The organism is Sphingomonas phyllosphaerae, assembly GCF_029623345.1.
Taxonomy (GTDB): domain Bacteria; phylum Pseudomonadota; class Alphaproteobacteria; order Sphingomonadales; family Sphingomonadaceae; genus Sphingomonas; species Sphingomonas phyllosphaerae_C.
In genome coordinates, this window is the sequence record NZ_JAPYKH010000009.1 from 1 (window position 1) to 115343 (window position 115343).

Genomic DNA, 115343 nt, shown 5'->3' on the forward strand with positions numbered 1-115343 from the left:
GTCAGATGCACCGCCTTGCCGGCCGTCCCGAGCGGTTGGAGATTGTCGGTGCCGGGGCCTGTCGGGACAGCGTTCGGCACATAGGCAATCGCCTGCGGTGCCTGTCCGACCGGCACGGTGGCAACGACCGTGTTGCCCGTGGTGTCGATCGCGGCGAGTTCATCGGCATTCTCCAGCCCGACATAGATGCGCCGGCCGTCACCCGATGGCCAGACGCCGTGCGGCATCTTGCCGACTGGGATCGTTGCCACCGGCGTGAAGTCGGACGTGCGGAACACCTTGACCGCATTCTCCCCGCCCACCGTGACATAGGCGAACTGTCCCCTGGCCGTGCGGGCGAAGTTGACGTGATTGGTGATCGGTCCGGTATCCAGCACCATGAGGATCGCGAAAGGCGGCCTGGCATCGAATGCGACCGTCTTGCCGATGTCCTTCAGCGTGAACCACACTTGCTTGCCGTCCGGCGTCGCGGCGATGTTGGGACAGAACGAACTCGGCTGTGCCACCTGTCCGACCTGCGCGTGGGTTGCGACATCGAACACGGCCAGCACCGGATTGAATGAGGAACAGACATAGCCGTATCGACCATCGGGCGAGAAGATCGTCATACCCGGACCACCGGGCGTCTTGATGCGACCGGTTTCCTTGTACGTTGCGGGGTCGAGCACGGCGATATAGTCCTCGCCGCGGACGGTGACCCAGACTTCCTTTCCGTTTGGCGTGAAGAACGCCTCGTGTGGACTGCGCCCGACATAGGTCGTGTGCTTGACGGTGTTGGTGGCGGTGTCGATCCACGACACGGCGTTCGATCCGATCGACACGACCGCGAGGGTCTTCCCGTCCGGCGAGAAGCCGAGGCCGTGAACCAGCACCTGCCCCTTGTAGAGTGGCGAAAAGTTCATCGGCTGCGGATCGCCGAGCTTGATAACGCCGAGCAGACGGTTGTCGGCCGGATCCGTCACCGACACCGTGTTGGAGAATTGTTCGGATGCATAGACGCGGTCGCGGTGGCTGACAGGCACGTCCTTGGCGTTCCACGGCGCCTGCTGGGCCATGGCAATGCCCGGTGCGGCGCTCATCAGCAAGGCGGCCGAGCGCAGGAAGGTCCGGATCATGTCAGTGCTCCAATTGGCTGTGGTGGTCACCGCCCTGTGTCGGGGCTGGCGTCGAAGGGGGTAGCGGCTGACCGATCGCCAACTTCATGGCGGCGATCTCCTGCTGCTGATCGATGATGATCTCCTGCGCGATGCGCTTGAGCTGCTCGTTGTGTCCGTAGCGAAGCTCCGCCACCGCCATATCGATAGCGCCCTGATGATGCGGGAGCATCATCGCCACGAAGTCGCGGTCGACGTCGCCGGACGGCTTGACCATCATGCCCGCCATCATCCGGTCCATCGCGGCAGACACCATGCTGGCATAGCCATCGGCGGGAGCGGCCGCGACTGCGCCGGTGAGCAGGGCCGAAGCTGCCAGACCCAGCATCCAATCTCGTCTACGCATAAGCCTCCGGCGCATCGGTGTCGAAAGCGTAGACGATGCTCGTCGAGGTTTATTCCATGGCCAGAACCATTTTATCGGTCCTCACCAAAACGATGGTCTCGTGCTTCTGCGGTTGGTTGACCAGGTCGCGGTCGAACAGCATATGCAGAGGCACGGCGATGGATTTCCGCCGGGCCATTTGGTCGAACCGCCCTCGCAAGGGCCGATGATTCCTACCAGGCGCCGCAAGGCAGCAAAGGAGGAATCGTGCGCGCGACATTTCGCAATCTCTATGACCAGTTCAACATGGCAGCGTTCATTCGCGATCGCCGTACCCATGCCATGTCGGTACTGCGATGGGCTTTGATCCTGGTCCCGATGGCCGCAGCGGTGGGAACGCTCTGCGCGGCCTTCCTGTGGAGCCTCGATGCCGTAACCCGGCTCCGCTTCGCCTTTCCCTGGCTGCTCTACCTGCTGCCGATCGGTGGGTTCGTAGTCGGACTGCTCTACCATCTGACGGGGCGATCAGTCGAAGGTGGCAACAACCTGATCGTCGAGCAAATCCACGAACCGGGGGGCGGGGTGCCGCTGCGCATGGCTCCGCTCATCTTCTTCGGCACGGTCGTGACACATCTGTTCGGGGGATCGGCGGGACGCGAAGGTACCGCCGTGCAATTGGGCGGCAGTCTTGCCGGCGGGTTTGGACGCGCGCTCAGATTGGATGCGGAAGCGACACGCATCCTACTGATGACCGGGATCGCGGCAGGATTCAGCGCGGTCTTCGGGACGCCGATCGCGGGCGCGGTCTTTGCACTGGAGGTGCTGGCGATCGGCCGGGTCGAATATCGTGCGCTGGTGCCATGCCTGGTCGCGGCGCTGGTCGGTGACTGGATCTGTCTTGCCTGGGGCATTCATCACAGCGTCTACCATGTCGATGCGCTGGTGCCGGTCGACGCGCTGCTCGTCGCCAAGGCCGGTGTTGCCGGCATTGCCTTCGGACTGACCGGGCTGACCTTTGCCGAGGCCAATCACGCGCTGGGTGGATGGCTGAAGCGTCTCGTTCCCTATGGCCCTCTGCGCCCTGTGATCGGCGGGTTGGCCGTGATTGCGCTGGTCTGGCTGCTCGGAACCCGCGACTATCTCGGCCTCGGCACGCTCGCCGCGACACCGGACGGCCTGACCATCGCCAGCTTCTTTGGTCCCGACACCCATCCATGGAGCTGGGCGCTGAAGCTGCTGTTCACCGTCGTCACCCTCAGCGCGGGCTTCAAGGGCGGAGAGGTCACGCCGCTGTTCTTCATCGGCGCGGCGCTCGGCAACGCGCTCGCGCCGATGTTCGGAGTGCCGACGGGGTTATTCGCAGCGATCGGCTTCGTCGCGCTGTTCGCGGGCGCGGCCAACACGCCGCTGGCTTGCACGTTCATGGGGATCGAGGGTGCTGTCAGTCTAATGCGAACTCGTCTCTACACGATGCACTAAGGGCTTCGTGAGCCACGGATCAGCTGACGAGCGCCTGCCACTCTGCCAACGCCGCGGAGCGGCGCTGCTTGTAGGTCTGGCGGTCGACGCGGTGGCGTTCGTGGTTGAAGTGGTTGTGGACGTTGGCGTGGACCGAGGCGAACTTCTGTAAGGTGCGCATCTGCCGGAACCGCAGCATCGCTCGTTCTCGTCGCCTGAACGGCAGGTGCGAGTTCTCCACCCGGTTGTTGGCCCAGCGCCCCACCTGCTGCTTCTCGCGGGCGCCGAGATCGGTTAGCGCCGCACCGTAGGAGCGCAGACCATCGGTGGTGATCGCCTCAGGCGAGCCGTGCCGCTTCAGCGCCCTCTTCATGAAGGCGAGCGCAGCCTTCTTGTCGCGGGTCTTGGTGACGTAGCTCTCGAGGATCTCACCCTCGTGATCCACAGCTCGCCACAGGTAGACCATCTCGCCGTTCAGCTTCACGTATATCTCGTCCAGGTGCCAGCGCCAATGACGGAAGCCGCGCATGCGGCTTACCCGCTGGCGCCGCACCTCGCCCGCGAACAGCGGACCGAACCTGTTCCACCACAGTCTCACTGTCTCGTGGCAGATGTCGACCCCGCGCTCAAACAGCAGGTCTTCGACGTTCCGCAGCGACAGTGGGAAACGCACGTACATCAGCACCACCAGCCGGATCACCTCCGGCGAGGAGTTGAAGTAGCGGAACGGGCTGGCGGGTCTTCGCGGGCGGGGCATGCCCCTCCCCTACCCCGGCGAGCGCCGCCGGTGCATTAGCTTTGACAGAGCCCGCGTGGTTCCTCGTCGTGGTCGCCTGACCCAAGTCGCACGGGTGCAGCAATGGATCGTTGCGGCATGAATCAGAAAAGTGCGCCTCTTGTCGAAGCGCTAGACAGCGCCCGGCAATCAGTGCGGAAAAAGAGCGAGATTGCGCCAGCCCTGCACTCCGTCCACCGAGATGGTGAGTTTATTCTCGTGGTTCATGAAGATGCCCGGCCGCTCCATCTCGAGGAGCCAGCCCGCCTCTTCCAGCGCTTGCCACAACCGCCCCTCGATCGCGCGGGAATGCGTGCCGATGACCAGATAAGCGACCTTCTCCCGGAGAAAGTCCAGCGACTCGGCGACCAGCTCATATTCCCCGCCCTGGATGTCCATGTGGAGCAGGTCGATCCGATCGTGCTGCTCGGCCAGGTCGCGCAGCGGGACCATCGCGAGCGCCTGGTAGTGACCGGTGGCAAGCGCCTCGTCGCGTTGCGCCGCGGTGACGTTGAACACGGGCGACAATCCCCAGTGACCGCCCTCCTGCGACGGGAACAAGGCCTCGCCCGCTTCAGCGGAGGCGATGCCGCGATGGATCGTGAACTCGTCGGGCGTGAACCCGTTCTCGGTCAGCGACTGAACAGCGAACGACACATGATCCTTGTCGCCCTCGACACCGATCAGCGACACGCCCAGACCGCGCCGTCGCGCTGCCGCGCCGGTGATATTCATCCAGCAGCCCCAACCACAGCCCAGCTCGATCATGGTGAAGGTCGTTTCGGCCAGCTCGACCGCCCGCAGTGCGGCGCCGAACTCAGCGATGTCGGCGTGCCAGTTCGCGGGTATGGTCTCCTGCTCGACCTCGCCGACGCGTTCGCCCAGGATCGAGGGGAAGAACTTCGGATCGATCGCGACGCCGAAGTAATTGACGAACCTGTCGGGGATCGCCGGCACGTCGGCCGCGGCATGTTGCCTGATGAGCGCCTGCGGCTCGAACAACGCATTATAATGCCAGAACGGACTGTTCATCGGTCACCCTCTCCGCCGCGCGCTTGGCCGCGGCGTATCGCCGGGTCCCTCCGGAGGCAAGCCGAACCGCGGTGCCGGTCGCAGCCTGGCGGAACGTCGCAGCCGGGCCGGGAGACGCGTCAGGGTCAGCCCGGAGACCTCCGCCGCGCTCAGAAGAACGTCTCGATCACCTCGGTGACGCGATGCTCCGCATCGGCGACGAGGATCCGCCGCCATTTGTCGAAGGTGAGGCAGGGGTGCGAGATGTCGAAGGCGATCACGTCGCCGACCGCGAGATCGTCGCCCGGCGCGATCGCCAGATAGGCGTGCTGGTCCATCAGGCCCGTCACAATCCAGTGCGCCGGCGCCTCGCTCGGGCGCACGTCCTCTCCCGGCCGATAGCGCGTCGCCGGGCGCGGCAGGCCGGCGTCGAAGGCGACGTCGCGCTTGCCCATCGCCACCACCGCGCGCGCCGGATCGGGGATCGACTGCACCGCCGCCCACACCCGTAGTGCCGGCCGCAACGGCGCGCCCAGCCCCGGCGCGACCGGGTTGCGGCGCAGGATCTGCTCCTGCGCAACGCGGTACAGCCCGTCGTCGTGGCTGATGTAGCAGCCGGGGCGCAGCACCACCTGCACGCCGCCGGCGCGCGCCACCGCGGCGCTCTCCTCCGCGACCACGTCGTACCAGGCCGATCCCGCCCCCGTCAGGATCGCGGGTGTGCGCTCGACCTGCCCCTCGGCCACCAGCCGCTCGACCGTCGCCACCGCGCGGCGGACGAAGCGCCGCACCGACGCCTCGTCGGCGAGCACGCCCTCGTAGAACTCGATTCCCGCCAGCCGCAGCGCGCCGCGCCAGTCCGCCAGCGCGGCGAGCACTGCGTCGAGCTGCGCCGCGTCGCGCACGCCGCAGCGCAGCCCCTCCTGATCGCGCTCGGGGGCGAGCTCGATCAGCACGTCGAGCGTCGCGCCGCGCGCGCGGCACGCCGCGCCGAGCTGCGCCACCCCGGCGGGGCTGTCGACGAGGCAGAGCAGGTCGAGTGCGGGACGCGCCGCCAGCGCCGCAACCGCCGCGACATTGGCTGCGCCGACCACCTGGTTGGCGATCAGGATGCGCTCGACCCCGTGCGCCGCGGCGACGCGCGCCTGCTGGCTGGTGGCGACGGTGATCCCCCAGGCGCCGGCGTCGAGCTGGCGGCGGAACAGCGCGGGCGCCATCGTCGTCTTTCCGTGCGGCGCCAGCGCCAGACCATAGGAATCGATGAAGGCGCGCATCCAGGCGAGATTGTGCGCCATGTCTTGGCCGCTCAGCACTGCCGCGGGAAGCGGCACGTCGCCCGCCAGCAGGTCCCACCCGCTGTCGCCCTGCCCGACCCCTTTGTTCAGCTCGTCCACCTTGTGTCTCCCAGATACCTAAAATTGTTTACATTAATCCCGCGGCAGGAGACAGTGGCGACGGCATCGCGACGGGGAGGAGCCATGACCGAGACGATCATCGCCGGCGCCGAGCTGTACGACGGCTCGGGCGCCGCCGGCTACCGCGCCGACGTGACGGTGCGCGACGGGATCATCGCCGCTGTCGCGTCCGCCGCGGACACCCCGCCCGAGGAGGCGATCGACGCGCGCGGGCTCGCGCTCGCGCCGGGCTTCATCGACGCGCACACGCACGACGACCTGGTCGCGATCACCGCGCCCGCGATGACGCCCAAGATCACCCAGGGCGTCACCACCGTGGTGGTCGGCAATTGCGGGATCAGCGCGGGCGCCGGCCGCGCCGGCGACGCGCTGCCCGACCCGATGGTGCTGCTCGGCGCACCCGGCGACTTCGCTTATGCCGATTTCGCGGCTTATGCCGCCGCGATCGACGCGGCGAAGCCGGCAACCAACGTGGTCGCGCTGGTCGGCCATACCGCGCTGCGCGCGCGCCATCTCGACCGGCTCGACCGCGATGCCGCGGAGGACGAGCGCGAAGCGATGCGCGCCGACCTCGCCGCCGCGCTCGACGCCGGCGCCTTCGGCTTCTCGACCGGGCTCGCCTATGCCAATGCCGCGCACGCCTCGACCGAGGAGGTGATGGCGGTGGCCGCGGCGCTGCGCGACACCGGCGCGCTCTACGCCACGCACCTGCGCAGCGAGGGCGCCGCGATCCTGCCCGCGATCGACGAGGCGGTCGCGATCGCGCGCCACGCCGCGGCGCCGCTGGTGGTGTCCCACCTCAAGTGCGCCGGCGCGAGCCAGTACGGCCGCAGCGGCGAGATCCTGGCGCGGCTCGAGGCCGCCGCGGCGACCCACCCGACCGGCTGCGACTGCTATCCCTATACCGCGAGCTCCTCGACGCTCGACCTGAAGCAGGTGGTGCCCGAGACGCCGATCCTGATCACCTGGTCCGAGCCCGCGCCCGACCAGGCCGGGCGCATGCTCGCCGACATCGCCGCCGACTGGGACTGCGACCTGCGCGACGCGGCGCGGCGGCTCCAGCCCGCGGGCGCAGTCTACCACTGCATGGCTGAGAGCGACGTCGACCGCATCCTGGCGCACCCGCTCACCATGATCGGCTCGGACGGGCTACCGTGCGACCCGCGCCCGCACCCGCGGCTGTGGGGCAGCTTCCCGCGCGTGCTGGCGCATTACGTCCGCGAGCGCGGGCTGCTGGCGCTGCCCGAGGCGATCCGCAAGATGACCGGGCTCACCGCCGACCGGCTCGGCCTGCGCGACCGCGGCTATGTCCGCGTCGGGCTCGCCGCCGACCTCGTGCTGTTCGATTCCGCGCGCGTGCTCGATCGCGCCAGCTACGACGACCCGGCGCGCGCCGCCGAGGGCGTGCTGGGCGTGTGGGTCAACGGCGTCGCCACGCTCGATCGCGGCGGCGTCACCGGCGCGCGCGGCGGACGGCTGCTGCGGCGCCCGGGCGCGGCGCGATAGTGGCGGCAGGGCAGATCAACTCCTCCCCGTACCGGGGAGGGTCTTCAGAAAAATCAACCGAACGAAGGACATCATCGATGAGTGACGGCATCAAGCGCTACGGCGTCGAGGGCGGCAGCGGCACCGGCGGGCAGCACCTGCCGTTCGCGCGCGCGGTCCAGGCCGATGGCTGGCTCTACGTCTCGGGCCAGGTGCCGATGGTCGACGGCGAGGTGATCGACGGCGGCATCATCCCCCAGACCCACCAGGCGATCCGCAACGTGCTCAAGATCCTCGAAGAGGCCGGCTACGGCCCGGAGCATGTCGTGCGCTGCGGCGTGTGGCTCGACGACGCGCGCGACTTCATGTCGTTCAACCGCATCTTCAAGGAATATTTCGGCGCCCACCCGCCGGCGCGCGCCTGCGTCGTCTCGCAGATGGTGGTCGACTGCAAGGTCGAGGTCGACTGTGTCGCCTGGAAGCAGCCCTGAGTGAGCGGCGGCACGCTGCTGCTGCTGGAGGCCGCGGGCGCGGTCGCGCTGCTGATCCTGCTGATCGTGCGCGCGCGGCTCAGCCCGTTCGTCGCGCTGACCCTGGTGTCGCTCGCGCTCGCGCTGGTCGCGGGGATCGCGCCGGCCGATATCGTCAAAGGGTTCGAGGCGGGGGTCGGTAGCGCGCTCGGACATATCGCGCTGGTGGTCGGGCTCGGCACGATCCTCGGCAAGATGATGGTCGAGTCGGGCGGCGCCGACCGTGTCGCGCGCACCGTGATCGGCCTGTTCGGCGCGCGCCGCGCCGACTGGGCGGCGATGACGGTGGCGCTGATCGTCGGCCTGCCGGTATTTTTCGAGGTCGGCTTCGTGCTGCTGGTGCCGATCGTGTTCGCGGTCGCGGGGCGGCTGCGCCAGCACCCGCTGCGGCTCGGCCTGCCGATGGCGGCGGGGCTGTCGGTGGTGCACGCGATGGTGCCGCCCCACCCCGCGGCGATGCTGGCGACCCAGGCCTATGGTGCCGACGTCGGGCTGACCGTGCTGTTCGCGCTGATCGTCGGCGTGCCCACCGCCGCGGTCGCGGGGCCGCTCTACGCGCGGTGGGTGGTGCCGCGGCTCGCCCCCGCGGTCCCGCCCCCGCCCGCGGCGGAGGACGTGCCCGATCGCGCGCTGCCCGGCTTCGCGATCACGGTGGCGACGCTGCTGCTGCCGGTCGCGCTGATGCTGCTCGGCAGCCTCGCGCCGTCGCTCGCCGCGCCGGGCACGCCGCTCGACCAGGTGCTGCGCTTCCTCGGCACGCCCGTGGTGGCGCTGCTCGCCACGGTGCTGGTGAGCTACTGGACGCTCGGCCTCGCGCGCGGGCTGAGCGGTGCGACGCTGCAGCGCTACACCAACGAGTGCCTCGCGCCGACCGCGATGATCACATTGGTGGTGGGCGTCGGCGCGGGCTTCGGGCGCGTGCTGACCGACAGCGGCGCGTCCGGCGCGATCGTCGCGCTGGCGGCGCAGCTCCACGTCCCGGTGATCCTGCTCGCCTGGCTAATCGCGGCGCTGATGCGGGTCGCGACCGGCTCGGCGACGGTGGCGATGGCGACCGCGGCGGGGATCGTCGCGCCGCTCGCCGCCGCCAACCCGGGGGTGCGGCCCGAGCTGCTCGTGCTCGCCACCGGCGCGGGATCGGTGGTGCTCAGCCACGTCAACGACGGCGGCTTCTGGCTGGTGAAGGAATATTTCGGGCTCAGCGTCGCCGACACGATCCGCAGCTGGACGGTGTGCGAGACGCTGATCTCGGTGGTGGCGCTGGTGCTGACGCTGGGGCTGTCCGCGCTGGTGTGAGCGCGACAGTGCTCCTGCGGAGGTCAAGAGGAACGGAGAATATCCCTGCGGCCGCGGGCATGATGGACATCCAAAGGTCTCTTTGATCCTGCCCTTGCAGGGGCGGATCGGCTGAACGTCGACTGCGCTTAGCCTCCTATTCTCGCAGGCTCACTCCGGCAGGACGGTGCGCTCGCCCGTGATCGTCAGCTCGGTCCAGGCGCCGTCGGCGTCGCCGGGCTGGCCCCCGCCCACGAACAGCCGATAGGCGCCGGGTACGATCGCGCGCGTGCCGTCGCGCGCCACCAGGCTGAGCGAGCGCGGGTCGATCGTCAGCCGCACCTCGCGCGTCTCCCCCGGCGCGAGCGACGCGCGCGCGAAGCCGACGAGCTGGCGCTGCAGCACCGGCACGGTCCGCCCCTGCGGCTGCGGCGCGACCGGGGCGAGATAGGCCTGCACCACCGCGTCGCCGGCGCGCGCGCCGGTGTTGCTCACGCGCACCGCGGCGCTGAGCCCGGCGCCGGCCGCGACCGTCACCGCCGCGGGCGAGGCGGCGGCATAGGCGAAGCGTGTATAGCTCAGCCCATGGCCGAACGGGTACAGGGGCGTGCCGGTGAAGAAGCGGTAGGTCCGCTCCTTCATGCTGTAGTCGATGTACGCCGGCATATCGCGCGTGGCGGCGTAGAAGGTCACCGGCAGCCGGCCACTGGGGCTGATGTCGCCGGCGAGCAGCCGCGCGATCGCGGGGCCGCCGGCCTGGCCGGGGTACCAGGCCGCGACCGCGGCGTCGGCGGTCGCCTTGGTCCAGGGGTCGGCGATGGCGGCGCCGGTCATCTGCACCACCACCAGCGGCTTGCCCGTCGCCGCCAGCGCGGCGAGCAGCGCGCGCTGCGGCTCGGGCAGCTCGATCTTGGTGCGATCGCCCCCGACGAAGCCGGGCACGTCGAGCCGCAGCGCCTCGCCCTCCAGCGTCGGCGACAGGCCGGCGAAGGCGACCACCACGTCGGCATCGCGCGCCGCGGCGACCGCCTCAGCCAGCTGCGCCGCGGCGGGCGCGACCCAGCGCAGCCCGATCCCGCCGTCGGCGCTGACATGGTCGAGCTCGACACGCAGCGCGCGCGGGCGCGCGTCGGCGAAGGTGACCTGCGCCTCCACCCCCTCGTCGCTGCCGCGATCGGCGATCACGGGCGTGCCGTCGAGCCACAGCCGCACCGGGTCGTGGCCGTCGCAGTCGAAGCAGCGCGGCACTTCCAGCCGCAGCGTGTAGCTGCCGGGCGCGGGCGGGGTCAGCTGCCCGGTCCAGCGCACCGCGTAGCGGCGGTCCTCGAGCCCGCGCGCGGGCGGCGCGCGGTCCCAGTCGAAGTCGATGACGCGGTCCTGGCGCGTGAGCAGCGGGCGACCGCCGGTGATCGTGCCGCGGAAATACTCGCCGCGCAGGCCGGGCCGGCCGTCGGCGGAGAGCGCCGTCTCGGGCACCGGCACCGCGACCTCTTCGGCGAGCACGCTGCCCTGCGCGTAGCGGACGCGCGCGGCGCCGAAGCGCGCGCGGATGCCCTCCAGCGGCGTCATCGGCGCCGCCGCGGTGCCGTGGTAGTTCGCCTCGAGCACGTCGAGCGAGTCGGCGTTGGCGCCGATCACCGCCAGCCGCGTGCCCGCCGCGAGCGGCAGCCGGTCCTTGTTGGTCAGCAGCACCAGCGACTTCTCCGCCGCCTCCAGCGCGAGCGCGCGGTGCGCCGGGGTGTCGACCTCGTCGGAGCGGATACGGTCCCACCGGCTGCGCCGCCCGAAGGCGATGCCGAGCGCGGCGCGCGAGCCGAGCACGCGGCGCAGCGCGGTGTCGACCTCGGCCTCGCTCACCAGCCCCTGCCGCACCGCCGCGGGCAGCGCGTCGTAGCTCGGCCCGCAGTCGAGGTCGGTGCCCGCGCGCAGCGCCGCCGCGGCGGCCGAGGGCAGGTCGAGCCGGTAATTGTGGAAGCTCTCGATATAACCGATCGCGTCGCAGTCGGAGACGATCATGCCGCCGAAGCGCCAGCGCGCGCGCACGCGCTCGTTGAGCAGCGCCGACGAGGCGCAGGCGGGCACGCCGTGCAGTGCGTTATAGGCGCACATCGTCGACAGCGCGCCGCCCTCGGTCAGCGCGAGGCGGAAGGCGGGCGTGTAGGTCTCCGCCAGGTCGCGCGGCGAGACGTCGACGTCGAAGGCGTTGCGGCCCGCCTCGGGGCCGGAATGAACCGCGAGATGCTTCGGCGTCGCGATCGCCTTGGGGAAGGCTGGGTCGGGCCCCTGCACGCCCCGGACGAAGGCGACGCCGAGTTTGCCGGTGAGATACGGGTCCTCGCCGTAGGTCTCCTGCCCCCGGCCCCAGCGCGGGTCGCGGAAGATGTTGATGTTGGGCGACCACAGGTGGAGCCCGGCGAAGCGCGGCCGCGCCGTGCCGCGGGGCAGCGCGTTGTACTTGGCGCGCGCCTCGGTCGAGACCACGTCGCCGACGCGGCGCAGCAGGTCGACGTCCCAGCTCGCCGCCAGCCCGATCGCCTGGGGGAAGACGGTGGCGACGCCGTTGCGCGCGAGGCCGTGGAGCCCCTCGCTCCAATAATCATAGGCGGGCAGCTCCGCCGCGGGCAGCGCAGGCGCGGCGTTGCCGAGCTGCGCGGCCTTCTCCTCCAGCGCCATCGCCGCGATGGCGCGTTCGATCGCGGGCGCGGCGGTATCGGCCTGCGCCGCGATCAGCAGGAGAGAGAGCATGGCGGAATTCCGGTGTAAGGAGCGAGGAAACGATCCTCCCCGTGCCGGGGAGGATCGCTAGCTCGCCATCAGAAGTTCGCCCTCAGCCCGAGGCGGAAGGCGCGGCCGACCACGTCGTACAGCGTCGGCGTGGTGATGTTGCCGGGCACCGTCTCGCCGTCGCGGTTGAAGACGTTGTCGACCTTGGCATAGGCCTGGAACGCCGGGGTGAAGCGGTACGACGCCGCGAGGTCGACGTAGAGCGCTCCCGGCACGCGGTTATAGTCGTAGGTCGGGTGGTTGACGGTCGAGACCGGGCAGTTGGTCTGGCAGACGATGTTCTCGTTGGAGAACACGCCTGCGCTGAACCAACGCTCCTGCACCGTGAAGCTGACCGTGTCGGTGCTCCAGTCCTGCGACGCCAGCACCTTCCAGTGCGGCACCGCGGTGGCCTCGATGTTGGTGCCGGCGAGCTGGCGCGGGATCGTGCCGGGCAGGCCGGTGTCCTGCACGAAGTTGATCGTGTGCGTCGCCAGCCCGCGCAGGCTGAGCCGGCCCGGCAGTCCGATGCCGTCGAGCTTGGTGGTGTAGCTCGCCTCGATGTCGAGCCCGTCGGTGAAGATCGACGCGAAGTTGAACGGCTGCACCGTGACGTAGGCCGAGTCGAGATTGCTCAGGTCGAACGAGCCGCAGGTGAACTGCACCCCGCCGTAGCACAGGTTGATCTGCGTCTGCGCGTCCAGCGCCGAGATGGCGTCGTCGATCTTGATGCGGAAATAGTCGACCGACAGGCTGAAGCCCGGCAGCCAGCTGGCGCGCGACAGCACGAAGCCGACCTCGGTGTTGCGCGCGATCTCCGGGGTGAGCGCGCGGTTGCCGGTGGTGGTCTGCAGCACCGTGATCGAGCGGTTGCCGTTGAACGGGTCGATCGTGCCGGTGCGGTTGCTCGTCACCGGCGCGGCGAACAGCTCGGACAGGTTGGGCGCGCGGATGTCGCGCGAGGTCACGCCGCGCAGGCGGAAGCCGTCGAGCGGCGTGTCCCAGGTGCCGCCGACCTTCCAGGTGTAGACCGTGCCCGAGGTGCTGTAGTTGGTCGCGCGCCCGGCGACGTTGAGGTTGGCGCGGCCGATCGACTCGCTGTCGAACAGCGGCGCGTTGAGCTCGAGGTAGGATTCGAGCACGTCATAGCCGCCGCTGCCGTTGCGGTAATTGCCGGCATACCAGTTGCCGCCCTGCGGGTTGAGCAGCGGATCGGCAGGATAATCGTCGGTGAAGCCGTTCCCGGTCAGCACGCCGTTGCCGTAGGGGTCGGCGGTGACGCGGTAGAATTCGTGGCGGAATTCCGCGCCGAACGCGACCGCGAGCGGTCCCGCCGGCAGCGCGACGGGCTCGCCGCTGACCGAGAAGCTGGCGACGTCCTGGGTCTGGCGGGTGTGCTGGTACGGGCCGTTCTGCGGCTCGATGTAATAGCGCGTCGCGTCGGTCGGCGCCTGGCCGCCGAAGACGTTGAGCGGGGAACAGCCGCTCGCCACCGCGACCGGGTCGGCGCAGGTGATTACGCCGTTGGCGCCGCGCACCGCCTGGATCGCGGCGCGGTAGCGCGGCATCAGCGGGATGTTGTTGACGTTGATGTCGGTGATGCCGGTGCCGTGCTCGTAATAGGCATCGTAGCGCCAGTCGGTGCCGAACGCCGCGACCTTGCCCTTGGCACCGACCACGCCGCGATACTGGTGCCGCCGCGTGTTGACGTCGATGAAGTCGAACATCGGGTTGACCGTGCCGAAGCGGAAGCTGGTGATGCCGTTGGCCGCGCAGGCCGACTGGATCGCCGCCGGCACGAACGGGTTGGCGCACTGAATCGTGAGATTGTCCTGTGCCGAGCCGGGGTTGGGCGTGTTGCTCGTGTCGACGCGCGCGACGTTGAGCGTGGCGTAGATCTCGTTGTCGGGATCGACGTCGAAGCCGATCCGGCCATAGGAGTTGAGCCGCGTGATCTCGGACTTGAAGCTGTTGCCGTTGGTCACGCTGCCGCTGAGATCGCCGCCGATGCACGAGCCCGGCAGACAGCCGGTGCCGTAGCGGAACGGCACCGGATTGCCGTTGACGTCGAAGGCGGTGCCCGCGAGCGGACCCGCGTTGATCAGGCCGTAGCGCCCGAACAAGGTCGACTGGACGTGATCGCGCACGAGATACTGCGGCAGCCCGTCGGTGGTGATCCCGCGGTTCTGCACGCCGCGCGCGGTGAGCCAGGTGCGGCCGTTGGGCCCGTCGCCGTTGGGATCGTTGCCGACGCCGAAGCCGGCCGAGCGGATGCCGTCCTCGTGGCTGTACTCGCCGCTGAGGATCAGGTGGAGCCGGTCGCCCGCGAGCGACTTGCCCGCGGCCGCCTGCACGGTCCAGTTGGCGTCGTCGCCATAGGTGCTGATGCCGCCCATGATGTTGGCGCGGAAGCCGGTGAAGCGCGTGTTGGTGACGAAATTGACCACGCCGCCGACCGCGTCCGAGCCGTAGGAGGCCGAGGCACCGCCGGTGACGACGTCGACGCGCTCGATCAACAGCTGCGGGAACAGGCTGACGTCGGCGACGCCGGTGACGTTGGCGCCGACGACGCGCTGGCCGTCGATCAGCGTCAGCGTGCGGATCGGCTGGAGCCCGCGCAGGCTTAGCGTGCTGAGCCCCTGCACGCCGGTGGAGGTGCCGTTGGCGCCCACCGTCGCACCGGTCGAGCCCTGCAGCGCGGGCAGCTGCGCCACCGTGGTGAAGACGTTGGGCTGGGCGTTCTTGGTGATCGCCTCGTAGCTCAGCACCTGGGTCGGCGTCGGCGCGGTGAAGCCGCCCGAGACGATGCGCGAGCCAGTGACGACGACGTCGCGCGCGGGCTCCTCCGCCTGGCCTTCAGCCGGCACGTTGGCGGCGGTGGTGCTGCCGGTCGCGCCGTCGGTGGGCTGGTCGGTGGTGACGCCGGGAGCCACCTGGGGCTCGCTCGCCGACACCTGCCGCGCGGTCGCGCTCGCCGGCGCGCTCACCGGCGCGAACATCGCCGCGACCGGGCCGAGCACGACATAGGTCTGCGGCCCGCTGCGCTGCGCGCGCAGCCCGGTGCCCTCGAGCAGCCGCGTCAGCGCGGTGTCGACGCTCATCGCGCCGCGCACCGCGTTGGTGCGCTTGCCGCGGCTGAACGACCGCGCCGCGACGATCTGCACCCCCGCCTGGCGGCCGAGCGCGGTGATCGCGCTCTCGGCCGGCTGCGCGGGTATGTCGAACTGCTTGGCCTGCGCGATCGCCGGCTGCGCGGCCGCCACCACCGCCGCGCCCGTCGCGAGCCACAGATGCCGCCTCATTCCCCCCATCAATCCACTCCTCACGGTCTCGTTGCTTTCCCGTGCTGGTGGAGAGACGTCGGCGAGGAACTTCCTTCCACGTCGGCTACATTTTCCGCGTGGCCGATGCGGATCGCCGCGGCGTCCAAGGTATCGAGCGGCACCCCGAAGCTGTCGTGCAGCGCCTTCGCGAAGCCCTCCGGGTCGTCGGTGCGGAAGATGCCGTCGATCTGCTCGCCGGCGAGCCGCGGGTCGGCGAGAACGAGCTTGCGGCGGTTGTAGCGGTTGAATTCGTCGACCGCGTGCGCGACCGTCTGGCCGCTTAGGTCGATCGCGCCCGAGCGCCACGCCAGCGCGCGGTCGACCGCCGAGGGCGGCCCGTCGCTGATCCGCACCGCCGCATTGTCGCCGAAGAAGGCGCTCTGGCCCGCCACCAGGCTGGTGCGATAGCCGTCCGCCTGCGCCGCCCAGACCTGCACCACGCCCTCGGTGACGATGATGTCCGCGCCGCCGTCGCGGCGTCGCACCGAGAAAGCGGTGCCGATCGCCTGCACCACCACCTGCCCTGCCTCGACCACGAACGGCCGCGCCGGATCCTTGGCGACGCGGAACCACGCCTCGCCGCTGGCGATGCGGACCTCGCGCCGGCGGCTCGCCAGCGTCACTTCGAGCTGGGTGTCGCTGTTGATCGTCGCGGTCGAGCCGTCGGCGAGCGGGACGCGGCGGATCTCGCCGATCTCAGTGCGGTAGGTCGTGCCCCCCGCGAGCCACAGGACGCCGCCGGCGAACGAGGCGGCGAGCGTGGCCCCCGCCGCCACGAACAGCCCGCGTCGTCGCACCGCCGCGCGCGCGCGCGGCGCGGGTCGGTCGAGCGCGACCCAGCAGGCCTGGGCGTGGAGCAGCGCGCCGCGGCGGCGCGGGTCGGCCGCCATCCACTGCTCGAGCAGCACCTCGTCCGCGGCCGACCAGCCATCGGCGTCGAGCCGCGCGACCCAGGCCGCCGCCTCGTCCGCGATCTCGCCCGCGCTCTGCTTGTTCCCCGCACCTGTCACCGGCCCCGTCATTGCCGACGCCCTCCGCGCTGCTCGTGCTGGCTCATCAGATCGTCCGCGTCCTGCTCGGCGCGGCTCCACGCCTGGCGCAGGAACCGCACGCCGAGCCAGACCTGCTTCTCGACCGCTTTCTCGGTGGTGCCGAGATGCTCGGCGATCTGGCGCTGCGACCAGCCCTCGATCTTGCGCAGCTGGACGATGCGGCGGCAGCGTTCGGGCAGGAGCGCGATCAGGTCGAGCGCCTTGCCATAGGCCAGCCGCCCCGCGGCGAGCTGCTCGGGTGAAGGGCGGTCGTCGTGATAGGCGTCGATCTCGGCGATCGTCTCGAGCGGCACGATGCGCTGGCGCTTGAGCCGCCGCACCAAGAGGTTGCGCACGATCGAGAAAAAATAGGCATAAGGGCTGTCGATGTGATCGACCGCCTCCAGCATGGCGAGCCGGCAATAGGCCTCCTGGATCAGCTCGTCGGCGTCCTCGGGCGCGGTGCCGGAGCGCCGCAGCCAGGTGCGGACGCGATGTTCGTGTGGCAGGATCTCGCGCGCGACCCAGACGGCGGTCTGGCGCCTGCGCGCGGCGTCGATCACGCCTCCTGCCGTCCCGCCCGCCATCTCGTCCTTTCCGGTTCCTTGCTGGTGCCGCTGACGGTTGAGAGCCTTGGCGCGGCGATTTCCTTCCCTGCCGGCACATGTGCGTGCGTCGGTCGATGCTCGCCGGCGGGTGGGACGCGCTACCATCGTCGCGCATCGGTCGCCATGATCATGCTGGACGGGCCTCGAGCTTTGGCAGAAGCGGCGTTGGAACATCCTCGCTGCAGCGGCACTCGCCGCGAAGGAAAAGGTTCCGGCGCGCCGAAATATAAACATTCGTGTCCTAAGACATCCCGGACGATCCGAGCGCCGTAACTCTCGTCGCTCACGCGTGGGGACATGGCCTCCTCCTGCGAGCAGAGGGAGATGCCACTCATGAATGAAGACGATCTGGTCATCGACGCACTCGAGACCCGCGCGCAGCGACGCCACGACCGCCGCGCCCTGTTCACCGCCGCGCTCGGCGCCGCCGCGGTCGGCTCCGCCTTCGTCTATGCGGATCCCGCCAAGGCGCAGACCGCGGTGACCGACGCGGACGTGCTCAACTTCGCGCTCAACCTCGAATATCTCGAGGCGCAATTCTATCTGTATGCGGTCAACGGCACGGGCCTGCCGTCGACGCTGACCGGCAGCGGCAGCACCGCCGGCGGCACGGTCACGGGCGGCGCGCAGGTCAATTTCTCGACCGATCCCGTCGTTGGCGCCTATGCGCGCGAGATCGCGGCGGACGAGCAGGCGCACGTCAACTTCCTGCGCACCGCGCTCGGGTCGTCGGCGGTGGCGATGCCCAACATCAACATTTCCGGTGCGGCGGACGGCCCCTTCACCGCGGCGGCGCGCGCCGCCGGCGTCGTCGATGCGACATCGGGCGTGTTCAACCCCTATGCCGACCCGACCAGCTTCCTGCTCGGCGCCTATATCTTCGAGGACGTCGGCGTCACCGCCTACAAGGGCGCGGCGCCGCTGCTCAGCAACAAGACCTTCCTCGAGGCGGCGGCCGGGATCCTGGCGGTCGAGGCCTATCACGCCGCGATCGTGCGCACGACGCTGTACGCCAAGGGCGTGCCCGCGCTGGTCGAGGCGACCGAGAAGATCTCGGCGGCGCGCGACGCGCTCGATGGCAGCCCGACCGAGGACCAGATCCGCGGCATCGCGCCGAAGGATGATGTCGGGATCATGCCGAGCGGCAGCGGCGATACGCTGACCTCGAACATCGCGCCGCTCAACGTCAACGGCCTGGCATACAGCCGCAGCACCGGTCAGGTGCTCAACATCGTCTACCTCAACGCCGGTTCGGCGACGATGGGCGGATTCTTCCCGAACGGCGTCAACGGCAACATCCGGTCGACCACGTGAGCGTGCGGCGGCGCCTTCGCCTCCCCGTCCCTCGCTCGTCACAGGAACCACGCACATGATCGATCATCGCAAAGCTCTCGACCTGCTCGCCGCCGCGGACACGCGCCGCACGGCGCGGCGCCGCTTCCTCAAGGTGGCGGGCGGCGGCACGCTCGCGCTCGGCGGCGTCAGCCTGCTGTCCGGCTGCTTCGATTCCGGGGGGTCGGACGCGCCCAATCCCACGCCGACGCCGACGCCGACACCCGCCGCGGTGACCGACAGCGACATCCTCAACCTCGCGCTCAACCTCGAGTATCTCGAAGCGCAATTTTACCTCTACGCCGTCAACGGCAGCGGCCTGGCGGCCAATCTGACCGCGAGCGGCACCGGCACGGCGGGCGGCAGCGTCACCGGCGGCGCCAAGGTGGACTTCTCGGGCGACGCACTGGTCGGCGCCTATGCCCGCGAGATCGCCGCGGACGAGGCCGCGCACGTCGCCTTCCTGCGCGCCGCGCTCGGCTCCGCCGCGATCGCCATGCCCAACATCAACATCTCGGGCGATGCGAGCGGCGCCTTCACCGCGGCGGCGCGCGCGGCCGGCGTGATCGGCGCGAGCGACACGTTCAATCCGTACTCCTCGCCCGAGAACTTCCTGCTCGGCGCCTATCTGTTCGAGGACGTCGGGGTCACCGCCTACAAGGGCGCGGCGCCGCTGCTGTCGAGCAAGGTCTTCCTCGAGGCCGCCGCTGGCATCCTCGCGGCCGAGGCCTATCACGCCGGGCTGGTGCGCACCGTGCTCTACGCCAAGGGCATCGCCACCCCCGCTCTGGTCACCGCGGCGGGCAAGATCTCCGACGCGCGCGACGCGCTCGACCAGGGCGGCGACACCGACCAGGGCCTGACCGGCACGAATGGCGCCGCCAATCTCGTCCCTGCCGATGCGGACGCGATCGTCTACAGCCGCAACAGCCGCCAGGTGCACAATATCGTCTACCTCAATGCCACCGGCGCCAACCAGAACGGCGGCGGTTTCTTCCCCAACGGAACCAACAACCCCAACGCGACGCTGCGCGTCGGCCTGCCCTGATGACCGGCGTGGGGCGGCGCGTGGCCGCCGCACGACGGGTATGACGACGACAGGGGGGGAGGCCATCGCCTCCTCCCCACAAACGATTCACGAGGGAGTGAAACATGAAGGTGATCGGATTGACCGCGGCGGCGCTGCTCGCCGCCTACGCGCTGCCCGCGACCGCGCAGGAGAGCGACGGCGGCTTCAGCGGCGTCTACGTCGGCGCGGCCGGCGGCTATGACGTCCAGACCAACGACGGCGGCCGCTCGCGCGTGCTGTTCGACCGCAACCTCGACGGGCAATATGGCGACGTGGTGCGCACCGGCTCGGGCGCCGACGCGTTCGGCCCGGGCTTCTGCGGCGGCCGCGCCACCAACCAGCTCAGCCCCGCCAATGGCGGCCGCTGCGCCAAGGACAAGGACGACTGGGCCTATTACGGCAGGCTCGGCTTCGACGCGCAGCGCGGCCGCATCGTCGTCGGCGTGGTTGGCGAGTTCGGCACCACCAACATCACCGACGGCGTGAGCGCCTTCTCGAGCACGCCGGCGAGCTATGTCTTTAATCGGGGGGTCGACTGGGAGGCGGGCGTGCGCGCGCGCGCCGGCTACACTCCGAACGACACCACGTTGTTCTACGGCACCTTCGGCCCGGGCTATGCGCGGATCGACCGCGCCTTCGGCTCGACCAACACGACCAATACGTTCGAGGGCAGCGGCAAGCGCAACCAGTTCGGCTTCCAGGCAGGCGGCGGCGTCGAGCAGCGGCTCGGCCGGCACTTCTCGATCGGCCTCGAATATATCTATCACCAGTATCAGGACGACGATTATGTCGTCCGCGCCGCCGGGCCGGCGGGTACGCCCTTCACCAACGCCAACAACGGCGGCAGCGCCTCAGGCACCGACTTCATCCGCAGCGACGACAAGTTCCACTGGCACTCGCTGCGCGCCACCGCCGCGTTCCGCTTCTGACGCCGGTCGCTGCGCCGCCGCGTCACCTCGGGTCGCGGCGGCGCAGGACCCGCCTCAGGCGGTCAGACCTGCCGCATGCCGCCGTCGACGCAGAGCTCGGCGCCGGTGACGAAGCTGGCGGCGTCACTCAGCAGGAACAGCGCCGCGGCGGCGACCTCGTCGGCCCGCGCCATGCGACCGAGCGGGATCGGCGCGATCAGCGTGCGCCGTACCTCCTCGGGGACGACCGCCATCATGTCGGTGTCGGTCGGGCCCGGCGCGACGACGTTGACGCGGATGCCGCGCGGCGCGAGCTCGGCCGCCCAGCTGCGCGCGTAGGAGCGCAGCGCCGCCTTGGTCGCGGCATAGGTGCTGTACGGCGTCACTCCCATGGTCGCGGCGATTGAGCCGACCAGCACCACCGCCGCGCCGTCGCTCAGCACCGGCAGCGCCGCCTGCAACCCGAACAAGGCGCCGCGCACGTTTACCGCGAAATGGCGGTCGACATGCGCGGCGGTCTCCTCCGCCAGCGTCGCCGGCTCGGACAGGCCGGCGTTGAGCACCAGAGCGTCGATCCGCCCGTGCCGCCGCTGCACCTCGGCGACGACGCGCGCGAGATCGGCCTGCGCCGCCGCATCGGCGACGATCCCCTGCGCCGCCGCGCCCAGGTCCGCGGCCGCCGCGGCGACCTCCTGCTCCCTTCGGCCGGTCAGCACCACGGTGGCGCCCTCCTCCCCCAGCGCGCGCGCGGTCGCGAGACCGATCCCCCGTGCGCCGCCGACCACCAGCGCGATCCTGCCTGCCATCCGCGTCATCGTCCGTCCTTCCTCGTCATGGAGGGCGGGTAGATATACGACGCATATCTGCTATCAAGAACGCACCAGGAGGTGAGTAGATATGGCGAGCGATACCGATCTGGCGGCGCTGTCGTGCCAGGCGATGATGGACGTGCCGCGCATCCGCCCCGTGCTCGACAAGATCGCGGACAAGTGGACGATCATGATTTTGACGGTGCTGTGCCCCGAACCCGCGCGGTTCAACGCGATCAAGCGGCGGCTCGACGGCATCACGCACAAGTCGCTCGCCGACGCGCTCAAGCGGCTCGAGCGCCACGGCCTGATCACGCGCACCGTGATCCCGAGCGCGCCGATCGGCGTCGTCTACGCGATCACCCCGCTGGGCCACTCGCTGCGCGCGCCGTTCGAGGCGCTCTGCGACTGGGCGCTCGCGCACGAGCAGGCCTTCGCCGAGGCCGCGCTCGCCTATGACCGGGCACGCGCCGCATAGCCTTCCTATCTGCCTCATCAGAAATAGTCATTCCAACTCCTACCGTCTTGGTGGATGATCGCGGCCGGAGGTGGCGATGTCCGACGAGCAGGCGACGACGGAGGAGCGCGAGCCGGCGCGGCGCGGCGCCATCGAGTGGCCGACGGTGGCGCTGGCGGCGCTGATCTACGGCGGGTGGCTCGCGCTGACGTACTGGCACGCGCTGCTGCCCTGGTCGCTTCTGGTGGCGGCGGGCGGGTGGCTGGTGGCGTGGCACGGCTCGCTCCAGCACGAGACGATCCACGGCCATCCGACGCGCTGGGTGTGGGTCAACAGCGCGGTCGGCGCGGTGCCGCTGGCGCTGTGGCTGCCCTACGCGATCTACCGCGACAGCCACCGCGCGCACCATCGCAGCCCGCATATCACCGACCCGCGCCACGATCCCGAGTCGCGCTACGTCGTCGGGCACGGCCTGTCCCGCGCGCTCGCCGCGGCGCAGGCGACGCTGCTCGGGCGGCTGGTGCTCGGCCCCCCGCTCGCGGTGCTGGCGCTAGGGTTGGACGAGGCGCGGCGGCTGCGCCGCGCGCCCGCCGCTGTGCTGCGTGACTGGGCGCCGCATTGCGCCGCGGTCGTGCCGCTGGTGGCGTGGCTCGAGTGGACCGGGCTGGGCGTCGCGCGCTACGTGCTGCTGATGGTCTATCCCGGGCTCGCGCTGACCATGCTGCGCTCCTTCGCCGAGCATCGCGCCGACCTGCCGGGGCCGAGCCGCGCCGCGACGGTGGCGCGCGGCGGCGTGCTGGGGCTGCTGTACCTCAACAACCACCTCCACACCGCGCATCACGACCGGCCCGGGCTCGCCTGGTACCGGCTGCCCGCCTATCAGCGCTGCCACGCCGCGCGGCTGGAGGCGCAGGCGGGGCGGATCCATCGCAGCTACGGCGAGATCGTGCGCCGCTTCGCGCTGCGCGCGCACGACCGGCTGGTCCATCCCGCCGCGGCACCCCGGTCAGCGCCCCGGTGAGCGGCGCGGTTGCCTCGCTCGGCATGTACGACCAGCCGGCGCAGCGCTGGGCCAATGACGCGTTGTGGCAGGCGATCGCGGCGCGGCTCGCCGCGCGCGGCGTGGCGGCGCCCGCGACGCTGGACCGCGGCCGCCCGGTCGAGGCGATCTGGCGCGACCCGCGGCTGCTGCTGGCGCAATGCTGCGGCTACCCGCTGGTGAGCGATCCCGCGCTCGCGCTGCGCGTCGTGGCGGTGCCGCATTACGCCGTGCCGGACTGCGCGCCGGGGCGCCACGCCAGCCGCGTGCTGGTGCGCGCCGACGATCCCGCGCCGACGCTGGCGGGGCTGCGCGGCCGCCGCGCCGCGGTCAACGCGTTCAGCTCGAACACCGGCGCCAACCTGTTCCGCGCCGCGCTGGCGGGCGAGCCGCTCGAGCAGGTCTTCGCCGCCTTGGTGGAGACCGGCTCGCACCGCGCCAGCGCCGCCGCAGTGCGCGACGGCATCGCCGACGTCGCCGCGATCGACGCGGTGAGCTATGCGGCGCTCGCGCGCGACGAACCCGGCGCGGTGGCGGGGCTGCGCCAGCTCGCGCTCACCCGCTCCTCCCCCGCGCTGCCCTTCGTCACCGCGCGCGCCACGCCCGTCGCGCTGGTGGCGGCGCTGCGCGACGCGTTGCACGCCGCGGTGCACGACCCGGCACTGGCGGGCGCGCGCGCGGCGCTGTTCCTCGCCGACGTCGCGCCCGCGAGCGTCCACCGCTACGTGGCGTTGCGCGCGCTCCACTGAGCCGCGCGCCGACGCGGCACGGCGCGGGCGCGGTTCCTTTCGGCGCCGTCACGCGTATGCGCATCGGATGGAACAACAGGCACTCGTCATCGCGCTGATCGGCGCGCTGGGCATCGGCGCGCAATGGGTGGCGTGGCGCACCGGCTGGCCCGCGATCGCGCTGATGCTCGTCGCCGGCGTCATCGCCGGGCCGGTGACCGGCCTGATCGACCCGCATCGCACCTTCGGCACGCTGCTCGAGCCGCTCGTCTCGGTCGCCGTCGCGATCATCCTGTTCGAGGGCGGCCTCAGCCTCAACTTCCGTGAGCTGCGCCGCACCGACGGCGCGGTGACGCGGCTGCTGCTGGTGGGCGTGCCGGTCGGCTGGCTGCTCGGCGCGCTCGCCTGTTATTATATCGGCGGGCTGGTCTGGCCGGTCGCGATCCTGTTCGCGGGCATCCTCGTCGTTACCGGGCCGACCGTCGTGCTCCCGCTGCTGCGGCAGAGCAACATCGCGCCGCGGCCGCGCGCGATCCTCAAATGGGAAGCGATCGTCAACGACCCGATCGGCGCTTTGTGCGGCGTCGTCACCTACGAATATCTCCGTCGTGCCGGCGAGGGCGTGACGATCACGCAGCTGCTGCTCTCGCTGCTCGCTGCCAGCGTGGTGTCGGGGTTGATCGGCTATGGCGCGGCGCGCGCGGTCGCCTGGGCCTTCCCGCGCGGGCACGTGCCCGAATATCTCAAGGCGCCAGTGCTGCTGGTGGCGGTGATCGGCACCTTCGTCGTGTCAAACCTCGTCCAGCAGGAAACCGGGCTGCTTGCGGTGACGGTGATGGGCGTGGCGCTCGCCAACCTGCGGCTCGACTCGCTGCGCGACATCCACCCGTTCAAGGAGAATGTCACCGTCCTGCTGATCTCGGGCGTGTTCGTGCTGCTGTCGGCGACGCTCAACCTGGGCGTGCTCGAGCGCTTCGAGTGGCGCTTCGCCGCCTTTCTGCTCGCGCTGCTGTTCCTGGTGCGCCCCGCCACGGTGCTGCTCAGCCTCGCCTTCACGCGCGTGCCCTGGAACGAGCGGCTGCTGGTCGCCTGGATCGCACCGCGCGGCATCGTCGCGGTGGCGATCTCGGGCCTGTTCGCGCTGCGGCTGGGCAATCTCGGCTATGACGACGGTTCGATCCTGGTGACGCTCTCCTTCGCGGTGGTGGTGGCGACGATCGTGGCGCACGGCTTCTCGATCGGCGCGGTGGCGCGCTTGCTCAAGGTGACGGGGGCGACCGAGCGCGGCCTGCTGATCGTCGGTGCGACGCCGTGGAGCATCGCGCTGGCGGCGCAGCTGCGCCAGCTCGACGTGCCGGTGACGATCTGCGACACCAGCTGGCAGCGGCTCGCGCCAGCGCGACGCGGCGGGATCGACTCCTATCACGGCGAGATCCTCGCCGAGGCGACCGAGGACCGGCTCGACCTGTCGCGCTACCAGGTGCTCGTCGCCACGACCGACAACGAGGCGTACAACGCGCTGGTGTGCAACGAATTCGCCCCCGAACTCGGCCGCGACAACGTGTATCAGCTCGGCGCCGGAACGCACGAGGACGACCGCCGCGCGCTGCCCGCGTCGCTGCGCGGCCGCGCGCTCTTCACCAGCGGACACGGCGTCGAGGAGATCGTCCGTCGCGTCGATGACGGCTGGGCCTTCCGCAAGACGCGGATTACCGACAAGTTCGACTATGCGACCGCGCGCGCCGACATGGCCGACGAGGCCGACATGCTGCTGCTGCTGCGCAAGGGCGCGCCGCTGCGCTTCTTCTCGCACGCGAGCCGGCCGGTACCGCAGTCGGGCGACACGATCATCAGCTTCGGTCCGCCCGCCGGGCCGCGACGCGCGCAGCAGGAGGTGAGCGTATGAGCGAGAGGGCGATCAAGCGGATCAAGGCGATCGAGGCGGGCACGGCGGCGCTGCTGCTCGGCCTCGCGGCCTGCTCGTCGCCGCCGGCGGGTGACCGCGACAACGCCGCCGACGGCGCCGAGGTGGCCGACAACGTCGCCGCGCCCGGCAACGACGCCGAGGCGGTGGCGCCGCCCAAGTCGATCCTGCGCCCCGAGGTCGCCGCCCCCGCACCGGAGGAGGAGGCGCCGCGCGCCGAGGACGTCGTGGTCGGCTTCGACGCGGCCGGCAAGACGCTGACCGACGAGGCGACGGCGGCGCTCGACGCGCTGGTCGCCAGCCCGGCGGCGCGCGCCAGCGGCGCCGTCACGCTGCGCGGCCATAGCGACTCGCGCGGCGACGATCGCGCCAACCTGCGTGCGTCGCGCCGCCGCGCCGAGACCGTGCGCGACTATCTCGTGGCCAAGGGGATCGACCCGGCGCGCCTGACCGTGATCGCGCTCGGCGAGACCAGCCCGCTCGTCCCCAACGCGCATCCCGACGGCAGCGACGATCCCGAGGCGCGACAGAAGAACCGCCGCGTCGAGGTGCATGTCGCGCCGCCCGCGCCCGCGTCCGCCGCTACCCCCGTACCGGAGCGCGACGACGCGGCCGCCGGCAATGCCGCCGCGGCCCGGTAGGGAACATCGACAGGCGCCGCCCCGTCCCCTCGCAGCGGATCGTTGCGCGACCGCTCAGCGCGTGTGACGCATCCCCGTGTTCCGGCGAAAGCCGGAACCCAGGGCCAAGCCGAACTAGGCCTCGTGGCGCGCGCGACCATGGGCTCCTGCCCCCGCAGGAGCACGGACAGAATTGACGTCGCGATCCCCTGAAAGGGAGGAGCAGCCAGGCTCTTCCTGCATGGTGCAGCAACCTGGCCGGATCGCCGTGCGCGCCCCGACAGAAGAGGCGGGATGCGCGATGCCGGCCGTGCTAGCCTCGATCGGGTCGCAACACGAAGGGGCCGCATGACCAGCACCAACCGTCTCCGCCGCGCACTCGGCGCGTCGCTCCTGCTCGCGGGGAGCATCGCCGCGCCCACCGTACTCGCGCAGCGCGCGCCCGCGCCCACGACGCGACCCGCGCCGACGCCCACCCTGCTCCCCGTCACGGTCGAGCGCGACAGCGGCAAGGTGCTCGTTACCCTCCCCGCCCCCGATGCCGACGGCATATCGGGGCGCTTCCTCTACGCCACCGCGCTCAAGACCGGGCTGGGCTCGGCGCCGATCCGGATCGACCACGGTATGGTCGGCGACACCCAGCTGCTCGCCTTCCGCCGGCTCGGCAAGAAGGTGGCGGTGGTGTTCGAGAACCCGCGCTATCGCTCCTCCGGCGACGCGCTCGAGCGGCGCGGCGCAAGCGCGGACTTCCCGTTCAGCACCGTCGCGATGCTCGACGTCGCCGCGACCGCGCCCGACGGCGCGGTAACGGTCGACCTCGCCCCGCTGCTGCTGCGCGACACGATGCGGCTGGCCGACCAGCTCAACGCCGCGGCCAAGGGCTTCAAGCTGGTCGACTCGCTCAGCGCGGTCGATCCCGGCTCGATCAAGGCCTTCCCCGACAATATCGAACTGGAAGCGGTGCAGACCTATGCCTCCGACACGCCGGGCGAGGAGGTCGACACGATCGCGCCCGACGGGCGGCAGGTGAGCTTCACCGTCCACCACTCGCTGGTACGCCTGCCCGCGCCCGGCTTCGCGCCGCGCCGCTTCGACATCCGCTCAGGCACCTTCGCAACCCCGGTGTACGAGTTTAACACGCCGCTGGGCGCGCCGGTGCTGCAGCAATATGCCAACCATTTCCGGCTCGACAAGCTCGACCCCGGCGCGGCGCGCTCGCGCGTGCGCAAGCCGATCGTCTTCTATATCGACAACAAGGCGCCCGAGCCAATCCGCACCGCGCTGGCCGAGGGCGTGGCGTGGTGGAACCAGGCGTTCGACGCGGCGGGCTATATCGACGCCTTCCAGGTGCGCGTCCTGCCCGCCGACGCCGACCCGCAGGACGTGCGCTACAACATCGTCAACTGGAACGAGCGGCAGACACGCAGCTGGTCCTATGGCGGCGGCGTCACCGACCCGCGCACCGGCGAGATCATCAAGGGCAATGTCGTGCTCGAGGGGCTGCGGCTGCGCCAGGACATCTGGATCTTCGAGGGGCTGGTCGGCACCGCCGAGGAGAACAAGGGCACCGCCAACGATCCGGTCCGCGTCGCGCTGGCGCGGATCCGCCAGCTCGGCGCGCACGAGGTCGGCCACGCGCTCGGCTTCGCGCATAATTTCGCCGCCAGCACGCAGGAGCGCGCGTCGGTGATGGACTATCCCTTCGCCAAGATCGCGCTCGACGGCGACGCGATCGACCTGTCCGACGCCTACGCCAGCGGCATCGGCGCGTGGGACAGGTTCACGGTCGACTGGCTCTACGGCCAGCCCAAAGCCGGCACCGACCCCGACGTCGCCGCCGCGGCCAAGGCCGACGCGGCGCAGCGCGCGGGGATGCGCTACCTCACCGACATCGACGGGCGTGACCCGAGCCTCGCGGTGCCGGGCGACAGCATGTGGACCGAGGGCGCCGACTCCCCCGCGGACCTCGCGCACGTGATGGCGGTGCGCCGCGTCGCGCTGGCGCGCTTCGGCCCGGGCGTGCTCCACGCCGGCGCGCCGCTGGCCGACCTGCGCCGCAGCTTCGTGCCGCTGTGGCTGTTCCACCGCTACGCCGTGGCGGCGATCGGCAAGACGCTCGGCGGGGTTCATTACAGCTACGCCACCGCGGGCGACAGCGCCCCGCCCCCGACCCGCGCGACCGCGGCCGAGCAGGGCGCCGCGCTCGACGCGCTGATGGCGACGCTCAGCCCCGCCGCGCTCACCGTGCCGCCCGCGCTGGCGCTGACCTTGTCGTCGGGGGTCAACGGCAGCGCCGACCCGCAATATGACAGCGAGGTGTTCGACACCGCGGGCGGCGCGGTATTCGACTCCCTGGTCGCGACCGACGTCGCGGCGCAGGTGGCGCTTGAGACGCTGCTGGCGCCGGCGCGGCTCACCCGGCTCCACCTTCAGCACGCCGCCGACGCGGCGCTGCCCGGCGTGGAGACCTTGCTCGACCGGCTCGACCGCGACGTGGTGGCGCGCCATGACGACGCGGTGGCGCAGCGGATCGCGCTGCGGACGGTGCTGGCGATCGCCGCGGCGGCACGCGCGCCCGCGACTGGCGCTGACGTGGCGCTGCGGCTCGACGCCGCGCTGGCAGCGACGCGCGAGCGGCTCGCGCGGGACAAGCGTGACGCCTGGGCGCAGGGCGTGGCACGGCTGCTCGGCGACACGGACGCGCTCGACCGCGCGCTCGCGCCGGCGTCGCGCCCCGCGCCCGCGATCCCGCCGGGCATGCCGATCGGGTGAGCGGAGACCTTCGTGACGGACGAACCTTACCAGCAGGCACCGCCTCGATCCGCGCGACGATTCGGTAGCTCGCGTCATCGTGGATCGCGAACGGCGGTGGTTTCCCCGGATCGGCGGTGCCCGATGCGGCACGCTCCGGCCGGCACCTGGGTCAATCTGGGTCAAAAATCCTGCTCGACGGAGCGGGTCACAACCTACTAGCAACGCGGACTGCGATTGGGGAATCGCGTAGAATTCCGGGGGTTAATTCATATGAAGATGCAGGGTTCGGTGCGCGTGCGCCGGTGGACGCTCGCGCTCGGCGCGAGCATCGTGGCGATCGGCGCGGCCAGCAGCCCCGCGGCGGCGCAGTGCAGCCCGGACCCGACGCGCGCGAACGCGACCACCAGCTGCACCGGCACCGACGGTGACGGGTTGGTGGTGGGCGCCGATCTGGCGCGGGTCGTGGTCGCCGCGGACGCGACCGTCCGCTCGGGTGGGGCGGCCGCGATCGACGTTGCGGCATGGGGCGTCCAGCTCGCGGTCGCCGGCGCCGTGGACGGCGGTGCCAACCCCGGCATCCGCGTCAACGCCGCCGCGCCCTACACCGCTTATTGCGACGATCCCTATGGCGGGGCGTCGGTCAACAGCTGCACGCTCGGGACCTATTACACCGTCTACCCCTCGGCCAGCGCCGCGATCACCGTCGCGGTGGGGGCGACCGTCAGCGGCAGCCAGGCGCTGCTCGTGTCGCGCGACCCGGCCAGCAACAGCTATGTCACCGCGAGCCTGACCAACGCCGGCACGCTGACCGGCACGGCCGGCGCCGCGGTGGTGGTGAGCCTGCCCGGCCAGACCTATTACGACGGCATCGACGTCACCAACGCCGCGACCGGCACGATCGCCGGCCTGCGCGGGCGCGTCGGCACCATCCGCAACGACGGGATCATCTCCGCGGTCAACGGCGTCGCGATCGACGCCGACGGCGCGCTGACGCTCACCAATCGTGGCACGATCACGGGCGCGGTGATCTCACGCGCGGGCAGCGACCAGAACAGCACGATCGATTCGATCGGCGGCACGATCGTCGGTGATCTCACGCTCGGCGCGGGCAACGACACGCTCGTCGCCACCTATGTCGACGGCATGGTGCGGACCGGCGTCACCGGCGCGATCGACGGCGGCGCCGGCACCGACACGCTGCGCCTCGGCATCGACGCCGACGCGACGCTCGGCGCGGTGACGCTGCCGACCCATTTCGAGCAGCTCGGGCTGGTGGTGGCGCGCGACGTCACCGTGACGCTGGGCGACGGCTTCGGCGGCGCGCTGCAGCTCGGCGGCGCGGGCCATGTCGTCAACCGCACCGCGTTGGTGGGCGGCACGCAGGTGGTGACGAGCACGAGCTTCGGCAGCGGCAGCTTCGTCAACGCCGGCACGCTGCGCACCACCGCGACCGGCAGCTATGCGGTGCGCACGAGCGGTGCGCGGTTCGACAACCAGGGCACGATCGACGCCGCCGGCAGCGGCGTGACGAGCGACTATTACGGCAGCAGCTTCACCAACAGCGGCACGATCACCGCGCGCGACACCGCGGTGCAGGCGTGGAGCACGCAGTTCAGCAACAGCGGCACGATCGCCTCGAGCGGCGGGATTGGCCTCGAAGTGTCGGGCTCGTACGGCTATGACGCGACCAACAGCGGCACCATCACGGGCGCGGTCGCCGGCGCCAAGGTGAGCTCCACTCTGGTCAACCAGGGCACGATCAGCGCGTCGGGCACCGGCGTCATCCTCGACTATTACGGCACGGTCGACAATCGCGCGGGCGGCCGCATCAGCGGCGGCGCGCTGGCGATCGGGCCGCAGGGCAGCAACGTGTCGCTGTTCAACGCCACGGTCGTCAACGCCGGCACGATCGACGGCGACGTCGTGCTCGGCACCCCCTCGGGCAACGATATCTATAACGGCAATCGCTATATCGCGCTGTCCGGCGGGATGCTCAACGGCAACCTCACGCTCGGGCGGGGCGACACGCTGGTGACCGAGCTCGAGGGGAGCGGTGACGGCCGCTTCGCCGGGATCAACGGCGCCGTCACCGCGAGCGGCAGTGCGCTGCGCTATCGCGTCCGCGGTAGCGCCAACACCGCGGGCGGCGCGGCGCCGGCGGGCTTTGCCGCGGTCGGCTACGACCTGTTCGACGGCGCCGCCGTGACGCTGACCGGAGCCACCGCGCCGCTGGTCGTCGCCGGCTCGGGCAGCGTCGACGTCAGCGGCACCATCACCGCGACCGGCGCGCCCGCGATCGCGCGCGGCACCGTGATCTACGCGCCGGGCGAGGCGCAGGCCAGCGGCGGCACGCTCGCGGTCACCAATCGCGGCGCGCTCACGCTGGTGCGCGCGAGCGGCGACACGTCCTATTACCCCGACGTCGCGGTCGATCTCGGTTCCACCGACACGTTCACCAACGCGGGCACGATCACGGTCGGCGGCGCCATCAGCGCGGTGCGCGCGGGCATCGTCGTCAACAGCGGCACGATCGTCCAGGCCGAGGGCGCGGGCGCGGCGAGCGGCATCATCGCGACCTACAACGGGCTCAGCCTCACCAACAGCGGCACGATCGACGTCGCCGGGGTGGCGCTTCGCGGTGATTATTACGGCCTCACCGTCGACAACACGGGTCGCATCGCCAGCAGCGGCAGCGTCGCGATCGCGGGCAGCTACTACGGCGGCACGGTGTTCAACCGCGCTGGCGGCACCATCGCGGGCAAGACCATCGCGGTGCAGCTCGGCAACGGCACACTGACCAACGCCGGCACGATCACCGGCGACGTGCTGCTCGGCTTCAACGATTTCGGCGCCAGTTATGCCTCGGCGACCTATGTCGCCCGCGGCGGCACGATCGCGGGCAACCTGCGCTTCGGCAGCGGCGACGACCAGTTCGTCAGCTACGGCGACGACACCGGGGTGAGCGGCACGATCGACGGCGGCGACGGCAACGACACCTTCGTCCACGCGCGCGACACCAGCGCGACCGTGACGCTGGGCGGGTCGCTGCTCGCCAGCTTCGAGCGCGAGGGCGCGCGCGCCACCGGCGCGGGCACGGTGCTGACGCTGCGCGCCGACGCGCCGCTGACGACCGACCTGCTGCTCTCGGGCGACGCCACGATCGTCAACACCGCGACGCTCACCGGGAACATCACCGCGGTGAGCACCCAGCTGCAGCCGGGCGCGGACATGAGCGCGCTGACCAGCCTCATCAATCGCGGCGACGTCACGGGCAGCATCGTCGGCACGGTGGGCGACTTCACCAACGCGGGCAGCATCACCGCAGCGCCGGGCGGCCAGCAGTCGGCGCTCTATCTCAGCGCCGACGCGACGCTGACCGCGCGCAACACGGGCACGATCCGCGGCATGACCGCGCTCAACCGCACCGACGACTTCTCCTTCGGCGCGGCCGACCCACGCGCGCTGACGCTCGCCTTCACCAACACCGGGACGATGTCGGCGACCGACGCGACGCTGCACGTCACCGCCAGCAGCTATCTCGCGCGCGACGCCGCGCTGTCGCTCGACAATCAGGGGCTGATCGAGGCCACCGGCGCCGCCGGCAGCGCGGCGCGGCTGGGCGTCCTCAGCCTCTCCGGCAATCCCGCGGCACGCTCGGTCACGGTGACGAACGGCGGCACGATCCGGGCCAATGGCGGCAGCGACACGGTCAACATCGGCTATCCGTATTTTACCATCCCCGCCACCTTCCCGGCCACCGCGCTCTCGCTCTACGGCAACGCCGATGCCGCGCTGACCGTGACCAATGAAGCGGGCGGCGTGATCGAGGCGGCCGGCGACCGATCGACCGCGATCACCATCGACGGCGGCGTGTTCACGCTGGTGAACGCGGGCACGATCCGCGGTGGCGCGGGCGCGACGATCGCGTCCGCCGGCTGGTACGCGCCGGGGGAGAGCTATTACCTTCCCGGCGCGATCCAGGGCAGCGACGACGGCAACACCATCGTCAACAGCGGCACGATCACCGGCTCGATCGATCTGGGCGACGGTGCCGACCGGATCGAGAGCACCGGCCGCATCGTCGGCGACATCTTCCTCGATGCCGGCGACGACCGCGTCACGCTGGCGGGCAGCTTCAGCGGTTCGATCGACGGCGGCGCGGGCACCGACACGGTCACCGTCACCGGCGGCACCGCGGCGACGCCGATCGCCTTCACCCGCCTCACCGACGTCGAGCAGCTGTCGGTGACCGCCGGCTATGCCACGATCGCCGGCGCCGCGGCGCTGCGCCAGCTCGATATCACCGGTGGACGGCTGGTCGGGCTGGCAGGCTCGACGATCAGCGCGCCGCTGATCACCGTCGCGCGCGGCGCCACCTTCGGCTCGGCCGGCACGATCAACGCGGACCTCGCGATCGCGGGCACGCTGAGCCCCGGCGCCTCGCCCGGCACGATGACGGTCAACGGCAATGTCGCGCTCGCCGGCGGCGCGACCGCGCTGTTCGAGATCACGCCCAGCGTGTACGACCGGCTGGTCGTCAACGGCGCGGTGTCGATCGCCTCGGGCGCGACGCTGCAGCTCGTCTCCGACACGCCGCTGCGCGCGGGCACCAACTACCAGCTGATCACCGCCAGCGGCGGGGTGAGCGGCGCCTTCACGACGGTGCAGCTGCCCGGCAGCCAGCCCGGCGTGGTCTTGCAGGACGCGGGCAGCCTGCGCCTGCTCGCGCAATTCGCCCAGCCGACCAGCCTCGTGCCCCAAATCGCGAACAGCGTCGCCTACGTCAACGCCGCGCTCGCCGCCGCGCCACGCGACGCCGCCCTGCTTGCCGCGGTGCCCGCGCTGCTCGACGCCGCAGGGGCGACCGACGCGCGCGCCTTCGCGCGGCTGACCCCCGAGGCCTATGCCTCGGCGACCCAGCTCGGCGTCGACCAGGCGCTGGCGCTGGCGCAGGTGGCGCGCGGCGGTGCCTTCGTGACCGACCGCGCCGAGGCGGGCGCGTTCACCTTCGCGCAGACAGTCGGCCAGTGGCACCGGCTCGCCGGCGACGACGCCAGCGGCAGCAGCGCCGCGCGCGCGCAGAGCTACGGCTTCCTCGGCGGGCTGGGCTATGGCGATCGCGGCTGGATGGTCGGCGCCTTCGCCGGCTATCTCAACGGCCGCCAGCAGATCGGCGCGCTCGGCGCGCGGACCCGCGCCGATGGCGTCGTGGCCGGCGTGCACGCGCGCTACGCCGCGCCGGCGGGTTGGGGCTTCAGCGGCTCGCTGCTGTACGACGGCGCCGAAGCGCGCACCGACCGCGCGCTGCCCGGAACGGTCGCGGCGAGCGCGCGCTACGGGCTGCACAGCTGGGTCGGCGACGTGTCGCTGCACCACACGCTGGCGGTCGGGGGCGACTGGACGCTGCGCCCGCGCGTCGGCGTCACCTATGTGCGCACCACGCGCGACGGGGTGAACGAGGAAGGCGCGAGCCGCTTCGCGCTCCAGGTCGCGCGCGAGCGCCACGTCGCGGGCTTCGTCGACGGCGGGCTGACGCTGGCGCGCGACGACGCCTCGGACGCGCGCTTCCGCCCGCACGTCGCGCTCGGGCTGCGCCACCAGATCGAGGGGCGTCGCGTCGACGCGCTGGCGGGCTTCGCCGGAGGGCCGCTCGGGCTCGACGCGGTCGGCGCGTCGCGTGCTTCGCTGGTGGGCACCGCCGCGGCGGGCGTCGACTATCGCCTGAGCGCCGCGGTCAACCTGTTCAGCGCCGCCACGGCGCAGACCGGGCGCGACGACCACCAGGAGTCGATCACGACCGGGGTGCGGCTGCGCTTCTGAGCGGGGTGGCGCGCGCGCGCGGTGCTGGCGACGCGGCGGCCGCGCGTAGCGCGAAGATCCCGACACGTCGTCCGCCGGCGACATCGGGAAGGTAGACGCTGGCGACGCGGCGATAGCGCGTCGCCAGCACCACCCGGATCAGCCGGTGCGCCGCGAGCGAAAAGTGGCGTGGGCCATTGCCGTCCGCCGCGACGATCACCGCGGGATGGCGACGGAGGATGGCGGCGAGCTCGTCGAGCGGCGCCACCCCGATCGCGTCGCGTTCCTCGCTGGTGGAGAGATGCTCGGGAAAGACCCAGCGCGTCGGTAGCGGCGCTCGTGTCAGCGTGTAGAGCGATGGAGGTCCATCGAAGACGTAGAGCGAGCGTCCGCCGCTGTTCGCGAGGATCAGGTCGGTCGCCCTCGCCATCGCGGCGCGCGATCGCTGCGTGCGCTCGATCGCCGGCCAGCCCGCCAGCAGCAGGGCCCAGCCTGCGACGATGGCGGCGAAGATCGCGCCGGTCACCGGGCGCGCGAACAACGGGGCGGCCGCGACACAAAGACTGGGCAGCAGCGGCAGCGCGTAATGATCGTAGAAGTTCGGCACCATCAGGAAGCCGGTGATCGCCGCCCCGATCCAGGCGACCAGCCACGCCGCGTCGCCTCGGTCGGTGCGGTACAGCAGCGCCACGCCGGCCGCTGCCATCAGGCCGAGCGGCGCAAGGCGCGGCACCAGATAGCGCGCCAGCGCGACCCGCTCGTCGATCGAAGGCGGCAAGCGACGCGTCGCCGAGACGACGGTGGCGAACAGATAGTCGGCGCCGTGCCCGATCGCGACGAAGTAAGCGACGCAGGCGAGCGACGGCAGCACGCCGATCGCGGCGATGAGCGCAATGCGGGCCACCGCGCCGCGCACGCTCGCGCGATGCCGAGCGAGCTGAGCGGCGATGAACCCTCCCAAGACGATGCATTCGGGCAGGCAGGTCGGCTTGATCGTCAGTGCTAGCCCGCCGCACAGCGCTGCCGCGACCGCGGCGCGGGTGCGCTGCGCCTGGTCGGGCGCATCGCGCGCGCGCAGCGACCATGCCGCCATCGCCGCGATCGCGAGATTGTAGAAGACCGGTGTCTGCCCTCCGCCGCCGGCCAGCGCCTCCAGAGCCGCGAGATAGGTGACCGCGACGAGCAGCGCGACGCGGTCGGCGACCCAGCGCCGCGCGACGCGCGCGAGGACGATTGCGGTGGCTGCCGCGCTGGCACCTGCGGCGAGCTGTACCGCGCCCGCGCTGGCACCCCCGATCGCCGCGACCGCCCAGTAGATCAGGAACAGGCCGAACGGCTTGCGGTCCCACAGGTCCACATAGGGGAGCGCGCCGTGGCGCATGCGGTCACCGACGAGCAGGTAGAAGCCCTCGTCGATATGGTAATTGGGGTCGCCCCACTGCCAGCCACGGATAAGCACGGTAAGCGCCAAAATGGCCGCGCTGAGCCACCAGCCGGCTGGTAGCGAACAGCTTGCCAACAGCCCGCATGGAGGGCTGGCAGGTTGTTGGGGGCGCATAGCCCCCTATACCTCACCACTTATTTACCAGATATTATCAGGAACCGTGGCACGTTTCGCCGTATGGAATGGCCACCGTCAGTGCGACCGATTGGATCGCTTCAACCTCGCGCTCGCTGGACCGTGTTGGCGGCACTCTTCGCGCTGTTGCCGCTCGCCGCGGGGCTCGTTTTCCGGACCTACACCTGGGGCGTTAGCCCACGCTGGTTTGAAGCGGTCCGCCAACTCGACCTCTTCTACGCCGCAATCGAGGTAGCCGTGATTATGTTCGCTCGGCATCGCGGCTTGTCCTATGGTCTGGCCTTGCAGCGGCTGCCGCGAGACACGCGCTACGTCGTGATCGGCTTTCTCGCGACCTTCTGGCTTGGATCGGCTTTCGTCGCCGGGCCGGTCGCTTACTCCATGACGCGGGCCATGCTGTGGCCGATCCACATCCTGTTCGGTGCCGCCCTCTATCATCTTCGCGGCGCGTCAGATGCTGCCGCAGTGCGGCGCTTCGTGTTGCTCCTGACACTCGGCTACGTTGCTTACTTTCCGATGCTGGCGCTGCACTTTCTCACCGCCCCGGAGCCTTCAACCGTACCAGGCGGTGCGATCATCTGGACCTCTGCCCTCCCCGGCTACCTGAGCGTGCGCCACTTCGGGATCGAAACGGGAGCGACGCTCGCGCTGTTGATCGGCGCGCTGTGGCGTGACCCGGCGGCGCTGCATCGGCGATGGCTGGGGTTTGCCGCGATCCTGCTGATCGGGGGCGCGGCGTGCTGGTCAGGCACGCGCGCCGCTATGTTCGGTGTGGCCGGTGCGATCATTATCACCATCGTTGGCCGACGGATCCCGCCGCGCACCGCGACCGTCGTGATCGTCATCGCAGCGCTGACGCTTGGCGGTGCCGTCGCCCAATTGATCGTGCCTCCTAACGTGTCGTTCGGCTTCCGGGTCGCCCCACCGGCATATGCCGCCGGCGGCTACACGAGCGGACGGGTCGATCTCTGGATCGCGTCCCTGCGGCTTTTTCTTGAAAGACCCCTGACCGGTTGGGGTGAGGGCTCGGCGCTCTGGCTGATCACGTGGAATGACGTGAGCTTCGCTCATCCACATAATACTCCGCTCCAGATGCTCGAAAGCTGGGGTCTACCCGCGACACTCGCCGCGCTCTATCTCATGGCGCGATCCTGGTACGCGCTGCAGCATCGCGGACGTGGCCGATCCGAGCTCCTGCCGATCCTCATGGCGGTCGACGCCTTGCTGATCATGTCTCTCGTCGATGGCGTCTTCTTCCATGCGCGCTTGGTGATGATGGTCGCGGTAATGGTGGTGATGGGGTTGCGGCACGCCGCGCCGCCAGCGCCCTTCGGATCTGAGGATAGTGGGATCGCGTAAAAAATCAGGACTGTCTGCTCAATTGATCGCGTCACAGGACCTGCCGTGTCCAGAAGCATCTTAGTGGAACCGGCGCTACATCGAGGCATGTTCTTTCCCATGTGTCGCCACACGCTGCTCCTACGGCGCCGCCCCTCCCTGGATAACAAATTCGGTTCCGCGGCGCCGCCACAACGACTATGCCTGAACAACGCATTTGATACGACCATGCCAACAACTTTGATGCCGGTCGCTCCGCCGTCAGCGCACACGCAATATCGGTTGGACTAATCTTTCTTGTAAACGTGTGACTTGTTCCCGATGCCTTGCGACATCACACCGCGGATGCCGGTCCGAAGGGCGGCGTCCGCCTGCAGGATCTTATCCACTATGGGCTGTTCCGGACGACCACGGAAAGAAGTTACATGGAAGCGATCGCTTGATCTTAGTGGTTGATCGGAAAAGTAGTAATTCGATACACAGCGACGGAACGCATTGGTCGTTATGGGGCTGACTGAATGCCACGACTGGTCGTGCGTGCCCATCACAGCCAAGCGATTGAACCTACTATGCACTGTGATTTGCTTGCCTTTGATGCCTTCAGGCCATAGCTCGAGATTGCCGCCGCTCTCCTCTTCCCAGCCTTCTGACACATAAAACAACAAGTTCAGCACTCTCCAGCGCTCTCGATCTTTATCATGTGAGTTGTCGATATGCGGGTTAAGGAACTGACCCTCGCCCATTAGCGAGATGCCACCCGCGTACAGATGTTCGTCCGGGTACAGGTTACCCGCACCTAGCATGCCCTCGATGAAGGAAACGATCCTAGGATCTTGGAAGGCGTAAACCGCCTCTTCCAGGATCGGCGAGTAATTGTCCATCTGCGCCGCAACGTACTTATATTCTCGAAGCGTCTTCTTGAGCCGCATCGACTGCGGCTCCGGGAACGCTTTTGCTATCGCGCGAGTGATCTCGATTGGGAGTACATCGTCGACATAGAAGTAGGGTATGCCTTCGGAAGAAGCTGATAGCATCGCCCGTATAGACGCACTCTCGTGGTGGAGCCGTTCAAGTATCAGATCCGACATCACGGATCGACTTACCTGCTCGACTTCACCCGCGGTATACTTCGTCATACTCGACCTCTCATTGCTCGCGCGCTTCCGTTGACGTGAGGTATATTGCTGCTTCTCGCTGTCCTAACGCCCCTTCGGTGCCTGCGAAGATTCCGTTGCCGCACTGATTTGGTCGGCCGGATTAGAAGAGGCGGAGTAATCGCGGTCGAGCCGGGTCTGCAAACGAGAGAGCACCCGATTCTTCAAGCGATTGTCCACCCGCCCCAAAGGGGCAACGTTCGCTCCCACCTGGTTTCGTGTCAGGCGTTGTCCTGCCGCACCCGCAGAGGAACGGGGCAGCTCCGTCACCGTGGCTTGGGCATCTGCCTGCGCCGCGAGCGTGGGCGTCAGCAACGACAGCAAGATGATGGCTCTCATCGCGATGATCTCAGCTGCACCATCTGAATTTGACCAGTCAGACCTTGCATCGTTTCAACCGGCCGTGCGACCAATGTCAGAACCTGCACCGGGCAATCCAGTGGCACGCTGAACGTTCCGCTGAATGCTCCGTCGGCCTCCCCTCCCAGCATCTCGACCCGTCCAAACTCACGCCCGTCGCGATGACATGTGAGTGACCAATAGGGGCGCGACCCCGCGGGCTGATTGATTCCACTACTACGACCGACGAGGTCGTACGTCCCAGCAGGCAACACTTGCACCTGCCGGAGCAACGGGCCACCGACGCTTGGCGGAGCGCTGAAATCGAACACTCCGCCGCGATCGCTTTGCTCGATCGAGCTCGCGACGCCGCCGTCGTTCACTGCTACCCAGTCGAGCGCAGTAGGACTTTGAAGCCTCGCGGCGAAGCGCGGGTCGCGACTTCTGCGCGGATCGCTACCGGGCCGGATCGCGGCATAGTAGCTCCACACTTCCTCGCTGAACTCGCCGACAATCAGCGCGTCGATGACCGCCGATTGCGCCTCGGGCGGCACCTTGACCGCTGCAAGATGCAATGCACGGAGAAGCTGGGCGGCGGTACGCGGATCGGCGCCATTCGCGGCGACATAGTTGATAAAGGCCGTACCCCAACCGGGTGAGGCGCTAAGCGTTGTCACTAGAGCCGTCCTGACGACGGGATCGGCGACCGCCGCGGCAAGGATCGGAAAAAGCAACTCTGGCGCGCTGCGGGCGGTTCGTAATGCTATGTCATAATGAGTCAGCGCGTTAGGCACGTCCCCGCGCGATACAGCATATTCGATCGCCCAGATCTGCGTCTGCAGGTCGCGCCGCGACAGGCGCTGCGCGTACGCGAAGAGCGCGCGTGCGTCGCCGGTCCGGCCGCCTAATTGCCGCAAGAGACCAAGCGCACTCGCCGCCGCCACGGCGGTGGGGTCCTGATGTAGAGCAAAGGTCGCCAATCTCTCGGCACGCCATCGATCCTCACGCGTCGAGGCGGAAGAGCCGACGAGCTCCTGCGCGTATTGAGCTGCGATGCGCCCGTCTGAGGGTGCCAGAGCGTAAGCACGCGCCGGATCACGCTTATAATTGATGAAGGCAGAGGTGCGGGAAACACCGACATAAGCGCAGGCTGAGGCAAGGGCTGCGAGCGCGAACCGCACGCCCCACTCGATGCCGGACCGACGCGTCCGGGGCCTGCGAGCCGCCATTACGCGCGCTCCGTCCTCTCGCGACCATAACCGTAGCCGTACTCGTAACCATATCCGTAATGCGCGCGTTTCGCTTCGAACTTGGTCAATACGCCGCCGAATACACGCGCGTTCGCGCTCGCGAGCCGGCCGAGCGCCGTACGCACCATGCTCGACCGAATGCCGTGCGACTCGACCGCGTAAATCACCCCTTCGACCTTGCTCGCGATAAGCGGTGCGTCTGCCAGACCCATGACCGGTGGTGAGTCGATCACGACATGATCATAGTGCTGCAGGAGACGCTCAATCAGCAGCCCGAGGCGGTTACCGGTGAGTAGCTCAGCCGCGTTGGGGGGGATCGGGCCAGCCGACATGGCGGTGATACCCAGATCGTCCATCCGGAAGGTGAGAGATGTGATCTCGTCCTGCCCCGTCAGGAAGTTGCTCAGGCCGCGGTCGTGATGGACCCCGCCGAGGTGGTGAACCGAGGGCGAACGCATATCGCCATCGACCAATATGACCTTGCGATCCCCTCGGGCCAGGGTGGCGGCCAAGGCCAGCGCAGTGGTGGACTTTCCTTCCGCCGGCCGAGTTGATGTGACCGCGAACGAGCGCGGAACACCATGTTCCGTCGTAAAGGCGAGGTTCGTCTGCACCGCCAGATATGCGTCGACCAAATCGGATTTCCGATCCAGCAACGCCTCCTTCGGCGTAACACCCTTCACCTTCGGCACGGGTCCGAGCAACGGAAGCCCGAGGCGCCGCTCGACCTCCCCCGGATCCGCTATGGCTTCATCGATCTGCTCCAGCCCAAAGGCAAGTCCTGCACCGAGCATGAGCCCTGCCAGCAACGATATCGCCAGATTCAGCAGCAAGCGGGGGCTAGACGGCTTCTGGGGAATGTCAGCCGGGTCAACGACCGAGATGTTGTTAACACCGACGCCGCCCGCGACCCCGATTTCCTTGAATCGCTGAAGGAGGCCGTCGTAGAGCGCCCTGTTGGTATCGACCTCCTGCTGAAAGATATTGTACTGAATGCTGCGCCGCCGCAGATCCAGGTAGTTCGTTTTAAGAGAAGCGACCTTGGCATCCAGCGCGCGCTCGCGCTGCTGCGCTTCCCGGTAGTCCGCGAGCAGCGACCCAGAAACGCGACTTTCCTCACGAGCGATCGAGCGGTCGAGTTGATCAAGCTGAGATTTGATCGCCCGCGCTGCCGGATATTCTGGTTCGAACTGGACCATTAGCCGCTGATAGTCAGCTGCCAGCTCGGCGCGTCTGGCGCGTAGACTGTTGATCGCCTGATTGCGCAGCGCTTCGGTCGAAGCGCCGGCGCTACCTGCCTGATTGTAGCGCGCTTCTACTTGGATCCGATCAGCGGTTGCCTGCGCCAGCGCCGCGTTGAGCGCCGACAGATCATCCGCCACGATCGAGCGTTCGGCCGTGCTTCTCCCGTCGCCGGCCGTTTGTGCAGGCAAGTTGATAATCTTCTGCGCGGAAGCGTAGGCGACAAGCTGCCGCTGAGACGTATCCAGCCTTTCCTTCAACTGCGCGAGTTGCTGTTGCAACAAGTTGCGACCGTAGGATGTAGCCTGGATCTTGCGCTCGAGATTGGTCTGGATGAAGCTCTCCGCCCAAGCGTTCGAGACGTTCGACGACAAGCGCGGATCGGGGCTGGTAAAGCCGATGTCGACCAAGCGCGACAGTCGCGTCGGCGCAAGCGACAGATTTTTTAGCAACAGTTCGCCCGCGATGCGCAGCCGCACGTCCCGTCCCGTCGAAGGAAAGCGACCGCTTGCTAGCTGGAATGCAGGGTGCTCGCTGGAATAGCCGAACATCTCGAAGAACTTCGGATCGTCTACCAGGCGGAGCCGCGTTGCAACGCGTTCCGACAGAGATCGGGACTTCAGCAAGCCATATTGAGTCTGATAGAATTCCTGGTCGGCAACGCTTGTCTCGCGCTCGACGCCTTGAATGTCAGTTACCTTGTTCGCTTCTCGTGAAATCTCGATCGTTGCAACCGCCGTATATTTCGGCGTCATGAGCAGCGTAGCGATCAGGCCCAGCAACACACACGCGACGACCGCGCCTATGATGACGAAGCGCCAACGAAACGCGATCCTCATATATTGCCGGATGACGGGCATCGTTCCCGAGTCTGCACTTACAGCCGGCGAGGTGGAGGTCGCCCCGCGATTGTGCAGGTTCGATGCGATAAGGTTCATGTTAAGGGGAACTCTACTGCAGGATGGCGACAAGTGGGGCAGCCAGCAACGGTGCCAGCGAGACGAAGTCGCGGAACAGCCGGCGCTCTGGTGAGTTGCCGACCACGATCACGTCGTTGGCGTAGACCGCCGGGTCGTCGTACATACCCTGCCTGATCGCGGTGATGTTATACAAGCCCGCCATCTTACGACCATCGACCGTGCGAAGGATGACCACGTCGTCCTCCCTGGCGAACTCCGCCAAGCCCTTCGCCGACGCGATCGCACGCATCAACGTCATCTGGTTGGTCACCGGGTACAGACCCGGTTCGATGACCTGGCCGTCGATCGTCACCACCTGACTGACCGAATTCTTGATGTTGATCGTTACTTCAGGATCGCGAACGTACCGGGCGCGCAGCGCGGCCTCGATCGCCGAAGCGAGTTCGGCCGAGGTCTTGCCTCTCGCATCGATGGTCCCAGCGAGCGGCATGGAGATTCGCCCGCTTGCGTCTACCTGCACCTCGCGGCTTAGATCGGGGACGTTGAACACCTCGATCTGAACGGTGTCGAGAGGCCCGACAAGCGAAGGACGGTCACCAGCGGTGAGATCACCTCGATTGGGCGCCGGTAGGATCGTGCTGCCCTTCACGACCGCCAGGCGCTCCGTGGATCGCAGCTCCTCCCGACCGGCACAGCCAGCCAGCCCGGCTGCCATCATCGACAAAGCAAGGCAGAATGTACGCATTTACCTCAGAGTTCCCGACGCCAGCATAGGAGGACCGCGACCCTATAGGCGGCTCTCGTCGGTGGGTAAAGCTGGACGCTCGCGCTCGCCGTCGCCACTCAGCCATAGGGCTGCGACGATGATCGAGGCCATGATGAGGGGGGTTCGCGCGGGATAGTCAACTAGGCTAGCGATCAGCACCTGAAACAACATGGCGGAACCCAAACGTGCCAGCCGGTCCGTCCCTCTCCATGCTACGAAGGTCGCCCACAACCACCATCCGATAGCGGCGCCGAGCACCACCAGGCCGACGATACCGGCGTCTAACACTATCTCAAGGTAGTCGTTGTGGACATGATTAAAGTAGGTCAGCTTCAAGAGTTTGAATGGCTCGTGAATGCGGAACATCGGATCAAAGGTCCCGAGCCCCGTACCAGCGGGAAAATAGATCCCTATCATGTGCAGCACCGTCGGCAGGGCGCGCTGACGCATGTCTTGTCCGGTATCAACGGCGAGCGTGCGGCTGATCGACGCCGCGCGGTCGGCGGCGACACTCAGGCCGACGAGGAGCACGATCGTGATCGCCAACGTCGCCACGAGAGCGAAGGGGACCCAGCGCGGGTATCGGCCGAACTCTTTCTTGAGCGGTCGCCAGCTGATGATCAGGCCCGCTGCCAAGCCGATGAGCCCGACGATCATGCCTGCCCGCGAGCCGCTAGCAAGGATGATAAGCACGAACAGCGGCAGAAGTCCGAGGGCGACAGGCCCACGCCATCCCGCCCGTCGGCCGTGGAGAAAAGCCCATACCGGCGCCACCGCACATCCAAACGCCACAAAGAGCGCGAAATGGTTGCGATTGGCGAAGGTCGCGCTGACCTCCCCGGGCGTATCGTTGACGAGTGGGTTGGAGAGGTTGCCGCCGGAGAATTGCAGCAGCCCGAGCAGCGTCGAGGCCGTGATCAGCAACAGAAGCGCGCCAGGCAAGGTCGCTCGCTCGCTCGGCCTGATCCTGGACGCGAGCAGCAGAACGGTGAGCGGCACGATCAGGGACGACAAAGCGTTCCAAGTCGCGTCCGGCACGATCGTCCAGGGCCGCCACGGCTGCGGCTGGCCACTCAGCGTGGCCGCGTCCACGAACATGGCTCGCCCGGGCAACGACTGCCACACCATGGGTGGAAGGGGGATGAGTTGCAGCGCCGCCACGCCGATCGCCGCGGCCAACAGCCAGGTGACCGCGCGTGACCTGCTTCTGACGGGGCGCTCCACCGTGATGACGCCCGCCACTAACGCCAGCCACGCGGCGAATCGCACGACAATCTGCCCGTAGGTGTCGGCGCGGGAGGCGCCGCCCGCGATCCACAGGACCAGAAGCAGCGCCATCAGCAGGACGTACGCGGCGGACGGTCGAGCGGAGAAGACGGTGGCAGAACGCTGGCTCATGCCGCCTCCATCTAACGCATTTGGCCCCATGGCAATGGCGAACGGGACCGCAGCGGAGCGCCGGCGGGTCGGGCCGCCTACGAGGCCCCATTTACGTCGGGTCAGTTCGGAATTATAGGCGGCTGAAGGCGATCAACACCCGCGCTCGGTCGGGTCTCCACGCGATGTCACCCGGTGAGTGTACGCACAGATCATGCAAGACAAATCAGTCGTTAAGCACTCCCTGCTGGACCGAGGAAGTTTGCAGCTTGCGTTGGCGACCGGGGCCATGCTGATCCAGTATGGATTGGTCGTTCTATTCGCGCCTGATTTGCAACACAGCGCACAGCTTCTTCTGGACACCATAGCGGGCTGCATCGTTGCAACTGCGGTTGGAGTGTTTCTGATAAGGGGCGTGAGCCAATATCCAGGTGTCGAAGCCAGCGCCTATATAGTCCCGGGCTTTGTAGTCGCCTATGCCGCGCTGCTGGCGACCTTTATCTTAGGACGACTAGAGTATAGTCGTATTCTACTAACAACGAGCTTTCTGACGAACAACGGTCTATTTTTCATCATATTCCTGCTTGGGGAACGTCGGCGGCGCCTCCGGATCGGCATAGTTCCGGAAGGCCGCTACGTGCCGCCGCTTGAGGTCAAAGGCATCGAGTGGCACACGCTGCGTGACGCCAACGAGGACGTGTCGCACCTCGACGCGATCGCGGTCGATCTCCGCGCCGATATCCCGGACGAGTGGGAGCGGCGGCTTGCCGAATTCGCGCTCAGCGATATGCCCGTCTACCACTCAAAACATCTTCTGGAATCGCTGACTGGAAAGGTAGAGCTAGAGCAACTCTCCGAGAACAACTTTGGCACGCTGTCACCCCTGCGCGCCTATATGAACGTGAAGCACGCGGCCGACGCCCTGTGCGCCCTGGTGGCGTTGATCGTCTTGTCCCCTCTTTTCGCGGCGATCGCGATCGTCATTCGGCTCGACGCGCCCGGACCCATCCTGTTCCGCCAGGTCCGGATCGGCTATCAGGGCAAACCGTTCCGCGTCTTCAAGTTCCGGACGATGACCGACTCTTCGACGCCAGACGCGGACATGTTGGACGCTGCCAAAACCAAGAATGGCGATCTCCGCGTGACCCGGCCGGGCGCCGTCCTGCGCCGCAGCCGCCTCGACGAGCTGCCGCAACTGCTCAACGTCATCAAAGGCGAGATGAGCTGGATCGGCCCGCGCCCCGAGGCGGAGGTGCTGTCGCGCTGGTACGCCAACGAGATCCCCTTCTACCCCTATCGTCATATCGTGCGACCAGGGATCACCGGCTGGGCGCAGGTCAACCAAGGCCATGTCGCCGAGGTGGAGGAGGTGAAGAGCAAGCTTCATTACGACTTCTACTACATAAAACATTTCTCGCCGTGGATAGATCTGCTGATCGTCGCGCGCACGGCGCGCACGATGCTGACCGGGTTCGGCGCGCGATGAAGCGGTCAATAACGGCATCGTCAGATCGTGAGGCAAACATGAATGAAATTCAGATCGTCGGATCCGATCGCGGACAGATCACCATCGGGAAATCCTGCTCGATCGGTGAAAACGTGCGGATCATCTTCATCGGGAACGGCGCGGTCGAGATCGCGGATTATGTCACTCTGGGCGACAACGTCAAAATGGTGATCGAGGGCGGCGTCGTTACCATCGGTGACTGGTCGACGCTGCACAATGACACGACGGTTTTCTGCAAAGCAGGGGTGACGATCGGCGATCACTGCTGGTTCGGCCAGAATGTGGTGATCGACGGCACCGGCGGCCTGACGCTCGAGAACGGCGTGCGCGTCGGCATGTTCTCCCAGATATGGACGCATGTCGCGGCCGGTGAGCAGATCGAAGGCTGTACTTTATACGCTGAGACACCGAGCCATATCGAAGCCGATGTCTGGCTTGTAGGCACCTGTACGGTCGGATCCGGCGTGCGCATCGGGCGCAGGACCGTCGCACTGGCCGGCTCCAATATCGTCAAGAGCTGCGCGCCTAACTCGGTCCTGGCCGGGATACCGGCGAAACCGAAGGAGGGGGTGCGTTTCTACCGCGACGTCGCGTTGGACGAGAAGTTCGAGATGATGGAGCGCTGGCTTCTCGAGGCACCGTTCGCCAGCAGTGCGGAGATCGTTGTCGATTCCGCCGAGGGCGTGCTGTCGGTTGCAATGGAAGGTTCCGGCACGATAACTTTTTACCGTGGGTCCGATCGCTTCGAACGGCATCTCTCGGCCGGCTTGCCCGGCACGTCATGCTGTATTGAGACAAAGCGATATGTGAAGACTTTTAGCCCCATCGAAGGAAGGGTGCTCAAGTACCTTTCGGGCAACAAGGCACGCTTCTACCCACATGGCCAAGTCGCCGCGCAATAGAGGATGCCGAGATGATCCCCCTCGTCAAAGTTCGAATGCCGCCGCCCGAACAACTGATGCCCGCACTCGAGCGCGTGTTGTATAGCGGTATGATCGCCGAGGGAGAGGAGGTCTATAGCTTCGAGCGCGAATTCGGCGAGCAGTTCGGCTTGCAGCACGCGCTCGCCATGTCGAGCGGCACCGGCGCGCTACATGTTGCGTTTCTCGTCTGCGGGGTAGCGCCAGGTGACGACGTCATCACCACGGCGATGACAGCGGAACCGACCAACACCACGATCCTGCAGGTCGGCGCACGGCCGGTGTTCGCCGATGTCGACCCCGATACGGGCAACCTTGATCCGGCCGCGGTCGGACGCGCGATCACACCGGCCACCAAGGCGATCTGCGTTGTCCATTACGCGGGCTACCCGGCCGACCTAATGGCACTCCGCGCGATCGCTGATCGTCACGGTATCGCTTTGATCGAGGATTGCGCCCATGCCCTCGGGGCGCGCGCGGCCGGTTCGCCGATCGGCACCATCGGGGATGCCGCGATCTTCTCGTTTCAGGCAATCAAACACATGACGAGCGTAGATGGCGGCGTGCTCGCGCTGCGAGACGCCTCCAAGCTCGACTTGGCACGTCGGCTACGCTGGTTCGGGCTACGAAAGGGGGTGCCACGGACTGACGTCGACATCACCACGCCGGGCTTCAAATATAACATGAATAACGTCACCGCCGCGATCGCTCGGCAACAGCTGCCGACGATCGGTGAAGCGATCGCACGACATATCGATAACGGGCGCTACTTCGATCGCGCTTTCGCGGGGACGGCCGGCGCCAAGCCCGCGCTTGTCGCCGCCGGTGCCGAGCCCAGCTACTGGCTCTACACGCTGCTGTGCGACAATGCGGCTGCCGTCGAGACAGCGCTGGTGGCAGCCGGGATCACCGCCTCGAAGCTGCATCGCCCCAACCATCGTCACAGCGTTCTGGCGCCCTTCGCTGGCCCATTACCGGGCGTGGATCGCTTTTACGACCGCCTTCTCCACCTGCCGTGCGGCTGGTGGGTGGACGATGCCGATCGCGACAGGATCGTCGCGGTCGTGAAAGAGGTCGCGCCGTGACGCCGGTTCCATTGTTCGACTGCCGTCTCTCAGCCGAGGTGCTCGCTGCGCTACAGGAGCCGTTTGGACGCGGCCAACTCGCCGCTGGGCCGGCCGTGCCCCAACTCGAACAGGCGTTCGCCGCGCGATTTCCCGAGCGTCACGCGGTCGCCGTCGGCGATATGACGCACGGCCTGATGATGGCGCTGCAACTCGCGGGCGTGCGGCCCGGTGACGAGGTGTTGTCACTGGCTTTCAATTGCATGTCGTCAAACTCGGCGATCGCCATGTCGGGCGCGAACGTGTCGTGGGTCGATGTCGATCCCGTCACAGCGACGTTCGACATCGAACACGCTCAAGCGCGGGTGACGTCCCGTACACGAGCCGTGGTCGTGTACCACGTTTCGGGCTACCCGGCTGACTTGGCGCAGCTTCGCGCTTTCTGCGACGATCAGAACCTGCCGCTCATCGAGGACGCCAACAATGCCTTTGGTGCGGTAATCGACGGCAAGCCGATCGGCTCGGTGGGCGATTTCGCCGTCTTCTCGCTCTATGCGAACCGGCAGATCAACGCGATCGACGGGGGCATCTTGCTGTGTGCACGGGCGTCCGATGCCGATCGCGCGCGACGACTCCGTCGTTTCGGGATCGACGTAGCGCGCTTCCGCGACTCTGACGGCGAGATCGACGCCGCGCTCGATGTGTCCGAGATCGGCACCTCCTCGTCGCTCAACAACGTGAATGCGACGATCGCCGTGGCAGGCCTCGCCGATGTCGACCTCCGCATCGCCCGGTCGGGACGCAACGCCGCCGCACTCACATCGGCCACTCGGAACCTAGCCGTCGCGCCCATCGTCCCACTCGATCGTGCGGAGCCTGCTTACTGGACGTGGTTGATCAGGCTCGATGAACGGGACGGGGTCATGCGGGCGCTCAAGGCTAACGGGATCTCGTGCTCGAAACTGCATCATCCCAACAACCATTATACTGCCTTCCATCGGACCGACGATGACCTTCCGGGTACCGCGACGCTTGAACGAGAGCTGCTCGCGATCCCGTGCGGCTGGTGGCTGGACGAGGCGGCGATCGAGCGGATCGTGGCCGCCCTTGGGGACGCGGTCGGGGTCCGACAGTGAAGCTTGGTGGGTCCGTGCGGCGGCTGGCGCCCATCGCCGTGCTATACGGCGGTCGTGTCGGCGTTGCCGGGCTGGGCCTTGTCGTTCTCCCCTGGCTCAGTCGCAGCATGCCCACCGAGCAATTCGGCCTCGCCGCGACGATCCTGGCGCTTCAAACGCTGGCGGTGATCGTCGACTTGGGTCTTTCCATTAACATCGCGCGCGAATTTCCGGTCCTCACGGATGCGATGGTGCGTCGTCACATCCTCGAGCGCAGCGAGCGCACGCTCGTGCAACTCTACTGCGCTCTCGCCGCGCTGGTCGCCGGCGCGTCGGCAGCTGGCCTCGTGCCCGTCTCGGTCCCAACCGCCCTGCTGACCTGCGTGTCATTGCTCCTCATTGTTTGGCAGAACCTGATCGTCACCGGGTTCGTCGCAAGACAGCAGTTTGTCTCTTCTACCCTGCTGCAATTTACCAGTCTGCTGATCCGGCACGGCTGCTCGCTGGTGCTCGTCATCGCTTTCGCTGGCACAGTGCAGGCCTTTGTCGTGGGACAGGTGGCCGGGGCGGCGGCGGTGCTCGCCCTTTCGCGCTGGATCTTCATGAAGCGACATCGCGCCGAACACCGGACCCGGCCGGTATCGGCGCGATCGATCGGGACCACGAGTATCGCCGTCATGATCTACACTATGGCGGGGGCGTGTACGATGCAGCTGGACAAGGTTCTCCTGACTGCGCTGGCGTCTCCGGTCAGCACCGGCTCGTACTTTCTCGCTTCCACGCTTTCGTTGGTGCCGATCACCTTCCTCGCCAGCCCGGCCTCGCAGTACGTGCAACCCAGGCTCATAGCCGCGCTGGACCTGCGCGACGAGCAGAGCGCCCGCCGCTGGATCATTCGGCTGGCCGCGGCGATCTTGGTGCTGGCCGTCCTACCCGGTATATGCCTCGGTGTGGCGGCGCCGTACCTCGTCCCGCTTTGGCTTCAGGGCGCCCCTCAGGAAGCGACCGTCATCCGTTACGTCGCCCTGCTGGTGCCCGGCGCATCGATCGGCGCGTTGGGACTGGTGCCGGTGATCGTGCTGATCGCGCGGCGCGATTATGCCGCCATGGCCATCATCTCCAGCCTGCTCGCGGTGCTTGTACTGTCCGCCACTGCCTTCCTGGCGACGCACGGAACGATCGCGGCGGTGTGCATCACCTACGCATTATACCACGTGGTCGCCGCAGGTGCGCTGTGGTGGCGCGCGTGGCGAATCGAACCGTGGCTGGCTCCTCGCTTTGCCATTCGTCGCGACATCGCTAACGGGGGCATGGCCGAACCCACGCGGCTTCAGACGCCTCAACCCTAGGATTTTGGTGTAACAATGTTTCAAGGCAGAACCCTGATGATCACCGGGGGGACTGGATCCTTCGGCAAGACGGTGCTGCGCCGCTTTCTGTCGTCCGATGTCGGTCAGATCGTGATCTTCTCGCGCGATGAGAAGAAGCAGGAGGACATGCGAGTCGCGCTGCGGAGCGACAAGGTGCGGTTCGTGATCGGCGACACCCGGAACCCGGAAACGGTGAACCTGGCGATGCGGGGCATCGATTACGTCTTTCATGCCGCCGCGCTCAAACAGGTGCCCTCGTGCGAATTCTACCCGATGGAGGCGGTTCGTACGAACGTCATCGGGACGGAGAACGTCATCACGGCCGCCCTGGCGAACGGTGTCCAACGCTTGGTGCTATTGAGTACCGACAAAGCCGTCTACCCGATCAATGCGATGGGGATCTCCAAGGCGATGGCGGAAAAGGTCATGGTCGCGCGCTCACGCACGATGAGATCGCAGGATCCAGTCCTCTGCGCGACGCGCTACGGCAACGTCATGGCTTCGCGAGGGTCAGTGATTCCATTGTTCATCGACCGGATCAAAGCGGGCGAGGAGTTGGGCATCACGGATCCTGCGATGACGCGTTTCCTTATGTCGCTTGAGGAATCGGTGGATCTCGTGTTGCACGCCTTCACACATGGTGCGCAGGGGGACATCTTCATCCAGAAAGCGCCGGCCTGTACGATTGGCGATCTCGCTACGGCTCTATGTGAATTGTTCGATGTCCCGGAAAGGATCCGAGTCATCGGCACGCGCCATGGTGAGAAATTGTACGAGTCTCTCGTCTCGCGCGAGGAGATGGCGAAGGCAGATGATATGGGCAGATATTGGCGTGTTCCAGCCGATAATCGCGATCTAAACTATGAGGTATTCATCTCCGAAGGCTCTCCGCAAGCAAACTCTGTGGATGACTATACCTCTCATAATACACAGCGTCTCTCGATTGCGGAGATCAAAGAAACGCTATTAACACTGCCCTACGTACAGAACGCACTGGCTCATCGCTGATGCCACTCCTGTCGATTGTCATACCTACACACGAACGGTTTCGCTATGCGCGCGAGACCGTACGCGTGATCCTGGACATGATCGACGACGTCGAGGTGATCGTATCTGATACCAGCGTGACGAATGCCTGGGCTGAGACGCGCTTCGACGATTCGCGTGGGCGCTTGAAAGTTGTTCGACCGGGATCGGGCATCAGCGTCGTAGAGAATTTCAATGCCGCCCTGACGCGCACGACGGGTGATTTCGTCTGCTTTATCGGCGACGATGACCTCGTTACTCCGGCGATCATGAACATCGTCCGGCAGGCGGCAGCGGACAATGTCGAGGTGGCGCGGGTCAGCTTTCCCATCCTGTTCTACTGGGCCGATTATCGACACCGCGCTCAGCCGGAAGCGTATGCCGGCACCGTATGGGCGAGCCATTATTCCGGGTGTGTTCGCCCCCTCGATCCGACCGCCGCCCTCGATTTCGCCAGCGCTCAGCTGGGTCGAGGTGTCTTCAACATGCCGCGGGCATATTGCGGGATTGTCTCCCGCGCCTTGATCGAGCGCGTCGTTGCTCGATACGGGGCGTTGTTTGGCGGCGTGAGCCCCGACATTTACTCGGCCGCGCTGCTCGCGGCTGAGGCGCGGCGCGCCGTCGACATCGATTTTCCCGCGATCGTGCCGGGCGCATCGGGCGCGAGCACGGCCGGGCAGAGCGCCGCGGGTCAGCACGTCGGCGGTTTGCGAGACAATGATCACATACGCCCGTTCAAGGACCTAGTCTGGCATCCCTTCGTGCCGGAGTTTTATAGCGTCCCGACGGTCTGGTCCTACTCTCTGATACGTGCGCTGGAACGCATCGACGGGCGCGATGTCACGGAGGCGGGCTGGGGGCGCCTGTACGCGCAATGTCTGCTCTACCATCGTCGCTATCGTCAGCAGACGCTCTCGGCAATGCGCGCCTATAGTGAAGCGACCTCGCGCGTCTCGACCGCGCGCCAAGTAGCACAGGGGGTGGCGGCCGAAATGGCTTGGGCAGCGGGACGGTTGCGTCGCCGCGTGTCGGTGGCGAGGAAGGTGACCAGCGATCGGCGCGTCGATGGCGCGACGGACGCGTTCGCCGCCGCTACGATCATCGAGCGGCTGATCGCCGAGGGCCCCGCCCTATCGTGGGCGCCGATCGCATGAAGCCGTACATCGTCTGTTACCTCATCCTCCTCGTCTGCGTCGGGGCGAGTCTCGCGTGGGGCCGAACGCGAACCGCAGCAGTGATCGCTTTCGCGCCGATGATGTACCTGATCACGGCGCGCGGTCTGGTGGGAGTCGACAGCGCCTTCTACGTCCAGCAGTTCGATGTCATCCGGTACCAGGGCTTCCTCGCGGGCGGGTTCGAGCCTGGGTTCGCGATCATTGTGGAGGTGCTGTCTTACGTATTCGCAGATTCTTTTGACATATTGGTCATACTCGGCAGCGTCGCGGCTCTACTGATCCTCGCGGCAGCGCTGATGCTGGAGCGTGAACCTGTCCTCTTTCTGTCACTCGTTCTGCCATTCTTCCTTTTTGACATGACGATGAACGGTCTTCGTTATGGGCTGGCATTCTCAATCATAGCTTTTGGTGCAGCTGCTCTCATTGCCGGCCGTCGTTGGCTATTCCTGGCTTGTGTGGTTGGTGCTGCCACCATCCAGATCACATCGGTGCTATTGGCTGTTGGCGTGTGGACACTGGTCGAAGTGCGCCCGCGGACGTTCCTGGCGATTGCGCTTCTCGGCGCTGGCATGTTGTATCAATTTGGCGGCTACCTCGGCGACAAGGCGGCGCAGAATGCCGACCTGGCTGCCGCCGGCGGCCTTTCCGGGGTCGTCCCGCTCCTCGTCACGTTTCTAATGCTTGTCGCCATCGGGCTGGCGAGCGGCGATCGCTGGCGCTCAGTCGCCGTCCCGGTCTTGGGTCTTGCGCTTCTCCAGCTAACCGCGTTCGGTGTCTCGCGCGTATATTACGCGGGGCTACGTGTTCAAAGCATAGTCGTTTTCATGTCGTATCTCGTCTTTGCCATTCTGGTGTCCCGAAATCACATCGATCTCCGACGTAACAAGCTAGTAGCTGCGATCCTTATATTTGTATGCATCATCTCATCTGCGCTCCGCTTGAAAAACTTCAATGATGAGCAAGGCGTCGGTCTATCACCCTTTGCACCTTATTATTACGCCTCGGACGTGATTGCGTAAGATGGCCGGCCACGCCAGACACCATAGTTCGGCACCGCAGGAGGAGATCCTCTTCAGCATCATCGTTCCGGTTTATAATACGGAAGACTACGTTACATCGTGCCTTGAGAGTGCGCTCAAGCAGACCGAAGGCAGGCTGGAGGTTCTTGTCGTCGATGACGGATCTACGGATGGAAGTACTCTAGCATGCGCCGCAATAGCTGCTCGAGATACAAGGGTGACGTTGTTCCAGAAGGAAAATGAGGGTCAGGGCGTCGCCCGCAATTTTGCCTTATCCCATGCAAGGGGAAGGTATATACTTTTTCTTGACAGCGACGACACCCTTGAGAGTCGCGCGTGCGAGATCCTGCATTCATGTTTCATCTCCGACGACGCTGACGTCATCTCGTTCGGTATAGGATTCAGGACAAGTACCGGTCAAACCGTCGCTTCGCGTTCGGTCAGTCGAAGGAAGTATGGAGAGCCGCCCAGTATTTTTATAGACGCGTTGTTAGATCGCGATTTTCTTTCGTCGCCTTGCAACAAGGCCTATGATCGCACATTCCTCTGCGAGCATAATATCCTGTTTCCCCCCTTGCGCGCTTACGAGGATACTCTGTTTTCCAGACACGTAGCCTATTGTGTCCGGAAGGTTCTCTACATTCCCGACATGTTGTATTGGGCCACCACTCGCCCAGCGAGCACTACCCGCAGCATGTCAGCGCGGAACATTCGGATCGCGACTGACCTTTTCGCGAGAGAGCGGGCCTTGTTCGCCCATCGTCTCGCGCAGGAGCCGGTTGAGATTGCCTTCGGCGCCCATGTCGTGCGCTTCATAGCTCATCTATTACTGCTGTCGGCCTTCCGGGTCGATGATCCCCTTGAACGCCGAGAATGCTGGCGACTAGCCGACGCGGCGGGGTTCAATCGATTGGCGCGGCGACGAGAGGTGATGAAACATCTGTCGGTCCGAACCAAGGTTCAAGTCGCAGTCGCTCGCCGGCCTTTTCTCGCGCGCTTGGCCGCGCAGGCCGCGAAGTGGCTTAAAGTTACGCCTTACTAATTAGGACGACACGACCGTGACCACCGATCTACAAGGCACTTTATCGGTCGTCAGCCACGGCCATGGCGCCCTGCTTCATTCACTGCTCGCCGACCTGGCGCGGCAGACGTCGATCGATAGCTGGCTTATCATAGTGACGCTGAATATCGCTGAGGATTTCGATACCGCCAGTTTTCCGAACCTTCGGATCATGGTTACTCGCAACGCCCGGCCGCTTAGCTTTGGGGCAAACCACAACGCCGCCTCCCGGCTCGCGCAGGGACGCCTTTTTCTCATCGTCAATCCAGATATACGCCTTCCTGATGCGGACACGCTGGTACGGATCGTTGGACTCGACTGGGACGCTGTCCCGGCAGTACTGCGGGCGCCAGTGGTTCTGGCGCCAGACGGCGCACTTGAGGACTCGATCCGCGCGAACCTCTCCCCGCTCAACCTGTTGCGTCGCCATCGTCGCTCCGCTGGTGGCTGGGAGGCCGACCCTGAGCAGCAGACCTTCTTCTGGCTTGCGGGCATGTTCCTGATCTCGTCGCTCGCTGCGTTCCGGGCGATCGGCGGCTTCGACGAGCGGTTCAGGTTGTACTGCGAAGATTACGATCTCTCCGCACGATGGTGGGTCGCTGGTGGCAGGGTCGAGGTTATCCGTGACCTACACGTGATACACGCCGCGCGACGTGCCAGCCGCGCGTCGCTGCAGCATATGCGCTGGCATGTGGCGAGCCTGTGGCGCGTTTGGACGTCGCCGCCGTTCTGGCGCATCGTGGCCGACCGCGCTGACGCCCGGGGCAAAGAGGTCGCGACGTGACCGCGATCGTGCCACCCCAGCCGGGATCGCCAGTGTCACGACGCGTTGCACTTACCACCGCTCTCGCTGTCGCCGCTCTTCCCGAGCGGGTGAACGCCGGGACCGACCAGAAGGCGATGCCGCTTCGCAGCGGCAACGCGACGACCATGGTAAGCAGTTTCGGCGTAAGGTCCGAGCACGATGGCGTTCACAACACCGCGGCATTGAACGCCGCGATACTCCATGTCGCCGCGAGTGGCGGCGGAACCCTCATCTTTGATGCCTCGACCGAGGGATATGGCATCATCGGACCGATCGTTCTGCCATCGTGCGTCCACATCGATCTCAATGGGCAATTGCTTCTGGGGCGACGGCGTCCGCAGGACGTTCTATTTGTAAGTGGCGTGCTTCACGACGGCGAGATAAGGTCGAACTTGGGCAGCGCGCCAGAAACCGAAATCGTTACCGGTGCGGCAGTCTTCAACGGAAGGATCGAGGATTGTTACCGCGCCTTCCACTTACGTAATTTCGGTAAGGGCTGCTTCCTTCGAGATATCGTTTCTCGAAACTGTGTACAGTTTGGCAGGTTCGAGCGCTGTTTTTTTCTTCTGCTCGACTCTGTCTCTGCAGTCGGCTTTAGCGATGCCGCGATCCCAACTTTCCACTTCATCGACCAGACGAACGCTGTAACATTACGACGTTTGAGTGCCGTCACCGAGTACGGGCTGTGCATCGAGGATGGCGCATCGGCCGTCATCCTTGATGGCTACAGCTTCGAAGGGGGAACCACCGCGGTGAGGCTGATCGGCGACTGCCTCGGCATGGACTTTCGCGGCGGCTATTATGAAGCTGTCACCGGGCACGCTTTCGACTTGAGACGGGCCGGGGTCTGCTCTGCCAACTGGAACAGCAATTATTTCAACCATGTCGATACCATATTCGATGATGGCGGTGAACATACGACGGCGACGCTCATGGGAGAGTGGCAGTCATCCAATTACGTCGTCAGTGTGCCAAACGCGGGCTTCGCCAAGCTGGGTGTAGCGCGAAACTTGATGAAAGTGAGCGGCCCGCGAAATTTCGTCCGCTTCGAGGCGCCGTACCGGAACGACGCCGCACCCGCCTTTCCGGACAATTGGCAGATCTCAAGCAACACAAGGTCGGTCTTCGAATCTGGTCAGACCGGAAGCTCGCTGACGGATATTCGGACTCGGTCGTCGGTGAGCGCCGGCACGCTGCCGTTGGTGCGAAGTGGTGACACGGGCAATCCGGTCGAGGGCACCGTGCCGATGTGCGTGGTGACGACGTCGAAGGGAGTGGGCGCCACCGTCCTCATCGACACTGCCATTGCTTGGCGTCCAGCGACGCTGTTCGCCAAGTACATACTCTCCGTCCAGGATGCCTCGGGAACGGTGCGACTCTTCGGCGACATCTACGGATGCGACGTCGTTCCGCATGATAAAAGCGGCAAGTTGGTGCGACTCCTCAACAAGAATGGCTTTGTCAGGCTATCGATCGGTGATTTCGATGCTCGGGCGTCTGAGATAACTTGCACGGGTTCGCTGCAGATAGTCTGAGAACCTGCTGCTCAATCAGGTGCGTACGAATATTGAGTGTTGCGCACTTACTCAAGCTCGAAAGGGGGCATGTCCGCCCTCTACGGCTCCCTCGCAGGCGTTCGAAGCGCGAAGACGGGAGACGTGCGAAAGAGGTGGAGAAGTGTCATCGAAGGCGCCGCGTACGCGCCTCAGCGCTGCCCCTCGACCGCCCGCAGGATCGCGCGCCCGTACGCGGTCTTGGCGAAGCGCTCGCCCGCCGCGCGGGCCTGATCGGCGGTGATGAAGCCCATTTCGAACGCGATTTCCTCGAGGCAGGCGATCTGGATGCCCTGGCGGTGCTGGAGCGTGCGCACGAACTCCGACGCCTCGAGCAGGCTGTCGTGCGTGCCGGTGTCGAGCCAGGCGTAGCCGCGCCCCATCTGCTCGACGTGGAGCTCGCCCGCCTCCATGTACAGCCGGTTGAGATCGGTGATCTCCAGCTCGCCGCGCGCCGAGGGTTTGAGGTCGCGGGCATAGCCGACGACGCGGTTGTCGTAGAAATACAGCCCGGTCACCGCGCAGTTCGACTTCGGAACGGCGGGCTTCTCCTCCAGGCTGATGGCGCGCCCGTCCGCGCCGAGCTCGACCACGCCGTAGCGCTCGGGGTCCTCGACCCGGTAGCTGAACACGGTGGCGCCGTGCGGCCGCGCCACCGCGCTCGCCAGCAGCTGGGTGAGATGCGCGCCGAAGAAGATGTTGTCGCCGAGCACCAGCGCGACAGCGTCGTCGCCGATGAAGTCGGCGCCGATCGTGAAGGCCTGCGCCAGCCCCTCGGGGCGCGGCTGCTTGGCATAAGCGATGCGCAGCCCCAGCGCCGCGCCGTCGCCGAACAGCCGCTGATAATTGCCAAGAAACTCCGGGCTGGAGATGATCAGGATGTCGCGGATCCCCGCCAGCATCAGCACCGACAGCGGGTAATAGATCATCGGCTTGTCATAGACCGGCAGCAGCTGCTTGTTGACCGCGAGCGTCGCCGGGTGAAGCCGCGTGCCCGACCCGCCGGCAAGGATGATGCCTTTCACTTCGGTGCTCCGATCAATTCGTTGAGGATATCGCCCAACGCCGCTTCCCAGCGCCGCGGGTGGATGCCGTATGCCGCGCCGATCGCGTCCAGGCCGAGCAGCGAGTTAGCGGGGCGGCGCGCGGGCGTGGGGTAATCGGCGGTGGCGATCGGCGTCACCGCCGCGCTGGGTCCGCCGCGTCGAACCGACTGGCGGAAGATCTCCTCCGCGAAGCCGGCCCAGCTGGTCGCGCCGGCGTTGCTGAAGTGGAAGGTCCCGGTCGGCGCCGCGGCATCGTCGGCGAGCCGTACCGCGATCCGCACCAGCGCCACGGCGAGGTCGGCCGCCGCGGTCGGGCTGCCGCGCTGGTCGGCGACGACGCGCAGCGTGTCGCGCTCGGCCGCCAGGCGCAGCATCGTCCGGACGAAATTGTGCCCGTGCGCCGATACCACCCAGGCGGTGCGGACGATCGCGTGGCGCGCGCCGCTGGTGCGCACTGCCAGCTCGCCGCCCAGCTTGGAGGCGCCATAGACGCCCAGCGGCGCGACCGCGTCGTCGACCTCCCAGGCGCCGTCGCGGTCGCCGGGGAAGACGTAATCGGTCGACACCTGCACCAGCGGCACGTCGGCGCGCGCACAGGCGGCGGCGAGCGCGGCGGGGGCGAGCGCGTTGACCTGCCAGGCGGCGACCTGATCGCTCTCGGCCTTGTCCACCGCGGTATAGGCCGCAGCGTTGATCACCGCCGCCCAGCGCCGCCCGGCGACCGCGGCCGCGATCGCGCCCGGGTCGGCGAGATCGAGCGCGGCGCGGTCGAGCGCCACCGCGGCGAAGCCCTCGGGCCAGGCGGCGCGGCGCAGTGCGTCGCCCAGCTGGCCGGTCGCGCCGGTGACGAGGACCGGGCGCGTCACGCCGCGCCGCGCCGCTCGGCCGCCTTGGCCGCGACGAGCGGGCGCCACCAATCCTCGTTGTCGAGATACCAGCGGACGGTCTTCTCGATGCCGCTCTCGAACGTCTCGCGCGGCTGCCAGCCGAGCTCGTCGCCGATCCGCGACGCGTCGATCGCATAGCGCTTGTCATGGCCGGGGCGATCCGCGACCGAGGTGATCTGCGCGGCATAGCTGGCGTCGTCGGCGCGCGGGCGCAGCCGGTCGAGGATCGTGCAGACGGTGCGCACCACCTCGATGTTCTGCTTCTCGTTGTGTCCGCCGACATTGTAGGTGCGGCCGACCTGCCCGCGCTCGAACACGGCGCGCAGCGCACGCACGTGATCCTCGACGTAGAGCCAGTCGCGCACCTGGTCGCCCGCGCCATAGACCGGCAGCGGCGCGCCGCCGAGCGCCTTGACGATCATCAGCGGGATCAGCTTCTCGGGGAAGTGATACGGCCCGTAATTGTTCGAGCAGTTGGTGATCAGCACGGGCAGGCCATAGGTATGCCCCCAGGCGCTGACGAGATGGTCCGACGCCGCCTTGCTCGCCGAATAGGGCGAGCGCGGGTCATAGGGCGTCTCCTCGGTGAACAGCCCCTCGGCGCCGAGCGAGCCATAGACCTCGTCGGTCGAGATATGGTGGAAGCGGAAGGCGGCGCGCGCGGCCTCGTCCAGCGTCAACCAATAAGCGCGCGCCTCCGCCAGCATGGTATAGGTGCCGACCACGTTGGTCTGGACGAACGCGCCCGGGCCGTCGATCGAGCGGTCGACATGGCTCTCGGCGGCGAGATGCGTGATCACCTCGGGGCGGAACTCGGCGATCGCGGCGCGCACCGCCGCGGCGTCGCCGATATCGCCCCGGACGAAGCGATAGCGGTTGGACGCGGCGACGCGCTCCACCGTCGACAGCGTGCCGGCATAGGTGAGCTTGTCGAAGTTGAGCACCTCGTGCTCGGTGTCGTCGATCAGATGGCGGACCAGCGCCGAGCCGATGAAGCCGGCGCCGCCGGTGACGAAGATGCGCATGGAACGGTCCTCAGGCGAGCGGCGTCAGCGGACGGCCGTCATAGTCGAAGGGGCTGTCGAACGCGGCGAGCGTCGGCTGCACCCGATCCTTGGCGCTCAGCTCGGGGACGATGCCGGCGGGGATCGGCCAGTCGATGCCGGCGCTGTCCCAGGCGATGCCGCCGTCCTGCGCGGGCGCATAGGTGTCCGAGCATTTGTAGACCACCTCGCACCCGGGCTCGAGCGTGACGAAGCCGTGGGCGAAGCCGACCGGAATGAAGAGCTGGTCGCCGTCGGCCGCGCTGAGCTCGGCGCCGACCCATCGCCCGTAGGTCGGCGAGCCGCGGCGCAGGTCCACCGCCACGTCGAAGATGCGCCCGCGCACGCAGCGGACGAGCTTGTCCTGCGCCCGCGGCGGCGTCTGGAAGTGCAGCCCGCGCAGCGTATAGGCCGGCTCGGACAGCGAGTGATTGTCCTGCACGAAGGTGCAGCCGATGCCGAGCGCGGCGAAGGTGTCGCGATTGTAGGTCTCGCTGAACCAGCCGCGCGCGTCGCCGAAGCGACGCGGGTGTAGGAGGCGGACGGGAGGCTGCTGCACCGGCCGCCTATACGAAACGATCGAGATCCATCGCAATCCGTTATCCGCGCCCGCGAGCGAGCGAGCGACCGGGCGGGCGGGCGCGACGGCGCACGGTTGAGCGGAGCGGGCGTCCGGTGGTAGCGGGACCGGCTCGGGGCGCTCGCCCCATCCTCCCAGAGACGAGACGGCAGAGACGGGATGCGACCGATCAGACACTGGTGGGAGGCCGTCGCGGTGCGCTGGCCGCTGCGCCCGCGCTCCAATGGCGTGCGTATCGGGCGCGCCACCGCGCGCGACATCCGCGTGGGCAACGCCGCCAGGTCGGGCCAGGACTGGTCCGGCGCCGCGGTCGCCTACCGGCGCGCGCTGGCACGTGAGCCGGGGCTGCATCATATCTGGGTCCAGCTCGGCCATATGCAGAAGGAGGCCGGCCAGATCGATGCCGCGAGCGCGGCCTATGAGACGGCGGCACGGCTGCGCCCAGACGACGCCGAGCCGCTGCTGCGGCTCGGCCACATGGCCAAGGCGTGGCGCCAGCCGGCCGACGCCGCGGGTCACTTCGTCGCCGCGCTGCGCCGCGATCCCGCCAACCTGCAGGCGGTGGCCGAGCTCGTCCGCCTCATGCCCGACCGCGAGCGCGTCGCACCCGCCTTGTGGGACGCCGTGCTGGAGGTGCTCCACATCGATCCCGCCGACGCCGCCGCGGAAGCGCCGGCGCAGCTGCCCGCCGGGTCGACCGTGTTCGACGTCACCGACCTGCTCGCCTTCTTCGGGCAGCGGCGCCTGCCGACCGGGATCCAACGCGTCCAGATCGAGGTGTCGCTGGCGTGCCTCGAGGGCGCGACCGAGCCCCCGCCGGTCTTCTGCCTCTACGCCAGCGCGCGGCGCGGCTGGATTCGGCTGCCGCCCGACCGCTTCGGGCGGCTCTGCCGGTTGGCGCGACAGAGCGACGACGTCACCGACCCGGCCTGGACGCGCGAGCTCGACCTGCTCTACCGCCGCATCGCGGTCGCGCGCACGGTCCGCTTCGCGCCCGCGACCGTGCTGGTCAACCTGGGCACCTCCTGGGCCGACCGCAATTACCTGCTCGACGTCCGCACCGCCCGCGCGCGCGACGCGACGGTCTATGTCCCGCTGCTCTTCGACCTGATCCCGCTGATCGAGCCGCGCTGGTTCGTGCGCTCGCTGGTGCGCGACTATCGCGCCTGGTTCGGCTCGCTGCTCCATTCTGCCGACGGCGTGCTGGCGATCTCGGAGGCGACCCGCCGCGATTTGCTACGCGTCTCGGCCGAGTGGCAGGCGCCGGTGCCGGGCGACGCCGTCCCCGTCGTCCGCCTCGACGGCGACTTCCGCCAGGACGCGGCGGCGGAGCAGGCAGTGCGGGAATATGGCCTCGAGCCCGGCGGCTATGTCCTGCTGGTCTCGACGCTGGAGCCGCGCAAGAACCATCTCGGCGCGTTCCAGGCCTGGCTCGCGCTCGCCGAGCGTCTGGGCGAGGCGGCGGTGCCGCGGCTCGTCTGCGTCGGCGGGCGCGGCTGGCTCAACGACGAGCTGCACCAGTTCCGCCGCGACCATCCGGCGCTGGGGCGGCTGGTGGTCATCCTCCACGGCGTCCCCGACGACACGCTGGCGGCGCTCTACGAACATTGCCTGTTCGCGCTCTACCCCAGCTTCTACGAGGGCTGGGGGCTGCCGGTGTCGGAGGCGCTGTCCTACGGCAAGGTGCCCGCGATCTCGCGCGTCTCGTCGCTGCCGGAGGCGGGCGGGCGCTTCGCCCGCTACTTCGACCCGGCGGCGCCCGCCGACATCGCCGCCGCGGCGCTGGCCCTGCTGGACGCGCCGACCCGGCACGCCGCCGAGCAGGCGATCCGCGCCGATTATGCCCCGCGGAGCTGGCGTCACATCGCGCACGACCTCGTCGCCCAGGCCGCGCGCGTCGGCCCGCGCGACGCGCTGCCGCGCCTCGCCGCGGCGGGGAGCTGGAGCCTGGCGCTGGCGCCGTGGGAAGAGCGCGGCGAGGTCGGCGCGACCGAAGCGCTGGGCGAGGCGCTCCGGCACGGCCACGGCTGGCGCGCGCCCGGGCGCGACGGCTGCGCGATCGAGCGGGACGACGCCGCGCTCCGCTTCCACTGGGGCGGCGCGGCCGGGTACGAGCTGCGCGTCCATGTCGCCGCCGCGCCCCACCCGGTCGCGGTCAGGATACGCCTCGCCGGCGTGGAGAGCGACCATCAGGCCGCGCCGGAGACGCCGCTGGTCCTGATGTGCGCGCTTCCGGCGGTCGCCGCGGCGGTCGAGGTCGCGCTCGTGCCGCTCGCCGGCGAGGTCACCGTCACCCGTGTCGAGGTCGCGCGCGCAGCGGCGTGAGCGGCGGGTGCGTCAGCGCACGAGCAGCAGCATCACGTCCTCGCTCGGCGGCGCCGCGAGGATCGCCGCGCGCGTGGTCGGTTGCACGCCCCGCTCGAGCGTGATCTCGGCCAGCGAGAAGCCGTCGGCGAGGATGCGGTCGACGAACGCGCCGGGGTCGGCGTAGCGCGCGCGGGCGAACTCGAGCACGATCGTAAGCGGCCGGCCGGCGGCGAGGATCCCCGCCATGCCGTGCCAGATCGCCTGCTCGGAGGTGTCGGCGTCGATCTTGATCAGATCGGCGTCGCGCAGCGCGGGGTAGCTGTCGAGCCGACGCGTCCGCATCAGCCGGGTCTCGGTCGCGGCATCGGTCGAGGCCGGGTGGTCGGCGGGCAGCAGGTGACCGTTCTTGGGTTCGTCGGCGGGCACCACCAGCAGCACGTCGGCCTCGGCGTCGGCGAGCGCTTGTTCGTGCACCGTCGCGACCGCGTCGAAGCCGTTGATCGCGAGGCTCTGCGTCATGCGGCGCGCGAGGTCGGCGTTGGGCTCGAACGCATGCACCTGCCCGCCCGACCCGACCAGATCGGCCATCAGCAACGAGAAATAACCGAGATTGGCGCCGACGTCGACGACGTTCATGCCCGGCTTGACCAACGTCGCGAGCAATTCGGTGAGCCACATCTCCCAATAACCGTCGAGCAGCAGGTGGCTCGACAGCCCAACGTCGTTGGTGTCGACGATCATCTTGTAGCGCCCGAGCACGCGGCACAGCGACCGGCCGCCGCCCAGATAGGCGTTGGCGCACAGGCGACGGATCACCGCCTCGTTGCGCTGGCGCCCGTGCGTGCGGAGGTGATCGAGGTGGAACAGCCGGGTGCCGTGATCGACCGCGGCGCGGCGGCGCAGCGGGGCGCCGAGGCGCGTCAGGAAGGAGGGACGATGCATCGGCGCGCCCATAGGTCAGCGCGCGCGAAAAGGCGACCGCCCGCGTTCGATCGCGCCCTTGGGCGCCTCCCGTCCGCGCGCTGTTGCCGCTGGACGACCGAGCGGAGTAAGGGGCGATAGTGAGTGAGGCGAACATGATCGACCTGCCGGCGCCCGGTCGCGGCGCAGCGACCCCCGCAGCCGCGCGCTCGGCGGGAATCCGCGCGTGACGATGGTCTCCGACACGACGGGGTCGACCGGCGACCGCGGCTTCTGGCGCGGCCTCAAGGTGCAGGGCGACGTGATCGGCGCGCTGCTGATGCGCGAGCTGCACACCCGCTACGGGCGCGAGAACATCGGCTACCTGTGGATCTTCCTGGAACCGATGACGCTGGCCGGTGCGGTGGCGCTGCTGCACGTGGGCGGCGGCACCGCGCACGCGACCAGCATCCATCCCGTCCCCTTCGCGATCCTCGGTTACACGATCTTCATCATGTTCCGCGGCATGGTCACCCGCGCCGACGGCGCGCTCGAATCGAACATGCCGCTGCTCTACCACCGGCGCGTGACCATCTTCGACATGATGTTCGCGCGCGCGCTGCTGGAGGGCGCGGGTACGCTCGTGACATACATGGTCCTGATCGCGTTCGTCAGCGCGATCGGCATGGCGACCTTCCCGGCGCGCCCGCTCGAGCTGCTGGTCGGCGTCGGCCTGATGTTCTGGTTTTCCTTCGCGATCTCGCTGCTGATCTGCGCCTGGACGCACGACAATAGGCTGGTGGCGCGCTTCGTCCACCCGATCACCTATATCCTCATGCCGCTGTCGGGCGCTTTCTACCAGCTGTCGTGGATCCCCCAGCCCTATCGCACCTGGCTGACCTGGTTCCCGATGCCGACGATCTTCGAGCTGCTGCGCTACGGGCAGTTCCAGCCGGCCAAGGACACGTATATTGACATAGGCTATGTCGTCGCCTGGTGCCTGTTACTGACCTACGCCGGGCTCGTGTCCATCCGGGCGACGCGCCGTCGCATTCACCTCCGCTAAGGTATCCGTCTTGTCTATCGCTTCCCCCACGGGCCGGGCCGGGCTGCTCGGCTGGTTGCGCGCGCATCGAAACTGGTGCCTCGTCGTGCTGCTGCCCACCCTGGTCGTCGCCGCCTATTTCACGCTCATCGCGGCCGACCAATATGAGTCGGAGGCGCATTTCGTGGTCCGCTCGGCGGACAACCAGCCCGCCGCGCCGAGCGGGCTGGGCCAGGCGCTGACGCTGGTCGGCGGCGCCTCGTCCGAGCGCGACGCGCTGCTGATCGCCGACTATCTCAAGTCGCACGACGCGGTCGGCTCGCTGCAGGCGCGCGTCGGCCTCGTCCAGCGCTATCGTCGGCCCGAGGCGGACCTCGTCTCGCGCCTGTGGTTCGCCGCGCCCACCCCCGAGCAGCTCCAGCGCTATTTCGACGGCAAGGCCGACGTCGACGTCAGCACCGAGACCGGCATCACCACGCTGCGCGTGCGCAGCTTCCGTCCGGCGGATTCGTACCGCATCATCCGCGAGCTGCTCCAGCTCGGCGAGGAGCGGGTCAACGCGCTGAACCGCCGCAATTACGCCAATGCGGTGGCGCTGTCGCAGCGGCGCGTCGCCGAGGCCGAGACCGAGGTGGCGCAGGTCCAGGGGCGCATCACCCGCTTCCGCCGCGACGAGCAGGACTTCAACCCGCAGATCACCGGCACGGCGCGGACGGGGATGGTGACCGAGCTGCAGGGCCAGCTCGCGGTGGCGCGGGCGCAGGAGGCGTCGATGGCCGCGGTGCTGGCCTCGAACAGCCCGCAGCTGGTCGCGGTCCGCCAGCGCGTCGCGGCGCTGTCGCGCCAGGTCGCGGCCGAGACGGGGCGCCTGTCGCAGGGGCCGGGCAACGTGGCATCGGGCCTGGGGGCGTATGAGGGCTTCAAGATCCGGCAGGAGATCGCAGGCAAGCGGCTCGAGATCGCCTCGGCCGCACTGGTGAAGGCGCAGGACGACGCGCGACGCCAGCAGCTGTTCGTGGTGCCGGTGGTCGACGCCAACCTGCCGGTGCGCGCGCTCTACCCGCAGCGGATCAAGATCATCGCCACGACCTTCCTCGCGCTCCTGCTGGTCTATGGCATCGGCTGGCTGATCGCGGCGGGGGTGAGAGAACATGCCGCCTGATCGCGGCCCCCGCGCTACCGCGTGGCGTTCTGCACCGCGATCACCGGTGAGAAGAGCTGCCCGAGCGCCTGGACCAGCTTGAGCGGCTCGTTGGCCGAGGCGTTGGCGATATAGACCACGTCCTTGTCGCGCATCGCGAACCGCTGGGCCAAGAAGTAGTTCTGCGCTTGCAGCATGTTGATCCGATAGGCGACGGGCCGGGCGGCCGGGTCCGCCGCGGCCGCCGCCACGCCGGGAGCGGCGGTGCCGGTGGGCAGGCGGAAGACGAAGACGGAACGCGGGTCGGCGCGGCTGTCGTTGGGGCCGCCCGCGCGCGCCAGCGCCTCGGCCAACGTCAGCGTGCGGCTCTCGAACGGGATTTGCGAGATCCGGTCGATCGCGCCGAACACGGTGAAGGTGCGCGGCTGGCGGATCAGCTCGATCCGGTCGCCGCCCAGCAGCATGATGTCGTCGGGCGAGCCGGCGACGATCGTGTCGAGCGGCTGCTCCACCGTGCGGCTGCCACGCGTAAAGCGCACGATCGCGTCCTGCGCGCCGGTGCCGGTCGCGGTCGAGGCGCCGGTCTGGGTCGCGCGGCTGATCCCGCCGGTCTCGGCGATGGCGTCGAGCAGTCGCTCGCGTGCCAGCGTCAGCGGCAGCCGCCGCGGGTTGGAGACCGCGCCCATGATCACCACCGTGTTGGCGACGTTGCGGCGCAGCGACACCAGTACCTGCGGGCTCTGCGACTTGCCGCGCAGCGCGTCGACGATCCGGCGCTGCACCTGCGCCGGGGTGAGGCCCGCGACCGCGATCGTGCCGGCATAGGGCACGGTGATGTTGCCGTCGCGATCGACCATCACCCCACCGTCGCCGATCGCCTCGGCAGTGGCGGACGGCGCCGCCTCGGCCGCGGCGCTGCCCCCCGCACCGGCGAGGCTGGCGCGTCCGCCGAACAGCGTGACCCCGACCTCGTAGATCTGGATCGCGAGCACGTCGCCCGGTCCGAGCGTGTCGACCGTGCCGTCGGCGGAGAGCGCGGCGAGCGCGCCCGTCGGCGTGTCGACGGTGGACAGCGCCGCGATGTTCTGCGGCGAGATGTCGACGATCTGGAAGCCGATGTCGTTCCGGCGCGTCGCGTCGTGCGCGATCTGCTTGCCCGTCGGCCCGTTGCGCGGCAGCGTGGCGCAGCCGCTCACCGACACCGCCGCCAGCACCAACGCCAGCCCCGGAGGTGCGATCCGCACCGAGCGTTCAACCCGCATTCCCTCACTCCACCACGGCCGACGGCCCCGCCGCGCCCGCGCCAATCCGCGCGACCGCCTGTCGCCGTGCGCCTAGCGTGTGGCAACCTGCCGGTAAAGTTGACCGATCCTGTCGGCGAAGGCGGCCTGGGAGAAATGCGCCGCCCGGGCCGGTCCGGCCGCGGCCAGCTCCGCGCGCAGCGCGGCGTCGCCGTCGAGCCGACGGATCGCGGCGACCATCGCGTCCATGTCATAAGGATCGACCGCCAGCGCCGCCGCGCCGTTAATCTCGGGCAGCGCGCCGGTGGTGCTCGACAGCAGCGGCACCCCGGCGGCGAGCGCTTCCAGCGCGGGCAGCCCGAAGCCCTCGTACAGCGCCGGGAACAGCGCCGCGCGCGCGCCGTGGAGCAGGTCGGTGAGCAGCGCGCGCGGGACATAGTCGATGCGGCGGATCCGCTCGGCGCCGGGCAGGCGACGGCCGTGCGCGGCGCCGAGCAGCTTGAGCTCGCGCTCGGCGTGCCACGCCTCCTTGCCGACGATCACCAGCGGGGTCGCGACGTCCGCCTCGAGATAGGCCTGGATGACGCGGCCGAGGTTCTTCTTGGGCTCGATCGCGCCGAAGAAGAGGAAGTAGCCGCGCATGTCGAGGTCGAACAGCCGCCGCAGCCGGTCGGGCAGCGCCGCCGGATCGCGCAGCGCGGGCATGTCGCTCGACTGATAGCAGTTGGTCACCCGCGCCGGATCGGCGTCGAGCAGGGCGATGATGTCGTCGCGCGACCGCTCCGATACGGTCACGATCTGGTCCGCGCGCGCGACGCAGGCGCGCACCAGCATGTCGTAATAGCGTTTGTCCTCCAGGCTGGCGCCGGGCAGGCGCAGCGGGACGAGATCGTGCAGCGTGTAGAGGTTGCGCGCGCCCGCCAGCCGGAGCGGCAGCGGGTAGGTCCAGTGCATGATCGCGGGCGGGTCGGGCATCCGCAGCGTCATGAAGCGGCCGTAGCGGCGGAAATGGCGCGCGCAGACGTCGAAGATCTCGCTGAGATTGTAGAGCCGGTCGAACGCGGGCAGCCGGTCCGCGCCGTCCGCCGCGAGCGCCCGCCCCGTCACCGGCACCGCGATCAGCTCGTGCGCGAGCGGGTGGACGCGCCACCGCCGCAGCTTGCGACGCAGCGACAGCCGCGCCGGAGCGTCCGCACCCAATTGGCCGAAGAACAGCGACTCGCGCAACGCCGCGTCGGCCTTGCGCGGGATCGTGACCCCGAAGACCAGGTCGATAGGGTAGCCCAGCGACCGCACCGCCGCGGCGAGGTTGCGCCCGTAGGTCGCCACCCCGGTGCCCTGCGGCAGCGCGAGATTATAGCCGTCGATGCCGATCCGGAGGGGCGCTGCGCCGTCGTCGCTCATGCCGTGCCGTACAGGCTGAACAGGCGCCGTGCATAGGGGGCGAGCGCGAAGTGCTCCGCGCGGCGCTCGCCCAGCGCGGCGAGCCGCGCGCGCAGCGCGGCGTCGCGATCGATCGCGGCGAGCGCGCGGGCCAGCGCGGCGCGGTCGAGCGGATCGACCAGCAGCGCGGCGCCGCCGGCGACCTCCGCCAGCGCGGGGACGTCGCCGGCGAGAACGGGCGTGCCGAGCGCCATCGCCTCCGCCACCGGCAGCCCGAAGCCCTCGGAGAGCGACACCAGCACGAGTGCGCGCGCGGCGGCGATCAAGGCCAGCACGGTCGCGCGCGGCTGGAGCCCGAGCCGGATCGCGCCCGGGGTCGCGGCGATCCGCGCGTCGATCGCGTCGGCGCCGAGCCCGTCGGGACCGGCGATCACCAGCGGCGTCGCGATCCCGCCGGCACGATAGCCGTCGAGCAGGCGAAGCAGGTTTTTGCGCGCCTCGACCGCACCGACATAGAGCAGATAGCCGCCCGGCCGCAGGCCATCCGGTAGCGCCGCCGTCGCGGCTCCGGCGACGTCCACCCCCTGGTGGCAGCAGCGCACCGCCGCCTCGGGCCAGTCGAGCCGCTCGACGATCTGCCGCTGCGCCGCGGCGGAGACGGTCGCGAACGTGCCGCCTGCGGCGCGCAGCGCGTGCAGCAGGCGGCGCAGCCGCGCGCCATTCACCGGGCTCGGGATCGCGGGATCGAGCGGCATCACGTCGTGCACGGTGTAGAGGTTGCGCCACCCCACCAGGCGCAGCGGCAACGGATAGGTCCAGTGCATTACGCCGCCCGCCCCCGGCACCCGCACCGGCATCGGGCGCGCGTGGAGGTCGAAGAACACCTGCGCCTCGCGGAACAGGTCAGGGAGGATGAAGCCTTGTCCGCCCGCGCGCGCGGCGCGCGGCCACGGCCGTGCCGCCGCCAGCAACTTGGCCGGGCGCGACCGCCGCGCCGCGGCGCCGCCGCTCTCGAGCACGAGCGGCGCGCGCCCCGCGTCGCGCAGCGCGGCGATCAGCGTGCGGGCATATTGCGCCACCCCGGTCCCCGCCCCGCCGTCGTCGAGCAGCCGCCCGTCGACGCAGATCGGCGGTCGCGGATCCGGTGCCGGCGCGGTCATCGCGTCCTCACCGCGGCGCCGCTCAGGCCGCGAGGTCGCGCAGCGTCATCGCCTCGAGCAGTTCCTGGCGGCCGAGGATATTGTCGGCACGCGCGTAGCCGACCGAGCGTAGCCCGATCGCGAAGTCGCGCTTGTCTTCGCTGAACAGCGCGTAGCTGCCGGTGACGGTGAAGCCGAGCCGGATCTCGCCGTCCTCCCCGACGCGCACCGGCAGCCGGATCCCGCCCCCGCCCCGATCGAGGTCGCGCAGCGCGATCGACGCCGATTCCGCCTCCGCCACCTGGTCGAAGACGGTGAGGCGGCAGTCGAGCGCGCCGGGCGCGATCGAGAAGCGGACATAGGCCAACACCCCCTCGCCCGGCGGCAGCTCGGTCGCGATCGTGACCGCGGGGGTCGACCCGCGCAGCCAGATGCCGTGGTTCTCCGCGGCATAGACCGCGTCCGAGTTGACCTGGAGCCGGTTGAGCTGGCGGAAGTAGCGCCGCACGTCGACGCGGTCGCCGGGAAACACCTGGAAGGAGAAGCTTTCGCCCTCGCGCAGCCGCACGTCGAACGGCCGCACCGGATCCTCGCGGTGGCGCTTCACCTTCTCGAGGAAGTCGGCGCCGACATCGCGCCACGTGCGCGCGACGAAGCGGTCGCGGATCGCCTGGGTGCGCTCGCGCAGATAGGCGCGATCGGTGATCAGGCGGCGGAACACCGCGACCCCCTCGGTCAGGTTGAACGGGTCGACATAGTCGATCAGGTCGCCGCCGACTTCGGGGATCGAGGAGGTGTTCGACGCGACGCACGGGCGGCCGTGGAACAGGCTCTCGCCGACCGGCAGGCCCCAGCCCTCGACGAAGCTGGTGAAGACCGAGAAGTCGCAGCCGGCATAGACTGCGTTGAGTTCGCCGTCGGAGAGGTTGTGCGCGATGTGCAGCCGGCCGCCGAGGTTGCCGGTAGTCTTGAGCACGTCGGTCAGCGCGCCGATCTTCCAGCCGTGCCGGCCGACGAAGACGAGTTCGGGCACGTCGACCCCGTCCGCGATCAGCCGCCGCCAGGCGTTGACGACGTAGAGGTGGTTCTTGCGCCCTTCGATCGTCGAGACATAAGCGACGTAACGCTTCCCCTTCACCCGCTGCAGCTGCTTGGGCCAGGGCACCGAATGATCGGCCTCGCGGGTGAGGTGATGCGCCAGCGGCACCGTCTCCATCGGGATCGTGCGACCGCCGTTCTCCGCGATGAAGGCGGCCAGCGCGTGGCGCGTCGCGTCCGAGATGGTGAGCAGGAAGTCGGCGGTGGCGCACAGCTCGCAGATCGCCATCGTGAAATCGGTGACGAGCGCCTCGTCGCAGAATTCCGGGTGCGTCACCGGGATGATGTCATAGACATAGGCGCCGAGGCGGACGCCGTCGCGCTTCGACCGGGCGAGCGGCTGGATGCTGTTGCCCAGCCCCCAGAAGGCGCCGAGCAGGATGATCGTGCTGCCGCGCGCCGGGCGCACGCGCACCGCGGCGTCCTCGCACGCCATCAGCATCGCGCGCAACGTCTCGTGATCGACCTGCCGGCTCGACGCATAGTCGATCACGCGCAGCAGCTCCGCATTGTCGACCATCCAGAACTCGCCGGCGGGCAGCGCCGGCGCGTCGGCACCGGCGCTGCCCAGGATGAAGCGGACGTCGACGTCGCCGTCGCGGATCGCGTGCAGCGCGATCCCCGCCTGGACGCGCTGGATCCCCGACATCGTCACATGCGCCTTGAGATAGCCGAACAGGTCCTGGATCGCGAAGAAGACGGTGCCGTCGCCCAGGCTCGTCGCCACGGTCGAGCGCGTGTCGCGGCGCAGCAGGCGGACATGGTGCAGCGCCTCGGTGCTGGGCGCGACCGCGTTGACCCGCTCATAGGCGGCCAGTGCCTCCTCGCCGCGGCCGAGCCGCCGCAGCACGTCGGCGAGATGGATGTTGGCGTCGGCGTCGCGCGGATCGAGGTCGACAGCGGCCTGGTAGGCGTCGGCCGCCTCGGTGAGCAGCCCCTGCTCCTTCCACGCATGGCCCAGCTGCACCCAGATCGGCCGGTCGGTCGGCTGCGCGGCGAGGTGGCGGGCGTACGCCTCGGCCGCGCCGCGCCAGTCGCGTGCATCGCGGCATTGATTACCCTTGCGGCGGTCGCTAGCCCCCTTCGCGCCACCCCAGATTCTCGAAGGCATCATCTTGCTCCTGCAGCGCCTTGCCGACCGGCGCGCCGTGTCGCGGTGCCACCTGCACCAACCTAGATCGTCCCGCAAGTCGGGCGGGTCCGGGGGGATCGGCCGGTATCGGGCACTTCTCCTGGCGGCGCTGGCGGTGCTGCTGGGCGTCGTCGCGGCGACGCTGGGCGCGGATCGGACGCTCGCGGCGGTCGCGGCGCCGTGCCGCGCGCTGACGCTGGCGGCGAACCGCACGACAGACGCCGGCGCGGCGCTCCAGGCCTGCCTCGACGCGACCCCCGCGGGTGGGCGGATCGAGCTCGCGCCCGGTCGCTATCGCCTCGCCACGCCGGTGCGGCTGGATCATCCGCTCACGCTGACGACGCGCGGCAGCACGCCCGACGCACCGGCGTGTTCGACCGACGGGCGACGCTGCGCGCTGCTCCACCTAGCGATCGCGGCCGCGCCACCGTCCGCGGGGGCGGTGATGCCGTTCGAGGTGGCGAGCGACCGGGCGCGGATTGACCGGCTGGTGTTCGTCGGCACGCGACGGTCCGACCCCGCCCTGTCGGCGCGGCGCTGCGCGTCGGACACGGAGCGGCCGATGGGCGGCGGCCTCCGCGTCAACGGCAATGCGATCACGATCACGCGCTCGGTGTTCCGCGACATGGCCTGCTACAGCGCGCTCGAATATGGCCGCGGCGCCGGGGCGGTGATCCGCGACAATGACTTCACCGCGAACGGCACGCATACCGCCGAGCTGCGCTGGGCCGACGGGCTGACGATCCATGACGTGACCGGCTTCCAGGTGACCGGCAACCGCTTCCGCGACAATACCGACGTCCAGCTGATCCTCGGCGGCTGCGTCGGCTGCACGATCACGAACAATCGCTTCGACCATGGCGGCACCGCGGCGGGCGGATCCTTCGCGGAGCTGATGCTGCAGGCGTGGCCGAACGCGACCAGCGGCGATTTCACCGGCACCCGCACCGCCGGCAATCGGATCGATTGCGGCGCGCGGCGGCGTTGCGGGTTCGGTCTGATGATCGGGTCCGCGCCCTGGTACGCGGCGCCGGCGTTCGGCGGGACGGTGACGCGCAACCGCGTCCGCGGCGCGATGCTGGCGCTCAACGTCGACTCACTGACCGGCGCGATGACGATCGCCGACAATGATCTCGCCGCCGCGTCCGGCACCTGGCCGAGCGCGTGCGGGCCGCAGCGCACCGCGCCCGCCGCGGCGAACGTCTCGCCCGCCTCGCGCGGCTTCCTCGCGCCCGCGACGATCCCTGCCGGGGCGACGGCACGCCGCTATTGCATCCTCAACCACCCCGGGCCAGCACCGGCCCCGCCCCCGCCCGCCGCGGCGCCGTGATGGAAATGACTCGTTATGCGTGAAGACGTTACGGTGCTGCCGCTCGATGCGTTCCGCGAGATCGTCGGGCCGCAGTGCAACCCGTTCCTGACGATCGCCGTGTCCGGCACGCTCGCTCCCGGCGGGCTGCGCTTCGCCACGACGGGGATCCACGACGGCGTGCCGCACGAGCGCCCGCTGGCGACGATCGACTATCTGCGCCATCTCCAGGATCGCATCCGCGCCGCCGGCGCCGATCGCGACGCCGCGGTGCAGCTGATCTTCCAGTCGGAGGACGTGCCCGCCGAGCTGCCGAGCGTCTCGTGGGAAGCCAAGCGCGGGTGGGACAGCGTCGCGCTGATCCCGGACATCTATTATTATCACGCCGGCGGCTATGAGGGGTTCGCCCCGGAGCAGACCCCCTGGGCGGAGCGCCGCAGCACCGTCGTCTGGCGCGGCTCGACCACCGGGCTGTTCTACCAGAAGCTCGACGATCTCGACCGGCTGCCGCGCTACCGCCTCTGCCGCATCGCGACCCTGCTCGGCTCCATCGCCGACGTCGGCCTCAGCGCCGTGGTGCAGGCGTTCGACGCCGAGCACGAGCAGCTCATCGCCGACCGGCTGCGCCGCGAGGAGCTGCTCAAGCCGTTCGTGCCGATGACGGAGATGACGCGCTATCGCTACATCCTCGACATGGACGGCAATTCGAACAGCTGGAACTTCATGGCCAAGCTGCGCCTCGGCTGCTGCGTGCTGCGCGTCGACAGCGAGTGGCAGCAGTGGTTCGGCCCGCGGCTGCTGCCCTGGGTCCATTACGTGCCGGTCGCGCAGGATCTCTCGGACGTGGCGGGCAAGGTCGGCTGGTGCCTCGACCATGAGGAGGAGTGCGAGGCGATCGCGCAACGCGGCGCCGACTTCGCCCGCACGATGGTCTTCGCCGACGAGATGGCCGCGGCAGCGCGCACCGCGTTCGACCGGCCGTGAGCCGAAGCGATCAGTGCACCGCCTGGTGCCGCAGGTGCACGTCGATCGCCTCGTCGATCGTGTCGTAGAAGGTCAGGCGGCCCTCGTGCAGCACCGCGCCGCGCTCGCAATAGGCCCGCAGCGTGTTGGGATCGTGGCTGATCATCAGCAGCGTGCCGGCCGAGCGGCGGTGGTGCAGCGCGTCCTCGCAGCGCTGGCGGAAGCGGTCGTCACCCGCGGCGGTGACCTCGTCGACGAGATAGCAGTCGAAATCGATCGCCAGCGAGATGCCGAACGCGAGGCGCGCCAGCATGCCCGCGGAATAGCTGTAGATCGGCTGAAAGAAATAGGCGCCGAGCTGCGCGAAATCCTGGACGTAGTCGAGCAGCGCCTGGATGTCCTTGCCGTAGATCCGGGCGATGAAGCGCGCATTGTCGGCCCCGGTCAGGGTCGACTGGAAGCAGCTCGAATAGCCGATCGGCCAGGAGCAGGAGACCGTGCGCGTGATCCGGCCGAGGCTGGGCGCCTCGACGCCCGAGATCAGCCGCATCAGCGTCGACTTGCCCGCGCCGTTGGCGCCGCAGATGCCGAGGCTGCAGCCGGTCGGAATCTCGAAGCTGAGGTCGCTCAGCACATCCTTCCGGAATTTCCGGATGTGATAGCTCTTCGACACGTTCTCGAACGAAATCATCTCTCAGCCGCGATCCACGCCGTTACCGTCAGGTCGTCTCATCGGCCCCGTACATCCATCGCAGCGTGTCCGCCAGCGCGCGCGGTCGCCATGACGGCAGCGTGGCGCGCAGCAGGGTCGCGTCGCCGCCGAGCACCGCGACATCGTCGGTGCGGACGAAGTCCGGGTTGACCGTGACGTCGAGGCGATGGCCGCTGATCGCGCCGAGCTCGGCCACGATGTCGTCGATCGAGGAGACGGTGCTGGTGGCGATGTTGACCACGGGCGGCACCGTCGCCGCCAGCGCCAGCCCGGCATAGGCCTCGGCGACCGAGCGGACGTCGCCGAAGTCGCGCCGCACCCAGGTGTTGCCCAGCTCGATCGTCCCGGCCGCGCGGCGATAATGCGCGACGATCTTGGGGATCAGATACTGATCGGGTTGCCCCACGCCGGTGTAGTTGAACGGGCGCGTTACGACGAGCTCGAGCCGCTGCCGCCACAGCTCCGCGCCCAGCTCCATCGCGCGCTTGCTGACCGCATAATGATTGGCCGGTCGGGTCGGCGCGTCCTCGCGGATGAGCCCTTCCGCACCCTGGCCATAGACCTGCGCGCTCGACGCCAGCACGCAGCGCGCACCCGGCCGGTGACGCGCCACCGCGTCGAGCAGGTTGAACGTGCCGAGCTGGTTGACCGCGTAGAAGGCGCGCCAGTCGGTCGCGCCGACGAAGGCGTGGCCGGCGAGATGGATCAGCCGGTCGAACGTGGTCGCGCCGACCGCCGCGTCGACCGCCGCTTCGTCGCGCAGATCGACCTGGAGCGCGACCGGCGTCGCGCCCGCCTGTTCGAGCGCCGCGGACACGAAGCGCCCGGTGAAGCCGTGCGCGCCGGTCAGCGCGACCCGCATCAGAACGACCAGCCGGCGGCGTTGCGCCGCATGTCGGCCTCCACCATCAGCCGCGCGAGCTCCTCCAGCTGCACCTCCGGCTCCCAGCCGAGCTCGGCCTTGGCCTTGGCGGGATCGCCGATCAGCAGGTCGACCTCGGCGGGGCGGTAGAATTGCGGGTTGACGCGTACCAGCAGCCGGCCGGTGGCGCGGTCGACGCCGGTCTCCTTGTCCTCCTTGCCCGACCAGTCGAGCGCGATGCCGACCTGGGCAAAGGCGAGCTCGACGAAATGCCGCACCGTCTCGGCCCGGTGGGTGGCGAGCACGAACGTGTCGGGCGTGTCGTGCTGCAGCATCAGCCGCATGCCTTCGACATAGTCCTTGGCATAGCCCCAGTCGCGCTGCGCATCCAGGTTGCCGAGCTCGAGCAGCTCGGCCTTGCCGTGCGCGATCTTGGCGACCGTGTCGGTGATCTTGCGCGTGACGAACTCGCGGCCGCGCAGCGGCGACTCGTGGTTGAACAGGATCCCGCTGGTGCCGAAAATGCCGAAGCTCTCGCGATAGTTGACGGTTAGCCAATGGGCATAGAGCTTGGCCACGCCGTAGGGGCTGCGCGGGTAGAAGGGGGTGCGGTCGGTCTGCGGTATCTCCTGCACCTTGCCGAACATCTCCGACGTCGATGCCTGGTAGAAGCGGATGTCCCGGTTGACGGTGCGGATCGCCTCCAGGAGATAGGCCGCGCCCAGGCCGGTGATCTGGCCGGTGGTGATCGGCTGGTCGAACGACACGCCGACGAAGCTCTGCGCCGCGAGATTGTAGATCTCGGTCGCCTCCGAGGTCTCGATCAGCCGGATCGCCGAGCCCATGTCGGTGAGATCATATTCGACCAGCTTGAGCGCGGGGTGGTTCGAGATGCCGAGCTCGTCGATCCGCCAGAAATTGACCGAGCTGGTGCGGCGATAGGTGCCGTAGACGGTATAGCCGCGGCCGAGCAGATTCTCCGCCAAATAGGCGCCGTCCTGACCGCTGATCCCGGTGACGATGGCGGTCTTCGACATAGTTACTCCCACGATAGCGTGGCGTGCGCCTTTATCAGGTCATGACACGAAAGCCAGAAGCCGCCGCACGCGCGCCCGGGTGACCGCGGCGGCGACGCCGCCTATAGCCGCGGGCGTGACCCCCGCCGATCCCCTCCTGCTCGACGTCGGGCGCCTGGTCTGGCGCGGCTGGGCCGGGCGGCTGCCGACCGGGATCGACCGCGTCTGCCACGCCTATCTCGACCGCTACGCCGGCCGCGCGCACGGCGTGATCCAGTGGAAGGGACGCCGCTTCGTGCTGCCGCCGGACGACACCGCGCGGCTCGCCGCGCTGCTGGCGAGCGACGCCGCCGACCGGCGGCCGCGCCTCGCCGCGCTGCTGGCGCGCGCGCTGCCGCGTGCCGTCCGCGCGCCGCGCCGCGGCGCGCTCTATCTCAACGTCGGCCATACCGGTCTCGACGATCCCGGGCTGGTCGACTGGATCGCGCGCCACGAGCTGCGCGCGGTCCACTTCATCCACGATCTGATCCCGCTCGAGACGCCGGAATATTGCCGCCCCGGCGAGGCGGCGCGGCACGAACGGCGGATGCGCCACGCGCTGGCGAGCGCGAGCGGCATCATCGGCAACTCGCAGGCCACGCTCGACGCGCTCGACGCCTTTGGCGCGGCGCGCGGCCTGCCGCGCCCGCCCGCGGTCGCGGCGTGGCTGGCGGCCGATGCGCTGCCGCATGCCGCCGCCCCCGTCATCGCGGAGCGGCCGTATTTCGTGGCGGTCGGCACGATCGAGGGCCGCAAGAACCACCTGCTGCTGCTCCAGCTGTGGCGCGCGCTGGCGCAGCGGCTGGGCGCGACCGCACCGCGCCTCGTGCTGGTCGGCCAGCGCGGCTGGGAGGCAGCGGACGCGATGGCGCTGCTCGACCGCTGCGCCGCGCTGGCGCCGCTGGTCGAGGAGCGCGGCCGCTGCGACGACGAGGCGCTGGCGGCGCTGCTGAGCGGCGCGCGCGCGCTGCTCATGCCCTCCTTCGCCGAGGGCTATGGCATGCCCGTGGTGGAGGCGATGCGGCTCGGCGTGCCGGTGATCGCCTCCGACCTGGCGGTGTTCCGCGAGATCGCGGGGACGATCCCGACCTATCTGTCGCCGCTCGACGCGGTAGCGTGGGAGCGCGCGGTGCTCGACTTCGCGGGCGAGTCGGCGGCGCGCGAGCGCCAGCGCGCCGCCCTGCGCGATTATCGCGCGCCCGACTGGGGCACGCATTTCGCCGCAGTCGCGCCGTGGCTCGCCGCTTTGCCCGCGCGCGTCGAGCGCGCCGTCATCGCCGCGCGCGGCTAGAGCCGCTTCACCACCGCGTCGATCGCGATCAGCTGGCGCAGCAGCGGCTCGAGCTGGTCGAGCGGCCAGGAATTGGCGCCGTCCGACAGCGCGCGATCGGGATCGGGGTGGGTCTCGATGAAGAGGCCCGCCACCCCCGCGCCGACCGCGGCGCGCGCCAGCACCGGCACGAACTCGCGCTGCCCGCCCGAGCGGTCGCCGTGGCCGCCGGGCAGCTGGACCGAGTGGGTCGCGTCGAACACCACCGGGCAGCCGGTCTCGCGCATGATCGCCAGCCCGCGCATGTCGGAGACGAGGTTGTTGTAGCCGAACGAGGCGCCGCGCTCGCAGACGGTGAAATTGTCGGCGCCGTGCCCCGCTGCGGTCGCCGCCGCGCGCGCCTTGGCGACGACGTTGACCATGTCGCCCGGCGCCATGAACTGCGCCTTCTTGATGTTGACCGGCCGCCCGCTCGCCGCGACCGCGGCGATGAAGTCGGTCTGCCGCGCCAGGAAGGCGGGGGTCTGCAGCATGTCGACCGCGGCGGCCACGGGCGCGACCTGCTCCTCGGTATGGACGTCGGTCAGCACCGGCACGCCGATCTCGTCGCGCACCTTGGCGAGGATGCGCAGCCCCTCCTCCATGCCGGGGCCGCGGAAGGTCCGGCCCGAGCTGCGGTTCGCCTTGTCGAACGAACTCTTGTAGACGAACGGGAGACCCAGCCGCGCGGTGATGTCGCGCAGCGTCGCCGCGGTGGAGAGCGCCAGCGCCTCGCTCTCGATCGCGCACGGCCCGGCGATCAGGAACAACGGGTGCTCGGGACCTATCGCGTGGCCGAACAGTTGCATCGGATCCATTCCCGTCGTTTCTGCTGCAACCGCGAATTGGCGCGGCGCTAGACATGGGTTATAGGCGCGCGCTTCGGCGCCCGGTCCCGGCCGGGTAGCTCCCCTGCGGCGGATTGGCTACCCGCCCGACGAGGTGACGGGTGTGCGTATCAACGAGACGAGCCAGGCCGAGGCGGCGGTGCGATCGGCGCTCAACACCATCCGCGTCGAGCGCGCCGCGCTCGAGGTCCTCGCCGACACGCTGCTGACCGCGCCGATGCGCGAGGCGTTCGCGCGCACCGTCGCCGCGATCGCCGCCACCAAGGGGCGGCTGATCGTGACCGGCATGGGCAAGAGCGGGATCATCGGCCGCAAGATCGCGGCGACGATGACCTCCACCGGCACGCCCTCGCTGTTCCTCCACCCCGGCGAGGCGAGCCACGGCGATCTCGGCATGATCACCGGCGACGAGGTGGTGCTGGCGATCACCTGGTCGGGCGAGACCACCGAGCTGGGCGACCTGATCGCTTATTGCCACCGCTTCGCGGTGACGCTGATCGTCGCCACCGCGCGGGTGGACAGCACCGCGGGGCGCGCCGCGACGGTCTGCCTGCCGCTCCCGCACGTCGACGAGGCCTGCCCCAACCGGCTCGCCCCCACCTCCTCGACCACGCTCCAGGCGGTGCTGGGCGACGCGCTGGCGATCGCTTTGGTCGAGCAGCGCGGCTTCTCGACCTCCGATTTCCTCACCTTCCACCCCGGCGGGCGGCTCGGCGCGCGGCTCACCACGGTGGCGCAGCTGATGGGCAAGGCCGAGGACATGCCGGTGGTGCGGGTCGGCGCCTCGCTGATGGAGGCGACGATCGAGATGAGCCACAAGCGCTACGGCGCCACCGCGGTGGTCGACGCGGCGGGGCAGCTCGTCGGCGTCTTCACCGACGGCGACCTGCGCCGCAGCTTCGCCGCCCAGCACCTGCACGAGCCGATCGAGGCGCACATGACCCCCAACCCGCTTGCGGTCGAGGCCGACACGCTGTCGATCGACGCGCTGCGGCTGATGAACGCCGAGGCGGTCACCGTCCTGTTCGTCTGTGCTGGCCGCCGGCCGATCGGCGCGCTGCACATGCACGACCTGCTGCGCGCGGGCGTCGCCTGAGCCCGCCCCCCGACCAGTCCCCGACCCCGCCCGTGCGCGACCTCATCGTCGTCCCGGCGCGCTATGGCTCGACGCGGCTGCCCGGCAAGCCGCTGCGCACGATCGCCGGTCGCACCCTGCTCGAGCGCGTCGCGCAGGTCGCGGCCGCGGCCGCGGCGCTGGCGGGCGCGTGCGACATGGTGGTGGCGACCGACGACGAGCCCGTCGCCGATCACGCGCGCGCGCTGGGACACGAGGTGGCGATGACCGCGGCGGCGATCGAGTCGGGTTCGGGCCGCGCTTATGCCGCGGCGTGTCAGCGTGCCGCGCCGCCGGGGATCGTCGTCAACCTGCAGGGTGACGCGCCCTTCGTGCCGCCCGCGCTGGTGGCGGCGCTGCTCGCCGCGGCGCGGCGCAGCACCGCCGCCTGCGTCACCCCGGTGGTGCGGCTCGACTGGGCCGCGCTCGACCGGCTGCGCGCGCACAAGCGCGACTCGCCGTTCAGCGGCACCACCTGCGTGCGCGGCGACGACGGCGATGCTCTGTGGTTCTCCAAGGCGATCCTGCCCGCGATCCGCGACGAGGCGGAGCTGCGCGCGGCCGGCCCGCTGTCGCCGGTGTACCGCCATCTCGGCCTCTACGCCTATCGCCTCGCCGCCCTGGCGCGGTTCGAGGCGGCGGCGCCCGGCTGCTACGAGCGGCTCGAGGGGCTGGAGCAGCTGCGCTTCCTCGAACTGGGTATGACCGTGCACACGATCGTGGCCGACCCGCCGGCGCACAGCATGTCGGGGATCGACACGGCGGCCGATGTCGCGCTGGCGGAGGAACTGATCCGCCGCCACGGCGATCCTCATCCGGCATGAGCGCGACCTTCGTCATCGTCCGCCACGGCGACACGTTCGCGCCCGGCGCGCCGCCGCGCCGCATCGGCGCGCGCACCGACCTGCCGCTGGTCGAATCGGGGCGCGCGCAGGCGGCCACGCTCGGCGCGGCGTTCGCGCGGCGCGGCTGGCACTTCGACCGGATCCTGGCGGCGCCGCTCCGCCGCGCGCGCGACACCGCCGAGGCGATCCGCAGCGCATTGCCCGACGCCCCCGCGCTCGAGCCCGCCGACTTCCTCGCCGAGATCGACCACGGCCCCGACGAGGACCGCGCCGAGCCCGAGGTGATCGCGCGCGTCGGTGCCGCGGCGCTGGCGGCGTGGGACGCGCGCGGCGAGCCACCGCCCGGCTGGCAGGTCGATCCAGCGGCGCGGGTCGCCGCCTGGCGCGAGCTCTACGCGCGCGCGAAGGGCGAGACGCTGCTGGTCACCAGCAACGGCGCGGCGCGCTTCGCGCTCCTGGCCGAGCCGGCGCTGACGCTGGGGCTGGCGTCGCTCAAGCTGCGCACCGGCGCCTTCGGCCTGCTCCGCGCCACGCCCGCAGGCATGGCGCGGCTCGCCTGGGACAAGCGGCCGTGAGCGGTTGCGCGCGTCCGCCGTATCGGAGAGAGACGCGGCGATGAACCCGGCGCGGCTGCTCCTCTATCCCTGGTGGGTCGCCCAGCTCGCGACCGGCGCCAAGGCGTTCTGCGACAATCCCGTGATCGGCTCGCCGCGGCTCAACCGCTGGGGGCTGCACGCCGCGCGCGTGCGCACCGCGGCACGGCTGGCGACGGCGCGACGGCGCCGGCTGGCGGCGCTCGTCGACCCCGCCGACCGCGCCGCCTTCGATCGCGACGGCTTCGTGCTGCGGCGCGACTTCCTGCCGCCGGCCGAGTTCGCCGCGCTGCGGCAGCAGGCGCTCGGCCGCGCCGCGCCCGCGCGCGAGATGGTGCAGGGCGACACGATCACGCGCCGCATCGCGCTTGACCCCGCTGCGCTGGCAGCGATGCCCGCGGTCGCGGCGCTGGTGCGCGGCGCGACCTGGCGCGGGCTGATGCGCTACGCCGGCAGCTTCGACAGCGAGCCGATCGGCTATATCCAGACGATCCTGTCGCACGTGAGCGACGGCCCGCCCGACCCGCAGACCGCGCTCCACGCCGACACCTTCCACGCCACCGTCAAGGCGTGGTTCTTCCTCACCGACGTCGCGGCGGACGAAGGCCCGTTCGTCTACGTCCCCGGCTCGCACCGCATGACCCCCGCGCGGATCGCCTGGGAGAAGGAGCGCAGCGTCCGCGCCGCGCGCGGGCTCGACCGGCTGTCGTCGCGCGGGTCGCTGCGCGTCGCCGCGGAGGAGCTCGCCGCACTCGGCCTGCCCGCGCCGCGCGCGTTCGCGGTGCCGGCGAACACGCTGGTGGTGGCGGATACGTCGGGCTTTCACGCGCGCGGCCCGTCGCTGCGCCCGGCGACGCGGATCGAGATCTGGAGCTACGGGCGGCGCAACCCCTTCCTGCCCTGGGCCGGGCTCGACGCGATGAGCCTGCCCAGCATCGCCGAACGCCGCGCCACGCTCGCCTGGGCGGCGCGCGACCGGCTCGCCGGGCTGCTCGGCCAGCCCTGGGCCGACGTCGGGTCGAAGACGCCCGATGCGCCCGCGGCGCGCGGCTGAGACGATGTCCGACCCCGCGGCCGCGCTGCCGCTGCTGCGCGCCCCGCCCTTCCCCGGCGCGCGCGTGCTCCTCTCCGAGCCGGGTCCGGCGCCGCCCCGCCCCGTCGCGCCGGCGACGGTGGAGCGCCTGTTCGCCGCGCTGCGCGCCGCGCGGGTCGGCGGCAGCTTTTGGGCGCCGGTGGGGGCAATCACGCAGTGGGTCGACCGCGCCGCCGCACCGCTCGGCGAGCCGGTCGACCCGTGGTCGGTGCTCGCGCCGGGAGTGACGGTACGCGGCTGCGGCGACGACGAGTGGATCGCGCTCGCGCAGATCGCAGGCGCGCGGGTCGAGCTGACCGCGCCGGGGCGCTACGACACGCCCGAGAAGGTCGCCGCGGCGCTGCTCGCGCGGCGCTATCGCGATCCCTTCACCGGCGCGGCGAGCGATCTCGACGCGACGGTGGCGCTGCTCGGGCTGTGGCGAGACATCGCCGCGGCCAATCGCGCGATCGTCGCCGCCTGCGGCATCGCCTGGTGGAAGCGGCGCGAGATCCGGCGCGTCCTGTGGTCGCCGGGGCGGTCGTTGCGCTTCTACCGCTCGGAGCGTGGCGCGATCGCGCACGCCGCGCGGGTCGGCGGCGCGATCGCGGTGTGGCCGTCACGCGTCTCGGCGGCGATGGCGCGGGACGCCGCGGCGGCGGGGGTGCCGCTGGTGCGCGTCGAGGACGGGTTCGTCCGCTCGGTCGGACTCGGCAGCGACATGGTGCCGCCGTCCTCGATCACGGTCGACGCGCGCGGCATCCACTACGACCCGGCGCACGCCAGCGACCTCGAGCAGCTGCTCGCCACCGCGACGTTCGCGCCCGCGCTGCTGGCGCGCGCGGCGCGGCTGCGCGCGACCGTGATCGAAGGCCGGATCAGCAAATATGGCGGCGCCGCGGCACAGACCTTCCCGCCGCGCGCGACCGGTCGCCGGCTGGTGCTGGTCCCCGGCCAGGTCGAGGACGATATGTCGGTACGGCTCGGCGGCCACGGCTTGGCGAGCAACCTCGAGCTACTGCGCCGCGCCCGCGCGCTCGAGCCCGAGGCCGAGATCTGGTTCCGCCCGCATCCCGACGTCGATGCCGGGCACCGCCGTGGCGCGGTGCGCGACGCCGACGCGCTGGCGCTGGCCGACCGGGTGGTGCGCGGCGGCGCGATGGCCGACCTGCTCGACCGGGTCGACGGCGTCCACGTGCTCACCTCGCTGACCGGCTTCGAGGCGCTGCTGCGCGGGCGCGACGTGACCTGCCACGGCACGCCCTTCTACGCCGGCTGGGGGATGACGCGCGACCTCGCCCCGGTGCCCGATCGGCGCGGCCGCGCGCTGACGCTCGACGAATTGGTGGCGGGCGTGCTGATCCTCTACCCGCGCTACCTCGATCCCGTCACCGCTTTGCCCTGCCCGCCCGAGACGCTGGTGGCGCGCATGGCGGCGGGGGGAGCGGTCAACCGGCTCGACCGCGTCAGCCGGATCCGTCGCTGGCAGGGCCGCATCGCGCGGCGCTGGCGCTAGGCGTCGGCGCGCGGCGCCGATCCCGCCGCCTTCTTGGCGGAAAGATGGGTGCCGAAGACATGGTCCCAGAACATCGCGGTGATGGCGTAATTGCCCTCTTCCCGGCCGTGGTGGTGGCGCAGGTGGTGGCGCCGCAGCATGCGCATCAGCCGCCCGCGCACCGGCAGCCGGTGGCAGGCGAAGTGCACCGCATCATAGACGACATAGCCCAGGATGAAGCCGAGGAAGAGCACCGTGCCGGCCCCGCCCAGCGCCCACGCCATCGCGGCCCAGATCGCGCCCGACCAGGTCACGCTGACGATCGGCGGCATGATGCTGCGCCACGGATCGTTCGGATCGTCGTGGTGGTTGCCGTGCATCAGGAAGACGAACCGGCGCCCCCATTGGGTCGGCAGCGCCAGGTGGAACAGATAGCGGTGCATGACATATTCGAACAGCGACCAGGTGAGCAGCCCGGCCAGCACGAGCCCGATCCACGCCGCCGCACCGACCCGCCCGAGGCTGGCGCAGAACACGATCGTCAGCAGCACCGCCCAGAGCGCGACGAACAGTTGCGGCGGCATCACCGTCAGCCGCTCCATCCAGCCGAACCGGAACAGCCGCAGACGCGGGTGGCCGACGCCGGCGCTGACGCGCCGCGAGGGTTTGCGGCTGGCTCGGCTCACATCCATGGCCCGGCCATGGACAGATAAGCGTCTGGTCTGTCAAGTTGCGGTGCAGCGAGAACCGCCGAACCGGTGCAGTAATACCACAGCTTACCAGCATGATGAATGATCCCGATCAAGCGGCAGAGCGACCTCGCCGCATCCTCGTCACCGGCGCGTCGAGCGGGCTGGGTGCGGCGCTGGCGCGTCATTATGCCGCGCCCGGCCGCGCGCTGCTGCTGTGGGCGCGCGATCCGGCGCGGCTCGCGGCGGTCGCCGCGGACTGTCGTCGCGCCGGCGCAACCGCGCAGGTCCGCTCGCTCGACCTCGCCGACAGTGCCGCCGCGCTCGCCGCGCTCGCCGCGGACGAGGCCGCGGGCGCGATCGACCTGGCGATCCTGGCGGCGGGGCTCGGCGACGTCCGCGGCCGCGGCCGCACGGTGGAGGAGGCCGCGGCGGTGGTGCGGCTCGGCCTGGTCAATTTCGTCACGCCCGGCGCGATGGCGGCCGACCTGGCCGAGCGCATGGCCGCGCGCAGGCGCGGCGACATCGTGCTGATCGGCTCGGCCGCGGCGGCGCACTCGCTGCCCTTCGCCGCCGCCTATGCGGGCTCGAAGGCGGGGCTGGCGCGGCTCGCCGATGCGCTGCGGGTCGCGGTCGCGCCGCACGGGGTGCGCGTGCTGCTGGTCGAGCCGGGCCCGTTCGACACACCCGGCGGCCGGCTCGTCCCCGCGCCCGCATGGCTGACGCGGCGCCCCGATTGGGTCGCGGCGCGGATCGCGCGCGCCAGCGAGCGCGGGCAGGCGCGGCTGACGCTGCCGTGGTTCTTCGCGCTGCTGCGCTGGGTGGATCGCCTTCTCCCGCGGGGCGCGAGGGACCGCCTGCTGCGCGCGCTGGCGCCTGACCCGACCGACGTGCCTCCTCGCTAGGGCGCAGCGACCGCCGCCAGGATGGCGTGATGCAGCTCCGCCGGGGTGAGATCGACGCGTCGGCCGGCCTCGCCTGCCTCACCCGGCCGATCACCGAGGCGAAGGATCACATAGGGCGTGTGGCGTTCGGGGCCGGGCGCGATCGCGCCGGGGATGCTGGGGCGGTGGTCGCCGAAGAACACCAGCAGCGCGCGGCGACCGGCGCGCTCGAGATGATCGATCAGCTCGCCCAGCATCGCGTCGCTGCCGCGCAGGTGGCGCAGATAGGCGTCGAGCCCGCCGGGCGAGCCCGCGATCCGCTCCTTCCCCCACGGCCCGTGATTCTCCATCGTCACCGCGTAGACGAAGGTGGGCGCGGTCGCGGCGTCGGCGAGCGCGCCCAGCGCCGCGCCGAGCGTCCGGTCCTCGACGTAGCGGCCGGTGCCCGGCGCCGCCGCGGCGAACGCCTCCTCGCCCACCAGCCGCTCGAAGCCGACCGCGGGCATCAGCCGGTCGCGCCCGTAGAAGCGCAGGTCGTGCGGGTGGACGAACAGGGTGCGATAGCCGCGCCCGCGCAGCCGCGCCGACAGCGCGTAGCTCGCCTCGCCGTTCGCGGTGAGGAAGGGATCGTAGCGGCGGAAGCCCAGCGCGGCCTCGTCGCGCCCGAACAGCACGCCATATTCGGTCCGCATCGTATAGGCGCCGAAGCCGCTGACGTGGAGCTCGCCCCATCGCCACGCCGCGGCGCGCGCGCGCGACAGCCCGGGCAGCGGCGCGGCGCCCGCGAGCACGACCGGGTCCGCGAAGGACTCGCACTGGACGACGATCACCAGCTCGGGGCCGGGCGCGGGGCCGGGCGCGGGGCCGGGGTCGGGTCCGGCCTTGCGCTCGGGCGGCAGCGGAGGCGGGTCGGGCTGCGCGCGCCAGCGCCGCCAGTAGAGCAGCAGCGTCGCCACCAGCCCGTGGCGCGCGAGATCGGCCTCGGCATCGGGCACGCGCGCCAGCGCGGCGAGCGACGGTCGGCGCAGCAGCCCCCCCAGCAGCGCCAGCGCGACCGCTGCGATCGCCGCACCGGCGAGGTGCGGCGCCACGCGCGGCACGAACAGCCAGGCCAGCGCCGCGGGCAGCGCCAGCGCGCCCAGCACGCCGAGCGCGCGCTGCGCCGGCGACAGCGCGGTCAGGTAGAAGCCGGGATGGCGCACCATCGCGCCGATCAACGCGAGGTCGGAGAAGAGCAAGGGCTCGCCCAGCACCGCGCGCTTGGCGTTGGACGCGATCGCGAGCGCCGCGAGCAGCGCCGCCGCGAGCAGCGCGGCAGCCGGCGCGGTGCCCGTCACGGCGAGACCGAGCCCGAAGACGATCGTCATCACCACCAACAGCACCGCGCTCCCCCGCCCGCTGCGCCGCAGCCGCCGCGCGCGCGGCCGCACCGTCGCATCGAGCGCGAGCGCGGCGACCAGCAGCAGGAGATAGGACAGGACGGGGATCGTCACGCTACAGCCGCGCACTCGCTCGAGGATGAGGCGGCGGCCCGGCGGCACGCGACCGGGCGGCGCTATAGGTCGACGAGACGTGATTGTCATGTCGCCTCGGCGCGCGAACCGCTGTATCGCGGCGCGATGACTGACCTGCCGCTCATCCCGGACGCGCTGCCGAAGATCGCGGCGCCGGGCGCGACACCGCTGCCGCAGCAGCGTGAGATCCTGCTGCTTCAGGGTCTGATGGGGCCGCTGTTCCGCCGCGTCGGCCAGGCACTGCGGCGACGCGGCTATGGCGTCCACAAGGTCCATTTCAACGGCGGCGATCGGCTGTTCTGGCGACTCCCCGGTGGGATCGACTACCGCGGCGCGCCGGCGGACTGGCCCGACGCGCTCGCCGCGCTGATCCGCGAGCGCGGCATCACCGACGTGATCCTGTTCGGCGACTGCCGCCCGCTCCACATCGCCGCGATCACGACCTGCCGCGCGCTGCACGTCCCCGTCCACGTCTTCGAGGAGGGCTATATCCGCCCCGATTGGGTGACGTTCGAGCCGGGTGGGGTGAACGGCCATTCCAGCCTGCCGCGCGATCCGGCCTGGTACCTCGCCGAGGCGGCGCGCCTGCCGCCCGCGCCCGAGCACCGCCAGGTGCCCTCCTCCTTCCGGCGCCGCGCCGCCGAGGCGGTGGTGTACAACAGCGCGGACGTGTTCACGCGCTGGTATTATCCGCATTGGCAGAACCATCGCCCGTGGCACCCGCTGGTCGAGGCGGCGGGCTGGATCCGGCGGCTGCGCCGGCGCCGCCAGGCGGCGGAGCGGTCGCGCCTGCTGGTCGAGCGGCTGCTCGGCCGCGGCGCGCCCTATGTCCTGTTCCCGCTCCAGCTCGATTCCGACGCGCAGATCCGGCTCCACTCGGATTTCGCCGGCATCTCGGACGCGCTGCGGGTGGTGATCGAGTCATTCGCGCGCCACGCGCCGCCCGAGCTGCGCCTCGTGATCAAGGAGCATCCGCTCGACAATGGCGTGCGCGACTGGTGCGGCGAGGCGGCGGCGCTCGCGGCGCGCCACGGCGTGGCCGACCGGATCGACTATATGGAGAGCGGCGACATCGTGCCGGTCGCGCATGCCGCGCGCGGCATGGTGACGATCAACAGCACCAGCGGCACGCTCGCGCTCGCCGCCGGGGTGCCGGTGATCGCGCTCGGCCAGGCCGTCTATGACATCGCCGGGATCACCGATCAGCGCGGGTTGGACGCCTTCTGGCGCGATCCCGTCGCGCCCGATCCGGCGGTGTTCGCCGCCTTCCGCCGCGTGCTGATCGATCGCTGCCTGGTGCCGGGCGGCTTCTTCTCCGACGCCGCGCTCGACGCGGTGACGCAGGGCGTGGTCGCGCGGTTCGAGGCGGCGAGCCCGCTGCGGCTGACCGAGGCCGCCGGGCACGACGCACCGCCGCCGCTGCCGCGCGCGACCCCGCAGGCGGGACGATCCGCCGTGGGCTAGGGTCTGTTTTCGACCTTGCGCGGGTGACCGCTTCGCGGCGGGTGGAACCTTGCTGCGATCGAATACAGACCCTAGCTCCCCTCCCCCGGCATCACGCGGCGCATGAACTGATCGAACAGCGGCACCGTGAAGGCGGTGTCGCCATGCGCGGGGCTGTAGAGCATGCCCTTGGCGATCAGGCTGTTGCGCGTCGGCGCCACCGAGGAGACCTTGACCCCCAGCGCCTCCGCCACGTCGCCGGAGCGGTGCGGCCCCGGCCCCCGCGTCGCCATGGCGCGCAGATAGCGCTTCTCCGCCGGGGTGAGCCGGTCGAAGCGGACGCGGAAGAAGCTGGCGTCGAGCTCCGCCAGCGCCGCCGCGCGCGCCGCGGCGACGTCGGCCGCGGTGATCGGCGACCCGTCGGCCGCGTCCCAGCTGTGCTTGCCCCATTCCTGCAGGAAATAGGGGTAGCCCTGCGTGTCGGCGACGATCGCGGCGACCGCCTCGGGCTGGATCGTCTCGTCCTCGCGCTCGATCGGCAGCCGGATCGCGTCGGCCGCGGCCGTGGCGTCGAGCGGACCGAGCGCGACGAACTCGAACAATCGCTCGGCATAGGATTTGGCGCGCCCCATCTGGCCGAGCAGCTGCGGCAGCCCCGCCCCTACCAGCGTCACCGGCAGGCGCTTCTGGTTGGCGCGGTGGAGCGCGCTGATCAGCGCGGCGAGCTGGTCCTCGGCGACATATTGCAGCTCGTCGACGATCAGCACCAGCGCGCTGTCGCGCTCGCGCGCGGCCTCGCCCACCGCCACCATCAGGTCGGCGAGGTCGAGGTCGAGGTCGCCCGAATCGGCCAGGCCGGGCTCGGGCTCGAGATCGAGCGCGACCTCGAAGTCGCTGTACTTCACCTTGAGCTTGGCGAAGCCGGCGAGCGCGCGCAGCGCGCGGCGCACCCCCTCCCCGGCCCGAGCACCGCGATCGAGCCGCAGCAGCCCGGCGCGCAGGGATGGCGCCAGCAGCGCGGGGAGCGAGCGCTGCTCGGGCGCCTCGATCGTCACCGCTAGTATGCGCTCGGCCTCGACCTCGTCGCGCACCGCGCCGAGCAGCACCGTCTTGCCGACACCGCGCAGCCCGTAGAAGATTGTCGAGCGCGCCGGCCGCCCGGCGCGGATGCGATCGAGCGCGACGAGGGTGCGCTCGAGCAGCGGCTCGCGCCCGGCGAGCTCGGGCGGGGGTGTGCCGGCACCAGGAGCGAAGGGATTGCGACGCGGATCCATAGCGATGTTATGGCGAGTTAGTGTAATCCTGTAAACTCGGATAAGCTCACTTGAATGTGGCGCTGGTAATCACAGCGAGGCCAGACATCCGCCGGATGCTTCGCGCTGACGAATGTGAATGAAGGTCGGTTTGGCGTGCACTCCGATGACCTACCAAGCAGCGGTCAGCGTTGTGCGCCGCCGCGTTGAAAGACGTCTGCGAGCGGATGCATGAACGAGCGAGCACGATTCGTTCCCGAAGTATCGACTCGCCTCCGCGGGCTGAGGGTGTAGCTGGCACAGCGCCCCCCCTAAGGTGGCGCGCACGCCATCACGCGGCTGAGGCTCCGCGGAGTGCGCCTAAGTTAATCCGAACTATCGATACATCAGGAACGGATCCGCGCGCCCCGCAATCGAGCGCGATGGTTAGAGGGTGAGCTGCCGATACATCAGGAAAACGATGGCGTATCGGACATGCACTTTTTCGGCGAGCTCGCGCGAGGTATCGCATCGCTCATTCCCTCCGTGTTGCACAAAGAGACCCAGCATGGAGTGTCACGCCATAGCTAGAGAAAAGTGGGGAAGCGATCTCGCACGCTTCGACCCACCAAAGATTTTGCCGATTGGTATTATGCCACGCAGCACAGTGCACAGCGGTCTCATTAATTAATCCGCAACGTCGCGGCGAAACAGCGCAGTGAGATTAGCCGTTTCTGCTATATCCAGATAGAACGAATAAACACAACTACGGATTACTCCTTACGGAATAAGAAGTTTAATGATTCTATAATAGAAAACATCCGCTAATTATCATTCAGATGAGTGAATTTTGAGAAGATTGAACCAGGACTTGTACATCATACACTACAATTGCCTCGTACGCCAACAGACCTGTGTCTGAGCTACTGTTCACTTCTAAGCGTCCGCTCAGTTTTGGGCGTGCGGGGGCTTTCGCGCCTTCTCTCAAGCACCCTTAACAAACGGCCGCTTTTTCCGAGATCCAACCGAAAGCGGACAGGCCGTTTTCCACCCTCGGCCGCCGATCGGGCCCCTTCCCCGCCTTCTGAACGAACGGCAGTTTTCCCCGGCCGACCGCCCGATATCGGACAGGCAGTTATCCACCCGAAACCGCCGCCTTCAGTTTCGAAGCTGATGTCCACGAACAGCAGCGACGCCCTCCAGGATGCCATCGACGACAAAGGCCGGTGCTTCATGCGGTAGCCCATGCCCAGCTCGCGCAGCAACGTTCTGGCGCGCGTTCGTCGACAGCGCGAGGAACTGCCGCTGCATGCGCTGGGTCGCGTCTTCCAACCGGACAGCGATCGGCTCCGACAATCCAGGCACCATGCGAAAGCGCGGACTATGGGTCAGCACGATCACGGGCTTCTTACCCAGCGAAGTCAGCTGGCGCGCCTCGCGGGCGCTCGTTCGCATGTCCAGTCGCTCCTCGTTCTTGCTCGGATCCGTTTGCATGCTGGTGAGGAACGAACGAGCCTCCGTGACCGCCTTTTCCTCGCCCGGCGCCGGAGGAGGCAAGAGCGCGAGCCATGTCGTGACCTGATCGGGATGCGTCGAGGACACCAACACGAGACCGGCCGTTTCAGCAGGGTATTGCGCAGCGAATACCTGAGCATGGAGCCCGCCGATCGAATGGCCGACAAGAAGGTACGGGCCCTTCACCTCTGCTGCTGACAATGCGGCATGCAGGTCGTGAGCGGCGTCTGAGCTGGAGCGTGGACCAGCCGGGGCCGGATCGCTCGCCCCGAGGCCCGCCCGATCATACAAGCAGACGCGAGTCACCGACCCCACCTGCGCAGCGATCGCCTGCCAACCTGTGTCCTCGACCGGCGCGGTCCCCATTCCGCCATCGATCACCACCGTCGGTGCTCCCGTGCCCTTACAGGAGAGCCGGATTGATCGGTTACCGACATCAAAGCGCCCGTCAGCAGGCTTCTCCGGAGCAGCCGCTACCTGGCCGGGCGCAATACCGGCGATGCAGGACAAGAGCGCGGCGACGGCTAAGGCGGGTGCTGTCAGTCTAACGCGAACTCGTCTCTACACGATGCACCTCGCCCTTCGTCTGCACCGACTCAGCTGGCGAGCGCCTGCCACTGAGCTAGCGCCGCAGAGCGGCGCTGCTTGTAGGTCTGGCGATCGACGAGGTGGCGTTCGTGGTTGAAGTGGTTGTGGACGTTGGCGTGGACTGAGGCGAACTTCTGTAAGGTGCGCATCTGCCGGAACCGCAGCATCGCCCGCTCTCGTCGCCTGAACGGCAGGTGCGAGTTCTCGACCCGGTTATTGGCCCAGCGACCAACCTCCTGCTTCTCGCGGGCGCCGAGCTCAGACAGAGCAGCGCCGTAGGAGCGCAGACCGTCGGTGGTGATCGCCTCGGGCGAGCCGTGGCGCTTGAGCGCCCTCTTCATGAACGCGAGCGCTGCCTTCTTGTCACGGGCCTTGGTGACGTAGCTCTCGAGGATCTCACCCTCGTGATCGACGGCCCGCCACAAGTAGACCATCTCGCCGTTCAGCTTCACGTACATTTCGTCCAGATGCCAGCGCCAGTGGCGGAAGCCCCGCATGCGGCTCACCCGCTGACGCCGCACCTCGCCCGCGAACAGCGGGCCGAACCTGTTCCACCACAGCCTGACCGTCTCATGGCAGAGGTCGATCCCGCGCTCAAACAGAAGGTCCTCTACGTTCCGCAGCGACAGCGGGAAGCGCACGTACATCAGCACCACCAACCGGATCACCTCAGGCGACGAGTTGAAGTAGCGGAACGGCGAGGCTGGCTTGCGCGGGCGGGGCATGCCCCTCCCCTACCGCGGCGAGCGCCGGAAGTGCATTAGCTTTGACAGAGCCACCGCCGCTCATATGGCGCTTTGTGTTCATTCAGGCTCTAGACCCGCGCCGTGACCCATCCAGTCCGGCTGAAAGGGACCCTGATTGAACGCGAAAACTGTCGCATTCGGATCGTTCAGTAAGGGTATTCCCACCTTGCGCAGTAAAGCTGTGCAGGGTGAAACGGTCAGCAGGGATCACTTGGGCCCAAGGCTTCGATGATCCTGCAATCGGCCACGGTGTTTCGGCTACAGGAGTCGATCAGCGCGTCCAGCTCGCCAGCGAGGGCCGTCAGATCGGCAATTTTCCGCGTAATCGCATCCCGGTGCTGGTTGGCGATCACGTCCACGGCCATGCAGGATTGTTCCCGACGATCGGCGAGCCCCATCAACTCGCGTACCTGATCGATCGAGAAGCCAAGATCGCGCGCCCGGCGGATAAAGGACAAGCGCCGCAGATGCTCGCCCTCATAGGTCCGGTAATTGCCGGTCGACCGCGCTGGTGCCGGCAGCAAGCCGATCTGTTCGTAATAGCGGATCGTCTCGACCTTGGTGCCCGTCGCTGAGGCCAGCTTTCCGATCGTCAGTTTCTCAGACACAGTGCTTGACCCTCTAGCGACTAGAGGGTGCATATAGGCTGCCAGATCGATTCTATCGAGGTGGCGAAGATGGCCTGCACAAGCTGCGCGTCCGACAAGGCGGGCACCCTCAACGACCCGAGATGGCGGCGCGCGCTGTGGATCGCGCTCGCCATCAATGGCGGTATGTTCGCGGTCGAGATCGTCGCCGGGATCACGGGCGGGTCGAAAGCGCTCCAGGCCGACGCGCTCGATTTCTTTGGTGATGCCGCAAACTACGCGATCAGCTTGGGCGTCGCCGGGATGGCGATAGCTTGGCGCGCGCGGGCAGCGATGCTGAAGGGAGCGACGCTTGCTGTGCTCGGGCTCTATGTCCTACTCGCGGCCGGCTGGGGTGCGCTTCACGGCACCGTACCCCATGCCGAGGTCATGGGCATCGTTGGGGTCGCGGCGCTCATTGCAAACCTGCTGGTCGCAGTCATGCTGTACCGCTTCCGCAGCGGTGACGCGAACATGCGCTCAGTTTGGATCTGCTCGCGCAACGACGCGATCGGCAATATAGCCGTGGTGCTGGCCGCAGGCGGCGTCTTCGGTCTGAACAGCGCCTGGCCCGATCTTGCGGTGGCTGCATTGATGGCGGTGCTCGGTCTGTCGGGCGGCTTTCAGATCATGCGACAGGCGCGTGCCGAACTGCGGTCCGGTTTCACGCCTGCCCCTTCCACTTACAGGCAGCCGTTACATGGCAATCGGTAAGCTGCTAAGGCGAAGGCCGATGCACCGGCTCTCCGCCTTGTTCCTTTGTCTCATGCTCATGCTGTCGCTTGGGCTGGGATCGGTCGCGCACGCGACCGAAGGTGTGAGATGCGTCGATTCTACCTCCGCCAGCTCGCTCGAACATAGCGATGGCGACGGGGACCAAGTTCCGGCCGACGCCGACAAGGCCTACCCGCACCATCATGGCGGATGCCACGGCCATCATATCGGCGTGCCGTTCGAGCCCAATCTTGCTGCTTCTCTGAGTGCCCTCCCTATGGCGCCGCTCGCGTGGAACCACGATCCGATGGCACCAGTGCCTTCGGACCCAGCCCTGCGACCTCCCCAAGCCTGACGAGCCTAATCCGCCGGGAGCTTCCCGAGCGGCTTCCCAGGTCCGTCAGGAGTTCGTCACCATGTTCCGTATTATCGCGGCCTTATTGGCCGTGGCGTCGTGCGCATCGATCGCGCACGCGCAATCGTCCGAGCCAGCATCGACCAGTCCCCCGCTCACGCTTGATCGGGCGTTGGCGCTCGCCGGTGCAACTGCCCCTAGCCTTGAAGCAGCCACGGCAGGGGTGCGGGCCGCCGAGGCGGGGCGTACCGTCGCAGGCTATCGCCCCAACCCGTCAATAGTCGCCGAGACCGAGAACATCGCCGGCAGCGGCCAATACCGGGGCCTCCGCAGTGCGGAGACGACAGCTGGCCTGGCGCTTCCGATCGAGCTTGGGGGCAAGCGCTCGGCCCGGATCGCGGTCGCTGACGCGATCGGCAACCGGGCGCGGATCGGAACGGCGCTGGCCGAGGCCGATCTCCGCCTTGCCGTCACCCAGCTCTACATCCAGGCAACATCGGCCGAACGCCGCCTCGTCACAGCCCGCGAACAGGCCGGCATCGCCCGGGAGGCGCTACGCGCAGCCGGTGTCCGCGTGCAGGCGGGACGTGCGTCACCGCTCGAACAGCAGCGTGCCGATGTGCTGCGCATCAATGCAGAGACGGCCGTCGAGCGTGCCCAGCGCCTTGCCGAAGTGGCGCGGGACAATCTCGCGCGCCGGATCGGCCAGCCCGTGACCGGCCCGCTGGACCTCGCATGGTATGATCGTGTCGAGGGCTTCGGACCGGCAAGGCCGATCGAACCCGCCGGCACGCTGGCGCTGGCCGCCGCCCGCGCCGACGCAACGACGGCCGAGGCACAGGTGCGGCTCGCTCGATCGCAGCGCGTTCCCGATGTGACGTTGAGCGCGAGCGCACGACGGCTCGAGGCGACCAACGACGTCGCCGCCGTATTTGGGGTGTCCATCCCCTTCCCCGTCTTTAACAACGGCAAGGCAGCCGTCGCCCAGGCGCGCGCGCAGAGCGATCAAGCGCAGGCCGTGCGGCGTGCCGCCGAGCTGGACGTCGCCCAGGACATCGCGAACGCTCAGGCGGAGGTGGCCAATGCCGCCACGTCCGCACGCAATGCGAGCGGCCCGGTGCTGGCGTCGGCTGCCGAGGCGGCTCGCATTGCCCGGATCGGCTACCGCGAGGGCAAGTTCGGCCAGCTCGACTTGCTCGATGCCGAGCGGACCCTGTCCGAGACGCGCACCGCCGCGATCGACGCACTCGCCACCTATCACGACGCAAAGGCACGCCTGGAACGGCTCGTTGCCGCCGCGCCCTCCCCCGAGGAAACCATCCAATGACGAAGATCATCATGCGGACGCTGGCGCCCGTGACCCTGGCCCTCATCCTTGCCGGATGCGGTGGAGCCGGCAGCAATGGTGAAGCCGGCGAAAAGGCCGGAGCCGAAAAGTCGGAAGGTGCCGAGGCCAGCGAGACCAAGGAAGGTCCGAAGGATGTCGTCACCTTGTCCGCGCAGCAGATTGCGGATGCCGGCATCGAGGTCACGCGGCCAACGGTAGGTGGCGTCGCCGGTGCGATCGAGCTTTCGGCGACCATCGAGGGCGATCCGCAGGGCGTGCAGGTGGTGTCGGCGTCGGTGGGCGGGCGTCTCGTCTCACTGACCCGCAATCTCGGACAAACCGTCGGCCGCGGCGATCCGCTCGCCATCATCGAGAGCCGCGAAGCCGCGTCACTCAAGGCGGAGGTCGAAGCCGCTCGGGCTCGTGCCGCCCTCGCGCAATCGAACCTTCGTCGCGAGCAGCGCCTGTTTGCTGAGCGCGTCTCGCCGGAACAGGATCTTGTCGCGGCGCGTACCGCAGCGACGGAAGCCAGTATCGCACTTCGCTTGGCGCAGCAGCAATTGTCCGCGACCGGCAGCGGGGGCGGTGCGCTCAACCGCATCGCGGTGCGCTCGCCGATCGCCGGCCAAGTCATCGCGCGCTCGGCGACGCTCGGGCAGACGGTCGCGGCCGACGCCGAGCTTTTCCGGGTCGCCAACCTATCCAAGGTCACGGTCGCGACTTCGCTGGTGCCCAGCGATGCGGGCCGGGTAAAGCCCGGTGCGCGTGTCGAGGTGACAGCGACGGGTCGCCGCCAGGAAGGGCGCGTCACGTTCGTCTCCCCCGTTCTGGACGAGACGACGCGCTTGGTGCCGGTGATTGTCACCCTCGACAATGCCGGCAGCACATGGCGCGTCGGCGAGACGGTCAATGTGTCGATCCTGGTGCCCGCAAGCGGGGACCGCACCGTCGCCGTGCCCTCGGCCGCGGTTCAGATGATCGAGGACAAGTCGTTCGTGTTCGTGCGGACCCCGACCGGGTTCCGGGCGACGCCGGTGACATTGGGGCGCACCAACGGCGGTCAGGTCGTCGTCACGTCCGGGCTCACCGGCTCGGAGCGTATCGCCTCCACCAACAGCTTCACGCTCAAGGCCGAACTCGGCAAGGGCGAAGGCGGGGACGAGGACTGAGCCATGATCGGTCGCATCGTCACCCTCTCCGTCGAGAAGCGTTGGCTTGTCCTGCTTCTCACCGTCGCCGCGGCTCTGCTCGGCATCGGCGCGCTGCGCCAGCTCCCGATCGACGCCGTTCCCGACATCACCAACAACCAGGTGCAGATCAACGTCGTCGCCCCTGCCCTCTCCCCCGATCAAATCGAGAAGCAGGTCGCGTTCACGGTTGAGACCGCGCTCGCTGGCATCCCCGGCCTTGAATATACTCGTTCGCTCAGCCGCAACGGGTTCGCCCAAGTCACGGCCGTCTTTAATGAAAAGACCGATATCTACTTTGCCCGACAACAGGTGGCCGAGCGGCTGCGGACTGCGGAGGAAGATCTTCCCGAGGGCGTAAACCCCGAAATGGGGCCGATCGCAACCGGACTCGGTGACATCTTCATGTGGACCGTCGAGTACCGCGAGCTGGATCAGGTTCGCCATCGCAACGGCGAGCCTGGGCTGCAACGGGACGGCAGCTACATCACGCCTGAAGGCGATCACCTCGTCAGCGAGGCCGACAAGGCGACCTACCTCCGCACCGTTCAAGACTGGATCGTCACGCCTCAGCTCAAAAGCACCGAAGGACTGGCGGGGGTCGACTCCCTTGGCGGATACACCAAGGAATATCTCGTTGTTCCCGACGTGCAGCGCATGGCTGCCATGCGGCTGACGCTGCAGGACCTCACCACTGCGTTGGAGCGCAATAACACCAGCGCCGGTGCCGGTGTCGTCAATCGCAACGGCGAAGGACTGGCCGTCCGATCCGATGGGCGGGTGCGCAATGCCGACGAGCTTGCCCGCACCGTAGTCGCCACCCGGGAGGGTGTGCCGATCCTGCTCAACCAGATCGCGACCATTCGAACGGGTCAAGCACTCCGCATGGGCTCGGCGTCCGAGAACGGCCACGAAGTGGTAGTCGGGACCGCCGTCATGCGGATTGGCGAGAATAGCCGCACCGTTTCAACGGGGGTGGGCGAACGGCTGACGCAGATCGGGCGCTCGTTGCCGGTCGATGTGGTCGTGAAGCCCGTGATGAACCGGACCGAGCTGGTAAACTCCACCATTTCGACGGTTGCCCGCAATCTCGCCGAAGGCGCGCTGCTGGTCATCGTCGTCCTGTTCGCCCTGCTCGGCAACTTCCGCGCGGCGCTGATCGCGGCTCTCGTCATCCCGATCACGATGCTGCTCACCAGCATCGGCATGTTGAAGGCGGGCGTCTCGGCCAATCTGATGAGCCTCGGCGCGCTCGATTTCGGCCTAATCGTGGACGGTGCGGTCATCATCGTCGAGAACGCATTACGGCGTCTCGCCGAAGCTCAGCATGGGCGCGACGGCGAGCTGACGATGGAACAGCGGCTCGGGTTGGTCGCAGCGTCAGCCCGTGAGATGATCCGACCGTCCGTCTACGGGCAGGCGATCATCATCCTCGTTTATGCGCCCTTGCTCACCTTCACCGGGGTCGAGGGCAAGATGTTCGAGCCGATGGCGCTCACCGTCATCATCGCGCTCGTGTTCGCCTTCATCCTGTCGCTGACCTTCGTGCCCGCGGCGATCGCCATCTGGCTGAGCAAGCGGGTGGAGGAGAAGGAGAGCCGGGCCGTGACGTTCCTCCGGCAGCGCTACGAACCGGGGCTCGACGCCGCGATGCGCCGCCCGACGCTCACCATCGGCGTCGCAATCGGCGCACTGGCGCTTGCCGGTGTCGCCTTCACCACGCTGGGACAGGAATTTTTGCCACAGCTCGATGAGGGCAACATCCTCGTGCAGGCCGTGCGCATCCCCGGCACGTCGGTCGATCAGAGTCAGGCCATGCAGTTCCAGGTCGAGAAGGCATTGGCCAAGGCGCCGGAGGTTCGCTTCGCATTCTCGCGCACGGGCACGTCCGAGATCGCGTCGGACCCAATGCCGCCGAACGCGACGGACACCTTCGTCATCCTGAAACCGAAGGCGGAATGGCCGGACCCCGGCCTCTCCAAGGAAGAGCTGGTGGAGCGCTTGGAAAAGCGTCTCTCCACCCTTCCGGGTAACGCGTACGAGATCACGCAGCCCATCCAGATGCGTTTCAACGAGCTGATCGCGGGCGTCCGCGGGGATATCGCAATCAAGGTGTTCGGCGACGACTTCGGCGAGATGAACGCGACCGCGGATCGGATCGCCGGCATTCTGCGCCGGACTCAGGGTGCCGCAGACGTGCGGGTCGAGCAGACCGAAGGCCTGCCGATGCTCGACATCCGGCCGAACCGCACCGCAATGTCGCGCGTCGGCGTAACCGCCGGCGACGTGCAGGACACGGTCGCCGCTGCCATCGGCGGACGACAGGCCGGCGTGATCTTCGAGGGGGATCGCCGCTTCCCCGTCGTCATCCGAATGGCGGAAAGCTCTCGGTCGGACCTGACGGCCGTTGCCCAGGTGCCGGTGCCGACTTCGGGGGGCGGCTTCGTGCCGCTGTCGACCGTGGCGGATATTGCCGTTGTCGACGGACCGAACCAGATCAGCCGGGAAAACGGAAAACGGCGCGTGGTGGTGCAGGCGAATGTGCGCGACCGTGACGTGGCGGGCGTGGTCTCAGACGCCCGCGCGGCGATCGATGCTCAAGTGAAGCTGCCGGCAGGAACGTACCTCGAATGGGGCGGTCAGTTCGAGAACTTGGCATCGGCCCGTGATCGCCTCGCACTCGTGGTGCCGATCTGCTTCGTAGTCATTATGCTGCTACTCTACGGGGCGCTAGGCTCGGTTCGAGACGCACTGATCGTGTTCACCGGCGTCCCCCTGGCGCTGGTGGGCGGTGTGCTGGCGCTGGTGCTGCGGGGGATGCCGTTCTCCATTTCCGCGGCCGTGGGCTTCATCGCACTATCGGGTGTCGCAGTCCTCAACGGGTTGGTGATGGTGTCCTCCATCCACGATCTGATGCGTGACGGCGTGGAACGCGCCGTCGCGGCGCATCAGGGAGCGCTTGCCCGGCTCAGGCCAGTCGCCATGACCGCGCTGGTCGCGTCGCTCGGGTTCGTGCCGATGGCGCTGGGACACGGCGCCGGTGCGGAGGTGCAGAAGCCCCTCGCGACCGTCGTCATCGGGGGCCTGATCTCGGCGACGTTGCTGACGCTGTTCGTGCTGCCGACGCTCTACGCCCGCTTCGGCGCGCGCACGCTGCCGGCCCCGTCGGACGGCCATCTCGAACTCCCTCCTCTTCCCGCTTCGGCGCGTTGAAAGGCAGCTCATGCACGATCATGCAGCGGGCGGTGATGCCCATGACCATAGTGAACCGGGCGGTCACGACCACGGCCACGCTCACGGGGGGCATGGGCACAGCCACGCCCCCCGTGAGCGTTGGCAAGGCGTTCGCGATCGGCACTGCCCTCAATCTCGGCTTTGTCATCATCGAGGCCGGTTACGGCGTCGCGTCGGGGTCGATGGCGCTGCTGGCAGATGCCGGCCACAATCTGAGCGACGTACTGGGCCTACTGATCGCTTGGGGCGCGGCGACGCTGGGTAAGCGTCGCCCTGGCGGCAAATACACCTATGGCTTCCGCAGCTCGTCAATCCTGGCGGCGTTCCTGAACGCGCTACTACTGCTCGTGGCGATCGTCGTAATCGCGGTGGAAGCGATCCGTCGCTTTTCCGAGCCAGCTCCGGTTGCGGGCGGCACGGTGATGATCGTCGCGGCGATCGGCATCGTCGTCAACACGGCGACTGCGCTCCTGTTCATGTCGGGGCGCAAGGGCGACCTCAATATCAAGGGCGCGTTCCTCCACATGGCGGCCGACGCCGCGGTGTCGGCCGGCGTCGTGGTGGCAGGCTTCATCATCGTGAAGACCGGGCTCACTTGGATCGACCCGGTGACGAGCCTCGTCATCGTTGCGGTAATCGCGATCGGGACGTGGGGGCTGCTGCGCGATTCCGTGAACATGAGCCTTCAGGCCGCACCCCCGGCCTCGACCCCGAGGAGATCGGCAGTTTCTTGCGCGGACGCGAGGGCGTGCAGGAGATCCACGATCTCCACGTCTGGCCGATGAGCACGACCGAGACGGCACTGACCGTGCATCTGCTCGTCCCGGGCGGCTATCCCGGCGACGCCTACACGGCCGGCGTCGCGGCAGCGCTGAAGGAAAAGTTCGGAATCGATCACGCGACGATCCAGATCGAGACCGATCCGGGGACGCCGTGCGTGCTCGAATCCGACAAGACCGTTTGAGGGGGTGGCGATGCAGGCCGTAGCCTTCACCCTGATCCCGGTCGCGGCCGTGCTGCTCAGTTCGCTGGTCGCCGTTACCAGACGACCGAGCGAAGCCGTCGTAAGCGCCATGCAACATCTGGCGGCAGGCGTGGTGTTCGCCGCTGCCGCGGTCGAAATCCTCCCCCAGGTGATGCACGAAGGCTCGCCCATCGCGACGTTCATCGGTGGGGCAATCGGCATTATCGTCATGCTATCGCTCAAGGCGATCGAGAGCCGCGCCAAGGGACCGATTGCCATGCTCGCCGCGGTCGGCGTCGACATTCTGATCGACGGGCTGGTGCTGGGGCTGGCGTTCGTCGCAGGCGGCAAGGCGGGTCTGCTGCTCACCATCGCCTTAACCCTCGAGGTGCTGTTCCTCGGGTTGACCGTGACGACCGAACTCGGCGAGACGGTTAGATCAAAGGCCCGCATCGTGGCGATCACGGTGGGGATTGCATTGCTGCTTCCGATCGGCGCTGCGCTGGCGACGCCCGTGGCTCTGTTCCCGCCCGTCGTGATTGCCGGGTTCCTGAGTTTCGGGCTCATGGCGCTCCTCTACCTGGTGACTGAGGAGCTGCTGGTTGAGGCGCACGAGAAGCCCGACACGCCGCTTATCAGTGCCATGTTCTTCATCGGCTTTTTGGGGCTGCTCCTGATCGAGGAGATCTTGGGCTGACCGGTCAGCGGGGAGCACGCTGGACGGAGGAGGCCGATGCCGAGCTACGCCGGCGTGTGACGGCCAGACAGACTATCGCACAGATCTCGCGCGAGATGGGACGAACGATGGACGCGATCCGCGGTCGGGCGGCAACTTTGCGGATCACGCTACGCTCTTCGCAACGACCGTGGCGGGACGGCGTTTCTCGTCGCCCAAGCGAGTAGCCGCGACCCTATGCTTCCATACGGCGAAGGATCGGGCAGTCCGGTCGATCATCCCCGTGGCAGCGGTTCACCAGGTCCAGCAGCGTCGATCGCATAGCTTCGAGCGTAGCCGCCTTACGCCCAAGTTCATCGGCGCGCGCCTGGGCCAGCATCTTTACTTCGCTGCTCGAACGGCTGCGATCCGACCAGAGGCCGAGGAGTGTGCGGATCTCCTCGATCGGGAACCCCAGATCGCGCGCATTGGCAATGAAGCGCAGCCGGTGAACATCGGCCTCTGAATAATCCCGGTAGCTTCCGCGCCGAGGCGGCGCAGGCACCAGGCCAATCTTCTCGTAGTGGCGGATCATGCGCTGAGAGACGCCGCTGGCGTCCGACGCCGTTCCGATGTTCACAACTTCACCGCGTTGAGCCGCAGCGCGTTCAGAACGACAGTGAAAGACGAGAGCGCCATCGCCGCACCGGCTAGCATCGGCGAGAGCAGAATGCCGGCGACGGGATACAGCACCCCGGCCGCAACCGGCACGCCGATGCCGTTGAACAAGAACGAGAAGAACAGGTTCTGGCGGATATTGCGCATCGTCGCGTGGGCGAGCTTGCGCGCTCGCACGATCGCCGACAGGTCGCCGCGCGTGAGCGTCATGCCGGCGCTTTCGATCGCCACGTCCGTTCCCGTGCCCATCGCCAGGCCCACGTCCGCAGCGGCAAGCGCCGGGGCGTCATTGATGCCGTCGCCGGCCATCGCGACCTTGGCGCCGCTTGCCTTCAGCTCGCCGATGATGCGCGCTTTGTCTTCCGGCCGCAGATCGGCGCGCACGTCATCGAGGCCGCCTACCGCGCGCGCGACCGCATCGGCGGTCCCACGATTGTCGCCGGTGAGCATGACAACGCGCAAGCCCTCTTTGCGAAGTGCGGCAATGGCGTCGCGTGCCGATGCCCGCACCGGATCGGCGACCGCCAGCAAGCCAGCGAGCGCCCCATCGATCGCGACCAGGATGACACCTGCGCCCTCGCTACGATGATGATCAGCAGCGGCATCGACCGGCTTGGGATCAGCGCCGATCCGGTTCATTTGCGCGGCGTTGCCGATTACGACCGAGCGGCCGTCGACCTTTGCGCTGACACCCAGGCCGGTTTGCGAGGCGAAGTCCGCGACCGTGCCGAGCTGCAATGCCCGCTCCTTGGCGGCAACGACGATCGCGTGAGCGAGCGGGTGTTCGGATTGCCCTTCGACGGCCGCGGCAAGCGCGAGCATGTCGTTTTCCGCTACTGCGCCGACCGTCTCGACCGCGACCAGCTTAGGCTTGCCTTCCGTGAGCGTGCCCGTCTTGTCGATGACGAGCGTATCGACCTTCTCTAGCCCCTGTAAGGCTTCCGCATTCTTGACCAGCACCCCGGCTGTCGCGCCGCGCCCGGTGCCGACCATGATCGACATGGGTGTGGCGAGCCCGAGCGCGCACGGACAGGCGATGACCAGCACGGCGATAGCGTTGAGCAGGGCATGGCCCATGCGCGGCTCAGGGCCGACTAGCGACCATACCACGAACGTCACCACCGAGATCAGCACGACCAGCGGCACGAACCAGCCCGACACCCGATCGGCGACCGCCTGAATCGGGGCGCGGCTGCGCTGCGCTTCGGCGACCATGCGGACGATCCGCGCCAGCATCGTATCCGCACCGACGGCGCGGGCTTCCATAACCAGGCTACCCGTGCCGTTGACGGTGCCCCCCGTGACGGCCGCCTCTACTTCCTTGAGGACCGGTGCAGGCTCGCCGGTGAGCATGGATTCATCGACCGACGAACGGCCTTCGACCACCACGCCATCGACAGGAATCGCTTCGCCGGGACGGACCCGCAGCCGATCGCCAGCGGCGACGTCAGCAAGGCCGACTTCTTCCTCCGAGCCGTCAGTTCGCAACCGTCGGGCTGTTTTGGGAGCGAGATCCATGAGGGCGCGTATCGCGCGCCCCGTCGCCGCCCTGGCGCGCAGTTCGAGCACCTGCCCGAGCAGCACCAGCGTCACCACGACGCCGGCGGCCTCGTAATAGATCGGGACCATCCCTCCGTGCATCCGAAACGTCGCGGGGAACAGGCCCGGCGCGAGCGTCGCGACCACGCTGTAGAGGAAGGCCGCGCCGACCCCGATCGCGATCAGCGTGAACATATTGAGATGGCGGGTTCGGATCGAGGTCCATCCTCGCTCAAAAAACGGCAAGCCCGCCCACAACACGATCGGCGCGGTAAGCGCGAGCTGGACCCACGGCGAGGCCGCAGGACTGACGACATTGAGGCCGAGCATCTCGGCAAACATCGAAACGACGAGGAGCGGGATCGTCAGTGCGCCGGCCACCCACAGCCGGCGTGTGAAATCGACCAGCTCGGGGTTGGGTGTGTCGTCGAGCGATGGTTCTTCGGGCTCGAGCGCCATGCCACAGATAGGGCACGTGCCCGGCCCCTCCTGGCGGACTTGCGGGTGCATCGGGCACGTCCACATCGCGCCCGGCGTCGCTGTTGGCTCAGGTTTTGGCTTATCGCCGAGATAGGCGTTCGGATCAGCCACGAACTTGGTCCGGCACCCGGCGCTGCAAAAATGGTATTCATTGCCGGCGTGCTCAGCATGGTGCGCCGTTTTCGCCGGATCGACCGTCATGCCGCACACCGGGTCCGCTACCTTGGTCGCTTCGCCGGGCCCCTTGGGTCCCGAACAGCAGCCAGCCATTTTGCCGGCCTGTTCGACTGGCACTGACGCGGTAGAGGCCCCAGAGCAGCATGAAGCGGGCTCGGCAGCCGGCTCGGCTGACTTTGCTGAGCAGCCGCAACCCCCGGTATGGGCATGAGAATGAGGATCGTTCATGGCGTAACTCCTTCGACCCGAAGGCATGTAGGGTCTGACACCGTGTCAGGGTCAAGGCCAGGTCGAGCTTAACCCGCGACAGTGCGGCCAAGCCGCCTCATATGAGCTACGCGGCCGAAGGCGTTGCCCCTCGAAAAGGGCCAAGCAGGCGAGGGAAAGTGCGACCTGGCGCGTATCCCCTTTAGGGCGGGGATAAGACGGAGAATGACCGATGCATCAGATGGACCCCGCGATGAAGGCGTGCATGGACGCCTGCCACGAATGCCATATCACCTGTCTTCATATGGCGATGAACCACTGCCTTGAGGCAGGTGGGAAGCACGCCGAGCCGCAGCACATGAAAATCATGGCCGATTGCGTGCAGATTTGCGCGGTCGCGATCGACTTCATGGCCCGCAAATCCGAACACCATCGTCATATCTGCCGCGAGTGCGCCGAGATTTGCCGGGCGTGCGCGGCGAGTTGCGAAGGGCTCGCCGGCATGGAGGATTGCGTCGCGGCCTGTAACCGTTGCGCCGAGGAATGCGAGAAGATGGCCGCCTGAGCGAGGCGGGCGGCATTCGGCCGCCCGCCCCTCACATCGCCGAAGCGGGCGGTTCGAGTGTTCCCAGCCATGCGACGAGCGCCAGGATCGCCACTGCGCAGCTCGCCTCAACTGCGAGGCTGCGCCGCAGGGCGCGAAGCGCGCCATAATGATCGACCGCGGTGATCGAGCGCTCGAACGCCGGCGTAAGCCGAAAGCGGTTGAACGACGCAAGCGCGAGCATCGCGCCGAAGAGGGCGAGCTTGGCGATCAGAAGCTGGCCGTAGACCGTAGCTGTGAGGTTCGGCAGATTGGCGAGGCCGACCAGCAACCAGGCATTGACGATCCCGGTGACGGCGATCGTGCCGACCATTATCGTGCCCACCAAGCCAAACCCGTGCAGTGCGCGGTGCGTCAGCGTCAGATGGGTGGCATCGACGCGACCAACCGGCCGGGCGACGAGAAGCACGAGCCCGAGCAGGGCGCCGGCCCAGGCCCCGCCCGCAAGCAGGTGGAGAATGTCGGCGCCCAGATGCACCCAGCCAACAGCGCCCTCGTCCATCGCGCCGTGCCCCGTCCAAGCAAGCGTGGCGAGCGCCACGCCCGCAGCGAACGCCACCAGGCCGAGCAGAGCCGCGCGACCGGCTGCCACGAGGGCCGCGATCAACGCCACCGCGAGCGCAGCCATGCGCGCTTCCCACGCGGCGCCCGTCGCGGACCCGGAGAGGAGCATCCCGATCGCCTCCCGATCGATCGGCCAGGCCGGCGCCCCGGCCATCGCCGCCGCCAGCAGCGCGAGGGCGATCCCGGAGAACAGGAGGCTGAGCAGGCCGCTTCCGACGAGCCAGGGGCGCAAGGCGAGCGCGTCGGCGCGCTCGCCCGCTTTGAGGCCGTAGAGACTGAAGGCCGACAGGCCGAACAATCCGCTCAGCGTTGCATAGAGCGCGAAGCGAACCGCGATCAGCGGCCAGTCGGTCTCCACCCTTACTTGACCGCGAAGGCGAAGTTTCCGGCTACCCGGTGAGTGTCGACCGAGACCACGTGCCACGCGACGCTGTAGCGGCCCGCGGCGAGCGGCGCCTTGGGCGTGACGATGAGCGTGCGGCCATCATCGGCGACCCCGGCTGCAGCCGCGACCTTCATGGGCGGGTGCGCGGCGCCGCCATGCGCTGTCATCATCAGGTCCGCGCCCGAAAACTTCGGCATCAGCTTTTCGCTGAACCGAAGCGCGAGACGCGCTGGCTTGGTGACAGTCGCGTTCGGCGCCGGTGAGGCGGACAGCAACTTAGGGTGAGCCTGAGCGGCGCTGGCGAGCCCGAGGATGGCAAGGGCGGCAGGGACTAGGGCGCGACGCATGAGGTTACTCCGTGATGTTCTGTCCATTCTACGCGGCACAGTCGCGTAACCCTCACGCGACCGATGAGGGATGATGGGCAGCGCTGCGTAACCAGTGTTAGAGGGGCGGAGTGGAAAACATGGATGATCTGGACAGTGCGTTGGCGAGATTGGCGGGAGCACCTGTTCCGGCCGCGCTGGACGACGTCGAAGCACGTGTTCTCGCCCGCATCGGCACCCGGCCGGTCGTGCGACAGGCCGGGCTCGGCTTCGGTGTGGTGACGGTCGCGGCATTGGCGATCGGCATGATCGGTGCCGAGTTGCCGGCGACCGCGAGCCCCGCGGTGTCGCTCGCACCGCTCGGTGGGGCTTCGCCGCTCGCACCCTCGACTTTGCTGATAGGCGAGCCGTGACCTCGACCAAGCGCGTCATTCTGTGTGTCGTCCTCGCCTTTGTTGCGGCGATCGGAGGCGTGTTCGTCGGACGTGCGCTGTTGCCCCATCCCAAGCAGCCGGGCACCGCGCTGCACGAGGTACTGCACCACAAGCTCGCGCTCGATGCCGATCAGCAGGCAAAGCTGAAGGTTCTGGAGGACCGGTTCGCGGTGCAACGGCGCGCTCTCGAGCTGGAGTTGCGCGCGACCAATGCCCGGCTCGCCGAGGCGATCGAGGCCGAGCACGGCAACGGCCCGCGGGTCACGGCCGCGGTCGATCAGAGCCATGCCGCGATGGGCGAGCTGCAGAAGGCCACGTTGGCGCATATCTTCGCCATGCGGCAGCTTCTGCGGACCGATCAGACCTCCCAGTTCGACGACGCGGTGGTGAAGGCGCTCACCGACGGCCAGGGGTGAGCCTCGATTGGACCACGCTGTCCGATGGCGAGCTGGCGACGCTCAGCATCGCGGGTCGGCAGGCCGCTTTCGCCGAAATCGTGCGACGCTACCAACAGCCGGTGTTCCGGCTCGCGCGGGCATGCGTCGGCGAACCCGACGAAGCGCTCGATCTGGTGCAGGAGACGTTCGTGGCCGCACACCAGGCCCTCCCGCGCTACGACGGGCAGCGCGCCATGAGAGCGTGGCTTTCGACGATCGCGATCAACAAATGTCGTGACTGGGCGCGAAAGCGCACGGTGCGCCGGTTCTTCTCCTTCGCGGCCCCCATCGATCATCGGGCTGAAGCTGTGGTGGACGATCAGGTGGCGATCGACGACGGCGCAGCCGACCGCCAGGAGCTGGACCGGGTAACAAAAGCCATTTCCGCTCTGCCCATGAATCTAAAAGAGGCTCTGGTGCTGCGCACCATCGAGGGTTTGAGCCAAGCCGAAACCGCCGACGTGCTGGGGATCAGCCAGAAGGCTGTCGAAACCCGCCTCTACCGTGCCCGCTCGCGCCTCCTCGAAAAGTTGAACACTGAACAAGGGATCGGCGTGCGGGACGCGTAGAAGGTGTGAAACGGGCCGGTCGCGGCCCACCTTCGAGGAGCTTTCATGTCGCGCGTTCTCGACCGCCGCCAAGTGCTGCGCGGTGCCACCCTAGCCGGAAGCGGCCTTGCTCTGTCGGCCTATATGCCGGCGTGGGCGCAGCCGGTGTCCGCGGGCATCGCCAAGCCGTTGCCGACAGTTTCGGGCGACGACATTACGTTAAAGATCGCTCACCAGATGATGATGATCGACGGACGGCAGAGCCACGCGATCGGCATCAACGGCACCGTGCCCGCTCCGCTCATCCGCTTGCGCGAGGGGCAGAACGTCCGCCTTCATGTCATGAACGAGCTGGACGAGGAGACGTCAATCCACTGGCATGGGCTGTTGGTGCCCTTCCAGATGGACGGTGTGCCCGGCATCAACTTCCCGGGCATCCCCGCGCGCTCGACCTTCACCTACGAGTTCCCGATCATCCAGAGCGGCACCTACTGGTATCACAGCCACTCGGGGCTCCAGGAGCAGGAGGGGCACTACGGGCCGATCCTGATCGACCCCAAGGACCCCGACCCGGTGCAGTTCGATCGCGAGCACGTCATCGTACTGTCTGATCACAGCTTCCAGCACCCGCACTACCTTTTCGACCGCCTGAAGAAGGAGTCGGGCTACTTCAACCGCCAGCGCCAGACTCTAAGCGGGCTGCTGGCGGGCAAGGATCAGCCGCTGAAAGAGCGGCTGATGTGGGGCAAGATGCGGATGGACCCCGCCGACGTCGCCGACGTGACCGCCTCGACCTACACCTACTTGGTCAACGGCTACGGTCCGAAGGATAACTGGACCGCGTTGTTCCGGCCGGGCGAGCGGGTGCGGCTTCGCTTCATCAACGCGTCGTCCATGACGACCTTCAACGTCCGCATTCCCGGCCTGCCGATGACGATCGTCGCGGCCGATGGGTTGAACGTGCGCCCCGTTCAGATCGACGAGTTCCAGTTCGGTCCGGCCGAAACCTATGATGCGATCGTCACGCCGCCCGACATGCGTGCCTACACGCTGGTGGGCGAAAGCGTCGACCGGTCCGGCATGGCGCGCGCGACTCTCGCACCCCGCGAGGGCATGGCGGCAGAAGTCCCGCCGCTCCGCAAGCGGCCGCTCGCGACCATGAAGGACATGGGCATGGGCGGCCATGACATAAGCACCATGGATCACGGTTCCATGAAGGGCATGGGGAGCGGTACGACCAGTGCAGAGGCCGGATCGATGGCGGGCATGGACCACAGCACGATGGACCATGGAGCGGGTGCCGGTTCGATGCAGGGCATGGACCATTCCCAGATGAACCATGGCGCGGCCGGCGCTGCTGCTGGCGCCATGGCCGGGATGACAGCGCCGCAAGGTCAGAGCGGCGCAAAGGCCGGGATGGCTCACGGGTCCGGCGCGATGCCGGGCATGGCGGATGGGCAGTCGATGGCCGGGATGGACATGGGCGACATGAACATGCGCGACTTCTCGAAGGCCCCCGGCGTGAAGAAGGGTCCGGGCGTCCAGACCATCTCGGCTATGCCCGTCGATCGCACCGGCGAGCCAGGTCAGGGACTGGAGAACGTCGGGCACCGCGTGCTGACCTATCGCGATCTTGTTGCCCTAGACCGCAATCCCGACACCCGGGCTCCCGAGCGCGAGATCAAGCTCCACCTTACCGGCAACATGGAACGGTACATGTGGGGCTTCGATGGCGAGAAGCTGTCGGAGAGTCCCGATCCGATCACCCTGCTGCACGGGGAGCGGGTGCGTGTCACCCTCATCAATGACACGATGATGGGGCACCCCATCCATATCCACGGTCACTTCTTCGACCTGGTGACGGGGAAAGGCGCGTACGCGCCCCGAAAACATACCGTGCTCGTCCAGCCAGGTGGCACGGTGAGCTGGGACGTGACAGGCGAGGAAGGCGATTGGGCGTTCCACTGCCACATGCTCTACCACATGCACGCAGGCATGATGCGCGTCGTCCAGGTCCGCAAGGCCGGGGAGGCGGCAGCGTGAACCGGTCGCTCCTTCTCGCCGGCCTTGCCTCGGCAGTCGTCGCCAGCCCCGTGTTCGGGCAGGGCATGGATCATTCCATGCACAACATGCCGGGGATGACCATGCCGGCAAAGCCCGCGGCCAAGGCGACCTCCAAGCCCGCGCGGAAAGCAGCCGCGAAACCTGCGGCCAAACGGAAGGCCCCTGTTCGGCGTAAGGCTCCCCGTCGCGCCCCGGCCGCACAGGCTCCGACCGCCGATCCGCAAGCCGGTCACGACATGAGCGGAATGCAGGGGATGAACATGGGCGGGCAGCAGCCCGCGCCCGCCCAGGATCCGCACGCCGGCCACGACATGTCCGCTATGCCCGGAATGGGCTCCCCGGCAGCAGCGGGGCAGGACCCGCATGCCGGGCATGACATGAGCGCGATGCCCGGTATGGCGATGGAGGGTAATCAGGCAGGCGCCAAGGTCGGGACCGATCTTCCTCCCGGCAACAAGCCTGCTCCCGCGCCGTCCGGCGATCATCTCGCCGATCGCTTCTGGGGAACGGATACCATGGCCAACTCCCGCGAGAACGACTTGCGGCGCGAGCATGGCGGGATGACCTACTACCAGGTGCTCTTCAATCTCGCGGAGTATCAGGCTCGCAAGGGAAGTGACGGCTACCGTTGGGATGGCGAGGCTTGGATCGGGGGCGACATCAATCGGCTCTGGCTGAAGTCGGAGGGCGAAGGCGGCTTCGGCAAGTCGCTGGAGAGTGCCGAGGTGCAGGCGCTCTACAGCCACGCCCTTGATCCCTATTGGAACCTCCAGGCCGGCGTCCGCTACGACTTCAAGCCCAATCCGTCGCGCACCTATGCGACGATCGGGATAGAGGGCCTGGCCCCCTACCAGTTCGAAGTGGAGGGCGCGCTGTTCCTCTCCGACAAGGGTGACGTGCTCGCCCGCGCCGAGGGCTATTACGACCAGCGCATCACCAACTACTTCGTTCTCCAGCCCAGGGTGGAGGCCAACTTCGCGGCCCAGGACGTGCGGGAGACCGGGATCGGCTCTGGGCTTACGGACCTGGAGGCCGGTTTGCGGCTCCGCTACGAGGGCCGCCGTGAGTTCGCGCCCTATATCGGCGTGTCATGGGAACGGCAGTTCGGCGACACGGCGCGCTTCTCGCGGGCGCGGGGTGACGACACGGGCGGCTTCAGCTTCGTCGCCGGCGTGAGGACCTGGTTCTGAGCCCGCGGCTCCGCCTCCACCTTGGAGCGAGCAAGATCCACCGCTGGCTTGCTCTTCTGATCGGCGCGCAGGCGATCGTCTGGTTCACCAGCGGCCTTGTGATGAGCCTGCTCCCCATCGACACCGTGCATGGCGATCACCGGATCGAACGGAACGCCGAGCCGGCGCTGTCGAGCACCCAAGGGTTCGCGCCGATGCCTACCTTGCTTGCGTCGGCAGGAGCGCCGGTCCGCCAGCTTCAGCACCGCATGCTGCTCGGGCGGCCGATCGTCGAGGCACAGCTTGTGGATGGTCAAATTCGTCTGCTGGACGCCCGCACGGCTGCGCCGCTTCCGCCACTGGATGCCCGGGTGGCAGGGACGATCGCTCAAAAGGCGTACCGAGGGGATGGTGTGCCCGCGCCCACCATCGAGCGGATCGAACGAGCCAGTATCGAGTATCGCGGAGCCTTGCCGGCATGGCGTGCCTCGTTCGCCGACGATGACGCCACCCGCATCTATGTAGCGGCGGAGACGGGGCGGGTCGCATCAGTCCGGACAGGAACGTGGCGGCTGTACGACTTCTTCTGGGGCCTCCACATCATGGATTGGACGGAGCACGAGCGGTTCAACACACCGTGGCTCAACGCTTTCGCCGCAGGCGGTCTCGTTTTCGCGGTGTCAGGCGCGATCCTTCTTTTCATGCGCTGGCCGAAACGGTCGCGCCGTAAAGCCGGGGGGCATATTTCCAGACAGGGAGTCGCGTGATGGATGACCACCAAGGCAAGATGAACATGGAAATGGGCTACGGTCGCTTCGCGGCGATGGTGGTAACCTCGACCGTTGTCATGTTCGGGCTGATGTACGTGAACGTCTATGCCCTCGGGCATATCGAGTTCAGCCAGACGCGGTTCTGGATGGCCTTCGTGATGGGCGCGACGATGGCAATCATCATGCTCCTTTTCATGTGGTCGATGTACAAGAACAAGCGGACGAATGCCGCGATTATCGGCGGTAGCATCGTAGTGTTCGCGCTCGCGCTGTGGCTCGTCCGCAGCCAGGAGACGGTGGATGACGTGAGCTACATGAAGGCCATGATCCCGCACCACTCGATCGCGATCCTGACGAGCGAGCGCGCGCACATCAAAGACCCCGAGGTGCGCAAGTTGGCCGACGGAATCATCGATGCCCAGGTTCGTGAGATCACGCAGATGAAGCGGGCCATTGCCAGGCTCGAGGCAAATCCTACGCCTGCAAATGCGCCCGAATTGCCCTCCTATCGTGACAAGCAGGTTCCCCCTCCCCCGCCTGAAACTGATGAGAGCGTCGGAGTTAATACCCTTCAGCCGATCCGCTGAATTCGATCACGGGCGTGAGGGATACGGTCGCCGCGCCCGTATCTCTCCTGTGAGCGGGGGTGTTTACGCAGGAGCGACACGATGAAGAAGATGACTGTTCTGGCCCTCGCGGCCGCACTCGGCGCCGCCCCGGCCATCGCCCAGATGCAGGGCATGGATCATTCGGGCATGAACCACGGTCAGATGATGAAGCCGACGCCGGCGAACCCCTATCCGCCTTCTGAAATGCAGATGCATCAGAAGATGATGTCGGCCATGGGCGCTGATGCGACCGAGACCTGGGTCCGCAAAATGGTCGAGCATCATCGCGGTGGCATTGCCATGTCGCAGATCGTGTTGCGCGAAACCAAGGACGCAAAGGTCCGCCAGATGGCGACCAAGACGATCGCCGAGCAGAACAAGGAAGTCGGCGAGCTGAACGCCTGGCTGCGGGCGCACGGCAAGGCTGCACAGTGATCGGCCCCCGCCCCACCGCAGGGTTTGCCTGTGGTGGGGCGACCATCTAGGAATAGACATGACCCGCATCCGCCTTCTCGCCGCTGTTGCAGCGTTCGTAATGCCGGTCGCAGCCGTGGCTGCCGGGCCGGTGCTGATGCACCGCGATCCGGGCTGCCCATGTTGCGAGAAGTGGGCGCAGCAGGTGAAGGCTCAGTTCGGTCGCGCGGTGCGCGTCGTCGATGACGCGAACCGGCCCGCGTTCATGAAGGCCCGGGGCGTGCCCGCGGACTTGGCCTCATGCCACACGGCCATCATCGACGGCATGACTTTCGAGGGTCATGTGCCAATCGCCGACATGAAGCGGGCTCTGGCAACGCACCCGAAGGGTGTGACGGGGCTCGCGGTTGCCGGGATGCCGATGGGCTCGCCGGGCATGGAGATGCCGGGCATGAAGGCCCAGCCCTACGACGTCGTTGCGTTCGGACCTGGTGGACGCAAGGTGTTCGCCCACCACTGAAAAGGAGGGAGGCGCAGACGCCTCCCTCCCCGGCTTACTTCTTGGGCATTCCGGACATGTCGTGACCGGCATGATCGCCGCCCTTCTTCATGTCCTTGCAGCAATCGCCCTTGCCGTCCTTGCAGCAATCGGCACCGTCTTTGCAGCACGCCATGTCGGCGCAGCAGGACCCGGCCGCGAAGGCTGCGGTCGGAAGGGCGAGCGCCAGCGCTGCGCCGATCAGCTTGAACTTGGTCATTAAAAATCTCCGTCGATTGAATGTGTGAAACCTGTTGGAGGGTCACGCGGCTCGTGGAGGTGGAGTGGCGGGCGGTATCAGCCACCCGTTCATGACAGGGGCCGGCGACGGCCAGGCGGCGATCGGGAACGAGGATAACGGCTCGATTCTCGCCAGGGCTTTCCCCAGGACGGCGATGCAGGGCGTCGCGCAGGCCACTTGCGGTGCCTTTTTTTTGTCCGGTGCCGAAGGGTTCTTTTCCTCGCACCCGGCCATTGCCGACGCGATCGGAGCGGCTTGAGCACTGGCTTCGCAGATCGGCCCCAGCCGGATGAGCAGCATCATCGCAAGCACGGCCAGGAAGGCCATGCGAAAGACGCTGGCAAGAGGACGAGACCCGGACTTCACGCCCACTACCGGCAGCCTTTTGGACCTGAAGTCAACGCCTCAGTGCGGCATCGAAAGCGCAGCCGGGGCAATCACCATCCATAGCGCCATGGCGACCATCATCACGTTCTCGGTCAGCGAGAGGAAGCCGAGAGGTACGTTGCTATCTCCGCCCACGCAGGCGCACTTGAGTTCGCGCTTGTCGACATAGACCGCCTTGATGACGGATACCGCACCGATTGTCCCTATGACGAGCGCGATCGGCACCGACAGCCAGGTGAGCACACCAGCGGCCATCAGCACACCCCCGACACCTTCCGCGTAGGGATAAACGTAGGAATAGGGCACCCAGCGCTTGGCGAGCAGATCGTAGTTGAGGAACATGCTCGAGAAGCTCTCGACGTTCTGAAGCTTCAGCATGGCGAGCACGCACATCGAGAAGGCGATGAACCACTCCCCGGCGCGCACCGTGAACGGCGAGCCGAAGGCAGCGTAGCTGGCCGCGAGCGCCATCAGCGCGGTCATGGCGAACACCGCGACTACGGGCCGGTAAGTGACCGCCTTGGGATCGCGCACCGCCTTGCCGAAGAAGCGGCGCAGATCGTCATAACCCCCTACCCGCTCGCCCCCGATGAAGGTCTGCGGTGTGGTCTTCACGCCGTGCTCCGCCTTGAACGCGTCGGTCTCCTCGCGCGTGCGCAGCCAATGATCCTCGACCTCGTAACCTTGACGGCGCAGCAGATCCTTGGCCTTCACGCCATAGGGGCAGGTGTGCGTCGGCATCACCATGCGATAGATCGTTGCTTTCTTGGGCGCCGCGGTCGCCATCTCACTTCTCCATCCTGTTCGCGG

At 68.4% G+C, this 115343-nt stretch carries 98 protein-coding genes, 2 pseudogenes and 1 riboswitch; of the genes and pseudogenes, 57 read left to right on the top strand and 43 right to left on the bottom strand.

Going from position 1 to position 115343, the window contains the following annotated elements; all coding sequences use genetic code 11:
* Together QBJ89_RS10450 and QBJ89_RS10455 are read right to left on the bottom strand one after the other, a co-directional pair.
* A partial coding sequence (locus QBJ89_RS10450) for a YncE family protein (protein WP_277980453.1) occupies window positions 1-1115 on the bottom strand: 1115 nt, incomplete at its 3' end.
* A 1-nt stretch (window position 1116) separates the two neighbouring features.
* Window positions 1117-1482, bottom strand: a complete 366-nt coding sequence (locus QBJ89_RS10455; RefSeq protein WP_277980454.1) for a DUF305 domain-containing protein — start codon at window positions 1480-1482, stop codon at window positions 1117-1119.
* A gap of 163 nt (window positions 1483-1645) precedes the next feature.
* A riboswitch (Fluoride riboswitch) is annotated at window positions 1646-1722 on the top strand.
* A 24-nt stretch (window positions 1723-1746) separates the two neighbouring features.
* Between QBJ89_RS10455 and QBJ89_RS10460 the strand changes: the two genes are divergently transcribed.
* Complete coding sequence (locus QBJ89_RS10460; RefSeq protein WP_277980455.1) at window positions 1747-2958, top strand: voltage-gated chloride channel family protein; 1212 nt, start codon at window positions 1747-1749, stop codon at window positions 2956-2958.
* Between the two features lie 19 nt (window positions 2959-2977).
* Here the strand turns inward: QBJ89_RS10460 and QBJ89_RS10465 are convergent, their stop codons facing one another.
* The 3 genes from QBJ89_RS10465 to QBJ89_RS10475 form a co-directional block, all read right to left on the bottom strand.
* Window positions 2978-3694: an IS6 family transposase gene (locus QBJ89_RS10465; protein WP_277980456.1), complete on the bottom strand. Its 717-nt coding sequence runs from the start codon at window positions 3692-3694 to the stop codon at window positions 2978-2980.
* 168 nt (window positions 3695-3862) lie between these two features.
* Window positions 3863-4744, bottom strand: coding sequence for an FkbM family methyltransferase (locus tag QBJ89_RS10470; RefSeq protein WP_277980457.1), 882 nt, complete (start codon window positions 4742-4744; stop codon window positions 3863-3865).
* A 149-nt stretch (window positions 4745-4893) separates the two neighbouring features.
* On the bottom strand, window positions 4894-6117 hold the full coding sequence (locus tag QBJ89_RS10475) for an alanine racemase (protein WP_277980458.1): 1224 nt from the start codon (window positions 6115-6117) through the stop codon (window positions 4894-4896).
* An 84-nt stretch (window positions 6118-6201) separates the two neighbouring features.
* Here QBJ89_RS10475 and QBJ89_RS10480 point away from each other — a divergent pair, with 84 nt between their 5' ends.
* The 3 genes from QBJ89_RS10480 to QBJ89_RS10490 all read left to right on the top strand — a co-directional run bounded on the left by QBJ89_RS10480 (window position 6202) and on the right by QBJ89_RS10490 (window position 9449).
* Window positions 6202-7644 (top strand): N-acyl-D-amino-acid deacylase family protein, encoded by a 1443-nt coding sequence (locus QBJ89_RS10480; RefSeq protein ID WP_277980459.1) that lies wholly within the window; start codon window positions 6202-6204, stop codon window positions 7642-7644.
* A gap of 77 nt (window positions 7645-7721) precedes the next feature.
* Window positions 7722-8114, top strand: a complete 393-nt coding sequence (locus tag QBJ89_RS10485; protein WP_183925607.1) for a RidA family protein — start codon at window positions 7722-7724, stop codon at window positions 8112-8114.
* Window positions 8115-9449 (top strand): gluconate:H+ symporter, encoded by a 1335-nt coding sequence (locus tag QBJ89_RS10490; RefSeq protein WP_277980460.1) that lies wholly within the window; start codon window positions 8115-8117, stop codon window positions 9447-9449.
* A gap of 150 nt (window positions 9450-9599) precedes the next feature.
* On the opposite strand, the gene QBJ89_RS10495 is transcribed toward QBJ89_RS10490, so the two are convergent.
* The 4 genes from QBJ89_RS10495 to QBJ89_RS10510 form a co-directional block, all read right to left on the bottom strand.
* Complete coding sequence (locus QBJ89_RS10495) at window positions 9600-12173, bottom strand: glycoside hydrolase family 3 protein (RefSeq protein ID WP_277980461.1); 2574 nt, start codon at window positions 12171-12173, stop codon at window positions 9600-9602.
* Between the two features lie 68 nt (window positions 12174-12241).
* Window positions 12242-15493, bottom strand: coding sequence for a TonB-dependent receptor (locus tag QBJ89_RS10500; RefSeq protein WP_277980462.1), 3252 nt, complete (start codon window positions 15491-15493; stop codon window positions 12242-12244).
* Between the two features lie 20 nt (window positions 15494-15513).
* Window positions 15514-16536: a FecR family protein gene (locus QBJ89_RS10505; RefSeq protein ID WP_277980463.1), complete on the bottom strand. Its 1023-nt coding sequence runs from the start codon at window positions 16534-16536 to the stop codon at window positions 15514-15516.
* Window positions 16533-17132 carry an RNA polymerase sigma factor gene (locus QBJ89_RS10510; protein ID WP_277980464.1) on the bottom strand — a complete coding sequence of 200 codons (600 nt, stop codon included), beginning with the start codon at window positions 17130-17132 and terminating at the stop codon, window positions 16533-16535. The genes QBJ89_RS10505 and QBJ89_RS10510 overlap by 4 nt, the downstream gene beginning before the upstream one ends.
* 354 nt (window positions 17133-17486) lie before the next feature.
* Between QBJ89_RS10510 and QBJ89_RS10515 the strand changes: the two genes are divergently transcribed.
* From QBJ89_RS10515 to QBJ89_RS10525, 3 genes are all read left to right on the top strand, one after another.
* A complete protein-coding gene (locus QBJ89_RS10515) occupies window positions 17487-18467 on the top strand; it encodes a ferritin-like domain-containing protein (RefSeq protein WP_277980465.1) in 981 nt (326 codons plus the stop codon).
* 55 nt (window positions 18468-18522) lie between these two features.
* Window positions 18523-19533: a ferritin-like domain-containing protein gene (locus tag QBJ89_RS10520; RefSeq protein ID WP_277980466.1), complete on the top strand. Its 1011-nt coding sequence runs from the start codon at window positions 18523-18525 to the stop codon at window positions 19531-19533.
* Window positions 19534-19637: 104 nt separating this feature from the next.
* Entirely contained in the window at window positions 19638-20483 is an 846-nt protein-coding gene (locus tag QBJ89_RS10525) for an outer membrane protein (RefSeq protein ID WP_277980467.1), read from the top strand.
* A gap of 62 nt (window positions 20484-20545) precedes the next feature.
* Here QBJ89_RS10525 and QBJ89_RS10530 read toward each other — a convergent pair whose 3' ends face one another.
* Window positions 20546-21277 (bottom strand): SDR family NAD(P)-dependent oxidoreductase, encoded by a 732-nt coding sequence (locus QBJ89_RS10530; RefSeq protein ID WP_277980468.1) that lies wholly within the window; start codon window positions 21275-21277, stop codon window positions 20546-20548.
* A gap of 82 nt (window positions 21278-21359) precedes the next feature.
* Here QBJ89_RS10530 and QBJ89_RS10535 point away from each other — a divergent pair, with 82 nt between their 5' ends.
* The 7 genes from QBJ89_RS10535 to QBJ89_RS10565 all read left to right on the top strand — a co-directional run bounded on the left by QBJ89_RS10535 (window position 21360) and on the right by QBJ89_RS10565 (window position 34613).
* Window positions 21360-21749 (top strand): winged helix-turn-helix transcriptional regulator, encoded by a 390-nt coding sequence (locus QBJ89_RS10535; protein ID WP_277980469.1) that lies wholly within the window; start codon window positions 21360-21362, stop codon window positions 21747-21749.
* Window positions 21750-21825: 76 nt separating this feature from the next.
* Window positions 21826-22749, top strand: a complete 924-nt coding sequence (locus QBJ89_RS10540; RefSeq protein ID WP_277980470.1) for a fatty acid desaturase — start codon at window positions 21826-21828, stop codon at window positions 22747-22749.
* Window positions 22746-23516: a phosphate/phosphite/phosphonate ABC transporter substrate-binding protein gene (locus QBJ89_RS10545; protein ID WP_277980471.1), complete on the top strand. Its 771-nt coding sequence runs from the start codon at window positions 22746-22748 to the stop codon at window positions 23514-23516. The genes QBJ89_RS10540 and QBJ89_RS10545 overlap by 4 nt, the downstream gene beginning before the upstream one ends.
* A gap of 67 nt (window positions 23517-23583) precedes the next feature.
* Window positions 23584-25401: a cation:proton antiporter gene (locus tag QBJ89_RS10550; RefSeq protein ID WP_277980472.1), complete on the top strand. Its 1818-nt coding sequence runs from the start codon at window positions 23584-23586 to the stop codon at window positions 25399-25401.
* Window positions 25398-26060 carry an OmpA family protein gene (locus QBJ89_RS10555; protein ID WP_277980473.1) on the top strand — a complete coding sequence of 221 codons (663 nt, stop codon included), beginning with the start codon at window positions 25398-25400 and terminating at the stop codon, window positions 26058-26060. The genes QBJ89_RS10550 and QBJ89_RS10555 overlap by 4 nt, the downstream gene beginning before the upstream one ends.
* Window positions 26061-26387: 327 nt before the next feature.
* Window positions 26388-28811, top strand: coding sequence for a zinc-dependent metalloprotease (locus QBJ89_RS10560; protein WP_277980474.1), 2424 nt, complete (start codon window positions 26388-26390; stop codon window positions 28809-28811).
* Between the two features lie 252 nt (window positions 28812-29063).
* Window positions 29064-34613, top strand: coding sequence for a hypothetical protein (locus tag QBJ89_RS10565; protein WP_277980475.1), 5550 nt, complete (start codon window positions 29064-29066; stop codon window positions 34611-34613).
* Here the strand turns inward: QBJ89_RS10565 and QBJ89_RS10570 are convergent.
* On the bottom strand, window positions 34585-36051 hold the full coding sequence (locus QBJ89_RS10570) for a hypothetical protein (protein WP_277980476.1): 1467 nt from the start codon (window positions 36049-36051) through the stop codon (window positions 34585-34587). The genes QBJ89_RS10565 and QBJ89_RS10570 overlap by 29 nt on opposite strands.
* Before the next feature lie 225 nt (window positions 36052-36276).
* On the opposite strand from QBJ89_RS10570, the gene QBJ89_RS10575 reads away from it, so the two are divergent.
* Window positions 36277-37530, top strand: coding sequence for an O-antigen ligase family protein (locus QBJ89_RS10575; RefSeq protein WP_277980477.1), 1254 nt, complete (start codon window positions 36277-36279; stop codon window positions 37528-37530).
* A 266-nt stretch (window positions 37531-37796) separates the two neighbouring features.
* Here QBJ89_RS10575 and QBJ89_RS10580 read toward each other — a convergent pair whose 3' ends face one another.
* From QBJ89_RS10580 to QBJ89_RS10605, 6 genes are all read right to left on the bottom strand, one after another.
* Window positions 37797-38645 (bottom strand): 2OG-Fe(II) oxygenase, encoded by an 849-nt coding sequence (locus tag QBJ89_RS10580; protein WP_277980478.1) that lies wholly within the window; start codon window positions 38643-38645, stop codon window positions 37797-37799.
* Window positions 38646-38708: 63 nt separating this feature from the next.
* Window positions 38709-39002, bottom strand: coding sequence for a hypothetical protein (locus QBJ89_RS10585; protein WP_277980479.1), 294 nt, complete (start codon window positions 39000-39002; stop codon window positions 38709-38711).
* Window positions 38999-40183 carry a tetratricopeptide repeat protein gene (locus QBJ89_RS10590; protein ID WP_277980480.1) on the bottom strand — a complete coding sequence of 395 codons (1185 nt, stop codon included), beginning with the start codon at window positions 40181-40183 and terminating at the stop codon, window positions 38999-39001. The genes QBJ89_RS10585 and QBJ89_RS10590 overlap by 4 nt, the downstream gene beginning before the upstream one ends.
* A gap of 47 nt (window positions 40184-40230) precedes the next feature.
* Entirely contained in the window at window positions 40231-42432 is a 2202-nt protein-coding gene (locus QBJ89_RS10595; protein WP_277980481.1) for a GumC family protein, read from the bottom strand.
* Between the two features lie 13 nt (window positions 42433-42445).
* Window positions 42446-43159, bottom strand: a complete 714-nt coding sequence (locus QBJ89_RS10600; protein WP_277980482.1) for a polysaccharide biosynthesis/export family protein — start codon at window positions 43157-43159, stop codon at window positions 42446-42448.
* A 42-nt stretch (window positions 43160-43201) separates the two neighbouring features.
* Entirely contained in the window at window positions 43202-44578 is a 1377-nt protein-coding gene (locus QBJ89_RS10605) for an O-antigen ligase family protein (protein WP_277980483.1), read from the bottom strand.
* Window positions 44579-44756: 178 nt separating this feature from the next.
* Here QBJ89_RS10605 and QBJ89_RS10610 point away from each other — a divergent pair, with 178 nt between their 5' ends.
* From QBJ89_RS10610 to QBJ89_RS20210, 9 genes and pseudogenes are all read left to right on the top strand, one after another.
* Window positions 44757-46043: a sugar transferase gene (locus QBJ89_RS10610; protein ID WP_277980484.1), complete on the top strand. Its 1287-nt coding sequence runs from the start codon at window positions 44757-44759 to the stop codon at window positions 46041-46043.
* A 38-nt stretch (window positions 46044-46081) separates the two neighbouring features.
* On the top strand, window positions 46082-46966 hold the full coding sequence (locus QBJ89_RS10615) for a hypothetical protein (RefSeq protein ID WP_277980485.1): 885 nt from the start codon (window positions 46082-46084) through the stop codon (window positions 46964-46966).
* Window positions 46967-46977: 11 nt separating this feature from the next.
* Window positions 46978-48069, top strand: a complete 1092-nt coding sequence (locus QBJ89_RS10620) for a DegT/DnrJ/EryC1/StrS family aminotransferase (protein ID WP_277980486.1) — start codon at window positions 46978-46980, stop codon at window positions 48067-48069.
* Window positions 48066-49184 (top strand): DegT/DnrJ/EryC1/StrS family aminotransferase, encoded by a 1119-nt coding sequence (locus QBJ89_RS10625; protein WP_277980487.1) that lies wholly within the window; start codon window positions 48066-48068, stop codon window positions 49182-49184. The genes QBJ89_RS10620 and QBJ89_RS10625 overlap by 4 nt, the downstream gene beginning before the upstream one ends.
* A 14-nt stretch (window positions 49185-49198) precedes the next feature.
* A complete protein-coding gene (locus QBJ89_RS10630; protein ID WP_277980488.1) occupies window positions 49199-50512 on the top strand; it encodes a lipopolysaccharide biosynthesis protein in 1314 nt (437 codons plus the stop codon).
* A 36-nt stretch (window positions 50513-50548) separates the two neighbouring features.
* Entirely contained in the window at window positions 50549-51541 is a 993-nt protein-coding gene (locus QBJ89_RS10635) for a polysaccharide biosynthesis protein (protein ID WP_277980489.1), read from the top strand.
* Complete coding sequence (locus QBJ89_RS10640; protein ID WP_277980490.1) at window positions 51541-52713, top strand: glycosyltransferase family 2 protein; 1173 nt, start codon at window positions 51541-51543, stop codon at window positions 52711-52713. Before QBJ89_RS10635 ends, QBJ89_RS10640 begins: the two co-directional genes overlap by 1 nt.
* Window positions 52710-53753, top strand: coding sequence for an EpsG family protein (locus QBJ89_RS10645; protein WP_277980491.1), 1044 nt, complete (start codon window positions 52710-52712; stop codon window positions 53751-53753). The genes QBJ89_RS10640 and QBJ89_RS10645 overlap by 4 nt, the downstream gene beginning before the upstream one ends.
* Before the next feature lies 1 nt (window position 53754).
* A pseudogene (locus QBJ89_RS20210) lies at window positions 53755-54171 on the top strand (glycosyltransferase family 2 protein); the annotation flags it as partial.
* Window positions 54172-54450: 279 nt separating this feature from the next.
* Here the strand turns inward: QBJ89_RS20210 and QBJ89_RS10650 are convergent.
* Window positions 54451-54576: a hypothetical protein gene (locus QBJ89_RS10650; protein WP_277980492.1), complete on the bottom strand. Its 126-nt coding sequence runs from the start codon at window positions 54574-54576 to the stop codon at window positions 54451-54453.
* A gap of 235 nt (window positions 54577-54811) precedes the next feature.
* Here QBJ89_RS10650 and QBJ89_RS10655 point away from each other — a divergent pair, with 235 nt between their 5' ends.
* Together QBJ89_RS10655 and QBJ89_RS10660 are read left to right on the top strand one after the other, a co-directional pair.
* A complete protein-coding gene (locus tag QBJ89_RS10655) occupies window positions 54812-55597 on the top strand; it encodes a glycosyltransferase (protein WP_277980493.1) in 786 nt (261 codons plus the stop codon).
* The gene (locus QBJ89_RS10660) at window positions 55594-57153 is read left to right on the top strand and encodes a hypothetical protein (protein WP_277980494.1); all 1560 of its coding nucleotides are present in this window, start codon (window positions 55594-55596) and stop codon (window positions 57151-57153) included. Before QBJ89_RS10655 ends, QBJ89_RS10660 begins: the two co-directional genes overlap by 4 nt.
* 170 nt (window positions 57154-57323) lie before the next feature.
* Here QBJ89_RS10660 and rfbA read toward each other — a convergent pair whose 3' ends face one another.
* Genes rfbA through rfbC form a run of 4 tightly spaced genes read right to left on the bottom strand, consistent with a single transcriptional unit; the run spans window position 57324 to window position 60706 of the window.
* Window positions 57324-58196 (bottom strand): glucose-1-phosphate thymidylyltransferase RfbA, encoded by an 873-nt coding sequence (rfbA, locus tag QBJ89_RS10665; protein WP_277980495.1) that lies wholly within the window; start codon window positions 58194-58196, stop codon window positions 57324-57326.
* Complete coding sequence (gene rfbD / locus QBJ89_RS10670) at window positions 58193-59083, bottom strand: dTDP-4-dehydrorhamnose reductase (RefSeq protein WP_277980496.1); 891 nt, start codon at window positions 59081-59083, stop codon at window positions 58193-58195. Before rfbD ends, rfbA begins: the two co-directional genes overlap by 4 nt.
* Window positions 59080-60129, bottom strand: coding sequence for a dTDP-glucose 4,6-dehydratase (gene rfbB / locus QBJ89_RS10675; protein WP_277980497.1), 1050 nt, complete (start codon window positions 60127-60129; stop codon window positions 59080-59082). Before rfbB ends, rfbD begins: the two co-directional genes overlap by 4 nt.
* 10 nt (window positions 60130-60139) lie before the next feature.
* The gene (gene rfbC, locus QBJ89_RS10680) at window positions 60140-60706 is read right to left on the bottom strand and encodes a dTDP-4-dehydrorhamnose 3,5-epimerase (RefSeq protein ID WP_277980498.1); all 567 of its coding nucleotides are present in this window, start codon (window positions 60704-60706) and stop codon (window positions 60140-60142) included.
* A 180-nt stretch (window positions 60707-60886) separates the two neighbouring features.
* Between rfbC and QBJ89_RS10685 the strand changes: the two genes are divergently transcribed.
* The gene (locus QBJ89_RS10685; RefSeq protein ID WP_277980499.1) at window positions 60887-63052 is read left to right on the top strand and encodes a glycosyltransferase family 4 protein; all 2166 of its coding nucleotides are present in this window, start codon (window positions 60887-60889) and stop codon (window positions 63050-63052) included.
* Between the two features lie 12 nt (window positions 63053-63064).
* Here the strand turns inward: QBJ89_RS10685 and QBJ89_RS10690 are convergent, their stop codons facing one another.
* Window positions 63065-63976, bottom strand: a complete 912-nt coding sequence (locus QBJ89_RS10690) for an FkbM family methyltransferase (RefSeq protein ID WP_277980500.1) — start codon at window positions 63974-63976, stop codon at window positions 63065-63067.
* 211 nt (window positions 63977-64187) lie between these two features.
* Between QBJ89_RS10690 and QBJ89_RS10695 the strand changes: the two genes are divergently transcribed.
* Both QBJ89_RS10695 and QBJ89_RS10700 read left to right on the top strand, forming a co-directional pair.
* Window positions 64188-65000 carry an ABC transporter permease gene (locus QBJ89_RS10695; RefSeq protein WP_277980576.1) on the top strand — a complete coding sequence of 271 codons (813 nt, stop codon included), beginning with the start codon at window positions 64188-64190 and terminating at the stop codon, window positions 64998-65000.
* Between the two features lie 10 nt (window positions 65001-65010).
* Entirely contained in the window at window positions 65011-66141 is a 1131-nt protein-coding gene (locus QBJ89_RS10700) for a lipopolysaccharide biosynthesis protein (RefSeq protein WP_277980501.1), read from the top strand.
* Between the two features lie 14 nt (window positions 66142-66155).
* Here QBJ89_RS10700 and QBJ89_RS10705 read toward each other — a convergent pair whose 3' ends face one another.
* The 4 genes from QBJ89_RS10705 to QBJ89_RS10720 all read right to left on the bottom strand — a co-directional run bounded on the left by QBJ89_RS10705 (window position 66156) and on the right by QBJ89_RS10720 (window position 72095).
* A complete protein-coding gene (locus tag QBJ89_RS10705; RefSeq protein ID WP_277980502.1) occupies window positions 66156-67382 on the bottom strand; it encodes a polysaccharide biosynthesis/export family protein in 1227 nt (408 codons plus the stop codon).
* Window positions 67383-67454: 72 nt separating this feature from the next.
* The gene (locus QBJ89_RS10710) at window positions 67455-68765 is read right to left on the bottom strand and encodes a glycosyltransferase family 4 protein (protein ID WP_277980503.1); all 1311 of its coding nucleotides are present in this window, start codon (window positions 68763-68765) and stop codon (window positions 67455-67457) included.
* On the bottom strand, window positions 68762-69904 hold the full coding sequence (locus QBJ89_RS10715) for a glycosyltransferase (protein ID WP_277980504.1): 1143 nt from the start codon (window positions 69902-69904) through the stop codon (window positions 68762-68764). Before QBJ89_RS10715 ends, QBJ89_RS10710 begins: the two co-directional genes overlap by 4 nt.
* 22 nt (window positions 69905-69926) lie before the next feature.
* Entirely contained in the window at window positions 69927-72095 is a 2169-nt protein-coding gene (locus tag QBJ89_RS10720; protein WP_277980505.1) for a glycosyltransferase family 4 protein, read from the bottom strand.
* Between the two features lie 133 nt (window positions 72096-72228).
* On the opposite strand from QBJ89_RS10720, the gene QBJ89_RS10725 reads away from it, so the two are divergent.
* Together QBJ89_RS10725 and QBJ89_RS10730 are read left to right on the top strand one after the other, a co-directional pair.
* Window positions 72229-73443 carry a right-handed parallel beta-helix repeat-containing protein gene (locus tag QBJ89_RS10725; RefSeq protein WP_277980506.1) on the top strand — a complete coding sequence of 405 codons (1215 nt, stop codon included), beginning with the start codon at window positions 72229-72231 and terminating at the stop codon, window positions 73441-73443.
* Between the two features lie 15 nt (window positions 73444-73458).
* Window positions 73459-74406 carry a glycosyl transferase family 90 gene (locus QBJ89_RS10730; protein WP_277980507.1) on the top strand — a complete coding sequence of 316 codons (948 nt, stop codon included), beginning with the start codon at window positions 73459-73461 and terminating at the stop codon, window positions 74404-74406.
* A 10-nt stretch (window positions 74407-74416) separates the two neighbouring features.
* Here the strand turns inward: QBJ89_RS10730 and QBJ89_RS10735 are convergent, their stop codons facing one another.
* The 3 genes from QBJ89_RS10735 to gmd are packed head-to-tail and all read right to left on the bottom strand — an operon-like array spanning window position 74417 to window position 76996.
* Complete coding sequence (locus QBJ89_RS10735) at window positions 74417-75076, bottom strand: ABC transporter ATP-binding protein (protein WP_277980508.1); 660 nt, start codon at window positions 75074-75076, stop codon at window positions 74417-74419.
* Between the two features lie 28 nt (window positions 75077-75104).
* The gene (locus tag QBJ89_RS10740) at window positions 75105-75959 is read right to left on the bottom strand and encodes a GDP-mannose 4,6-dehydratase (RefSeq protein ID WP_277980509.1); all 855 of its coding nucleotides are present in this window, start codon (window positions 75957-75959) and stop codon (window positions 75105-75107) included.
* Window positions 75959-76996, bottom strand: a complete 1038-nt coding sequence (gene gmd / locus QBJ89_RS10745) for a GDP-mannose 4,6-dehydratase (RefSeq protein WP_277980510.1) — start codon at window positions 76994-76996, stop codon at window positions 75959-75961. Before gmd ends, QBJ89_RS10740 begins: the two co-directional genes overlap by 1 nt.
* Before the next feature lie 79 nt (window positions 76997-77075).
* Here gmd and QBJ89_RS10750 point away from each other — a divergent pair, with 79 nt between their 5' ends.
* Complete coding sequence (locus QBJ89_RS10750) at window positions 77076-78305, top strand: glycosyltransferase family 4 protein (RefSeq protein WP_277980511.1); 1230 nt, start codon at window positions 77076-77078, stop codon at window positions 78303-78305.
* Here QBJ89_RS10750 and kdsA read toward each other — a convergent pair.
* On the bottom strand, window positions 78302-79132 hold the full coding sequence (gene kdsA / locus QBJ89_RS10755; protein ID WP_277980577.1) for a 3-deoxy-8-phosphooctulonate synthase: 831 nt from the start codon (window positions 79130-79132) through the stop codon (window positions 78302-78304). The two genes, QBJ89_RS10750 and kdsA, sit on opposite strands and share 4 nt — an antisense overlap.
* 142 nt (window positions 79133-79274) lie before the next feature.
* On the opposite strand from kdsA, the gene QBJ89_RS10760 reads away from it, so the two are divergent.
* From QBJ89_RS10760 to QBJ89_RS10780, 5 genes are read left to right on the top strand one after another with little or no spacing between them, the layout of a single operon-like run.
* A complete protein-coding gene (locus tag QBJ89_RS10760; protein ID WP_277980512.1) occupies window positions 79275-80267 on the top strand; it encodes a KpsF/GutQ family sugar-phosphate isomerase in 993 nt (330 codons plus the stop codon).
* A gap of 32 nt (window positions 80268-80299) precedes the next feature.
* Entirely contained in the window at window positions 80300-81109 is an 810-nt protein-coding gene (gene kdsB, locus QBJ89_RS10765; protein ID WP_277980513.1) for a 3-deoxy-manno-octulosonate cytidylyltransferase, read from the top strand.
* The gene (locus tag QBJ89_RS10770) at window positions 81106-81705 is read left to right on the top strand and encodes a histidine phosphatase family protein (protein ID WP_277980514.1); all 600 of its coding nucleotides are present in this window, start codon (window positions 81106-81108) and stop codon (window positions 81703-81705) included. Before kdsB ends, QBJ89_RS10770 begins: the two co-directional genes overlap by 4 nt.
* 40 nt (window positions 81706-81745) lie before the next feature.
* On the top strand, window positions 81746-82777 hold the full coding sequence (locus tag QBJ89_RS10775; protein ID WP_277980515.1) for a phytanoyl-CoA dioxygenase family protein: 1032 nt from the start codon (window positions 81746-81748) through the stop codon (window positions 82775-82777).
* A 4-nt stretch (window positions 82778-82781) separates the two neighbouring features.
* Window positions 82782-84311 carry a beta-3-deoxy-D-manno-oct-2-ulosonic acid transferase gene (locus tag QBJ89_RS10780; protein ID WP_277980516.1) on the top strand — a complete coding sequence of 510 codons (1530 nt, stop codon included), beginning with the start codon at window positions 82782-82784 and terminating at the stop codon, window positions 84309-84311.
* On the opposite strand, the gene QBJ89_RS10785 is transcribed toward QBJ89_RS10780, so the two are convergent.
* Window positions 84308-84982, bottom strand: a complete 675-nt coding sequence (locus QBJ89_RS10785; protein WP_277980517.1) for a sterol desaturase family protein — start codon at window positions 84980-84982, stop codon at window positions 84308-84310. The genes QBJ89_RS10780 and QBJ89_RS10785 overlap by 4 nt on opposite strands.
* A gap of 92 nt (window positions 84983-85074) precedes the next feature.
* Here QBJ89_RS10785 and QBJ89_RS10790 point away from each other — a divergent pair, with 92 nt between their 5' ends.
* Window positions 85075-85884, top strand: a complete 810-nt coding sequence (locus QBJ89_RS10790; RefSeq protein ID WP_277980518.1) for an SDR family NAD(P)-dependent oxidoreductase — start codon at window positions 85075-85077, stop codon at window positions 85882-85884.
* Here QBJ89_RS10790 and QBJ89_RS10795 read toward each other — a convergent pair.
* Complete coding sequence (locus QBJ89_RS10795) at window positions 85881-87356, bottom strand: LTA synthase family protein (RefSeq protein WP_277980519.1); 1476 nt, start codon at window positions 87354-87356, stop codon at window positions 85881-85883. The genes QBJ89_RS10790 and QBJ89_RS10795 overlap by 4 nt on opposite strands.
* 126 nt (window positions 87357-87482) lie before the next feature.
* Between QBJ89_RS10795 and QBJ89_RS10800 the strand changes: the two genes are divergently transcribed.
* Window positions 87483-88841 carry a capsule biosynthesis protein gene (locus QBJ89_RS10800; RefSeq protein ID WP_277980520.1) on the top strand — a complete coding sequence of 453 codons (1359 nt, stop codon included), beginning with the start codon at window positions 87483-87485 and terminating at the stop codon, window positions 88839-88841.
* Between the two features lie 71 nt (window positions 88842-88912).
* Here the strand turns inward: QBJ89_RS10800 and QBJ89_RS10805 are convergent, their stop codons facing one another.
* From QBJ89_RS10805 to QBJ89_RS10820, 4 genes are all read right to left on the bottom strand, one after another.
* On the bottom strand, window positions 88913-90094 hold the full coding sequence (locus QBJ89_RS10805) for an AAA family ATPase (RefSeq protein WP_277980521.1): 1182 nt from the start codon (window positions 90092-90094) through the stop codon (window positions 88913-88915).
* Window positions 90095-91210: 1116 nt separating this feature from the next.
* Entirely contained in the window at window positions 91211-91951 is a 741-nt protein-coding gene (locus QBJ89_RS10810; protein WP_277980522.1) for an alpha/beta fold hydrolase, read from the bottom strand.
* 212 nt (window positions 91952-92163) lie between these two features.
* A complete protein-coding gene (locus tag QBJ89_RS10815) occupies window positions 92164-92880 on the bottom strand; it encodes an IS6 family transposase (protein WP_277980523.1) in 717 nt (238 codons plus the stop codon).
* Window positions 92881-93098: 218 nt separating this feature from the next.
* The gene (locus QBJ89_RS10820) at window positions 93099-93509 is read right to left on the bottom strand and encodes a MerR family transcriptional regulator (RefSeq protein WP_277980524.1); all 411 of its coding nucleotides are present in this window, start codon (window positions 93507-93509) and stop codon (window positions 93099-93101) included.
* 69 nt (window positions 93510-93578) lie between these two features.
* On the opposite strand from QBJ89_RS10820, the gene QBJ89_RS10825 reads away from it, so the two are divergent.
* The 7 genes and pseudogenes from QBJ89_RS10825 (at window position 93579) to QBJ89_RS10855 (ending at window position 102005) form a co-directional block, all read left to right on the top strand.
* Window positions 93579-94241 (top strand): cation transporter, encoded by a 663-nt coding sequence (locus tag QBJ89_RS10825; RefSeq protein WP_277980578.1) that lies wholly within the window; start codon window positions 93579-93581, stop codon window positions 94239-94241.
* Between the two features lie 19 nt (window positions 94242-94260).
* On the top strand, window positions 94261-94596 hold the full coding sequence (locus QBJ89_RS10830; protein ID WP_277980525.1) for a hypothetical protein: 336 nt from the start codon (window positions 94261-94263) through the stop codon (window positions 94594-94596).
* Window positions 94597-94657: 61 nt separating this feature from the next.
* On the top strand, window positions 94658-95923 hold the full coding sequence (locus QBJ89_RS10835; RefSeq protein ID WP_277980526.1) for a TolC family protein: 1266 nt from the start codon (window positions 94658-94660) through the stop codon (window positions 95921-95923).
* Entirely contained in the window at window positions 95920-97092 is a 1173-nt protein-coding gene (locus tag QBJ89_RS10840; RefSeq protein WP_277980527.1) for an efflux RND transporter periplasmic adaptor subunit, read from the top strand. The genes QBJ89_RS10835 and QBJ89_RS10840 overlap by 4 nt, the downstream gene beginning before the upstream one ends.
* A 3-nt stretch (window positions 97093-97095) precedes the next feature.
* A complete protein-coding gene (locus QBJ89_RS10845) occupies window positions 97096-100323 on the top strand; it encodes an efflux RND transporter permease subunit (protein WP_277980528.1) in 3228 nt (1075 codons plus the stop codon).
* A gap of 10 nt (window positions 100324-100333) precedes the next feature.
* Window positions 100334-101308 (top strand): annotated as a pseudogene (locus QBJ89_RS10850) (cation diffusion facilitator family transporter).
* Between the two features lie 10 nt (window positions 101309-101318).
* Window positions 101319-102005: a ZIP family metal transporter gene (locus QBJ89_RS10855; protein ID WP_277980529.1), complete on the top strand. Its 687-nt coding sequence runs from the start codon at window positions 101319-101321 to the stop codon at window positions 102003-102005.
* Window positions 102006-102219: 214 nt separating this feature from the next.
* On the opposite strand, the gene QBJ89_RS10860 is transcribed toward QBJ89_RS10855, so the two are convergent.
* A complete protein-coding gene (locus tag QBJ89_RS10860; protein WP_151989797.1) occupies window positions 102220-102603 on the bottom strand; it encodes a MerR family DNA-binding protein in 384 nt (127 codons plus the stop codon).
* A complete protein-coding gene (locus QBJ89_RS10865) occupies window positions 102600-104861 on the bottom strand; it encodes a heavy metal translocating P-type ATPase (protein WP_431522529.1) in 2262 nt (753 codons plus the stop codon). Before QBJ89_RS10865 ends, QBJ89_RS10860 begins: the two co-directional genes overlap by 4 nt.
* Window positions 104862-105276: 415 nt before the next feature.
* Between QBJ89_RS10865 and QBJ89_RS10870 the strand changes: the two genes are divergently transcribed.
* A complete protein-coding gene (locus tag QBJ89_RS10870; RefSeq protein ID WP_277980531.1) occupies window positions 105277-105609 on the top strand; it encodes a four-helix bundle copper-binding protein in 333 nt (110 codons plus the stop codon).
* A 31-nt stretch (window positions 105610-105640) separates the two neighbouring features.
* Here the strand turns inward: QBJ89_RS10870 and copD are convergent, their stop codons facing one another.
* A complete protein-coding gene (gene copD, locus QBJ89_RS10875) occupies window positions 105641-106570 on the bottom strand; it encodes a copper homeostasis membrane protein CopD (protein WP_277980532.1) in 930 nt (309 codons plus the stop codon).
* Window positions 106571-106572: 2 nt separating this feature from the next.
* A complete protein-coding gene (gene copC, locus QBJ89_RS10880) occupies window positions 106573-106944 on the bottom strand; it encodes a copper homeostasis periplasmic binding protein CopC (RefSeq protein ID WP_277980533.1) in 372 nt (123 codons plus the stop codon).
* Between the two features lie 119 nt (window positions 106945-107063).
* Between copC and QBJ89_RS10885 the strand changes: the two genes are divergently transcribed.
* From QBJ89_RS10885 to QBJ89_RS10925, 9 genes are all read left to right on the top strand, one after another.
* Entirely contained in the window at window positions 107064-107336 is a 273-nt protein-coding gene (locus QBJ89_RS10885) for a hypothetical protein (RefSeq protein ID WP_248524738.1), read from the top strand.
* Window positions 107333-107773, top strand: a complete 441-nt coding sequence (locus tag QBJ89_RS10890) for a periplasmic heavy metal sensor (protein WP_248524737.1) — start codon at window positions 107333-107335, stop codon at window positions 107771-107773. The genes QBJ89_RS10885 and QBJ89_RS10890 overlap by 4 nt, the downstream gene beginning before the upstream one ends.
* On the top strand, window positions 107770-108363 hold the full coding sequence (locus tag QBJ89_RS10895; protein ID WP_126720306.1) for an RNA polymerase sigma factor: 594 nt from the start codon (window positions 107770-107772) through the stop codon (window positions 108361-108363). Before QBJ89_RS10890 ends, QBJ89_RS10895 begins: the two co-directional genes overlap by 4 nt.
* A gap of 45 nt (window positions 108364-108408) precedes the next feature.
* Complete coding sequence (locus tag QBJ89_RS10900) at window positions 108409-110385, top strand: copper resistance system multicopper oxidase (RefSeq protein ID WP_093330615.1); 1977 nt, start codon at window positions 108409-108411, stop codon at window positions 110383-110385.
* Complete coding sequence (locus QBJ89_RS10905; protein ID WP_431522530.1) at window positions 110382-111596, top strand: copper resistance protein B; 1215 nt, start codon at window positions 110382-110384, stop codon at window positions 111594-111596. The genes QBJ89_RS10900 and QBJ89_RS10905 overlap by 4 nt, the downstream gene beginning before the upstream one ends.
* A gap of 35 nt (window positions 111597-111631) precedes the next feature.
* Complete coding sequence (locus QBJ89_RS10910) at window positions 111632-112342, top strand: PepSY domain-containing protein (RefSeq protein WP_277980580.1); 711 nt, start codon at window positions 111632-111634, stop codon at window positions 112340-112342.
* The gene (locus QBJ89_RS10915; RefSeq protein ID WP_277980534.1) at window positions 112342-112932 is read left to right on the top strand and encodes a DUF305 domain-containing protein; all 591 of its coding nucleotides are present in this window, start codon (window positions 112342-112344) and stop codon (window positions 112930-112932) included. The genes QBJ89_RS10910 and QBJ89_RS10915 overlap by 1 nt, the downstream gene beginning before the upstream one ends.
* Before the next feature lie 81 nt (window positions 112933-113013).
* Complete coding sequence (locus QBJ89_RS10920; protein WP_277980535.1) at window positions 113014-113388, top strand: DUF305 domain-containing protein; 375 nt, start codon at window positions 113014-113016, stop codon at window positions 113386-113388.
* 58 nt (window positions 113389-113446) lie between these two features.
* Window positions 113447-113887, top strand: a complete 441-nt coding sequence (locus tag QBJ89_RS10925) for a DUF411 domain-containing protein (protein WP_248524732.1) — start codon at window positions 113447-113449, stop codon at window positions 113885-113887.
* Between the two features lie 34 nt (window positions 113888-113921).
* On the opposite strand, the gene QBJ89_RS10930 is transcribed toward QBJ89_RS10925, so the two are convergent.
* Window positions 113922-114125: a hypothetical protein gene (locus QBJ89_RS10930; RefSeq protein ID WP_056025225.1), complete on the bottom strand. Its 204-nt coding sequence runs from the start codon at window positions 114123-114125 to the stop codon at window positions 113922-113924.
* A 64-nt stretch (window positions 114126-114189) separates the two neighbouring features.
* Between QBJ89_RS10930 and QBJ89_RS10935 the strand changes: the two genes are divergently transcribed.
* Window positions 114190-114405 carry a hypothetical protein gene (locus tag QBJ89_RS10935; RefSeq protein WP_248524731.1) on the top strand — a complete coding sequence of 72 codons (216 nt, stop codon included), beginning with the start codon at window positions 114190-114192 and terminating at the stop codon, window positions 114403-114405.
* Window positions 114406-114551: 146 nt separating this feature from the next.
* On the opposite strand, the gene QBJ89_RS10940 is transcribed toward QBJ89_RS10935, so the two are convergent.
* Window positions 114552-115319 (bottom strand): glutaredoxin, encoded by a 768-nt coding sequence (locus QBJ89_RS10940; RefSeq protein WP_248524730.1) that lies wholly within the window; start codon window positions 115317-115319, stop codon window positions 114552-114554.
* Window positions 115320-115343 lie beyond the last annotated feature (24 nt).

What these genes read in the sequence shown, in the direction of transcription:
- QBJ89_RS10900 (WP_093330615.1), top strand. Translation starts at nt 108,409, where the DNA reads ATGTCGCGCGTTCTCGACCGCCGCCAAGTGCTGCGCGGTGCCACCCTA.
- QBJ89_RS10830 (WP_277980525.1), top strand. Translation starts at nt 94,261, where the DNA reads ATGCACCGGCTCTCCGCCTTGTTCCTTTGTCTCATGCTCATGCTGTCG.
- QBJ89_RS10800 (WP_277980520.1), top strand. Translation starts at nt 87,483, where the DNA reads ATGACTGACCTGCCGCTCATCCCGGACGCGCTGCCGAAGATCGCGGCG.
- QBJ89_RS10525 (WP_277980467.1), top strand. Translation starts at nt 19,638, where the DNA reads ATGAAGGTGATCGGATTGACCGCGGCGGCGCTGCTCGCCGCCTACGCG.
- QBJ89_RS10455 (WP_277980454.1), bottom strand. Translation starts at nt 1,482, where the DNA reads ATGCTGGGTCTGGCAGCTTCGGCCCTGCTCACCGGCGCAGTCGCGGCC.
- gmd (WP_277980510.1), bottom strand. Translation starts at nt 76,996, where the DNA reads ATGTCGAAGACCGCCATCGTCACCGGGATCAGCGGTCAGGACGGCGCC.
- QBJ89_RS10635 (WP_277980489.1), top strand. Translation starts at nt 50,549, where the DNA reads ATGATCACCGGGGGGACTGGATCCTTCGGCAAGACGGTGCTGCGCCGC.
- QBJ89_RS10585 (WP_277980479.1), bottom strand. Translation starts at nt 39,002, where the DNA reads ATGAGAGCCATCATCTTGCTGTCGTTGCTGACGCCCACGCTCGCGGCG.
- QBJ89_RS10550 (WP_277980472.1), top strand. Translation starts at nt 23,584, where the DNA reads ATGGAACAACAGGCACTCGTCATCGCGCTGATCGGCGCGCTGGGCATC.
- QBJ89_RS10780 (WP_277980516.1), top strand. Translation starts at nt 82,782, where the DNA reads ATGTCCGACCCCGCGGCCGCGCTGCCGCTGCTGCGCGCCCCGCCCTTC.
- QBJ89_RS10695 (WP_277980576.1), top strand. Translation starts at nt 64,188, where the DNA reads ATGGTCTCCGACACGACGGGGTCGACCGGCGACCGCGGCTTCTGGCGC.
- QBJ89_RS10840 (WP_277980527.1), top strand. Translation starts at nt 95,920, where the DNA reads ATGACGAAGATCATCATGCGGACGCTGGCGCCCGTGACCCTGGCCCTC.
- QBJ89_RS10520 (WP_277980466.1), top strand. Translation starts at nt 18,523, where the DNA reads ATGATCGATCATCGCAAAGCTCTCGACCTGCTCGCCGCCGCGGACACG.
- QBJ89_RS10605 (WP_277980483.1), bottom strand. Translation starts at nt 44,578, where the DNA reads ATGAGCCAGCGTTCTGCCACCGTCTTCTCCGCTCGACCGTCCGCCGCG.
- QBJ89_RS10645 (WP_277980491.1), top strand. Translation starts at nt 52,710, where the DNA reads ATGAAGCCGTACATCGTCTGTTACCTCATCCTCCTCGTCTGCGTCGGG.
- QBJ89_RS10530 (WP_277980468.1), bottom strand. Translation starts at nt 21,277, where the DNA reads ATGACGCGGATGGCAGGCAGGATCGCGCTGGTGGTCGGCGGCGCACGG.
- QBJ89_RS10770 (WP_277980514.1), top strand. Translation starts at nt 81,106, where the DNA reads ATGAGCGCGACCTTCGTCATCGTCCGCCACGGCGACACGTTCGCGCCC.
- QBJ89_RS10730 (WP_277980507.1), top strand. Translation starts at nt 73,459, where the DNA reads ATGCGTGAAGACGTTACGGTGCTGCCGCTCGATGCGTTCCGCGAGATC.
- QBJ89_RS10640 (WP_277980490.1), top strand. Translation starts at nt 51,541, where the DNA reads ATGCCACTCCTGTCGATTGTCATACCTACACACGAACGGTTTCGCTAT.
- QBJ89_RS10540 (WP_277980470.1), top strand. Translation starts at nt 21,826, where the DNA reads ATGTCCGACGAGCAGGCGACGACGGAGGAGCGCGAGCCGGCGCGGCGC.
- QBJ89_RS10515 (WP_277980465.1), top strand. Translation starts at nt 17,487, where the DNA reads ATGAATGAAGACGATCTGGTCATCGACGCACTCGAGACCCGCGCGCAG.
- QBJ89_RS10775 (WP_277980515.1), top strand. Translation starts at nt 81,746, where the DNA reads ATGAACCCGGCGCGGCTGCTCCTCTATCCCTGGTGGGTCGCCCAGCTC.
- QBJ89_RS10735 (WP_277980508.1), bottom strand. Translation starts at nt 75,076, where the DNA reads ATGATTTCGTTCGAGAACGTGTCGAAGAGCTATCACATCCGGAAATTC.
- QBJ89_RS10915 (WP_277980534.1), top strand. Translation starts at nt 112,342, where the DNA reads ATGGATGACCACCAAGGCAAGATGAACATGGAAATGGGCTACGGTCGC.
- QBJ89_RS10715 (WP_277980504.1), bottom strand. Translation starts at nt 69,904, where the DNA reads ATGACCGCGCCGGCACCGGATCCGCGACCGCCGATCTGCGTCGACGGG.
- QBJ89_RS10580 (WP_277980478.1), bottom strand. Translation starts at nt 38,645, where the DNA reads ATGACGAAGTATACCGCGGGTGAAGTCGAGCAGGTAAGTCGATCCGTG.
- QBJ89_RS10685 (WP_277980499.1), top strand. Translation starts at nt 60,887, where the DNA reads ATGCGACCGATCAGACACTGGTGGGAGGCCGTCGCGGTGCGCTGGCCG.
- QBJ89_RS10940 (WP_248524730.1), bottom strand. Translation starts at nt 115,319, where the DNA reads ATGGCGACCGCGGCGCCCAAGAAAGCAACGATCTATCGCATGGTGATG.
- QBJ89_RS10925 (WP_248524732.1), top strand. Translation starts at nt 113,447, where the DNA reads ATGACCCGCATCCGCCTTCTCGCCGCTGTTGCAGCGTTCGTAATGCCG.
- QBJ89_RS10500 (WP_277980462.1), bottom strand. Translation starts at nt 15,493, where the DNA reads ATGAGGCGGCATCTGTGGCTCGCGACGGGCGCGGCGGTGGTGGCGGCC.
- QBJ89_RS10470 (WP_277980457.1), bottom strand. Translation starts at nt 4,744, where the DNA reads ATGAACAGTCCGTTCTGGCATTATAATGCGTTGTTCGAGCCGCAGGCG.
- QBJ89_RS10565 (WP_277980475.1), top strand. Translation starts at nt 29,064, where the DNA reads ATGAAGATGCAGGGTTCGGTGCGCGTGCGCCGGTGGACGCTCGCGCTC.
- QBJ89_RS10710 (WP_277980503.1), bottom strand. Translation starts at nt 68,765, where the DNA reads ATGAGCGACGACGGCGCAGCGCCCCTCCGGATCGGCATCGACGGCTAT.
- rfbB (WP_277980497.1), bottom strand. Translation starts at nt 60,129, where the DNA reads ATGCGCATCTTCGTCACCGGCGGCGCCGGCTTCATCGGCTCGGCGCTG.
- QBJ89_RS10555 (WP_277980473.1), top strand. Translation starts at nt 25,398, where the DNA reads ATGAGCGAGAGGGCGATCAAGCGGATCAAGGCGATCGAGGCGGGCACG.
- QBJ89_RS10650 (WP_277980492.1), bottom strand. Translation starts at nt 54,576, where the DNA reads ATGAGCTATGAAGCGCACGACATGGGCGCCGAAGGCAATCTCAACCGG.
- QBJ89_RS10920 (WP_277980535.1), top strand. Translation starts at nt 113,014, where the DNA reads ATGAAGAAGATGACTGTTCTGGCCCTCGCGGCCGCACTCGGCGCCGCC.
- QBJ89_RS10845 (WP_277980528.1), top strand. Translation starts at nt 97,096, where the DNA reads ATGATCGGTCGCATCGTCACCCTCTCCGTCGAGAAGCGTTGGCTTGTC.
- QBJ89_RS10485 (WP_183925607.1), top strand. Translation starts at nt 7,722, where the DNA reads ATGAGTGACGGCATCAAGCGCTACGGCGTCGAGGGCGGCAGCGGCACC.
- copC (WP_277980533.1), bottom strand. Translation starts at nt 106,944, where the DNA reads ATGCGTCGCGCCCTAGTCCCTGCCGCCCTTGCCATCCTCGGGCTCGCC.
- QBJ89_RS10720 (WP_277980505.1), bottom strand. Translation starts at nt 72,095, where the DNA reads ATGATGCCTTCGAGAATCTGGGGTGGCGCGAAGGGGGCTAGCGACCGC.
- QBJ89_RS10510 (WP_277980464.1), bottom strand. Translation starts at nt 17,132, where the DNA reads ATGGCGGGCGGGACGGCAGGAGGCGTGATCGACGCCGCGCGCAGGCGC.
- QBJ89_RS10690 (WP_277980500.1), bottom strand. Translation starts at nt 63,976, where the DNA reads ATGCATCGTCCCTCCTTCCTGACGCGCCTCGGCGCCCCGCTGCGCCGC.
- QBJ89_RS10465 (WP_277980456.1), bottom strand. Translation starts at nt 3,694, where the DNA reads ATGCCCCGCCCGCGAAGACCCGCCAGCCCGTTCCGCTACTTCAACTCC.
- QBJ89_RS10835 (WP_277980526.1), top strand. Translation starts at nt 94,658, where the DNA reads ATGTTCCGTATTATCGCGGCCTTATTGGCCGTGGCGTCGTGCGCATCG.
- QBJ89_RS10885 (WP_248524738.1), top strand. Translation starts at nt 107,064, where the DNA reads ATGGATGATCTGGACAGTGCGTTGGCGAGATTGGCGGGAGCACCTGTT.
- QBJ89_RS10560 (WP_277980474.1), top strand. Translation starts at nt 26,388, where the DNA reads ATGACCAGCACCAACCGTCTCCGCCGCGCACTCGGCGCGTCGCTCCTG.
- QBJ89_RS10595 (WP_277980481.1), bottom strand. Translation starts at nt 42,432, where the DNA reads ATGAACCTTATCGCATCGAACCTGCACAATCGCGGGGCGACCTCCACC.
- QBJ89_RS10930 (WP_056025225.1), bottom strand. Translation starts at nt 114,125, where the DNA reads ATGACCAAGTTCAAGCTGATCGGCGCAGCGCTGGCGCTCGCCCTTCCG.
- QBJ89_RS10785 (WP_277980517.1), bottom strand. Translation starts at nt 84,982, where the DNA reads ATGGATGTGAGCCGAGCCAGCCGCAAACCCTCGCGGCGCGTCAGCGCC.
- QBJ89_RS10825 (WP_277980578.1), top strand. Translation starts at nt 93,579, where the DNA reads ATGGCCTGCACAAGCTGCGCGTCCGACAAGGCGGGCACCCTCAACGAC.
- QBJ89_RS10805 (WP_277980521.1), bottom strand. Translation starts at nt 90,094, where the DNA reads ATGGATCCGCGTCGCAATCCCTTCGCTCCTGGTGCCGGCACACCCCCG.
- QBJ89_RS10620 (WP_277980486.1), top strand. Translation starts at nt 46,978, where the DNA reads ATGATCCCCCTCGTCAAAGTTCGAATGCCGCCGCCCGAACAACTGATG.
- QBJ89_RS10480 (WP_277980459.1), top strand. Translation starts at nt 6,202, where the DNA reads ATGACCGAGACGATCATCGCCGGCGCCGAGCTGTACGACGGCTCGGGC.
- QBJ89_RS10495 (WP_277980461.1), bottom strand. Translation starts at nt 12,173, where the DNA reads ATGCTCTCTCTCCTGCTGATCGCGGCGCAGGCCGATACCGCCGCGCCC.
- QBJ89_RS10740 (WP_277980509.1), bottom strand. Translation starts at nt 75,959, where the DNA reads ATGCGGGTCGCGCTGACCGGCGCGCACGGCTTCACCGGGCGCTTCGTG.
- QBJ89_RS10870 (WP_277980531.1), top strand. Translation starts at nt 105,277, where the DNA reads ATGCATCAGATGGACCCCGCGATGAAGGCGTGCATGGACGCCTGCCAC.
- QBJ89_RS10535 (WP_277980469.1), top strand. Translation starts at nt 21,360, where the DNA reads ATGGCGAGCGATACCGATCTGGCGGCGCTGTCGTGCCAGGCGATGATG.
- QBJ89_RS10600 (WP_277980482.1), bottom strand. Translation starts at nt 43,159, where the DNA reads ATGCGTACATTCTGCCTTGCTTTGTCGATGATGGCAGCCGGGCTGGCT.
- QBJ89_RS10505 (WP_277980463.1), bottom strand. Translation starts at nt 16,536, where the DNA reads ATGACGGGGCCGGTGACAGGTGCGGGGAACAAGCAGAGCGCGGGCGAG.
- QBJ89_RS10815 (WP_277980523.1), bottom strand. Translation starts at nt 92,880, where the DNA reads ATGCCCCGCCCGCGCAAGCCAGCCTCGCCGTTCCGCTACTTCAACTCG.
- QBJ89_RS10790 (WP_277980518.1), top strand. Translation starts at nt 85,075, where the DNA reads ATGATGAATGATCCCGATCAAGCGGCAGAGCGACCTCGCCGCATCCTC.
- QBJ89_RS10865 (WP_431522529.1), bottom strand. Translation starts at nt 104,861, where the DNA reads ATGACGGTCGATCCGGCGAAAACGGCGCACCATGCTGAGCACGCCGGC.
- kdsA (WP_277980577.1), bottom strand. Translation starts at nt 79,132, where the DNA reads ATGCAACTGTTCGGCCACGCGATAGGTCCCGAGCACCCGTTGTTCCTG.
- QBJ89_RS10855 (WP_277980529.1), top strand. Translation starts at nt 101,319, where the DNA reads ATGCAGGCCGTAGCCTTCACCCTGATCCCGGTCGCGGCCGTGCTGCTC.
- QBJ89_RS10615 (WP_277980485.1), top strand. Translation starts at nt 46,082, where the DNA reads ATGAATGAAATTCAGATCGTCGGATCCGATCGCGGACAGATCACCATC.
- QBJ89_RS10705 (WP_277980502.1), bottom strand. Translation starts at nt 67,382, where the DNA reads ATGCGGGTTGAACGCTCGGTGCGGATCGCACCTCCGGGGCTGGCGTTG.